Raw genomic sequence first — 115,343 nt, forward strand, 5'->3', positions numbered from 1 at the left:
AATTGAGTTAAGTATACGTCAAACTAGCTAAAATAAAATCACTAATTTTGTCGTGAAAACAGACAAACAAGCGTGGTGAAAAAGGCGCTTAGCTCTGAGAAACTGGTTAAAATTTATTTGAATAAACAAGAAAAAGACTGACATTCCAGTCAATCTCTTCTTGTTATCATATTCTATTGATTTTCCAACTCTGTTAAAATTTCATCCATTGTTTTTGAACCAAAAATTACTTTTTCACCATTAATAATAACAGCTGGGACACTCATGATTTTTTTCTCTTTTTTAAGTTCAGGGAAAAGACTTGTATCAATCATCTCTGCAGTAACATTATGATTAATTGAGGCAATACGTTGACAAGCTGCTACAACATCTGGGCATAAGTGACAACTTAAAGACACACAAACTTCTATTTTAGCATCCTTCAAATTAGCAATACGTTCTTTGGTTGCTTCAGTCATTTCTTGACCTTGACTTCCTACGTTGTAAACCGCTAAAACTAAAGAATTAAGTTCATGACCACTAGGCACACCGCTAAATTTAATACCTGTAAATTCAGCTTCACTATTTAAAATAGCAAGCGACGGCATACGTGTAACATCAAGCTTAGCTTCTAGCTCTGTATTTTCACCTTTATTCACTGATTGGTAGCTTATTTTATCACTTAATTCAGAAAATTCTTTAGCAAAACTTGCTAATTCAACTGATTTTTGATTAGAGGCATCTAATACATGAAGTAAGGTCACTGTTTTCGTTAATTTTCCAAAGATACCTGATAACTGCTCTTTCATAACTTCTGGGAACCAATTACCTGGAGCTGCTTGTGCTGCTTCTTTTTTAGCTGGTTTAGAAGCGACTTTTTTAGTTTCTTTAGGTTTAGCAATTACTTGAACTGCAATTCCTAATGTCTCTTTTAATTTTTCCACATACTGCTGTGCTTTTGTGGCCGCAATCGCACCATCTGCTGTTGCTGTTACGATTTGACGTAATTCTTTAACTCTTAAATCACCAGCAGCATAAACACCAGGGATATTCGTTTCCATATTATCATTAGTTGGAACAAAACCACGTCCGTCTAAGGTAACCTGATCTTTGATTAGAGAAGTATTCGGACTACTTCCAGCAAAAACAAACATACCAAAAGAACCATCTTCTTCACTTGCTTCAAAAGTTGATTCTTCCCCTGTTTCGTTGTTAACAAAGATAGCTTTTTGAAGAACGCCATCACCAGTAATTTCTTTTACCTCAGTATTATAGGTAATTTCAATATTTGGATGTTCTTTGGCTAAATTGGCCGTTGCTGGGGCACAGGTAAAGTCAGGTTCACGAATAATCATGTAGACTTTTTTAGCATATCTAGTTAAGAAAACTGATTCTTCCGCTGCTGCAAATCCTCCACCTAAAACAAAAACATCCATCCCTGTGAATAACTCTCCGTCACACGTTGAACAATAAGCAATCCCGCGACCCGTGAACTCTACTTCTCCAGGAAAACCAATTTTATTACGTGACGTTCCTGTTGCTAACATCACTGCATACGCTTTAATTTCTTTGCCATTAGCATCAATTAAAACTTTAACATCCTCTGAAAGTGAAGTCTTTACAATATCACCTGTCATAAATTCACAGCCAAATGATTCAGCCTGCTCACGCATTTCTTCAATTAAAGTTGGCCCTGTTGCATCTTTGACACCAGGATAGTTGGCAATCATCGAGGTTGTCACTGTTTGACCACCAATTTTATTTTTTTCAATAATTACCGTATTTAGCATTGAACGTCCAGCATAAATACCAGCAGATAAAGCTGCTGCTCCCGCTCCAATAATAGCTAAATCATATATTTTTTCAGTCATTTTTTACCCATCCTTTAAAAAAGAGACTGGAAACAATTATCTCCAGTCTTCTATATTTTACTCTAGTATTTTAAGGCTACTTCTTCAATGAATCCAATCAATTGAAGCAAAACTCCTTTAAACACACTCTCTTATAATTTACCTACTAAGTCTAAACTTGGTGCGATTGTATCTTCACCTGGTTTCCAGTTTGCTGGACAAACTTTATCCCCATGCTCTTCAACAAAAATTGCTGCTTCTAACTTACGAACTAATTCATCTGCATTACGACCGATTCCCATATCATGGATTTCGTACGCTTTAATTTCACCACGTGGGTTTAAAATAAATGAACCTCTGTAAGCTTGCCCTGCTTCTTCTTCCATAACTTCAAAGAAACGTGAGATTTTTCCATTTGAATCAGCTAACATGGTGTATTCAATTTTACCAATTGTATCTGTTGCATCAGCCCATGCTTTGTGGACAAAATGACTATCTGTAGATACAGAGTAAACTTCACAGTCTAGTTCTTTAATTTTTGCATAGTGATCTTGTAAATCGCCTAATTCTGTTGGACAGACGAATGAAAAATCCGCTGGGTAGAAGAAGAAAATACTCCATTTACCTAAAACATCTTCTTTATTTACCGTAACAAACTCACCTTGACGGTATGCGTCTGCTTGAAAATCAAATAATTCTTTATTAATCATATTAGCCATGAAAAAAGCCTCCTATTTGTTTGTTAATTACTACACTAGTTATCCTAACAAATTAAAATAAGTTTGTCAAAAGAATAATTATAAATAAGATTGATTATCATTTATAGTTAAAATCCTTTATATACATAGATTAACACACAATAACCAGTGACAATTCATCACTTTAATTGAGAATATAGTAGAAGTTTTCATGTTATATTAAAACATATCCACATATCAACAGAGTTATCCACAATATATAGACTTTAAACAATAACAAAACACAATATAAAGTGTTACAAACCATTCTCAATAAAATAAAAAGTAGAATGAGCTAAGTCACCCTACTTTTCATTTAATAACTATCAATAATAATCTTTGTTTTTACGCTTTCTTGATACGCTTGATCATAACCATCTAAAATTCTAACTAAACAGTCATCCATTAAATCTGGTTCAATTTGATTAAACAACATTCTATTTAAAACAAATATCTCCTCAAATTGATTGTTTTTAATAAACTCAGTAATTTCTCTAGGGCTTTCATTATTTTGAATAAGAGGGACTAAATTAATACCATGATTATTAAATAATTCTCTATCATTAAGTAATTGTGATTCTTGATCTAAAATAAGATTGATTTTTGTATATTTTTCAATATGGTGCGTTAGCCAATAAATTAATAATTCTTGGTGAGAATGAAAGTATAAATCTTGATATTTAATATACTCTAATTGATTGTTTTCTATCTTGATTGTGATAGCCACATCACCATTAAAATCAAAGTATTTTTGAACTTCTGATTGCTTATCTACTAACTCTCGAACCATAACTAAGTACCCATCATTGTAAACTTCGATATATTCTTTTTCTTCATTTACAAAATGATAGTACTCTAAATGTGTATCTGGTTGTTCCTTAATCGTTAACGTCGTCTTTTCATTATCGTCATAATAATATTTGATACCATCCTCTTCTTTTGCAAAAAAAGGGATAAGCGCTTCTTTTCGACTATCATTGACACTAATTTTACTTGATTTTGATTGTGATATACCAATTAAATCATCAAAAAGATTATGCACTGAAACACTTTGTGGTAGCCAACCCATTTTTTTATAATTCACGATTGTATTTAAAATATCTGAATTAAAATCTAATGTCGCTACCTTAATATTTTTATTAAGCAACAATAATTTATTCCAAGATCTAATCGAATCTGCCTCACCTTGACTTAGCTCTTTAGGTAATTCTTCCGTTACGATGACATAAACCTCATTTTTCAAAATATTACTAAGAATTCCTTTTGAATTTCCTTTAATTTTAAACAATCGTTTTTCAATGTATTCTTTTTGATTTTTTAATAAATGAATATTATCAGTTAACTGCATTATTTTTTGAGTATTTTCTTCTATATCTTCTTGAACTCTTATTTTTTTTCGTTGATTATTTACTTCAAAACTTTGAAGAACATCTATTAAATCACCTGTTGCTTCTTTCTCTTTACAAAAATAATCATCAAAAGAAATTTTTTTCTTCTCGATATTTTTAGTATTCATTTCTAGTTCTTCTAATTTTATTCTTCGATTTGAAATATTGTCAGCTACCTCAACCATTTTCCCATTATATACATCCATCGTTTCAATTTTAGCTTCATCCAGAGTTAAAATACGTTCAATTCTCTCTTTTCTTTGCTCATTTAGTTCAATTGAATCGTTAATTTCTTCTCTTTTTATCTCTAATTTTTTTAATCTTAAAACATGTTCTGAAACTTCTTTATTAAAGTCAACGTTTTGTTTGTCTAATGTTTTAAGCAATTTCGTGTAGTATTTGTTATCTTGTTTTAAAAATTCCAATTCAAGTTGAACACTACTTAGTTCTTGCACCAAACCTTTTTTTTCTTTATACAATTCATAAATGATTGTTTCTTGGATCATATCCTGCTTCAAACTAATTTCATTATATTCTTCTTCAAGGGAACTTATTTTTGTTTGAATTTCTGGTTTTAGAGTAACTGGCACTTCTGTAGATTTTGACTGCTTCTCTTCTAGGTTACAGCTAAATGATAATTTCCGCTCCATTATATTTCATCCTTCACCTTTAAATAAACAGCCTAAGATGCTCTCTTAAGCTGTTTATCTTTACTAATTTATACTATCCTTCTTGCTCTTCTTCTTTTTTTCTTTTCTTGAAAAATAAAGTTGATGCTCCTAGCATTGCGCCCAATCCGATAGCTCCCATTGCTGCATTATTGCTTTCATTCGTCTGAGGTAATCGCCCTCCACTATGATTACTTGAAGTATTACCATTTCCAGATTTAAGAGTACTATTTGTTGGTTTATATGACATTGGCATAACGCTATTGTCTTTATTATTTCCACTATCTATTGAATCGATTAAATCATCAATTGATAATCCATCATCTTTAGATCCATTGCCGTTATTGTCTGAGTCTGAATCGTCGGAATCTGAGTTGTCGGAATCTGAACTATCTGAATCTGAGTTGTCGGAATCTGAATTATCTGAATCCGAGTTATCTGAATCTGAATCGTCGGAATCTGAATTATCTGAGTCTGAACTATCTGAATCCGAGTTATCTGAGTCCGAATCGTCTGAGTCGGAATTGTCGGAATCCGAGTCATCTGAGTCTGAGTTATCTGAGTCTGAGTCATCTGAATCTGAATCTGAATCGTCGGAATCTGAGTCATCTGAATCCGAGTTATCTGAATCCGAATTGTCTGAATCTGAGTTGTCGGAATCTGAATTATCTGAGTCTGAGTCATCTGAATCTGAGTTATCTGAGTCTGAAGCATCTGAATCTGAGCTATCTGAATCCGAATTGTCGGAATCTGAATTATCTGAGTTGTCGGAATCTGAATTATCTGAGTCTGAGTCATCTGAATCCGAATTGTCTGAATCTGAGTTGTCGGAATCCGAATTATCTGAGTCTGAGTCATCTGAATCCGAGTCGTCGGAATCTGAATCGTCAGAATCTGAATCGTCAGAATCTGAATTATCTGAGTCTGAGTTATCTGAATCCGAGTTATCTGAGTCCGAATCGTCTGAATCCGAATTGTCGGAATCTGAGTCATCTGAATCCGAGTCATCTGAGTCTGAGTTATCCGAATCTGAGTTATCTGAGTCTGAAGCATCTGAATCCGAATTGTCTGAGTCGGAATTATCTGAATCTGAGTTATCTGAATCTGAGTTGTCCGAGTCCGAGTCGTCTGAGTCTGAACTATCTGAATCCGAATCGTCTGAATCCGAATTGTCGGAATCTGAGTCATCTGAATCCGAGTCATCTGAGTCTGAGTTATCCGAATCTGAGTTATCTGAGTCTGAAGCATCTGAATCCGAATTGTCTGAGTCGGAATTATCTGAATCTGAGTTATCTGAATCTGAGTTGTCCGAGTCCGAGTCGTCTGAGTCTGAACTATCTGAATCCGAGTCGTCGGAATCTGAGTTATCTGAGTCCGAATCGTCTGAATCTGAATTATCTGAGTCTGAGTCATCTGAATCTGAATCGTCTGAGTCGGAATTATCTGAATCTGAGTTATCTGAGTCTGAATCATCGGAATCTGAACTATCTGAATCCGAGTTATCTGAGTCCGAATCGTCTGAATCTGAATTATCTGAATCCGAATTGTCTGAGTCCGAATTATCTGAATCTGAATTATCTGAATCTGAGTTGTCTGAATCTGAATTATCTGAGTCTGAGTCGTCTGAATCTGAGTCATCGGAATCTGAATTATCTGAATCTGAGCTATCTGAATCCGAGTTATCTGAGTCCGAATCGTCTGAATCCGAATTGTCGGAATCTGAGTCATCTGAATCCGAGTCATCTGAGTCTGAGTTATCCGAATCTGAAGCATCTGAGTCTGAAGCATCTGAATCCGAATTATCTGAGTCTGAATCGTCTGAATCCGAATTGTCTGAGTCGGAATTATCTGAATCTGAGTTATCTGAATCTGAATTGTCTGAATCTGAGTTATCTGAATCCGAATTATCTGAATCTGAGTTGTCTGAATCTGAATTATCTGAATCTGAGTTATCTGAATCTGAGTTGTCCGAGTCCGAGTCGTCGGAATCTGAGTTATCTGAGTCTGAGTCATCTGAATCTGAATCGTCTGAGTCGGAATTATCTGAATCTGAGTTATCTGAATCCGAGTTGTCGGAATCTGAATCGTCTGAGTCTGAGCTATCTGAATCCGAATTGTCTGAGTCTGAGTCATCTGAATCTGAATTGTCGGAATCTGAATTGTCTGAGTCCGAATCATCTGAATCTGAATTATCTGAGTCCGATTCGTCGGAATCTGAGTTGTCTGAGTTATCCGAATCCGAAGCGTCTGAATCCGAGCTATCTGAATCTGAATTATCTGAGTCCGAATTGTCGGAATCTGAGTTGTCGGAATCCGAGTCGTCAGAATCTGAATTTTCTGAATCTGAATTATCTGAGTCTGAGTCATCTGAATCCGAATTGTCGGAATCTGAGTTATCTGAGTCCGAATCGTCGGAATCTGAATTATCTGAGTCTGAGTTGTCGGAATCTGAATCGTCAGAATCTGAATCTGAGCTATCTGAATCTGAACTATCTGAGTCTGAGTCATCTGAATCCGAATTGTCGGAATCTGAGTTATCGGAATCCGAATTATCTGAGTCTGAGTTGTCGGAATCTGAATCGTCTGAGTCGGAATTATCTGAATCTGAGTTGTCGGAATCCGAGTCGTCGGAATCTGAGTTATCTGAATCTGAATCGTCGGAATCTGAATTATCTGAGTCTGAGTTGTCGGAATCTGAACTATCTGAATCTGAGTTATCTGAGTCCGAATCGTCGGAATCTGAATTATCTGAGTCTGAGTTGTCGGAATCTGAATCGTCTGAGTCGGAATTATCTGAATCTGAGTTATCTGAGTCCGAATCGTCGGAATCTGAATTGTCGGAATCTGAGTTATCTGAATCTGAATTATCTGAGTCTGAGTCATCTGAATCCGAATTGTCTGAATCTGAGTTGTCGGAATCTGAATTATCTGAGTCTGAGTCATCTGAATCCGAGTCGTCGGAATCTGAATCGTCAGAATCTGAATTATCTGAATCTGAATTATCTGAGTCTGAGTCATCTGAATCTGAGTTGTCCGAGTCCGAGTCGTCTGAGTCTGAACTATCTGAGTCCGAGTTGTCGGAATCTGAATTATCTGAGTCTGAGTCATCTGAATCTGAACTATCTGAATCTGAGTTATCTGAGTCCGAATCGTCGGAATCTGAATTGTCTGAATCTGAGTTATCTGAATCTGAATTATCTGAATCTGAATCGTCTGAGTCTGAGCTATCTGAATCCGAATTATCTGAATCTGAGTCATCTGAATCCGAATTGTCTGAGTCTGAGTCATCTGAATCTGAATTGTCGGAATCTGAATTATCTGAGTCTGAGTCATCTGAATCTGAATCGTCAGAATCTGAATTATCTGAATCTGAGCAATCTGAATCCGAATTGTCGGAATCTGAATTATCTGAATCTGAACTATCTGAGTCTGAGTTGTCTGAATCTGAATCGTCTGAGTCGGAACTATCTGAATCTGAATTATCTGAGTCTGAGTCATCTGAATCCGAATTGTCGGAATCTGAGTTGTCGGAATCTGAATTATCTGAGTCTGAGTCATCTGAATCCGAATTGTCGGAATCTGAGTTGTCTGAATCTGAATCGTCCGAATCTGAGTCATCTGAATCCGAATCGTCGGAATCTGAATTATCTGAGTCTGAGTCGGAATTATCTGAATCTGAGCTATCTGAATCCGAATTATCTGAGTCCGAAGCGTCGGAATCTGAATTATCTGAATCCGAGTTATCTGAATCTGAATTGTCGGAATCTGAATTGTCTGAGTCCGAATCATCTGAATCTGAATTATCTGAATCCGAGTTATCTGAGTCCGAAGCGTCCGAATCAGAATCATCTGAGTCTGAATTGTCTGACTCTGAGTTATCTGAATCTGAGTTGTCCGAGTCCGAATTGTCTGAGTCCGAATCATCTGAATCCGAATTGTCTGAATCGGAACCATCTGAATCTGAGTTATCTGAATCCGAATTATCTGAGTCCGAATCATCTGAATCTGAACTATCTGAATCCGAGTTATCTGAATCTGAGCCATCTGAATCCGAATTGTCTGAATCGGAACCATCTGAACCAGGATCAACATTATTATCGAAATAGTTATCTAAGTTTTCCTTAGACTTGTTCAATTCTTTTGTCGCTTCATCAATTTCACTTTGAGTTGCTTCTGGGTCATCTAATATCTCTTTAGCTTTTTCTCTAGCATCTTCAAATTCATTATAAATATCATCTGGATATTTACTGTCATCATTGGAATAACGATTATCATTTTCTGGATTTTCTGGATTAGTTTCTTCATAAACTTTTTCCAATTCAGTCTTATCTACCTCTGTCGTATCATTTGCAACTAGATTTTCGAAGGCTTGTTTCAGAACTCTGTAAGCTTCATCTACTTGCTCTTGTGTCACATCTGGATTTTCTAAAATAGCTTTTGCATTTTCTCGAGCTATTTCAAACTCTCGGTAACTTGCAGTTGTGTACTTATGATCAGTATTCGATGTATTTTTTACATTTGAATACAAGTTTTGCAATTTAGATTTATCGACTTGATTTTCTTTATCTACAGTAACTATAGTTTCATTTCCTAGTTTGTCATTGTATCCCGCTTGATGACCAACTAATCGAATGGAAATTTCATCTTTATAAGATAAGGTTGGTACATTGATTGAAAATGTTCCATCAGGATTAAGAGTGCCTGTGTAAACAGCCCCACCATTAATTTGAACTTCCGCAGTGTAGGTTCTGCCATTTGAAAAATCATTATTAATTGATTTTCCAATAATCACATTATCATTAGCAGAAGGTTGTTTTACTTCAATCGGTTGAAGTTTCCAATCTTCCCATGATTGTGATAATTGAACGATTGCTTCAGAAATATCACTAAATTTATCCTTTTTGTTTGGTTGATGGCCGACAATTTGAACTTCTACTTTGTCATCAGCATTTAGTTTATCCACTTTGACCATGAAATGACCATTACTATCTAACTTACCACGATATGTTTTAGTACCATTCACCGTTACAATCACATCATAAGTTCTACCTAATGAGTTATCATTTGGTGCAGTCCCTGTCACGTATTCTTTTCCTTCAAATAAATCATCTATTGATGGTTGTTTTACTGTCCAATCTTTATATAAATCATCCGCATTTTTCACTTTAATTGTTGTTATATTAGATGCTAGTTCATTGCCGTTTTTATCTTTCACTGATTCGCCATTTCGATAAGCAATCAATTGGGCCGTAATAGTATCGCCTACTTGAAGCGGTGTTTCCAGACCATCTAATTTAAATAAGCCATCTTTTGTTACTTCAACTTCACCGGCTTGTTGACCATTAATGGTAATTCGAATTCGGTAATCGCCATTATCAATATTAGGAACTAACCCACTAATTGATGTATCTCCTTCAGCTGCTTGATTTAGCAATGGGTCTGGAACGCCCCACTCTACATCAGCTTGCGTAATTTGTGGCATCACATCTTGCAGTTGTTTACCAACACCAACTAATGTACCTGAGCTATTTAGCTTTCCAGCGTATACGAAGACTTGTGCTTCTACATAACCACCAAATTCAAGCGGTGTTCCTACATAATATTCAAATTCTCCGGTTTGACGATCCACACTTACTTCTGATAATTGAATCGCTTTTCCGTCAGGTGAGTAGTAAGTTAATTTCACTTTATATACATTTAGATCATTTGGATTAAACTCAACATAGTTGCCTTTTTGATCCATCATTCCTGAAATATTACCAGAGATAACTTTGCTACCATTTTTAATTGGATCAAGAGTTACTTCTGGCGCTTTCGCTTTACCAACACTCCATTCTTGGGTTGTTGATTCTGAAACAAAGCCGCGTGCTTTATTTTCTCTGATAACAGTGGCTAAGATAACATCTCCAGCATTAAATCCTTTAGCTGTAATATTACCGTATTTATCAGCTTCACCATAAACAAACATAAACGTATTGTCATCATTTAAATCCGTAAAGCCTAATAATTCCACTGAACCATCAGCATGTTTCACTTCAATTCGAACTTTATAGGCATCATCTTTCAAATCAGTGTTATGATTTTGTTGGACACGTCCATGAATCACTGTACCACCACTAACTAAGACATTTCCTAATTCCGCAGACGAAACAGGTACTTGAGCAGTTCCTTTGTCACCACCTAGACCGGATGTTGAACCATTTGATTTTCCATTTGAATAATCATTGTTTAAGGCTGTTGTAGTCCCTTCTGTTTCTTCTCCCACAAATACGATTGGTTTTTTGTTTAGCTCTGTAATAACACGCATTGTATTATCACCTTCAGTATTTAGAGGAAGATACGTGTTATGATCTCTAGACCAAGCTGCTAAATCAAAGTCAAAGTCATAATCTGCCTTAAACCAAGTTTGTGGTGCCACTGATTCCGACCATTTATTAGCCATGCGGCGTGTCACAATTCTTAAGGTTGGAATACCATCTGCTGATAAGAAGTACTCAACAGTAATATCATCTGATTGAAGTTGAGATAGTTTTATCTTATCAACTTTAAATGTATCAGAAGTACTAATTAAAACACCTACACCTGCATCTGCTGAGATTGAAACATAGTCTCTCCAATCTGGTGATTCAAAAATAACTTTCATGCTCTTAGGTAGTTCAATACGAGTTTCAAAGCTTGGTGAGTAAACTGCTAAACCAACACCACTTTGTTTTGATTTTGTTTTAAAGGTTAGCTTACCATCTTTAATTACAACATTTTCAAATTCACTCTTCGTGTTCCCCATAGTAACAAAGTTTATTTCTCTTGCTTTAATTAAGTTTTTCTTCGTGTTTTCAATATTTGTTAGCATGTCTGTTAATTCATCTAGCGTTAATCCATAATTACGATTTAGCTCTGCTTGAGAATCTTTAATAACTTTTTCATAGTCATCATAACCAATCACATAATCTTTAGGATTTAGCTTGCTAAAGTCTTTGATATGTTGATCAATTTTCTTACGAACGTCATTTGCTTTAGCTTCTTGATATTCTGCATTATCTAACGCTTCTTGTAACATGACATTAGCATTGTTAATATCATCTGCCGTTGCTTTAGGATCTTTCAAAATATTTTCAGCATTCTTGATACTATTTTTTATCATGAATCCATTCTTATATAAGTCATTTGGTCGACTCGTATCTGAAGAAATGCCTGATGTTTTAGCTTTTTCTAACGTCCCTATCAAACTTTGAGTTGCTTCTTCTTTTGTTGTTACTAAAGAAGCTATACTTTGATTTAGAGAGTCAATTAATTTACTTAATTCATCTGCTTCAATTTTACTTCGATCAATTTTAGATGCTTTCTCAAAGACTTTTTTGAACTCTTGATAAGATTGATTAAGTGCTGTTTCCTTGCCATTATAGTAGCTATAATCAATCTCATCTACTGTTTTACCTGCTTCTAGTGAAACATCTAATTGACTTAATAGATCTTCTTTAGAGATAAGATTGTTTAACGCTTTACTTAAATGATTACTTGCAATCGAAATATCTTCCATTGCTGATTCAGAAGCTGATAAAATATCCTTGGCATTATGAAGTTGAATGTTTAATTCATTCCATGTTTTAGTTGTATATTTCCATTTTTCATTTGGTTTAGAAATAATTTCTGATGCTTCATCAATCAATTTTTGAAGAGTCTCAATATTAGTTGACGGAACCAAATCACTAATAGCTTTTTGTAAATCTAATAAGGCTTGATTTAATTCATTAGCTGTCGCTTTTCTATTTTTATCTAGCTCCAGTGCTTTCTTATAAGCCTCATTCATGACTGAATAACTCTTATTAGTAAAGTAGCTAATTTTTTGTTTTTCAATCGCATCTTTTGCTTCAACATAGGTAATAGATAATTGTTTTCTTAAATCATCTTTGCTAACTAACCCTTTTCTTGCTTGCAATAATTGATTTCTTGCTTCTGAAAGAGATTCGACAGAGGAATTTTTATCACCGTAAATTTTTTCAGCATAAGAAATTGCGACTTGTAGTTTATTATATGATTCTGTTGTATAGTCCGTTTCTTTTTGAAGTTTAGCTTGATTAATCTCTTCTAAAAGTTGCTCCCGACCGGCTTCGCCTACTGCCACAACTGGCACAAGATGTTCCATAGCACGTTTTAGTTCATTAAAAGCACTGTTTAAGGTAGCTGCATTGGGATTTCCTAGTGCTTCATCACCTTTTCTAATAGCTTCTTGTAAAACAGCGAAACTGTATTCTGTATAATCTGAACCTTTGTATTGTTTAGCCGCTGCAATTAATTCCTCTAAACGATTTTGATCCACAGCTGATGGGTCAGTAATACTTGGTGCTTTTAATTGCTCCATTGCGCTATATAGTAATGTAATCATATCTTCAATCGTATCTTGTGTTGCTTTTTCATCTAGTAACGCTTGTTTAGATTGATCCATAGCTTCAACTAGTACTTTATAAGTTGTCCCACTGTATTTAGACGGACTCATGCCTTCTGCTTCTTTTAAAAGTGACTGAAGCGCATCAAGTGATACTTGAGAAGGTTTGACACTACTAATCGTGACTAAATTATTAATCGCATTATTCAGCGCATCTCTGGCAGTATTTACTTGTAATTGTGTAGCTGCACTATTTTCAAAGACTGATTTAGCTGACTCTAAAGCTTTAGATAATTTATCAAAACTTTCGTTAGTATAGATATTATTCTCATTAGAATAGAATTCAGCTACATCAATCGCTGCTTCCAAACCATTCTTATTTACTTCCGTATTTTTAGCAGGTACGCGTTTTAAGTTTTCTTGACTTTGTTTTTTACCAGCATCTCCTTGCTGACCGACAATAACAACTGAAACATCATCGTAGCCTTCTAACGCTTTTGGTAATGTCACACTAAAGTTACCGTATTGGTCAACTTCACCTGTGATAATTTTGCCATTATTGATTTTCACCTGAACATAATAAGTTCGATCATAAGATGAATCTACTTTGACATATCCGTTAATGACTTTATCGCCAATTTGAGGGTCTTTCACAACTGGATGGCTGATTTCCCAGTTTTCAAATGATTCTGGCATACCTATCTCAACATCTGTGGTTGCTGATTTTTCACCATCATAACCTTTTTCTAAACCATGTAAAGTGACTGTAATCACGTCAGATGCTTTAATTTTTTGTCCCAAATCAATTTGAATTCTACCTGTTTCCCTATTTAATGCTCCTTCGTCCACATTAATTTCTACACCATTAACAGTCACCGTTAAATAGTATTTTCTTGTTGGACTATCATCTAGTAACACAATTCCCGTTAAGGTTGATTCGCCTGCTTTTGGTGTGTTAATGGTTGGTTTGTTGACTGTCCATTTATCATTAGCTTCTGATGAGGCAACAACCACACTCTCAACGACCTCTGAACCAGTTACATGCGCTGTTTTACCTGGAACAAATCCGACGATATCAACTTTTACAATTTCCCCTCGTTCGACTTTTCTAACATTAACAGAAAACATTCCGTTATCATCAATATCACCTAAGTAAACTTTGTCACCAATGGTAATTTGAACTTTATAGTTCGCCTCATTAAATTTAACTTCATTTACTGGTGCTTGTCCGGAAATAATCGTATCTCCTTCTTTAATCTGATTAACAGAAGGTTTAGCAATATTCCACTCTACTTTTTTACTCACCGGAGTTGTGTCTGAATTCGTTAATTGAATGCCTGTTGATGTTAAATCACCATTACTGTTAACCGCTCCTTGATAGACATAACCAATCGCTTCGATTCGTCCACCATATTGTAGCGCCATTGATGTGACATAACTGAAATTACCATATTTGTCAGTTCTAACCTCTGCAAGTTCAATCCCTGTTGCTTGCCCTGGAGCATAGTAAACTAAACGAACTGTATAAACATTTTTGTCTGACGGGTCAATTGCCATACTCTTACCATCTTGTGTGGTCAACGTTGAAATTTTACCGCTAATTGTTTTTCCATTTTGTTTAATTGAATTTAAATCAACTTTTGGAGATTTCCCTTTAACTACATTGATTGTTCGGCTATCTGAGGATGTTGATACATCATATTTTTCATTCATTCTAACAATGGTTACTTTAACGTTATCCCCATCTTTAAAGTTTTGCGCAATGATATTACCAGTTTTACTATCCACAACAGTATAGTTAAAAATAAAATTACCATCTTTATCAACTGTTGTTCTACCAATTTCCTTACCATTTAATTCAAATACGGCTTGATATTGGTCTCCATCTAAGCCTTTGTTACCAGTTTGTTTGGCATTTCCCACAATTGTATTGGTTCCATCCACAACTTGTGTATGGACATCGCCTAATACCACTTTATCTTGAACATCTAATTTATTTAAATCACTTAAATTAGCTACATTCTTTTTGTCGCTCATATTAAAAGCATCAATCAAAATACCTTCTTGAAGGACTTTACTTACAACACCTACTTCTGTGTCATCATTTTTTTCCTGAATCGGTAAGACATGACCGTCTTTTAAATACTGTTCAAAATTAAAACGTAAATAATAATTTAATTCAAATTCATTAACAGGCATTAATCCTGTACCAGGTGTCATTTTATTGGTTGTTATATAAAGAACAGGTTGACCATTCACGATCTTGTAAGTTATTTTCAAATCATTTAAAACTTTAGCATCATCTAGTGATAATAGATTTAAAGTTGGATCCCATTTGGCACCAATCCCGGCGATACCACCTGATGTTTTGTCCCCAGATTGAACATACACCGATCCGATACCAACTGATCCAGCTGAGTTGTTGTAAGCAATTTGGACATATTGACGCCAGTCGCCATTTTCAAAGAAAGGAATCAAGTTATGTGGAATTTTTACGGTTGTTTCAAAAGAAGGTTTGTAAGTAAAAAATTGTAATGATGGATTTTTTACTTTTACTTCAACATTGAATTTTCCATCTTTCATCCCTGTATTTTTTCCAATAGAACTATCTGTATTAACTAAAATTGTTTTTGAGCCTTCATCAATTGTTAGATTATTTTTAGCTGTCGTTATCTTGTTGAAAGCATTAGACATATCTTGTGTTGCTACATTTAAATTATCTAATAAATCTCTCGTACTATTAATCGCTTGTTCATACTCTTCGTAACCATGAAGAATTTTCTTACGTTCATCTTCTGTCATCTTATCAAAAATTGAAATTTCTTCTTTCAATTTATTCTTAGCATTTTGGCGATCCGTTGCACTATAGGTTAGACCATCAATGGCTTTTGATAACTGTTCTGTGATGCTCAACACATCTGAGGTTTTAATATCATCTATACTATCCACTAAATCATAAGCTGTTTTGACAACTTGTTGTAAGTTTCGCCAACTTTCAGATGTATACGCACTTTCTTTATCTAAAGTTACTAATTTTTCTAGTTCTTTTTGTAAATTATTAATCGCTTCATTACTAGTTAAGAATAAATGATTCATTGTCATGGCTAACTCATTCACTAAACTGTTTAAGGTATCCGGATTAATCGTTTCTCTATTAATAGCTTTAGCTTTTATTAACGCGTTCTCAAATGATGCCCATGATTCAGTTGTGTATTTAGATTCGTCTTTTTCATAACCTTCCGCTTTGAATAATAAACTGTCTAATTCTTTTAATAAACTAGCTTTATTAACCATAGCATCAATAGCTTGATCTAATTTTTGGTAAGCTTTTGAAATCTCATCAACTGTTGATTTTGAGTTACCCATCACAGCCTCAGCATAAGATAATTGTTTGTTCAAAGTCTCCCAAGATGAACTTGTAAAATTACCTTTGCCTAGTCCAATTAACTTATTCCCTTCATTGATTAAAGTTTCTAAACCTTTTAAGTTTTCAATTTCTACCAATCCACTGATTGCTTGTTTTAATTGCGTGTTTATTTCAACTAAACGATCTGCAGAAACAGTTTTATAATCTACAGTTTCAGCCACTTTTAATTGTTTTAAGACTAGACTTAGGGTGTCGTTTGTATAAACTTGTTTTTGTTTATTATCTTTAATCAATTGATTCGCTTCATTGATGGTTGCTTCTAAGTCTTTACTAATATCATCTTTTGAAACTAAATCATCGATTGATTTCATTAATTGATGATACATATTAGAATACGTATCTGTTGAAACTTTTTCAGCATTCATCACTTTTTGTGCTTTTTTTAGTACATCAGAAAATTCTTTGTAGCTTTCGGAAGTGTACTCTTTACTATCTAAGCCTTGAATCTCATCAATTTTTTCTTGAAGCTCACTCGCCGTTTTAATTGCGACTAATTGATTCACAGCTGCCTGAATTTGATTGTAAGCAAAATAAATTTCGGATTGTGTAGCGTTACTGTTTTTGGAGACTAAAAGCGCATAACTTAAAGCATCATTTAACTGTTTGTAACTTAACGCTGTATAGTCTGTTTGTTTGTACTCACCTGAAACCTCATCCACATAGCTTAATAGGTCTTCAGAGCTGACATTTAAATCACTCGCATGTTTATTCATACGTTCTACGAGTTTATTGATCTCTGTTTGAGTGGCATCTTTTTTCTTTTCCAGTGCTTTCGCTTCATTAATTATCTCTTGTATAAATTTAGCTTTTTCTTGATTAATTGAGCCTAATTTTAATAAATCTAATTCGATTTGTTTCATCAAACTTGTTAAATTGGTCGTATCTACTTGTAACCCTTTTTCTGCAGCCTCTAAAGATTTTAATGCTTTTTCTGCTTCTTCAGTAGTCATCGAACCTTCAGCTACTTTAACTTCTATGTCATTGATAATCGCGCTTACTTTTTCTGCGCTTTCTTTAGAGTAATTTTCTTCTAATTTCTTGCCTTTTAATTCAGCAATTTTTTTATCTAAGTTTTCATTTCCAGTTTGAACAGATGTCTCTTCTTTAGATGTTTTGTCCTCTGTTTTTGCTTCATTCTTATTTTCTTTACCGCTTGTATTCATTGTGCTATTATTTGTTTGTTCAGAATTATTAGTTTCATTAGAAGTAGTGCCATTTGAGTCTGTTGCAGCAGAATCTTTGGTTCCTACTTCTTCTTTGTTTGCTGCTAAAGAAGCGAGATACTCACCCTCAGCGGCCATTAGTTTTCCTACTTGTTGATTCGATTGATCCACAGTCAGTGTACTACTCTCTAACAACTGATACGTTTCACCTAAAACAGCTTGTAAGCTAGAACCTGCAGGCATGTTCTGATATTTTAAACTCATGTCTCCAGCAACTTGACGTAAATAATCTTTTGCGCCAATAATTTCTAAATTCCCTTCCTCTGAAGCTTTAGGTTCTTGTTCAACCTCTTTAGGCGTTTCTTTAGGTACTTCTTTTGAAGCTTCAGTTGGCGTTGATTGTGGTGCTACTTTTGCTGATTTTTCATTAACAACTTCTTTAGATTGCTCTGTTTTAGTCTCATCTACTGCATTTGCTTGTTCTAATTCTTCAGCTGAAACATTGGTTGAGGCACCTGCTACTGTCGCCACACCATAAGCTACCATTGTTGTATAAAGTAATTTTGAAGATTTTTCTTTTTTCTTCTGATTTTTATTCATTTTTTCTTTGTAATTATAGGTTTTCTTACTCAATCTAAATCCTCCTAATTATTTGTTCTCATCATTATTTATTAATAACTGCCATTTCTTTATTATTTGATCCTTTGAAAATTTTTGGGCAATCTTATAAGATTCTTGAGACATTTTTTGATGAACTTCTGGATGAGCTAACAAATAGCATAACTTTTCTTTCATTTCCGTCATATTATTCTTCTCAACCAAAAAGCCATTTTGTCCGTCCACAATAATTTCACTTGGACCATACCTAATATCATAAGAAATAACAGGAACACCGTGTTCTACTGCTTCTAACATGGCTAAGCAAAAGCCTTCTAAATTACTTGTTAATAGCATCACCCCAGCATCTTCATATTCTGAAGAAATCTCTCTAACATATCCTCTAAAAAAGACATGCTGATTGAGTTGATGTTCATCTACATATTTTTTCAACATTTTTTCTTCTTTAAAACCATCTGATCCATCACCGTATCCGTATAAATGTAACTCAAGTTCGGGAAAAGAAGGAACTAAGGACTGAATCACTTTAATTTGATGAAGCAGTTGTTTCTCTGAATAATATCTTGCCATACAAACAATTTTATAAGGATTCTTAGTCGAAAAGTCTCGTTTAGGTATATCATGACTGTACCCTACTGGAATTGGATAAGCTTTGAGCTTTTCAGGCAGTCTTTCATTCAACTCAAATGCTTGCTGCTTAGTAGAAGCAATAACTCCCGATACTTGATCTAAGTTAGAAAAAATCTTTTGATAAGGAAAAGTAATTTCTGAGCCAACAGGATCTGTGGCATCTCTTAGATGAATACTATGAAAAACTGGATACACTCTTTTTTTAGTTTTCATCATCTTGATACTATCCATTACAAATCGAGTCCTATCAGTAAAAAAACAGGTATCTGGTTGATTAATTTCATCAAAGAAAAATGCTTGCCATTCCTCTTTATTATTAAAATAACGTTCTTCATTTTTATAATTTAATAAATGAATTCGAGAGATTTCTTTTTTATCGTTATAGTAAATTCTAAATTTTTCACTTCCACTTGGATTATAATAACTCTCTAGTTCTACTTTTTGTTTTCCACCTAAAATCTTAACTTGACTTAAAAAACCACGTGTATCAAAAATTTCTCTTCGGATTTTTCTCCTATTTTGATAAGGGGAATCAAAATAGTTAATATAATTAATTTTTTGAAATTCTTTATCATAAAACCTTACGTAACAAATATAATCTTCCATAAAGAATACCTTGATATCTGTGGTATTCTTTACAAACTCTATACGATAATTTTCACCTTTTTGCCATTTTTCATAGTAATTTATTGCTACATGATTTTTGGGACCAATTGATTCTTGGAAATAGTCATAAATTGAAAAAATATTTTCTTCAATCGAAAGTAACTTAGCATTTTCATATAATTCTGGGTTATGACATAGGGTAATAATTTTTGATTCTTGCTGATATTCATTTAACAATTTTATTCGGTTAACTTGGCTATGTTCAATTCCTGGTAATTTCTTACCTAAACCATTCGTTATACAATAAATCATATTGTCATTCCTTTATTCTCTAGATTGTTCCTTTGAATACTGCGTTTCCGATTTGAGCTGATAGTTTATCACCGTTTCCTTTAAAAGCTACCAATACAGTACTCAGCTTGTCTTGACCCTTCTTAAGAGTTGTACCTTGATCTGAATAATCCATGATAACTGCCCCCTGATCTTCATTGACATCAAGAAATTTAAAAATAGACGCATTATAGGTAAACTCTCCCTCAGCAACATACACAATGTAGCTTACTTCCACTAATTGGGACACATCACTAATTTCTTTTTTTGTTGCTACTACACGTTCATCATCTTCAGATAATGCTTTTGCAGATTGAAGACTCACTGAAATTTTACTGTCATTTTTGACTTTCAATTCAATAAAATCACCAAAAGGAACATGGCTTAAATATGCCTGATACTCTTCTTCGTATTCTTTTGTTTTTTGTGCTTTATAATTGTCCTCAAAAGCTTTTTTCTCTTTGTCTTTCACATCATTCATCACTTTTCCGACTGGATCGTCTTCAGCTAAATCCTTTGTTTTTTGTTTTTTATCATGGGTGTATTTCATAGGATTGTAATTTACTGCACGAATAACAATCGGACAAGCTAAAGAAATTAAAGCTAAAATAACAACGGAAATTCTTACAATTTTTTTGCTAATTCCTTTTCCCTTCTTTCTAAAAGTCTTCACATACCATTAGTTTGTTCACAAAATGTTTTTTTAGATAACAAAAACAAAAAAAACGAATGTAAATCAGTTTAAAAAATCATTTAATTATACATATCATAATATAACAGCAGTTAAACTAAAATAACTATCGTCTTTTTTGTCTAAGTCAGAAAAAATTGACATTAAAGAGAAAACGATGAAAAAAAAATACGATTTTTAGAGTTTTACACTCTAAAAATCGTTTTCATCTTATAATAAATCACTATTTTATTGATTCGCTCAATATTTTTCTAATCATTTTTTCATCATACATATTTAATCCGTCGTTTATAACGTAAATTTCTTTAAATTTAAAGGAGCTATCTGTTAGAAAGATATCTGTGATTAACACATCATACATCTCATCCACTTCAGCAATTTTTAAGGTCAATTTAAACTCTTTTGTAAAGACCTTTTCTAAATAATTCAAAATATCTTGTTGAGCTAAATAATTTACTTGAATAGCTAGGCCTACCTTAATCGATTTGACACATTGACTTTCAACAGTCTGAAGTATAAATCGATAATTAGCAAACACATGGTCATAGATAGCTGGTGAAATTGTTAAGTTAAAGAAAGTCAAATGTTCATAAATAACATCATTAACAATTTGACTGATATGATCATCTGCTTGGTTAGACATCATGTAATCCGATTCAAAATAACTAATATAACTATTAAAATGAACTAATCTAAAATGTAGTTGAAACAAATTACATTCAATATGCCAAATTAAAGCTTCTTCCATATTCTCTAGTGGATAATAACGCCCAATTGTCTCTAAGGTATTTTCAGTTAAGTTTATAATATCCTTTAAAAATTCATTTTTTAAAAAATAAACATATTGTTCATCGGATAAAGGCTTTTCATAAATATAAGTCGATATGAAGAAAACAAATAAACAGATAATGTCTGTTTCTGTCTGAATAGCAGAAGTACTACCTAATGGTGTTTCGTTGGTTTTATAAACTGCTTGAAAAAAAGGATCAGGACATAATTTTCGATAAATTTCTTGTTGATCAATTTCTAAGCTGGTTCCCTGTAATTCTCGTCTCTTACTTATTAATAACCATAAATATAAATGATAATAGTTTTTTTCTTCTATAGGGACACCTAGTTCTTTTGAAAGGTTCTCAATCAGCAACACGATTGAATCATCTAGGGTGTGATAATTAATCACATTAATTGGTAACGCGTGGTTATAAAACTCAAATAAAAAATACCGTATTTGTAGTTCATCTCCAACAAATCGAGCATTTTTAATTTGAATATTAAATTCACTAATAATTTTATTTATATCTTTTAAGCGTCTAAATAACGTTGCTTCACTTATTGCTAATTCTTGTGTTAATTGTGTTAAAGAAACTCCATCATGTTTACTCATATACATAATAATTTTGCAATTGATTGAGTCTGTTAGATAATGAATTAATATGTGTTGAAAGTTAAAATAATTTGGAATGTTGATTTCAATTTTTTTATCTTCTAACACTAAATCAATATCTGGATTAATTTCTTTTACTCTTTCATTCATTTCTTTTAAGTATTTATTTAACGATGCGGTTGATACTTTTGACTGTGCACCTAAGTCCTTAACAGATGCGACACCACCTTCATTCAATAATTTTTGAATGACTTTGATTTGTGTCATATCAGGCTTATCTAAAAGGTCTAAAATATTCAACTAATCGCCTCCTTAACTACAATAAAAAAAGACTGATTAACAACACATCCCTCAGTCTTTTTCTATCAATTCTATGCGAGAAAAGGGACTCGAACCCTCACAGAGAATATTCTCTACAAGATCCTTAGTCTTGCGCGTCTGCCAATTCCGCCATTCTCGCCTATTTGTTTTTTATAAAACAAATACATTTAAAACTATAACGATTTATTTAGTTTTTGTCAAATGCTTAAGAGTTCCTCCGCACTGACAACCAAATTTTTCTGTATTAACACGTCGCTTACGTTTAATCAAAGCTCCACATGTTTGACATTGATAACTTTGTAAGCGAATCTCTTTCTTTTCCACAAGGGTTTTAACAAACCGACTACCACCTGTCGCTTTTAAAAGTTGTTTAAAATCCTGATCCTTATGTTGATAGCCTCTATTTTCAAGATGTAAATGATAATGACATAACTCGTGTTTAATCACACCAATCAATTCTTCTTCTCCGTGCTTTTCTAAAACAAGAGGATTAAAATCTAACTGGTGGCTAGATAAATGATACCTGCCACCAGTTGTTTTTAATCGTTTATTGAAGGATGCTTGATGATTAAATGGTTTCTTAAAAAATTGAAGTGAAATTTCTTCAACTAATTTTTGTAATTCTTCATTTGTCATCATTATTTTTTGGCAATTGGGATCATTGATAGAGCGATACGTTGTTTTTTTATATCTACTGAATCAACCCAAACAGTGACCACATCACCCACAGCGACAACATCAGTTGGATGCTTAACAAATTTCGTGCTTAATTTTGAGATATGCACCATACCATCTTGTTTCACACCAATATCAACAAAAGCACCAAAATCCACAACGTTACGAACCGTTCCTTGCATTTCCATTCCAGCTTTTAAATCATCCATGCTTAACACATCTTGTCTTAAAAGTGGCGCCGGCATTTCGTCACGCATGTCTCTTCCTGGTTGTAAGAGTGCTTTTAACACATCTTCTAATGTTTCTTTACCGATTTCAAGAGACTCACTTAAGTTATCCACAGATAGTTTGTTTAACACGTCTGTGGCTTCTTTCGTTCCTAGTTCCGCTAGAGAAATATTAACTTCTTTAAGTAAACTCTTAACCGTTGCATAACTTTCTGGATGAATCCCTGTATTATCTAAAATGTTTTTTCCATCTGGAATTCTTAAAAATCCGACCGCTTGTTCGTAAGCTTTAGGTCCTAAGCGAGGTACTTTTTTTAGCTCAGTTCGACTATTGAAAATACCATTTTCTTCTCTAAATAAGACTACATTTTTAGCAGTTGTTTTGTTTAACCCAGAAACATGTTGTAATAATTGGGCACTGGCTGTATTCACATTAACACCCACTTGGTTCACCGCTGTTTCCACAACAAAGTCCAGTTGTTCTGTTAAACGTTTTTGAGCCACATCATGTTGATATTGACCCACACCAACAGCTTTAGGATCAATCTTCACGAGCTCGGCTAAAGGATCTTGCAAACGTCTGGCGATACTTGCAGCACTACGTTCTTCGACTTGTAAATCTGGGAATTCTTCACGGGCAATGGCACTTGCAGAATAAACAGAAGCCCCTGCTTCATTTACAATCACATAAAAAACTTCACGTTTAATTTGTTTCATTTGTTCTGAAACGAATAATTCAGATTCACGACTAGCTGTTCCGTTACCAATAGCGATCATCTCTACCTTATATTCTTCAATAAAAGAGATTAATTCTTTCGGTGCTTCACTTCTTTTAGCTTGGGAAGCTGGTTTATGTGGATAAATCACCTTCACTGCAAGTAATTTACCAGTAGCATCCACAACCGCTAACTTACAACCTGTTCTATAGGCTGGGTCAAATCCTAAAACAACTTTTCCTTTTAATGGGGATTGTAATAATAGGTTTCTTAAGTTTTCACCAAAAATAGCGATGGCTTGTTCATCTGCTTTGTCCGTTAATTCTCCACGGATTTCACGCTCAATTGCAGGACCAATAAAACGTTTATAACTATCTTCATAAGCCGCTCTTACATAACTAGCTGCAGAACTTGCTTCATTAGTGATAATTTTTTTATCTAAATAATTAAAGATTCGTACTTCGTCAACTGAAAGACCTGCCTTAATGACACCCTCTTTTTCCCCACGGTTAGCTGCTAATACGCGGTGAGAAGCGATTTTTTTAACTGGTTCATTGAAACTATAGTACATCTCATAAACTTCAGTTTCATCTAAACTTTTGTCTTTTTCAGCTGTTTCAAAAATACCATTTTGCCAAACAAATTCTCTTAACCACTCACGATAACTTGGTTCATCACTAATCATTTCAGCAATGATTTCATGAGCTCCTGCTAAAACGTCTTTAACATCCTTCACATCTTTTTCTGGATTAATAAAGGTTTCAGCTTTCGTTTCAACATTTTCGTTCATTGGGAAAGATAATAACCATGTTGCAAAAGGTTCTAAACCACTTTCTTTAGCAATCGTTGCTTTCGTTCTTCTCTTTTGTTTAAAGGGACGATATAAATCTTCCACTTGTTGCATTTTTTTTGACGCTTTAATTTTTTTAGCTAACTCTTCGGTTAATTTACCTTGTTCTTCGATAATACGTAAGACTTCTTCTTTACGTTTAACTAACCCTTGTAAGTAACTGTATCTATCTTCTATTTCACGAATTTGAACCTCATCCAAGCTACCTGTCATTTCTTTACGGTATCTTGCGATAAAAGGCACTGTATTGCCTTCTTCTAAAAGTTTCAAGACAGTTGTTAACTGGGTACTTTTATAACTCTTTAATTCTTTTTCTAGTAATTTAAAAGCTTGTTGTTCTTGCATTTTTTACTGCTTCCCCTCATTAAAAAAATATTTATCAATGTAATACGATACTTTTAAATAATACGTATCTAAATAAGTAGACAACTCACTATAACCTTTTAAAAGATTTAAAGTCGACTTATCCATGGTAACATATTTTTTATTGAAAATTGATTTTTTTACTTCATATTCTAGATCTTCTTGGAAATCTTCCACATCTTCAATGAAAGGTGAGCACCATTCTAAAAAGGCAGTATTTTTATCTGTATCATCCATAATGAAAACTTGATCCCATCTGAAGGTTAAAAATTTGAATGCCATGATGTATTTTTTATATTCAGATGATTTGATTCTCACATCTGTGTAATCATCTGTATCAAATGAACTTAAATACTCTTGGATTCTTTCTTCATCTTTGACTTGATCTTTCTTTCTAATATTGATTAACTCTTCTGTCACCACATCTTCTACATAAGGGTCTGCTTCATAAGTGAAGTATTCATAGTCATAATCGTATTCGTAATCATAATCTTCGTCATCAGTAATGCTCTCTTCTACTGCAGGTTGTTTAGCAGGCTCGACGGGCTTAGTTACTTCTTTAAAGTTAACTTCTGGTGTAGCTATCTCGCTAGTAATACGTGCCTCTAGTTTTTCAATTTGAGTGGTTAACAAATGAATTTCTTGACGATAAGAATAAGCTTCATTATTTAGTTCTGTGTATTTGGTTTCTAGTGTTTCATATTTTTCTTCCCAATCACCCATATGAGCAAATTTTTCTTGCTTGACTTCTAGGGTTTCGATTTTTTCTTTTAGTAAATCATTAGTGACCTGGATATTTTTAACTTGAATATTTTTTTGAAGAAGTTCTTCTTCTAACGATTTATTTTCATTTTCTAATTCTTGCTTACTTACTTCATAGTTTTTAAATTTCTTTTCGAACTGGCTGACTTCTTTAACCTTTGATTCGCTATTCATTTTTTCTTGAGCTAACTTTTTGTTCACTTCTTTTAACTCAATCATTACTTTTTGATATTCATTTTTCTCCAAAGTCATTTGTTTTTCAATTTCTTTCAAATTGTTTTCTAAATAACTATGATCTTCTCGTGCTTTTCCAATAAGATTTTCCTGATTGGTTTGTAATTTTTCTAAAGATTCATTTAAACGATTATTGGTGTTTTCATATTGTTGAACTGCTCGTTGTGCATCTGCTAATTGTGTTTTTAAAACCAGCTTTTCTTTAAAAACTTCTTTAAGTTTTGTTTCAATTAGAGACATTTGTTCCAAGCGACTTGTATCTAATTTATTTTGTTTCAACATCTCATTTAATTTCAAATTCGCTTTATCTAATTGAATGTTCATCTCAGAGTTGATGTTGTCTTTGGTTGTTAAGGCCTGGATTTCTCTAACGTACCCTTTAATCTCTGTATTTAATTGTTCAATTTGATTTTCTTTTTGATACATTAAAGCAGTTGCTTCTTGAATTTTAGTTTCATAAGTTAAGGTTTGTTGGCTACTACTACCTCTTAATTGGTTGTTTTCCTCGGTTAAACGTTGTTCCTTCACTCGAAAAGCTTCTACTTGTTTTTCATATGAAGCTAATTTACCTTGAAGATTATTAATATCCGCTAATAAAGCATTTTCTGTTGAGAGCATTTTAGCATCGATACTTTTTTCCATTTGATTTAAGCTTTGTAAAAAATCTTCTTGTTTTTTAGCTTCTAAGGTCATTTGTTTAATACGATCATCTTGTTCTTTCAAACGATTTTCGTAATTCATTGCAGGTGAGGTACTAGATATATCTTCTTCCATATCAGATAAATAAGAGCCTAAAGCTTGTTCTCCAACTATCTTTTTAGTTACCTTTTCCAAACATTCATTTAAAATATTGGTTGCTGTAAAAATGATATTTCTAATTTCAGTTCCGGATAATTCTTCTGCTACTTTAAAACTAATTAAAAATTTAATCGTTTGATCCTCTTTAACTTGTAAAAAGGCACGATTAATCGGATAAGCTCCTAGTATTCTTTCCCATTCCTTGATCGTGACACGTCCAACAATGGAAAGATAGGTTTCTTCTAACAAGTCATTTTTCCAACTAAGCTCTAACTGATTAAAATTACCTAAATCTTGCTGTTTTGGTACTAGCAGCATACTACGATTATTGTTTTTAATTCTCTCTTTTTTAAAAATTCGATAATTTATATTAAACTGATTCATTTCCATTTTTTATCCCTCTCTTTTATAGCAGTCCTTTTAAAACTTGGGTTCCCATTTTTGGTTATTAAAATATTCAACGTCTTGAACAATTCCCTCTTCACTAAAAATAACCCCGTGAATCGATCCTCCGTAGACACCGCCACCATCAAGTCCTACCTTACGATCAAATAACCATAATTTAGTTTTAGTATCATCTTTATACAAATAACTACTTGGCGTATGTCCAAAAACAAAGGTTTTATCTGTTCTATTCATAGTGTGATGAAATTCTCCTCGGATCCATAAGAAATCTCTATGTGAGGTGTCTTGCCAATTTTTTAATTGTAGATTAACCCCAGCATGAACACAGACATAGTCTTTCCACTCAAAATAATATGGTAGAGTATCTAAAAACCCAATCAATTCTTTGTACCTTGATTGAATCATTAGTGAAATTTCTGTAGGTGAGTATTCTTCTAGCGCGCCTTTGTGTAATAAACTTTCGATGGTTTCCCCACCACCATTTAAAAGATAGTTTGGATATCTATTTTCAGGATCTTTCAAAAAATCTAAAAATATTTGTTCATGATTACCTCGTAAATATATCGCTTGTCTATCCTTAACTAATCGATACCCTAACATTAAGCATTCTTTAGATTTTTTCCCTCGATCTAATAAATCACCTATCAAAACCAATTGATGTAAGCTATCATCCACATGTTCTAAGAGAGATTTAAACAAATCATATTCCCCGTGTATATCACCTATAACAAATAGATATTTTTTCATTTATATCCCTCCTAAATAAAAAGAGGTTGACTGTTAAGTCCCAACCTCTTCATGTTGCATAAACTTACGCTTTCTTAAACTAGTTGATTTTCATTATTAAAAAACTGACTATTTAAGTGTGTGTATGACTAAATCGACAAATTATCCTTGTGAGAAGTTCAATTGAACACCAGGCGCATCTAAAGCAATCTCTGTTAATTCAAAAGCCATACGTTCAATTAAAACAAATAATGGTCTAACAAGTTCGTTCACTTCATCGGATGTTAAATCTTCAATCTTATCAATTTTACGATCAACAACTTGTACAAATTGTGCCACATCTCCTGATAAAATGACTTTTTCCAAAACAATTTTAAATTCAATTCTTAAACCTAAAATAGAATTTGTTTCTGCTTCAATTTCCATTTCATCTTTAATTTCAAAGGGATTTAAGCTGACATTAATTGCTGTTTCCTCTGTGTGATCTTCTGGTAATGCATCATAGTGAAACCCTTGAACAAATTCTTGTTGTCTGATTAATTCCATAAAAAAACGACCTCTTTCAACTTTTTCTAATTTATAATTTTTTAATATTATTTCTCCTCTTCTATTTTACAATAAATTACGCTTAAAAGAAATCTAAAATTACAATCTCCTTTTAATATGCTCATTATGTTATATTTTATATTCATTAGAATCCCTACATTTTTCATAAAAGATACCCTTTAACTTTTCTTAAATAACCTTATTACACAACTGTTACAGCTTATTTCACAGACTTTAGAAAAGTTTTTTTAATTAATAATCTATTTATAATAAATAAAAGTTTTTGTCTATTATCAATAACCATTTCTTAAAATCGTTATTTAAATCCAGGTTTTTCTTATTTATTTGCAAAAAAAAACAAAAAACTGCATAACTAAACTGATAAATAAGTTTAGTTGTGCAGTCAAGACTATTTAATTTAAATAATTTTTATTAATTAATGAATCGGTCTCGCCGTTTTTAAGGGAAATATACTCATTTTAATCATTCCTTTAATCTCGTTTTCATCATATAACCCTAGCTGACGGCTATCCGCCACCTTTTGTCTATTATCTCCCAAAAGAAAATACTTTCTCTCCGGAATATTCTTAGTTCCTTTGTCCAAACCAACAATATGCTCGGTATCAAAATTAGAGGTATACACTTTTTTTGCATTTTTCTTTTCATACTTGAAATTAATAAAATTATTTTTTAGGTAACTCTCTTCGTAATTAGAGTGATTGACCGTTAAAATATCGTCCTTCATTTGAATCGTATCGCCAGGCATTCCAATAACTCTTAACAATTCTTCTTTACCTTCGTGCTCAACTAATACCACATCAAACCGAGAGACGGCTGATCCTTTTTGGTAAAGTAACGTTTCACCTGTTGTAATTTGAGCTTCCATACTTTTAGTTGCTGTTTCATAACGATCGTACTTAAATAAAATAATACCTGATACACTTAAAATAATCACAACTAATCCTATGACAACTAAATGAAAGGGTGTCAATTGTATACGCCATTTCTTTTTGGCTTTTTGTTTCTCATTCATTGCTTTTTTTAGCGCTTGTTTTTCTTCTATTTCTACAAACATTTTTTTTAAATCCTCATCAATTGAGGCCTCTGAGTGTTTCTTTTTTCGTTTCTTTTTTCCCGTATTTTTCTTTTTAGGAAAATGTTTATTAGATAAAACACCCCAAACCGGATTCGTGTTCATATCCATCTCCGGGATTTTCTTTTCCTTCTTATTCAAAATCTAGCTCCTTCTACATAGAGTGTCATTCATTATCTAAGCGTTCTTGTTCGCGGTAAACATTCATTTTCTTACTAAATAGTGTTCCATTAGTTGGTGGAGTGTACGTAATTGCATTCGCACCAGCCTCTATGGTTTCAATGATTGATTCCTCCGTTGGACCACCTGTAGCCATAATTGGAAAATCAGGAAAGTCTTTGCGGATTAATCTCACAATATGAGCGGTATCTTTACCACCACTCACATTTAATATTTTAACTCCTGCTTCAATTTTTTCTCTCACATCTGTAAATTCAGAGGTAATCGTCCCAATAATAGGAATATCAATCATTTGTGAAATATCATAAATGGTTTCTTTTGACGTTGGCGCATTTACAACCACTCCAATCGATCCATTGGCTTCTGCGAACATACTCATATTGACTGATCGATTTCCTTGTGTCAAACCACCACCCACACCAGAAAAAACAGGTACATCTGCTGCTTCAATAATGCATTTCGTAATCGTTGGATGAGGTGTAAAAGGATAAACAGCAATGACTGCATCTGCATCAATATTTCTTATAATAGCAATATCGGTTGAATAACAAATAGATTTAATTCGCTTACCAAAAATTTTAATCCCAGTACACTCACGAATCACATTGGGCACATTGATCGTATCTTTTCTAAGGGGTGTGACTATTTCTGGAATTAATCTTTTTTCTTTTTTCATGATATCTCCTCCTACATAAAAAGCCAGTCACCAAGTAACCGGCTTGTGGCTTTTATTTGTCATATTGATATAATTTATTTTTTTCAATCACACTAATTATTTTTGATGCATAGTTTGGATCAGTGGCGTAACCTGCACTTTGAAGGGCATTAGCTGCCGTTGTGTAATCAGAGGCTAATAAAACCCCTTGATACAAATAAGGATCCCAATCAACGCCATTTACAAATAACAACGTATGATCTCTCATACAATCTCCCCAACTCGCATACACTTTAAAATTAGCATTAATTTCAATCCATTTACCATCTTTAAATTCTTTTGTCTTTAGTTTAACAGAATCGTCATGAGGACTAAATGATTTTATTCCAAATAAATTGTTATATTTAGCGCTCAGTTCACTACGTCCCCAATCAGATTCTAAAATGGCTTGACCTAATATAATACTCGGTAAGATACCATATGCTTGATGGAGTTCTTTTGCGACAGGGACTAATTGATTAATAAATTCTTCATTTGCTAAATTAGGGTCTTCTATAGGAGCGGTTACTTCATTATTTGGGCCAGTCAGTCCTTTTAAGCTTAACATGAAAACAAATATGCCAATACCTATAATAATCATACTTAAAAAAATGGGGATTTTATTCAAGCCTACGGGGGCGTAATTTTTTCTTTTTCTTTTTGCCATTATTTACCTACTTTTTTTAGTTGTTCGATATACTCTTCTAAAACAAGTTGATGCTTTGTCATGTACTCAGCATTTTCTTTGCCAACATACCGAATATGCCAGGGTTCATAATTAATTCCTGTGGTTTTTTCTTTGCCTTTTTCATAGCGAATCACAAAACCATAATTTTTAACATTTTGGGCTAACCATTTACCGGCATCTGTTTCACCAAAAGCCTCTTCTAAGGTGTTACCATCTTCGTACCATTTTGTATCAAGTACGTCTAGTGCTAAACCTGTATGGTGTTCACTTAAACCTGGAACGGTTAAATATTTCATGGCTAATTCTTTAGCTTCTTCTTCTGAGTGACCTTGATCCAGATAATTTTGTGTATCTCTTGCTACAATTTCTTCCTGTTCAGCAACAGATCTGTAAGATGAAATTATCGTTAACTCAAAGCCAGCTTTTTTGGCTGCCTCAGAAAGAGCCAAGTAGTCATCATAGATTCGGCTATCCACTTTATGACCATCTGGTAATTCTTTTAAATTGGTTGGTTCCTCTTCTATTTTATGTTCATTGTTAACTAAAATCAGATTCCAATCAGCTAATTTTCCAGGTAGAGGCTGCGTTGTTTGCTTGGTCTCTTCTTTAACAATAACGTGTGTCGATTCAGTTGTTTCTTTACTTGATTGATCATTTTTTTGGGTATGAAAAATGATTGCTAAGCAGATAAATAAACAGGTAATTCCGATAAATATTTTTTTTGCCATAAATCTCTACATTTCCCCTTACTCTTTTACTTCATCTACACTTTGGTTATAGGTATCGATTAAATTTTCGTCTACCCATTCTATTAAATCAATTTGAGCTTCAGCAATTTGCTGTTGAATCACTCCTGGCATACAAAACTCTAAAATGTCATCGTATCCCCATTCACCGTAACTCATCATAATACGTAAATTCACCATATTTTTTTTTGGATAGACTGTTTCTTTTTTATCTGAAACACTCTGCTGGGTAACCATTTCAACTTTTGTCATGCCTGTTTTAATCCACTCTTTAGCGATAATTGATTTAAGTCGTTTATACTCAGAAACCACATAGTTTCGTTTCTCTGGGAAGAGAATTGTTTGTCTAGCAATTTTTTGAATTAACATCCACTCGTAATCAGAGAATAAACTCTTTAACTTTTGCATTTTTTCATTAGATAGTGGGTGTTGTCCTTTTTTCCATTGTTGCCATTCTTCAAAAGAGATAGCTAAGAAATGTTCACAAAATAATTTTTCACTAACAAATTGATCTTTGATTCGGTCTAACATAATATTAACAATTGCTTGATGCATTCTTTCCACACACCTTCCACATCTGTATTTTCCGTTAAAACTCTTTCTATCATTTTACCCTTTCCATCATAAAAAAGCATCTTTTATGCAAATTTAAAAGAAATTTTAATAACTATTTTCCTCGATTAAAATTGACCTTGATATCAATAAAAGTTTGTGTTTCTGTTAAAAATTGATACAATCTTGCTCTATTTTCAAACTCTTTACGGCTTAGAGGCAGTTCTTTCGTTTCATAATGAGCCATTGTTAAAGATACTTTTTCTCTTAAAAGAATCCCGTCATTATCTTCAGCATAATTTTCCTGAATAAAATCAAGAAGCTCTTTTATTTTTTCTGATACTTCTGATTCGACTTCAATATTTTTAATCAAATCAATCATATCTTCTAACACTTTAAGTTGCATTCGTCTCATTTGAAAATAACTAATTTCATAAATATCTTTATTTAATAATTGATTATCTAAATGACTTTTTGCATATTGCTCTCCTTGTTTGATGCTTTTAGCAATTCCTTCAACAATCAAGTCACAATCTAAAATAGCCCGTCTGTCATTTAACGTTTCTGACATTTTTTTAAGTAAAAACTTAATTGATTCGTCTACTCTAGCTTTGTTGGTTTTGATTTCCTTTTCAACATTTGGCATGTATAGATTAGCCACTAAAGCTAAGCCTACACCCACCAATAACAGCATGATTGCATTCAGTACCAAGTCACCTGACATACTCTTTTCATTTAAAAAATGAGTCATTAAGACAGAATTTACTGGGATTGCCTCTGACATTTTAAATCTTGCGGCGATGGGGATATAAATTAATAAATATAAACCAAATGCAATTGGCGTATATCCTAATAGATGATAGCTTAAAAAAGCAATCAAGATGGCAACAAATAGGGCGATAATTCGGCCAATTCCTACTTTGAATGAGGAGGTTTTCGTATTGGTTACACTTAGTATAGCGATAATCCCCGCTGTGGAAGGGTATTTTAACCCAATGTAATTAGCTAACATAATAGCTAATGTTGCTGCGATGACTGTTTTTATGGTTCTTAAACCAATTCTCATTGCCTCACTCCTCGTAATATCGTTAAAAAAACTAAATACTTTTACTTCAAATACTAGCAGAATTTTCCGCTTTCGTATATCATAGAATATACAGGGGGAATTTAGAATGAAACGTAAATGGCTAGCCATTTCATTTTTACTCAGCACTTTATTTTTTATCGCATCATGCGGTATCACACAAGAGCTAGATGAATCTTTAGCAGTATCGAAAGAATTAAATGTTGTCATTGGACAACAAGAAGCAATCCTTAAAGACCTACTTAAAACCGTTGAAAAAATTGAACCTTCTTTTGAAAAAGACATAGACGCTAAACCTAAAACAGGTCTCTTCAAAGAACAAGAAGGCGATCTTTATAAAAATTTCAATAAACGAAAAGACTTGTTGGACGAATTAGTAGCTGGTCAAAAAGAACTTAAAAAATACCAAAAAGAAATCAAACGAATTAGTAGTAAAGAAGCCATTGATGTAGATAATGATAAACTTAAATTAATTAGTAGTAGTTTAAAAATTATCGAAAACAACTATGATTCTTTAATTCTCTATATGGAGACTGGTTTTGAACAAGAAGAACTTTTATATGAAAACCTACCTGTTGATAATCTATCTGAACAAGGCTCCATTATTAACCGGACATATGGTTCTGTTACAATGGTTGCAGAAGAGTCGATTAGCAATATGGAATATACTTTAAACTTAAGTAAAAATTTCCAAAAACAAGCATCAACTACTAAAAAATAGGAAAAGAGGCTAGCTCACAAATTATGAGCTAGCCTCCTTTTTTTAAGAATTAATTTTCAGGCGTATCATTTACATTAATAACATTTTTAGATCCTTTAGAGGCAAAACTCTCTAATAAATCTTTCACATCAAGACCTGTTGTTTCTTTCAAAGTTTCTTGAGAAGAAGCTAAAAGATTGGTTGCATAATTTGTAATACGATTAGCTCCACTATCTTTCCCACCTTGACCTGTATCCACAACTGAAATTTTTTCGATATTGCCAAGTGGTTGAGATGCTTCTTTAACAAGTTCTGGTAACATTTCAAGTACCATACTTAAAACAGCAGCTTCACCGTATTGTTTGAAGGCTTCGGCGATTTTTTCTTTTGCTTGGGCTTCTGCTTGACCTTGAGCTAAAATAGCATCTGCTCGCGCTTGTCCATCCATGCGTACTTGTGAGGCGTTCGCTTCTGCCATTGATTCGATTCTGAATTTTTCAGCTTCGGCTTCAGCTACTTCACGGGCTTTTGAAGCCAACGCTTCTTGTTCTCTAGCATAACGATCCGCATCCGCTTTTTTCTTCACTTCTGAATCGTATTGTTTCTCACGACGAATAATTTCTTTTTCTTCTAATTCAATTTGTTTTTGACGCTCAATAACTTTAACTTCCATCTCTTGAGCCACTACTTGTTGTTGAGCAACGGCACTTTCTAAATTATAAGCTTGATCGGCTTTGGCTTTAGCAATATCTTGTTCTTGCTTATAAGCTGCTAATTTTAATTCTTTTTCTTTTGCCGCTTCAGCTATTTCTGTTTGACGACCAAGTTCAGCTTGTTGAGATTCTTTTTCAGCTTGCGCTTTTTTTATACGTGTTTCTTTTAGAGCTTCGGCTTCAGCAATCTCAGCATCACGTTTAACTTGAGCGATACGTGGCTTACCTAGTGAGTCTAAGTAACCATTTTTATCTCGAACATCTTTAATCGTAAATGATACAATAATCAGACCCATTTTAGCTAAGTCCACACTGGCTACTTCTTGGACACTTTGACTAAATTTATCACGATTTTGATAAATTTCTTCTACCGTCATTGATCCTAAGATTGAACGTAAGTGACCTTCTAGTACTTCACGGGCTTCATTTTCTAATTCCTCACGTGTTTTTCCTAAGAATTGTTCTGCCGCAGTGGCTATTTCTTCAACAGAAGAACCAATTTTGATGATTGATGTTCCATCAGCCATAACCGGTACACCTTGTTCTGTATATACTTCTGGCGTTGACACATCTAATTTACTTGAAAGTAGACTTAGTCGATTTGATCGTTGGAACACAGGTAAAACAAAAGCTCCGCCCCCACGAACAATCTTCAATTTATTGCCACCTTGATCTTGATGAACATTTTTAGTACCTAGATAACTACCACTAATAATCAACGCTTCATCTGGTTTAGCTGTTTGATATTTTGAAACAAACACAACTAATAACATTAATAAAATAATCCCAACTAAGACGATTGGTAAAAATAAAATTCCCATAACTTAACCTTCTCCTTTATTAAATGAAATTTTCTTTATAGGGTACAACATAACAAACACGGTCTTTAATTTCGATAACCAAGACATCAGAACCTGCTTTAACTTCTACTTCTTGTGGTTCATAGTAACTTGCCGGTCTGGTAATAATACCTGTAACACTCGATATTTTAATCTCACCCATTCCTTTTAGTGGAATCGGCGTAATCACCGTTGCTTTTCGACCTTCTAAGTCTTTCTCTGTCACAGCGATACTTGCTTCTGAGTTTTTTAAGGGCACTAAGATGTAGAAATTCATCAAGAAAACAATGATCATAGCTAGACCACCACTAAGTAGAAAAACAATGATACTTGTCACATCAGTAAACTTCTCCCCAATAATCCCAAATAACGAGGTAAACGCCAGCCAAGGAACAATTAGCATCGGATCAATCGGTCCATCAAAATCAAAAATATCACCAAAAATAAACAGCAGTATAGAAACAACAGTACAGCCAATTAAAACATATAAATAAATTGTATCTAATGGGTAACCAGCTACCAATTTTTCCTCACTCCTCTCTTAATTACCTTAACACTATTTTACCAATATTACAGATAAAAGCCTAGTAAATTCGTAAAAAACGGATGAAAGGATTAACAAAAAGCAAAAATAACACAAAAATGTTTTTTATGACTTTTTTTGTTATTACTTTATCGTTCTTAAAGGAGACAGCATAAGAGAACTCTTTCCAATAATTTTGTCTTTTGACACCAAACCATATTGCCTACTATCAGTAGCATTCGGACGATTATCTCCTAAAACTAAATAATAATTTCTAGGTATTTCATTCATTTGAAACCCATTTTCACCTTGCTTAGATCGTGTATAAACCTCACTTTTTTTTCCATACTCATTGATCTGATCAATAATAAATTTTTCATCTACCAACTCATCATTAATCGTCAAATAATCATCTTCGTACTTGACTCTTTCTTTCGGTAAACCAATGACTCTTCGAAACTCAATTTTCGAACCATTTTTGAAAGCAATTATATCGAACCGATTAATTTTCGTTTTCCCACGCCGAACAATCATCTTATTTTCTTTTTTTAATAGAGGATACATCGAATTATCATCTACTTTATGAATAGAAAAGAAAATTCGACCAACTAGTAAAAAAAGGAATAAACTTATGCTAATTCCTAATAAAATATCGAAAACTAAATTTGTTAGCTTTCGATATTTCTTCCTCATTCTTTGATTTCGACTTGATTTTTTTCTTATCTTTTTTTTCAAAAATATCATCCTAAAAGTTTTATTCTTTGGCTTTTAATGCCCCATCATCAACTTTATAGTATTTAAAAATCTCTTTTTGATACCCTTGTGCCTTCTTGATATCTTTTAAAAATTCTTCTACTAATTCTTTATTTTCAAAAAAATCTTGAGATTGACCCGTTGCATTAACACCGAGCTCTTTTACAATATTATAATAGCGATTTAATTTAATTTGGCCTGCTTCTTTATTCAAATTACTAGCTTTTAAACCACTATAGCTAGCCATGGCACCTCCTAAATTTTGAATGTTTTGAGATGATTTTTTTAAATCCATCCCATCTTTATTAATATTTTTCAGCTGTTTTTCAAAATCGGATAATAAGTAGTAACCATTTGTGACTAATTCTTTATCTTTTTCACTTAAATTAATCGCTTGATAATAAGATATGAAATAGGCGCCTCCACCTGTACCGATACCTAAAAGTAAAAAAGCTAAACAAGTAACTAGCGCTTTTTTACTTCCTTTTATGAGTCTCTCCAATTCCTTTTTTTGCTTTCTTCGTTGAGATTTGCTTCTTAATTTTTCAGATTTAATTTTCTTTACTTGCTGCTTCTTAATAACAAATAGCGTAAGAAAAGTTAATGCGAGTAATAATAACAATAAACTACTAACGAAAGTGCCAAAAAAAATCATTTGTAAATCTTTCATAGGGACCCTCCAAATTTATCTTTTACTTTCTTCTTTTGCTACCCTTTTTCTTGGCTTTTTTTTGTTTGTTTTTTCTTGAAATTGTCATGATCATCACAACAATAAGAACGACAGCAAAAAAGCCAACGACAATAAGTCCAATGAATAGCCAGTTAATCCCTTTATTTTGCTCTAAACCAACATCTCGCTCGTTAAACTTATCAGCCTCATCTTTACTGATTTTAAAATCTTTTGTCCATTTTTCTTTAATCCCGTTATCTGCTGTTACCAAGATAGTCGCTGTATAATCACCTGGTTCCATTTTTTCTCCGTTCATCCCTACTGGAAATGAAATAAACGAATTAGGCGCCATTCTCATTTTTGCTTGTTTTCTTTCATAAATTACCGCATCTGAGCCTTTCTTGGTAATTTGAACTTCAGTGGTCATATTATCAACATATGCTGCTTCTATATTTGAGTAGTTAACATAAACCATATTTTTATAATTAGATTGGCCTGCTTTAACTGAATTAAGTTTCAATTTTGGGGTTACTTTTTCATCACTTTCTTGCAAGACCATTCCAACAACATAGGCGTATTCATTTAATACCATCGAACCACCTTTATTTTCAACTTTATTTTGTCCTTCTTGAATCATTTGGACTCCGCCTGTCACAACTCCATTAAAACTCGTTTTAGGCATCTTAATTTTTATTTCTAATGTTTTTGTCTCACCTGGATTCAGTTCTACTTTTTTAGGTGCCGAAACAATGTCAGTGAAATCAAATTTCACTGACGTATCATTTTTTATACTCGTATCTCCGTATTCAATTACACCGTTAGCATTTGTTTTTGTCCCATTTAAGGAAATGCCGACAGCGGTTTTTTTAGTTCCTGGATTAGTCATTTCAATCTGAACAATTTGTTCTTGATCAGGTTTCATTTTTAAATGATAATAACCAATATTTTCTTCCATTTGATTGTCTGGAAAAATGACTTTGTACTTAAAAGAATTCTCGTTGTGTGTTTCATCAGCTTGAACTTGATTGAAACCTACTACTGAGCACAACCAAAGAATCATTACTAGTATTATTCTTATTTTCTTATTATTAGTTTTCATGTTATACCTCTTTATTTTTTTACTTCCGTTTTAATCACTCTACCAACGCTTACAAATGTTTAGGAAAATTGACTATAACTCCTTATCTTGCAGCCAACCATATTTCAAAAGTAACTTCTACGAAAATAAGGCGAAAACCACAAAAATTCAATGAAATTTTTGTGATTAACGTCTTATTTCGTGAAGTTAAACATCTCGTTACAACTTCAATATAGTTATCTTTCAAAAAGTAGATTCTTTAAACTGGATGAAAAAAAGGACTAGCTTTTTGATTTTAACTTCAATTCTATATTTCTTACGGTGCAGTTACTAATGACCAAGTTACTTTAGACTCATACGTTCCTTTAGCCATGTTAGAAGCTGTTTTATTAGGGATTGTTAATTGAACAGCTTTGTCTGCTGTATCAGGTGTTCCTGTACCAATAACGCCTGTTGGTGCTTGATAATCTTTACTTTGTCCAAATTCTAACGTATAACGACCTTTACCTTCTTTTTTAGCTGCGTCTGCTTTGAAGACTTCCACTGAATTAAATGTTTTATCATCTTCACCTGCACCTAATACAATATCACCAGATTTTACAAAAGAACCAGGTGTGTTGGTATTATCTGTTTCTGGTTTTGCAATTCCGTTGTTATAAGTAATTGTTGAACCACTTAATACGTTAGAACCTGAAGTAAATTGTTGACTCATTTTAGCTTGTAATACGTAACCATAAACATCTGAACGAACATCTGCAAATTGAATTAATGCACCACGGTCACCCGCCTCAGTCTTGATTGGAGCTGCATTAGTTTTAATTTCTCCAGCTTTTGGCGCGATTTTTCCAAAATTAAGTTTTGAAACAAGCTCTACTTTAAGTGGTCCTTTGTTTGGGTTTGGATCTACTGTTTCTGGATCAGTTGGTTTTGTTGGGTCTTCTTTTTCCGGATCTGGAATTTTACCATCTGTATCTGGTCCACCTGTATCGCCATCACCATCGACAATAACTGTACCTGTTGACTCTAATTCTTTTGCATCGGCTGCTGAAGCGATTGTTCCACCGATTGTTGATGCTGCTAAAATAGCTAATAGTACTGATGCACTTTTTGTTGTAAATTTCATTATTATTTCCTCCTAAGAATATTCTTTATTTTTTTAAAATCTCTTTAACAGAGTTTTTTAAACATAGTTACGGGGCTTCTGATAAAATCCAAGTCATTTTTGTTTGATATTCTTTTGCCACAATTTTTGTTGCATCTGGAACTTTCAAACTAACGGCTTGATTGACACTTTTTCCTGATTTTTGATTATTTTCAATTGTCACTGGTTGATTTTTGTCATTCTCCTTTGACGCACCAAATGCAATAGTCCAAACGCCGGCTCCTGAAGTTTCATCTGCACGAGCGACTTCATATACTTGACCAATATTATTAATAGCTAAGGTATCTCTCGTAACAGAAGGTGAGTTATTTGAACTAGATGAGTTAGCCCAGCCTTTATCTAATGATAGAACCGCTCCTGTTAACTCATCATAAGTATCCGTTTTAAATTGTGTTTCTTGTTTCACTTGTAGGGACCAACCAGTTCTTTTTTCTCGAAAATCACTGACTTGGATAAACGTTCCACGCAACTTACCTTCTGTTCCAACTTTATTAGCTAACGTTGGATAGACTCTATTGGTTTCTGTGACTTTTACCTTGCCAAAGTCTAATGAAGAAACATAATCGATTCTTAATGAGCCCGAAGTTGAAGGACTTGGTCCTGGTTCAATCACCTCTTCTGGCTTTTCTGGATCAACAATCTCTGTTTTTCCTGAATCGTCAACCGTGACATTTCCTTTTTGATCCAAAGTAGCTGATTCACCAAAAGCACTGGTTACTGACATGATTGAGAGAATAATGAGTGTTCCTGCGAAACTCATTTTTAAATATCTTTCTTTCATTCTTTCGCACCAACTTTCTTTTTAAAGAAAATTCCTACTAGAAGAAGGAAAAAGATTCCTACTAATGTATTGCTGTCACTTCTTTTTTCTCCAGTTTTAGGTAACACACGTTCTAAATTTTTGAAACTTGTCTTTTCTATTTTCTTTGAATCAACATTCTTTTTTTCTTCCAATTCGAACGTAATTTTCCCTGGAACCGAAACCTGACCACCTTCAGCACCTGTTGCTTCAGTTTGTTTGTTTGGAAAACTAGTCAAGCAAAGAAAAGCTAACATACTAAGTAGTAGGTATTTAATTTTTTTATTCACTCTGATAACCTCCCAGTATCTTATGGCTGACCTGCCATTAATGTCCATCTTATTTTGCCTTCATAGCTTCCTGCTTTCAGTTCATCTTTTGCTTTAAACTTCAATTTAATGCCATCACTTTGTGGGGTTGTGCCCCAAGTATCAGTCACGTCAACCTTGCTTTGATTCTCTTGTTTTTGTACATAGATATTTTGAGAATTACTAGACAATTCTAATTCTGAATCACCTGTTTTATAAATAACTTTTCCAGCTAACTCTTCTCCATTTGACATTAGTGGGGATGCTAATGTCGCGGAAAGAGTCCAACCATCTGTTGCTTTAGCACGTGTATCTGAAACTACTAATCGATCATCAATTGAGGGGTTGTCGACTGTCATATTTTTTGCTTGATAAGTCACCTTTCCAAAATCAATCGTTTTGGGGGCTGAAATTAAACTTAAACCACCTAAAATAGGGGTTTTAACTTCATTCGATTGACGGGAAATTGGAACTGATTCACCGTTAACAATATAATAAGCAGTCATGTTAGCTTTAGTTTCAATCACATCTTCAGTTTTAGCATCTTCTTTAACTGTAGCAATATATCTCACTTTAAAATCGTCACTATTAACAACTGATTCTGTTAAAGAAACTTTAATTGCGTTGGTTTCTGGAGTATATTGACCAACTCCAATGACTTGATTTTGACTGTTAATAACCTTAATATCTCTAATATCTTTTAGCTTTGGATCAACTGAAATACTCAGGTTGACATTTGTATAATTATCTTTGATCATTTCAGCAGAATATTTCATTCCACTACTTACCTGTAACGTGTAGGCTATATCTTCTCTTTGGGAAACTCCTGTTGTATCTGCGGTAAGTTTTAAATCAAAATGAACTGATTTGTAAGTAAATGTAACTATTAAAGGTTTATCTTCAACTGAAATTTTTAAACTTCCGTCTGGGGAAAGACTTTGTTTAGAGTCATTAACTTTTGCTGATGTGACTTCAAATCCTGGTACTTTTAAAGAATTCACTGTTTGCTCTGAGTTTGAATCGTATTCAGTAATTGATTCTTTAGCTATCACTTTTCCAGTTTCATCTACATGGTTCACTGTTACTTTTTGTTTATCTAAAAGGTATATTAAATAAACGTCGATATCTAAACCATTATTAAATTCACCTTTAATCGAACTACCTTTAGTCTCATCCACTTTTACAAATTTGTAATTAGTAATATCTCTAATCTCATCTGTGTAATCGTAAGTTTGCGTTTCAAATCCAGTTTTTTCAACAACATTTGCTACTTCTTTTCCTTTTTCATCTACATAATGAATGTGGGCTTTTCTTTGTTCCAAAACTTTTACGGGGACGGTAAAAGTGGCGGTTAGTTGTGATGATTTACCTTTTAAAGTAACCTCAACACTATCTTGCCCTTTGTTAGAAAAGACTTTGCTTTGAATATTACTAATTTCTACTTCATCACCTTCAAAAGCACCATCAAAGTCAGTAAACAAATCTGTAACGTCGTATTTTGACCAATCTGTTGTTGATGAATACTGTGCAACAGTCTGTTCTTTAGGAGTCGCAGTCACTCTTGCTTTTAGCCTGGCATCAGCTTTTCTTGAATCAGAGTAATTAGTATTCGTCTTATAGTATGTACTCGCTGGAAAAACATAGTACCCATTGTTATAATATTCTGACTTTTTAACATCTGATTTTACTTGTCCTGAGATATTGATTCGATAAGAATTATCAACAAAACCAGCACTAGATAGTAATCCACTATTAACAATAAAACCTATTTGATTCGTCTCCGGCGACCTATAAGCTAAATCAAAAGCATTAGAAACTGTTTTACCTTGGATATCTTTTACATTGTATTGAATGTTGTTAATATCCACTGCTTTATCTAACGTTACGAATAAAACATAAGAGGTAGGATAAAAATTAGGTTTCGCTTGAATCGGCATGTCTTGTATCACAGTATAAGCTACTTGATTACTTTTAGGATCTTCGTTAGTGTGACCCATAATCTCTGGATAAGGTAGTTCTAATTTAGTAATCGGATCTAATTCATATTTGAAATATGAGGTACTACTTTTCAAGGTTGTCATAGTAGTATAAAATACTCCATATCGTAAATCTAATAAATTAGTAAAGTTAGTATCCGGGGTTTCAGCCGCTCCATTTGTACCTATAGCAGTAATTTGATTTAGATTCGTACTATATTGAATAGATGTATTATCGTAAACATACAACTGATGAGAAGTATTAGCGTTGACTGTAACTGACTTGTACGAATTAACTCGACGATAGTTCCACATACCTTTATAGTCGCTAACTCTTACTTCTGTTCCTGATTTTAAAAACTCATACTCAAAATAAATATCTGTGTTTTTTCCACCACCACCATTTCTAAAGTGGAGGAAATTATCATCTTGTTGCTTCTTGGTACTTTTGTAAGAAGGCACATATAGTTGAACATCACCTGTTGAACTGTTATTTCCATTTTTATACCCTAGATTAATTCTTAAATCAATATATTCACCTTGATAGATAGCAACTCTATTTAATCTAACGGAACTATTTTTATTCGGTGTAGAGGACATGATATTTTTATTAAATCTAACACTATTTGCTCCGTTTGCTTGGGCATAGTTCTTATTATTATTCGCATCATTTGTTGTTCCTCTAAAAGAGTAATACATATCTTGTGATATCCTCAACTGAGTAGAATACTCTCCAGATATTGTACTTCCATCTGTTGCTTCTCCAGTTTTATTGTTGATGACTTTAATTCCAGGTAGATTAGCTAATGAGGGGGCAGCCTTAACTGTTACACTTTGAAGCAGCACACCACAGATAACTGTCGTAACAATCAAATAAAACTTCAAAAACCTTTTTTTATATATTTTCCTTTTCACTTAGGCTCTCCTTTCTTCCTTTTTTGTATATAAATTCTACGCTTTATGAACGAAGAAGTATACATAATCCTCATATCAAACATCATTATAGACACTAACAACATAAAAATAATATATACGTGTTGTTATCAAGGCATAAACATAGTATAAAATTTATACGTTTAAAAAACAACCTTTTTTTAATAAATAACAAAAATTAAATTTTCAACGTTATAAAATCCTTTCATTGACACCATTTTATTTTTTATAAAATAATGTGTTTTAAATACATTTTTTAACGCCTAATTTACTTAAATTATTTTTTTATGTAACTAACTCAATAAATGTTGCAACTAACCCACAAATTATTTTCATGATAAACTAATTTTGCTATTCTAGGGTTGTAAGGAGGAGGACACATGAAATTAAATATTACGTATTCAGAAGAAAAAAATCAAGAAGAGATTGAGATTATCAGTCACCCAAGTAATCAGTCATTTTTAAATCAATTAACTAAAAATTTCAATCAACCACAAACTTTGATTGTCACACAACCTAGCAATAATAGGCAAAAAATTATTGCCATCTCTGATATTGAAGCAATTACAGCATTAGGTCATTTATCTAAAGTAACTCTGACAAATCAAGAGAGTTATTTTTACTCTAAACGAATTAAAGAATTAACCTTTTTAAATCAGCACAACTTATATCAAATTAATCAATCAACTTTTATTAATCTAATGTGTGTGACATCTTTTCAAGTTGAAAAACACGCTCGTTTAGAAATTCTAACTCACAGTCAAACAAGTTATATCGTTAGTCGTCACTATGTTAAACAAATTAAGGAGAGGTTATTATGTTCAAACAATTAAAACAATCATTCATTCAAACAACGTTAGGTTCTACTGTTTGGGTTACATTCTTAGCCACACTAGTATTTCACAAAAAAATGGTTCCTTTTAACTTTTTCTGGCACATCCTAGCGATTGGTTTTTTATTTGGAATCATCTTTGGTGTGTTCTATCCTTATCTTTGGCAATACGCTACCCTAAAAGCAGGGACAAATATTGCGATTAGTACTCTTGTGAATGTCACTTTCGGCTGTTTAGCTGTTTATCTCTTTTCACCAGAGATGTTTTCATTCATTCAACCTTATCTTTTGCTTTTTGTTTTATTGACGTTTATCGGGCATTTAATTGCTTATTACTTCTATTCAAAACATGAAACAAAAAAACTAGCCAATGAATTAAATCATTTATTATCCTAAATAAAAAAGGAAGAGTCTGTGAATTCATCTCACAATCTCTTCCTTTTTTCCTATCATTATTCTGTGGATTTTAAAGCCTCTATCATATCCACTTTGATTAATCTTCTGTGCATAAAGAACATAACTATTAGAGAAAATAGGATCGTCAACAATGCCGAATAAAGATAACTAATTCCATGAATGTCTGGTGGGAACATCATCATATCAACTTCTGCCGTTTGGAGAACAAATCCGTGAAGTAATTTTCCTAAGACACATCCCAGTAAAATTCCTAGGACTGTTAAAATATTATTTTCCCTGTAAACATACATCGTCACTTCTTTATTATAAAAACCTAACACCTTAATGGTTGAGAGTTCTCTAATTCGCTCCGAAATATTGATGTTAGTTAAATTATATAGGACAATAAACGCAAGCATCGCCGCTGAAACAATCAATACCCAGACCACAATATTCAAGCTTCCCATTGTATCATCCATCGCTTTACCAATTTGGCTTGTAAAACTCACATTGATTGCTTTTTTAGTATTCATTAGTTGTTCAGCTAATTTTTCTTCCTCTTGTTGACTCAACTTATCTTTAAACGTCAACAAATCAACATTGTACTTTGGCTTTTCACCAAATGTCTGCTCATAAAATTTAGGTGTCATATAAATAAAGTGCATGGCATAATTTTCAACGATATGACTTATTTTAACTTCCTTTTCATCTTCGCCACTACCTTTTATTTTCAGACTATCCCCTTCTTTTAATCCATACAGTTTTCCTAATTTTTCATTAATAATAACTCCTGAGTCATCTAAAGAGTATAACTTACCTGATGCACGGTCCTTAAAGGTAATAAAATCATGGAGATTTTTTGTTTCCTTTGGTGTATCCACTACTACTTCTTGCTTTTTATAGCCATCATTTAAGACTTCTACCGTTTTTTGAGATAAGACTAAATGGGACTCGTAAACAGTTAAAGCATCTCTCTCTTTTTCATACTTATTCGTTTCTTCCTCTGTAGCATCAGGGTTATAAACCACTGTGGCATCATAGTGCCAAATTTTTGAAAACTGGATATCAACAATGTCCCCGATTGAATCCTTTAATCCGAATCCTGTAATAATCATTGCCATACATCCTGCAATACCTAAAACCGTCATTAACATTCGCTGTTTGTACCTAAATAAATTCCGCGCTGTTACTTTTTGATTAAAGTTAAATCTTGACCAGATGAAAGGTATCTTTTCTAGTAAAATTCTTTTACCTGGTTTTGGTGCTTTAGGCCTCATTAGTACAGAAGGCGTACTTAATAAATCGACTCTTAAAACAATCATTGATGATAACACTGTACATAGAAGTGCCACTACAAGTGATTGGATTGAGTAACTTGGATAGTAAGTGATAATCACAGGTGGCAAGTTATACAAACTGCCATATGCATTATAAATAACTGATGGGAAAACATTAAAACCAATAACAAGTCCTAATAAACTCCCTATCACACTAGCTAATACCGCATAAACTATAAATTTTTGAGCTATTTCAAAATTACTGTAGCCTAATGCTTTAAGCGTGCCTATTTCACCCCGTTTTTCATCCACCATTCGAGTCATGGTGGTTAAACAAATCAGTGCAGCAATCATGAAGAAAAATACAGGAAAGACAGTTGCAATGGAAGAAATACGGTCCGCGTTGTCTTTATATTCTGTGTAAGCAGGATTAACATTCCGATCTTGATAAACATATTTAATATCCTGTAGAGAATCAACTTCATCTTCCTTTTTCTCTAAGTCAGTTTGTTTGCTTTGAAGTGTTTTTTCTTCTGAATTTAATTTTTCTTCTTGTTCTGCTAAACTTTTTTCAGACGTTTTCAAAGCTTCTTTCATCTCTTGTGGAACTGGTTGTCTCATTTTTTCAGCTGTTGTTACTTGCTCACTTTGGGTACTTAACTCTTTTTTAGCCGTTTCTATTTGCTGTTTAGCATTCGTTAATTGGTTTCTACCTGTTTCAAGTTGTTCTTTTCCTTCTTGAATTTGGGCTTTTCCATCTTGGTATAATGTTTTAACGCGTTCTTTTTGAGATGAATCTAATTGTTTTTTTAGTTCTTTTTGATTGGTTTTTACTCTTTTTTCATACGTCTTACTATAACTTTCTAATTTTTCAGTGTTTTTATACGTCACATAAAGCTCAGTAAAAACATCAAGATTAAAATCTGTGGTGGGGACAATACCAAAAATATCCACTGAGCCTTTACCAACATTGGTATTTCCTCTAGAAACTTGATCAATATACATAGGACTATTAATTAAGCCAACCACTTCATAATTTTCTGTTGTTAGTTTATCCTCTGTTGTTTGAATGGTTATTTTATCACCAATTTTATATTTTTTAAGCTCTTTAGCTCTATTATCTAAAGCAATTTCACCAGTTTTTTCAGGAAGTTTTCCTTCCAATAATCTTGGTTGATTTAGTTGTTGTTTTTGGTCATATGACATCAAACGAATGACGGTATTCTCGGTTTTTTCTGTAGCATCTATGGTGTAGCTACCTTCAGCTTGTTTTACTTGTTTATTTTCTTTCACTAATTCTAACTCTTTATTTTCAAGACCAATGGGGGAGACGACTTTACTATCCATTAACTGCTGATCTTTATAATAAGTATCTGCCGTGTGAATCATATCTGGTCCTGTTGCTTTGATTCCTGCATAAAAACAAACACCTAATAAAATAATTAGTAGAATTGAAAAAAATCTTGCTTTAGATTGTAGAATCTCCCTAATATTGGATTTCCTTAAGGCTTTTTTACTCATTCATATCCCTCCTACCATTCTATTTCTTCTACTGGTATAGGATGTTCATTTAAATCAATACTTCTGACTTTAGCATCATTCACTCGAATCACTCGATCTGCCATTTTAGCTATTTCTGAATTATGAGTAATCACAATGACCGTTGTCTTCTGTTTACGGCAGGTATCTTCTAATATTTTCAGTACTTGTTTTCCTGTTTCAAAATCTAAAGCACCTGTTGGCTCATCACACAACAGGAGTTTAGGGTTTTTAGCTAAAGCTCGAGCGATCGCCACTCGTTGTTGTTCTCCCCCTGATAATTGGGAAGGAAAATTAGCTTTTCTGTGATCTAAGTTAACTAATGTTAAAACCTCATCCACATCAAGTGCGTTAGTTGAAACTTGAGAAGCCAGTTCTACATTTTCTCTTGCCGTTAGATTAGGAACTAAATTGTAAAATTGAAACACAAAACCAACATCTAGTCTTCTATAGGTCGTTAGTTCTTTGGCATTATGTTTAGCAATATCCACACCATCTACAATAATTTGACCTTCATCACAACTATCCATACCACCTAGTATATTAAGAACCGTTGATTTTCCTGCTCCACTAGGTCCTAAAATCACAACGAACTCCCCTTCTTCAATGGAAAATGATACGCCGTTGTTGGCAACAATCACGTTGTCCCCCATATGATACCTTTTAAATACATCTTTCACTTCTACATAGCTCATCATGACACCTCACTTTTTCTTATTTACTAATTATATCAAAGTAAATTGGTTTTTCTAAATAAAATCCGTTTTTTATGAAGAAAACTATAAAACGAACTGTTGTTCTTACTTTCTTTATCACGTATAATGATGGTAGATAAATTAGGGGGAAGACAATGGCAAAAAAGAAGCAACATAAACAAAAACATCCGGCATCACTTTTAATCGGTTTAATTATTCTTTTAGGATTAGCTTTTGCAGGCGTTCAGTTACCAGATTTTTTAAATGATTTTTTACTACCTGGTAACACAAAACCAACCAGTCAAAAGACAACTCAAGCACCTAGTAGCCAATCTGGTGATAATCCGGGACCGATTGAGCATGGGGATGCGACTTTTACTCAAGAAGAGATGAAAGACAATAAAAAGGGCTGGATTCATTACGGAGAATACGATCAATTTGATCGCCCGACAACGGCTGAAGCTTTAATTACACCTGCTATGATTGGAACTGGAACGGGAGCTAAACAGGACATCCGACCACCAGGATTTATTTCAGGAACTGATCCAAATAATCATTCAAGAGGTCATTTAATTGGTCGCCAACTCGGTGGTAGTGGTGAAGATCCTAAAAATTTAGTCACACTTTATCAAAACCCTGTGAATACGCCTTTTATGACGAAGTATGAAAACATGGTCCGAAAAGCAGCTGATAACGGTGAAACCATTCGTTACCGAGTGAAACCAATTTACGAAGGTGACATTGGTATGCCGACTGCCGTTCAAATGGAAGGTAAGGGTTTAAATAAACATACGAAAATTAACTTCAATGTTACGATAGAAAATAAAAAATAGGAGGTTTGCGTGATGTTTAAGGAATTAGAAACTGAACTTAAAACAGCTGAACCAAAAGACTTCTTAACTCTTTTGAAAGAAAAAGAAATATCAGATTATAAGGGGTATCTACTATTCAATCTAACCAATATAGAAAGCAACTTCTATCAAAATCTTGAATTTTTAAAAGACGATGATATTTGGTTACAAGAGGAACTTAAAGATTATGCGATTGTTGCTCAAACCATTGATAATGACTATGTTCTTGCTACAGACACCTCTGTTTTGGTTATTCCTTATAGCTTAAATAAAAAGGATAGTGAGTTTTTTGAGTTAAGTTCTATTGACTTTTTCATTCAGTTAGAAGAAAAAAATTTAAATAGTAATATTTTAGCTAGTTAGAAAGACAAAATTTACAAATCAAACATCCAAATAATAAGCAAAAGAACTCAAAACCACTCAGCATTTTTGATTGATTTTGAGTTTTTCTACTTGCTCAGCAGTAACCGATTTTTTTAAATTAGGTTTCAAAAATAAACTTATGCTATAATGGTTCCAATTTAATTAATTTTTAGGAGGAATGCTTAATGGGATTAATTGTTTTAATCGGACCGCACGCTGTTGGAAAAATGACGATTGGGAAAGCGCTTGAAAAAAGAATCGATGGGAAATTATTATTTAATCACCAAACTATTGATATTTATGCTAATTTTTTAGGCTATACCAAGGAGACTTTCCGTTTATCAGATGACACACGTTTTAATTTATTTGAAAGTTTTGTTAAGACACCTAAGACGAATACCACTAAAAATATTATTTTTACTGTACTTGCTGATTTTAGCAGCTCTTATGATATTGAGTTTCTCCATAAAATTGCTGCTATCTTTCTGGCAGAAAATCAAGATGTTTTCTTTGCGGCACTGCAAGCTGACATGGCGACGCGTTTAAAGCGAAATACTCATGAAGATCGTTTAAAAGCCAAGCCTTCAAAAAGAGATCTTGAATTTTCAAGAAATGAACTTCTGACCAGTGTTGATAAGCACTGTTTAGAAATTGATGATTCCAAGCTTAAGGAATTATTCCCAGAAATACCTACACTAACAATCAATAACACAAAGCTTTCAGCAGAAGAGGTAGCCACAAAAGTTATTCATCATTTTAAACTAGACTCCCGTTAACAGTGTCACATTCTGACATCATTAATTGCTATACTATAGTTATCATTCTCAGGAGGCGTTTTATTTGAAATATTTATTTTTAACTTCATCATTTATAGATAGTTATCAATTTTTAGAAGAATTTACTCAAGAGTCGATCAAAGGAAAAAAGATTGTTTTTATTGATATTGCTAGTCAGGTTGAAGAAAATTCTGACTACATAGAAGAAGGTATCAATCTATTAAAAACTCTAGGAGCTCACGTGACTCTTCTAGATAAAGACAAGCATAATTACGAAGCATTGGTCCGCGAAACTGATTATATCTATGTCGCTGGTGGTAACACTTTTTATTTACTTCAAGAACTCAAAAAAACAGGTTTAGACAAATTAATCATTCAACATATTGAAGCTGGTAAACTTTACATTGGTGAATCAGCAGGTTCTATTATTATGGCAAAAGATATCTCTTATATTAAGCACATGGATGACATAAGTATGGCACCTGAGTTAGCTGATTATACTGGATTAAATCAAATCGATATCTCTCCTGTTCCTCATTTAGAGAACGAATATTTAGATGAAGCTGTTCAAACTATTTTAGTAACTGAAAAAGAAGTTTGCCAGTTAACCCCGTTTCGCGATAATGAAGTCTTAACCTATAAAAATAATAAACTAAAAAAGCTAAGTTAAGGCGTAGTCCCTAACTTAGCTTTTTATTTATCCTAAAATCGTTAATTCTTTTGGATAGTGATTTAAATTCTCACAGCCATCTTCTGTCACAATCACTAAATCTTCAATTCTAACGCCCACTTCACCTGGCACATAAATCCCTGGTTCAATTGAGAAAATATTGCCGACTTTGGCTTTTGTATGATTTGCCCCTGAAACATCTCCTGCTTCATGGCACTCCATCCCAATAAAGTGACCTGTACGGTGTGTAAAGTACTCACCATATCCTTTTTCAGTAATATAATCACGAGCAGCTGCATCAATTTCAGCAAATGTAACTCCTGGTTTTACTTTTTCTATGGCACGCTTGTTCGCTTCAAGAACAGTCTCATAAACTTCACGACTTTTATCTGATACTTCTTTGTAGAAAAATGTACGAGTCATATCAGAACAGTAGCCGTTTTTCATACCACCGATATCGATAATAATGCTATCACCAGCCGTTACAATACTATCATCGTTCATGTGATGAGGGTCTGCTCCATTAGCACCGTAAGCCACGATTGGGTCAAATGAAAAGCCTGAATTACCTAATTCTTTATAGATAGTAGCTAATTTTTCAGTCATGGCAAGTTCCGTTAATTTCTCAGGAACTAAATCTGCCAACTTACCAACAGCTGTATCATTGTCTCTTGATACTTCACGCATTTTTTGTTTTTCATCTTCTGATTTAATGGCACGAACATCATCGGTAATCTCTGAACTTAAGGCAAAATGACTCACTTCTTTGCCAACTTTTTTCATTAAGCCAAGTAAAAATTCTGCTGCCCAATGTTTATCTACAGCAATAATTTCATCATGATTCAGTTGATCAGCTAACACACCAATGCCTTTTCCTTCGTCGATATCATCCACTTTGACCACTGGCATGCCTAAATCTGATGCTGGAATTGGGAATAATTTGTTGATCACAGCCACATGTTCTCTATTTTCTTTAAGAACCAACGCAGCTAATCTTTCACCTGGTTCGATCATTTTTCCGGTTAAGTAAAAAATGGTCATCGGATCTGAAACGATTAGTTGGGGCATATTTCTAATTTCCATCTCTTTTAATACATTTTCTAATCTTTCCTTATACATCTTACGACCTCCTTAATTTAAAAAAGTAGCTTGAGAAAAATCCCAAACTACTTTTTCTTACACTTACTATTGTACTTGAAAACGACACTCGCCGTCTAGGTAAGTTGCTTCTAAATCTAATGCATCTGATAAAACAATAAAATCTGCAGCGCGTCCGCGAGTGATACTACCACACACATCGTCCATTTTACAACTAACAGCAGGAACGTAACTTGCCATCATGATTGCTTCTTCTGGGGTTGCGATTCCCCATTCAACCACATTTTTAACCGCTTCTTTGAGTCTTAAAATACTCCCTGCTAAATTACCTTCAGCCATACGAGCTGTTCCATCTTTAACGGTTACTGGGAACTCACCTAACATGTAATCTCCATCAGGCATACCACCAGCCATCATACAATCTGTAATCAAGGCAATGTGATCATGTCCCGCTTTTTCCATTAAAATATTAGCCGCATCTGGATGCACATGATGTCCATCACAAATCAATTCAGAAAAGACGTGTTTTAAATTCATTGCGGCACCAACCATTCCAGGTTCACGGTGATTTAAGCCACGCATGCCATTAAAGGCATGAACAAAGACACTGGCACCACATTCAACCGCTTCGCTGGCTTCAGCTAATGTAGCATTACTATGTCCAAGGGCAACGACAACACCATTATCAGTCACTTCTTTTACAAAGTCAGAGACACCTTCACGCTCTGGTGCTAAGGCGATTTTTTTGATAATTCCACCTGATACTTCTTGCCATTCATTGAATATGTCAATATCTGGATCAGAGAAATAACCAGGATTTTGAGCGCCTTTGTATTCTTCTGTAAAGAACGGTCCTTCAAAGTAAATCCCTTGAATTTTCGCACCCTTCACATCTTGATAAACCTCACCAATCGTTTTAGCAACCGTTGTTAACTGTTCACGGCTAGATGTTAACGTTGTTGGTAAAAATGACGTCACACCACAAGACAATAAATCTTCAGACATTTGCTTAATACCTTCAGCATTTGCGTCCATCACATCATTATTTTTAAACCCATGAATATGAGTATCCACTAGACCTGGGGCAATCCATTTATCTGTATAATCAATGACTTTTTCTGTTTCTTCTGGTTTTTCTTTCGTTACTTTCCCAAAAATACCATCTGTAATATCTAAAAATCCAGGGCCTTCTGTCCCACTTGTTAAGAAAAATTTATCTGCATAGATTACTGTTTTCATTGTCAAAACTTCCTTCTATATTTGTTACCTTAAACCTATCACTAAATGCTTTTTTCGTCAAGGATTGGTCTATACAATACATGTGAATGAAATTTCATAACTGGATATCGAACATACGGACTATTTTTCTGATTTAATTTTGTTTAAATGACTTTTTTTATACAGAAATATGTTATAATTATGCCATTCATTCGTTCGTTACATTCATTATTAGTTACATAACTTAGTACAGATGGGAGCGCTAACCTTTGGAAATTAATAGTAAAGTAAACTTCGATTGGCAAGGTAGCCAATTTGAAGGAATTATTGAAAAAGAATACGAAAATTCAGTCCTATTAGCTGTTGTTAATCCAACAACAGAATTAAAAGAAAAATATTTAGGACGTTTGGTAGTTAGTAAAAAAACTTGCCAACAAGTTGGTTAATTTTAACTTTGAATAACAAAAAAACAAGCTGAAAACAGGGTCAGCTTGTTTTTTTTTTATTTTTGACGGTAATTTTGTAAAAAGTCTCCTAATGCGTCTGTGGTCATTTTTAATTCATCTACTTTAGGTAAATAGACAATCCTAAAATGATCTGGTGTTGGCATATTAAAGCCTTTACCATGGACTAGTAAAACATGTTTTTCATGAAGAAAATCCAAAACAAATTTTTCATCATCTAAAATATTAAATTTTTTCGTATCAATTTTAGGGAAGATATAAAATGCTGCTTTTGGTTTTTTTGCTGTAATTCCTGGAATCTCATTTAAAGCGTTTGTGATGAACTCTCGTTGCTCATAAATCCGTCCACCAGGAAGTAATAGCTCATCTACGCTTTGATAGCCACCTAGAGCTGTTTGGATAATTTGTTGAGACAAGACATTCGAACATAGTCTCATAGATGCCAACATATTCAAGCCTTCAATGTAGCCTCTCACATGTTTCTTTTCACCACTAATAACCATCCATCCACATCTAAACCCTGCTACTCGGTGTGATTTGGATAACCCATTAAAAGTAATGACACATAAATCGGGAGCAAGGGTCGCAATCGAAATATGCTCTAAACCATCCATCACCAAACGATCATAAATTTCATCAGAATAAATAATTAATTGATGTTCTCGCGCTACTTTCACGATTTCTTCTAGTAATTCTTTAGGATAAAGTGCTCCTGTTGGATTGTTTGGATTAATTAAAACAATCGCTTTTGTGCGACTTGTAATCTTACTTTTTATATCAGCAATATCTGGATACCACTCGGCTTCCTCATCACATACGTAATGAACCGCATTTCCACCGGCTAACGTCACAGCTGCTGTCCACAATGGGTAATCGGGCATAGGAATTAAAATCTCATCTCCGTTGTCAATCAACCCTTGCATTGACATTGTAATTAACTCACTGACCCCATTACCTGTATAAATATCATCGATATCAACATTTGGAAAGCCTTTTAATTGGCAATATTGTTGAATCGCTTTTCTTGCTGAAAAAATTCCTTTTGAATCAGAATACCCTTCTGAATGTCTCGCATTCGTAATCAAGTCATCAATCACTTCGTTGGGTGCTTTGAACCCAAACGCTGCTGGATTCCCTGTATTTAATTTAATGATATCAATGCCACGTTTCACCATTTTATCGGCTTCTTCTAAAACAGGACCTCGTACATCATAACTAACATGATCTAATTTTGACGATTTATTATAAAATTTCATCCTTTGTCCTCCCAAAGTGATCTGTGTTTCTTTTTCTAAAATACGCTTACTCTCATCAATTTGCAACTTTTTTTTAATAATATGACTAAAATTTATATTTTAAGAATGCCATGTTATATTAGCTTCTGCACAAATATCCTCACCTACAGTTACTTGATGACGACTAGTATTATCCTCGTCTTGTTGATAACTGCTTGTAACGACTTCACCATATCTAATTTCTTTATTAAATTTAATCGAAACACTACTAGGTCGTTTTTCTGTTAACCAATCAATCTCTAATACATCTATCATCCAATCTAAATAAATCGCATTATTAACATGTTGATTGTCATCTATATCATAGTATCTCACACTGTATTCTTTACTTTGAGTAATTTCTTCAACTGGTAATACCTTCTCACCACGTTTAATTCGTTTAATTTTTTCTGATTCAAAAGGAGCAATAATCTCATCTAAGACACTACCCATTTTGCGCTCTTTAAGATCCATTAAGGCAAATGTTGTTTCCATCGTCACGCATTCATTGCCTTCTTCGTCTAAAATCCAAAAATTACGATAACAGAAAAATTTATTATAGTTCGCAGCTTCTGTTCCTAGAGTTACTGTTTCGCCGGCTACTGGTAAACGTTTAATTGAAATATCATGTTGCAAGATAATCCATCCTAATCCAAACGTATGTACATAAGCATCACTTACACCTAATGACTTACTTTGATTACCAGAAATTTGAATTAAAATTTTTACTAATGTTGGTATTTTTAAATAATCACTTCGATCACATTCGTAAGAAGGAATAACGTATTTTTCTGTGTATTTTTTTGCCACTTTATTTACCTCTTTTTTATTTTATTAGTTATACTCCCTATCATACCAAAAAAAATCTCTTTCATGCTACCAATTTACTTTTAAGAAACTTCCTCTCTTGTAACCCTTATGATTGCTTTGTCTGAGTAATACAAGTAAAATATAAAATGAATATTACGATTAGAAAGTAGGCTATGCTATGTCACAAGATAACAAAGCGTTATTTATTATATTTGGCGGTACCGGAGATTTAGCGAAAAGAAAACTTTATCCTTCATTATTTAGACTGTTCCGTAAAGGAAATATTAATAAACATTTTGCAGTCATCGGAACAGCTCGTCGCGAGTGGTCAGATGACTACTTTAGAGAAATCGTAGCAGAGTCGATTGAATCATTACAACCAACACAACAAGAAATCACAGATTTTACTTCTCACTTCTACTATCAAGCACATAACGTGAATGACACAGCTGAATACCAAGTATTAGGAGATTTAGCTAATCGTTTAGATGAGGAATACCAGTTAGATGGTAATCGTTTGTTCTATCTAGCTATGGCTCCAAGATTCTTTGGCACAATTTCAAAACATATAAAATCAGAAAAAATCATGACAGAAAATGGTTTTAGTCGCCTAATCATCGAGAAACCTTTTGGTACAGATTATGAAACAGCTGAGTTATTAAATAATGAAATAGGCGCAGCTTTCAAGGAAGAGCAAATTTTCCGTATTGATCATTATTTAGGAAAAGAAATGGTTCAAAATATTTCAGCCGTTCGTTTTGGCAATAACATTTTTGAATCTCTTTGGAATCATAAATACATTGAGAGCGTCCAAATCACTTTAGCTGAAAGTTTAGGTGTGGAAGAGCGCGGTGGTTATTACGATCAAAGTGGTGCCTTAAAAGATATGGTTCAAAATCATATTTTACAAGTCGTTTCGCTCCTTGCGATGGAACCACCTACTATTTTTTCAGAAGAAGCGATTCGAACTGAAAAAATCAATGCTCTAAAAGCAGTCAGAGTTTACGATGAAAAAGAAGTCTTACACGCAGTTGTTCGTGGACAATATGCTGAAGGTAAATTAGGTGACAACTCATTTGCTAGCTACAAAGACGAACCTGGTGTAGAGGAAAACTCTCAAACGGAAACATTTGTCGCCGCTAAGTTTATGATTGATAACTTTAGATGGGCAGGTGTGCCTTTCTACGTTCGAACAGGTAAACGCCTCACAGAAAAAGGAACTCGCATTAATATTGTCTTTAAATCAACACCAATCAACGTTTTTAGAGAAGCAAGTAATGATCCTGCTGATTTACCTGAAAATATCTTAACGATCTATATTCAGCCAACAGAAGGCTTCTCATTAACCCTTAACGGTAAAGAAATTGGTGACGGCTTTAACATTGATCCCGTGAAACTTGATTATCGTCATTCACAAGAAAACCTAGACAACAGTCCAGAAGCCTATGAAAAATTAATTCTTGATTGTCTTAAAGGTGACGCGACAAACTTCACTCATTGGGATGAAGTGGCGACTTCTTGGAAAATCGTAGATATCATTCGCCATACTTGGGACAAAGAAACAACTCCGATTCCTACTTATCCAGCAGGTTCAATGGGTCCAAAATGTGCCTTTGATTTACTTGAATCAGATGGACACAAATGGGTTTGGGAACCAGATGCGTGGTATAAGGAACAAGGTTTAATTAAATAATAGAAAAGGGACTGTGACATAAGTACGTCACAGTCCCTCTTTTACAAACAAAACGGTGTCACAGAAGTAGCTTCTTCGGAAATAAGCCGAAAATCACAAAAATTTAAAAAGCAATTTTCGTAATTTCCTTCTTATCTCTTGAAGCTGAACACTTCTGTCACAACCTCTTTACTCTAATCCATCCACTAATGCTTCTGGGAAGTTCTCTTCAACGATCGTTGCACATCTGTGACATAGGTTGCTTAATTTTTCATGACTACCCACATCTTCTTTGACCCCACGACAACGTTGACAAGTTTCACCTTCTGCACGTTCAACTAAAACTGACATATTATCAAACTTAACAGCTTTTTCGGAAACCTCAGCATTAACTGAAGCCACTTCAAAACCTGAAACAATTAATACTTGTTCTAAGTTTGCATTTAAAGCTTCTAATAACACTTTAACTGGTTCACTTGGGAAGATAGTCACTTTAGCTTCAAATGATTTACCAATTAATTTTTCAGTACGCGCTTCTTCTAGAGCTTTTAAGACATTATCGCGAACATCCATGAAGTTACTCCATAAATCTAGAATTTCATCTTGATCTGGGTAAACTGTAAATCCTGGAAGCTCAGCTAATTGAACGAACTCTTCTTCTTCCTGTAAATACTCCCAGATTTCTTCTGCTGTATGAGGTAAGATTGGTGTCATTAATTTTGTTAATGCCACTAACACTTCATAGAAGACAGTTTGCATCGCACGACGATCGTAATTATCTTCTGCTTCAATATAAACCACATCTTTAGCAAAGTCTAAGTAGAAAGCTGACAATTCATTGTTACAGAAGTTAACTAATCTCTTATACACAGTTGAGAATGAATAACTATCATAACCCTTTTCTCTAATTGTTTGGATTTCTTGATTCAAGCGAATCATCATATATTTATCCACAGAACGTAAATCGTCATATGCCACAGCGTTTGCTTTTGCGTCAAAGTCAGATGTATTAGCAAGTAAGAAACGCATCGTATTACGGATTTTACGATAAACTTCTGCAATTGAGTTCAGTGTATTCATATCAACACGTACGTCTGATTCATAATCCACACTAGCTACCCATAAACGTAAGATATCAGCACCTAATTGGTTAGTTACTTTACCTGGTTCAATGGTATTACCTAATGATTTACTTTGTTTACGGCCTTGAGGATCTAAAGTGAATCCTTGTGATATAACAGCTTTATATGGAGATACGCCGTTAATCGCTACACTGGTTGTAATACTTGAGTTAAACCAACCACGGTATTGATCAGATCCTTCTAAATAAAGATCAGCTGGGAATGACAAGTTATCACGACCACGTAAGACAGCTTCGTGTGATGATCCTGAATCAAACCATACATCCATGATATCTGTTTCTTTAGTAAACTCGCCATTTGGACTTCCTGGATGAGTAAAGCCTTCTGGTAATAAGTCTTTGGCTTCACGTTCAAACCAAACTCTTGATCCATGTTCAGCAAAAAGATTAGCTACATGTTCAATAATTTCTGGTGTAATGATTGGTTCTTCATTTTCAGCGTAAAAAATTGGTAATGGCACACCCCACGCACGTTGACGAGAAATTACCCAATCTCCACGGTCGCGAACCATGTTATAAAGACGTGTTTTACCCCATGGGATAATCCAATCCACTTTTTCAACTTCAGATAAAATATTATCTCTAAATTTATCAATTGAAGCAAACCACTGAGCAGTCGCTCTAAAGATAACTGGTTTTTTAGTTCTCCAATCATGTGGATAACTATGTGTAAAGAAGTCTAATTTAAGCAAAGCGCCTTTTTCTTCTAACAATTCAGTAATCATTGGGTTGGCTTTATCGTAGAAAATCCCTTCAAATCCAGGAGCTTCAGCCGTGAAACAGCCTCTGTTATCCACAGGAGATACCACATCTAAATTATATTTACGCCCAACAATGTAGTCATCCTCACCATGACCTGGTGCTGTATGAACTAAACCAGTCCCTGCATCCAGTGTCACGTGATCACCTAAAATAAGTAATGATTCACGGTCGTAGAATGGATGTTGAGCTGTCATATTTTCTAACATTTCACCCTTGAATTCTTCTAAAATTTCAGGATTTTCCCAACCAATCGCATTAGATACTGTCTCTAATAAATCTTTAGCTACAACATATTTTTTACCTTCAACAGCCACAATCACATAAGCAAAATCTTTATTTACAGTAATGGCTAAGTTTGCTGGTAACGTCCAAGGAGTTGTTGTCCAAATAACAAAGTTAACATCATCTGCTAATTTACCTTGGCCATCTTTGATTTTGAATGCTACATAAATAGAAGCTGATTTCACATCTTTGTACTCAATTTCTGCCTCAGCAAGTGATGATTCACTTGATGGTGACCAGTAAATTGGTTTTAAGCCTTTATAGATATAGCCTTTTTCAGCCATTTTACCAAACACACGAATTTGTGCTGCTTCGTAATCTTTCGTTAAAGTAACATATGGGTTGTCCCACTCGCCACCAATACCTAAACGTTTGAAATCTTCTCTTTGTGTATCAACTTGCGTTAAGGCATACTCTTCACATTTTTTAAGATACTCTGCACGTGACATTTCTTTACGTTTAACACCTTTGTTTGTTAATACTTGCTCGATTGGTAAACCGTGAGTATCCCAACCAGGAACATAAGGTGATCTAAACCCAGCCATTGATTTAGAACGAACAATGATGTCTTTACTAATTTTGTTTAACGCATGACCTAAATGGATATTACCATTCGCATAAGGAGGTCCATCATGTAAAATAAAAGTTGGTTTACCTTCATTTAATTCTTGACGACGCTCATAGATTTTTTGTTCTTCCCAGTTTTTTTGCCATTCTACTTCTCTGTTAGGCAAGTTGCCTCTCATTGGAAAACCTGTTTTACCTAAATGTAGTGTTTCTTTTGTTTTCATACACACATTCCTCTCTTTTAAAAAAAATATATAAAAAAAGACTCCTCCCTAAAAAGGGACGAAGTCTTCGTGTTACCACCCATGTTTAATACTGGATTAATCCAAGTATTCTCTCTCATGATAACGGTCTTTAACCGGCTACACTTACTTGTCTTTCGGAAGTAGCATTAAATGAAGGATCTTTCCTATACTAGAGTCTTATCAGGTTTTCACTATCCCTGACTCACTTAAAAGAATAACACAGGCTTTTCTATTTCATTTTTTATTTTACGCGACTACGGCTAGCACGTTCTGGACGGCCACCTTTTTTAGTCTCTTCTTTTACTTTATCTTCTTTTTTAGCAGGTTTCTCTTCTGGTAATACAATTTCAGTTGTTTCCTTAAATTCAGGTTTAACTTCAATTGCTACAGCTGTAGGATCACTACTGTTTGCAGATTCAACAGCGTCAAGAACTTCTCTAAATGCTGTATGACTACTATCCACATAAGCACCAAATGGTTTTAATAATTCATCCCACTCACCACTTTTTACAATTTGTAATTGTGATTCTAACAACACAGATAAGTTTCTGTGGAAGACACGTGTTTTTTTCTTCAAATCATCTGTTTCAACAGCTAATTGACGAGCACGTTCACTTGCTTCAAGTAAAATTTGGTTCGCTTTGTTTGTTGAACCTGTGATTAATTCTTCACTCATTTTATTTGCATGAGCTAAAATATCTTCAGATTGTGCTTGTGCTTGTTGAATAGCCAAGTCACTTTCTTTTGTTGCATTTTCTTTCAATTTGTCAGCTGTATCTTGTGCCACAATAATTGATTGATTTAATGAATCTTTTAATTCATTGAAGTAACTTAATTTTTCTTCGGCTTGTTTTGCTTGTTTTTCTAGTTCTCTGTTTTCAGATACTAATTTTTCTACATCTAATGCGATTTGATCTAAGAAATCATCTACTTGATCTTTGTCATATCCTTTAAATTTCGATGCAAAACTCTTACTCGTAATATCGATTGGTTTTATTGACATTCTTTCACCTCATAAAAAAGTTACTTTCTTAAGACACGAATGCTTAAGCGAACTTTATCTTTTTTTGTTTTTCCATGTTCTTCAAGTATTTGAATTCGTCCTAACTTTCTCACTGATATAATATCAAGATAATCGACGACATAATCCACTCGCTCTGTTTCGACCCAATTAATTTTGACTCGGTTTGATTCTACTACTTGTTTGGCTCTTTGCCTAGATATATTATATACTGTGGAAATAATATTATCAATTCTTAAGGAACTGACTGTTAAAGACTCTTCTTGCCATTCATTCGTTGGAATCAAAAGATCAGTATACGCTATTTTTTCAAAGCGAACACCAAAGGACCCAATTTTATCCACTTGATTCACAATGTAATTCGCCATAGAGTCTTTAATAAATACTTGCCACCTAGAGCCATCAGTAATAATATCACCAATAAACTCTCGTTTGACGCCAGTACTCATTAATGTACCGAGAATTTTACCATGGCTCAATGAACCAAATTTAGTTGGGTATTTTATTTCATATACTTCAATTTCGTAATCTTCTTGCTGTGGTTCATAATAACTTGGATAAATCACTGCACATTGCCGCTCAGAATTTTCAAATCCTCCAAATAAAGAAAAAGTGATATCACTTTTTGTCCCTATTAAGCTACTTAAAATAAACGCTTCTCTTGGGTTTAAAAACTCAGTAACATAAGGTGCGTATTGATTTTCTACTTGTTCAAACCAACTAATCACATTATCAATAAAAGGATGCTCGTCCTTGCGAAAATGCTGATACACATTAGCTAGCAAAAAACTCACATCCTTTCTCATTTAAAAATTAATAACCGAAAAATATTCGTGTTATCAGCATAACAAATCCTTTACTTGCAAGTTGTAATGCAACAACTGCTACAATGATTGTAAAATCTATTGGACCAAATGACAAAGGCAAACGGTCAAATAAACTTAAGTAAGGTCTGCTAATTTTTATAATAAATTGTCCTATTGATGTTTCATATGCTCCTGGAAACCAAGATAGTAATGCATATGCCACAAGTACAAAGGAATAAATTTCTACTACTTTAAGAAATATCATTAAAAGATTCATAATTAACATAAATGTACATCCTTAATAATTAGATAAGTGTGTCGAAATTAAACTTTGTGCTACTGATGAATCAACATCCACATTTGCTGGTGAGCAAATAAATATCTCTTCACCAATTCGTTGAATATCTCCATCTACAGCATAAATAGCACCAGTAATAAAATCAACCACTCTTCGTGCTTGGAATTCTTCCATTGCTGAAAAAGTGATAATCACGATTTCTTTTCTAAATAATGCTTGTGCAATGGATTTGCAATCTGAATAAGCTCTAGGCTCGAATACAGTAATTTTGCGGTGTACACGTTTATTTTCAGTTTGACGTCGTTGATTTTTCTCGTTCACATTTTGATAAGCGTTCATATCAACAACCTTCTTATTAGCTAAATTATTTGAAGAAGTTTGACCTAAAGAAGACGTATTCGTTTCTTCAGACGCTTGATAAGCGTAAGATGGTTCATTAGAATATTGTGTCTCTTCTTTTTCAAAACTTTCTTCATCTACCATGGGAGTGTCTAAATTAATATCTGCTTCCTGTGAATCGTCCAGTCCAAAAAAATTGGACCAATTTCTAGATTTAAATAAATTCATCTTTCTGCCACCTCGTTTCCTTCTTCATTAAAAAAATTTGAGCCTACTCGAACAAACGTTGCACCTTCTTGAATAGCTATTCCAAAATCACGGCTCATTCCCATACTTAATTCTGTACAAGGGGCATAATTTAAGTTTTTCTCTTCAATCGTTACTTTCAACTTATTCAACGTAGAAAAAATTAAATGTAAATCAACTTCACTCGCATTAAACGGTGCCATTGTCATAAGACCTACAATAGATATGTTTTCAAATTCAGACAGCGAAAGAATAAACTCTTCAACTTCTGACACTGACAAGCCCTGTTTAGATTCTTCACCTGAAACATTAACTTGAACAAAACATTTTATTTGGTTGTCGGCTCGCTTATTAATTTCATTAGCGAGACTAAAACTATCTAAAGCATGAAAATAGTCAATTTCGTTAATAATTGATTTTACTTTTCGCCGCTGTAAATTCCCAATAAAATGCCATTTAATTTGCTTTTGATCAGCTAAATACTCTTTTTTTTCTATTAATTTTTCCATTCTATTTTCTGCTAAATGGATCATTCCATTGTCCACAACTTGTTTCGTTGTTTCACTATCTACAGATTTACTGACACAAATTAAGTTCACAAGAGACGCGTCTCTGTGACTTAATTCGCAGTTTTTTTGAATGGTTTCTTTAATTGTTTGAATGTTCGTTTTTATCGTCTGCTCAAGCACTACCTACTCACCTCTTATTTTTTTCTTCTAAAGAATGGTGGAGTACTAAGTTCATCATCATCTTCATCTGAAGAATGATCTGATTCAGTGTTACTAAATGTATCAAAATCTCTCTTTTCGATTGATTCAAATTGTGTTTCATCAGGTACATTACGTGTTGGTGCTTCACGACGAATATCCCAATCACCAAATGCGCCATTATTTGTATTCGTTGCTTCAACTTCAACTTGTTTAGCTTCTTGAGTTGGTCTTACTTGACGTTGAACCATTCCTTGAGTTGTCACATTGCCTCTTGGAGCCATTGGACGTTCTCTTTTACCTGGATCAATTCCAGTTGCGATAACTGTTACGATGATTTCATCACCTAGTTGATCATTAACTGATGTACCTAAGATGATATTCACATCGCCACCAGTTGCACTTGCCACAATTTCAGAAGCATCTTGCGCTTCGAATAATGTCATATCTAATCCACCAGTGATATTTAATAAGACTTGCTCAGCTCCTTCAATAGAAGTTTCTAATAATGGAGAAGCAATAGCTTTTCTCGTTGCTTCAATGACACGGTCTTCACCATTTGCCACACCAATACCCATAAGAGCAGTTCCTTGGTCTTCCATAACTGTTTTCACATCGGCAAAGTCTAAGTTGACATAACCTGGTGATGTAATAAGATCTGAAATACCTTGAACACCTTGACGTAACACGTTATCAGCTTCTCTAAAAGCTTCTAACATTGGTGTTTTCTTGTCAACGATTTCTAATAAGCGGTTATTTGAAATAATAACTAATGTATCAACATTTTCTTTTAATTCTGAAATACCTTCAGCAGCAAATCTGCTACGTTTTGGTCCTTCAAAACTGAATGGTCTTGTCACCACACCAACTGTTAAAGCTCCTTGAGCTTTAGCAATTCCTGCAACAACAGGTGCTGCACCGGTACCAGTACCGCCACCCATTCCAGAAGTAATAAATACTAAGTCAGCGCCTTGTAATGAAGCTGCAATTTGCTCTTCACTTTCACCAGCTGCTTTTTCTCCCACATCTGGTAAAGAACCTGCGCCAAGTCCTTTTGTAAATTTTGGTCCTAATTGAATCACTGTTTCAGCTTTTGAATGTTGTAGAGCTTGAACGTCTGTATTAGCTACGATAAATTCTACTCCCTTAACACCCTCGTCAATCATGCGGTTTACGGCATTACCACCAGCGCCACCGACACCGATAACTTTGATAACTGCACCAGTGTTTACTGTGCTATCTAAAGAAAATTCCATTGTTTGTTTCCTCCTAGGATATTAATCGAATATGTTAGACAAGAAACCTTTAAACTTGTTACCGATTCCTTCTTTTTCAGTTGCTTCTACTTCAACTTCTGTAATTGTTTCTTTTGGTTGTACGGGTTGTGTTTCTACTTTTTTAGGTTGCTCCATTGGAACTTCTCTATTTTTAGTTACCGTTTTTTTCTTGTTGTCATAAATAGCTAATTTAGTCACGTGATAAACTTCATCTAATTGAGCAACATACTCAACAATTGCGATGCCATTAGCAAAGACTGGGTTACGTAAGCCCATATGATTTGGAACGTACAATTTAACGTTTGTTCCAAAAATATCAGCGGCTAACTCTACCACACCTGGTAAACTAGCTGCTCCACCAGTTAAGATAACTCCTCCTGGTAAATTAAGTGCGTCAATACTATCTAAAACTGCTTTAGATTTAGTAAAGATTTGCTCAACACGCGCTTCAATGATTTCAGATAAATATCTTTCATCAATTTTAACTGGTTCATTTTTACCAATCACATCAACTGGAAATTCTTCGTTAGAAGATGTTCTTTCTGGGTAAGCATAACCGTAGTTAATTTTTAAAGCTTCTGCATTAGTTAACGATGTGTTTAAAACAACAGAGATATCTTTAGTAACAAACTCGCCACCCTCTTGTTCTACGTGAGAGAATTTTAATTCTCTTTCGTACATAACAGATGTAGTTGTTTGTCCGCCACCCATATCAATAATTGTTGTTCCAAAATCTTTTTCACCATCAGAAAGAATTGATTCAGCTAAAGCTAACGGTGTAATAACCATTTCCTCTACGCCTAAACCAGCTTTTTCTACACATTTGCGAATGTTGTGAACGATTGTTTTAGGGCCTGTAAATAATAAGCCTTTCATGTCTAAACGAACGCCAATCATTCCTCTTGGATCTTTGATGCCTTCGAAGCCATCTACTTTAAATTCTTGTGGAATTAAAGTGATTACTTGGCGTTCTGGTGGAGTTGATCTTACAACAGCTGCTGATGCAACATTTTTAACATCTGCTGAAGTAATTTCTTTTGATTCTGTATTAACAGCAATCATACCTTCACATTTTTCAACTTGAAGTAAGTTAGCTGGAATGCCCACACTAACGCTTCTAATTTGTACGCCTGATTTTTCTTCTGCTTGTTTAACTGCTCTTTGAATAGATTGAACAGCTTTATCGATATCAATAACGATACCTCTGTCTAATCCTTTTGATTTTGCATTTCCAACGCCAATAATATTAATTTGATTTTCTATATACTCAGCTACTACGACTTTCACTGAAGTTGTTCCAATATCAAGACTCACATGTATTCCTGTTTTTGCCATGAAAGGTGTTCCCTCCTATTTTCTAACAGAGTCTTCCTCTATTATTGCATAATACCTCACACCATTCTATCATAAAATAGGGTATTAAATAAAGAAGAATACTATAATTGTTATTATTTTTTTCTTAAAATTTGCTCTGTTACTCTACAACTTGACTTGAACTACTTTCTACAGTGGATTCTGATGTTTTATGCGGGTATGAAAATACCCCTGAAAGACCCGCTTCCATATCAATAACACCCTTATCTTTCATTTCAGCGGTTATCTTATCATAAAAAGCCATCTTGTCTGCAATAGTTGTTGATAAACCGATGACTTCATTGCCATCTTTCATCTTAAACTTAATTCTAAATGGATTCGTTTTTGTTGCTAATGACTCGATACTCTCAATATTTTCTTTCAGCGTTGCATCAAATCGATTATAGGCATCTAAGAACTCATTGAGATTTTCACCCTCTTTAAAATTTTGAAGTAGTGGTAAATTTTTCTTCATGTCTTTAACAGGTTCTTTCAAAATAGTGCCATTAGATAAGACTTCATAGTTTTTCCCACTCGTTTTAACATAACCAATTGTTGGGTACTCTTTAATCGTAATTTTCAATTGATTCAAGTTAACTAAACTAATTTTAGCCGTTTCGATTCTCTTATTGTCTTTTTTGACATTTTGAGCCATGACACTCTTATTAAAATATTGTTCCCATAAACTTTTACCTACTTTTATTTCAGAAGATTGAACCACTTCATTTAAATCACTATTTTCTACTCCCGAAACAACAATTTTCCCTACTTTGCTTAAAGGTGAAATAAAGTATAATGTAATAAAAATTGAAATAACTAAGATACCTAAAATTAAGGACAAGCGTTTAAACAATTCTTTTTCTTTTGGTGACTGGCTATATCTTAATTTACTAAAACTTAAACCAGCACTTTTTTCTTCAGAAGTTACATTTTTTTCATCACTTTGCTTTTGTTCAGATTGTGACGCTGTTTCATTTTCAGAAGACTCTTTTTTATCTTCTTGATTCGGAAGCATTAACTGTTTTTTGATATTTTCTTCATGATTATTATTGTCAGTCATTTTCTGCCTCCTCTTATGAAGTTAACGTCGTGATTAAACGGTACAAACGGTCAGTAGCATCTTGAATACCTTCTTTTTTAGATGAAGCTGCCATTGCAAGTCGCTTATCTGAATCAAGCATTAATTCATCAATTTTAGCGACCAAAGTCTCTTGATTTAACTCCGCATTTGGTATCATCACAGCAGCTTGCTTATCGACTAAACTTTGAGCATTTTTTGTTTGATGGTCATTTGTCACATTGGGACTTGGAATTAAAATTGAAGGCAGTCCTAATGATGTGATTTCTGCTAGGGACGTAGCACCGGCACGACCAACAACGACATCCACATTAGCTAATACATTTTCCATATTTTTAATGTAAGGCACAAGCTTTATGTTGCTTTTTTCGCCAGTTATCGTTGCCCATTTTTCTTCTACATCACTAAAATAAATCTCACCTGAGGCGTATAAGACTTGATAAGGTTTTGTTTTAAGCATTTCCAAGCTATCTAAAACAGCCTCATTAATTGCTAACGCGCCACGACTTCCTCCAAATATTAAGACTGTTGGAATATCTGTTTTCAAATCATATTGACTTAAAACTTCCGACTTCTTAATATTAGCCACTTCTTGAGCTCTGGGATTACCTACCATCACTACTTTTTCAGAAGGAAAATCTTTAGCTACATCAGAAAAACAGATACCTATTTTATTTACATATCTGGATAAAAACTTATTGGTCATACCTGCCACACTATTTTGCTCGTGGATGATTGTTGGAATGTTTAGTTTATGAGCTGCATAAACAACAGATCCACAAACATAACCACCTGTTCCAATCACAATATCTGGTTCAAATTTCCTAATAATCTGTTTTGCTTTTTTGATACTACTTAAAAATAATTGAATTGTTTTAAAGTTGCTTAAGGATAAAGAGCGTTTAAATCCTTGAATTTCAATTGTCTCAAAAGGGATACCTTGATCTGGAACAATCTTACTTTCCAATCCTTTTTTTGTCCCAACAAATAAAAACTCAGCGTCAGGATGTTTCGCTTTAATATATTTCACGAGAGACACAGCTGGATAAATATGACCACCTGTTCCACCACCGGATACTAATACTTTCATGTTTTTACCTACTTACTATTTGTTTTATTTCTTTAACAAACGCTTCTCCGCGAATTTCAAAGTTTTTATATTGATCCCAACTGGCACAAGCTGGTGACAAGAGAATAGCATCTTCTCTTTCACTTATTTCCCATGCAGCTTTCACAGCTTGTCCCATGTCTGATACTTTCACACAATTTGTCACACCCATTTTTTTGGCTGTTTCAATTAATTTATCTGCGGTTTCACCTGTGGCAACGAGTGCTTTCAACCCTACTAAAGACTCCTCTAACTCTTCAAAGCCATTCCCACGATCTAAACCACCCGCAATTAAAACTAAATGTTCATTATTAAAACCACTTAAAGCTTTTTCAGTGGCTAAAATATTCGTTGCTTTTGAATCATTGTAAATTCTCACACCATCATACTCACCAATAAATTCAGTTCGGTGAGGAACACCTGAAAAGTTCATTAAAGTTTGTCTGATACTCTCATTTGACACACCTGATAATTTAGCCACGATAATCGCTGCTAAAGCATTCTCAATGTTGTGACTACCTGGCACACCAACTTCTGATGCTAACATAATTTTTTCATCTTTATAAACTAAAGCATCCTCTAAAAGATAAGCTCCTTCTTTTTCCAGACAAGTTGTTGAAAAATAGATGACTGTAGCTTTAGTTGTTTCTGCTAATTTTCTTAATTCTGCTTGATTACCATTTAAAATCAAATAATCAGCTGACGTCATATTTTTTTGAATTTCCCATTTAGCAGAAACATAATTATCACGACTTCCATGATAATCAATATGCGCTTCAAACAAGTTCGTAATTAAAGCAATAGATGGTTTAAATTTATCAATTCCCATTAATTGGAAACTTGATAATTCAGTGACTAAAACATCATCACTTTTTGCTTTAAGAACCACATCACTTGTTGGAAAGCCAATATTACCTGCTAATTTAGCTTCACCTTTAGATCGTTCGCTATTTAATAGTTGGTAAATCATCGTTGTTGTTGTTGTTTTCCCATTTGTTCCTGTTATACCAATAAATTCAGCCTCTGAAACGGCATGTGCTATTTCTACTTCTGTCATAATTGGAATATTTTTTTCAATTGCTTTTTCGAGAATAGGATTCGTATATGGAATCCCAGGGTTTTTGACAATTAGCGAAAATCCTTCATCAAGTAAATCGATTGGATGGCTTCCTGTTATCACAGTCATTCCTAAAGCAAGCAATTCTTGCGCTTCTGGATTTTCATCTATGTTTTTTGCATCATTCACTGTAACAAACGCGCCTAATTGATGTAATAACTTGGCTGCTGCAACACCGCTTCTAGCTAATCCTAAAACTAAAATCTTTTCATTTGCGTATTCTGCTGCTTTTTTCATACCAATCGATCTCCTCATATTATAAATATAAAATAGCTAATGTAATACCTGACATAACCAATCCTACTATCCAAAAAACAATGTCGATTTTCCATTCACTCCAACCACTTAATTCAAAGTGATGATGAATCGGTGACATTTTAAAAATTCGTTTACCTGTTAATTTAAATGATGCCACTTGTAAAATCACGCTTAACGTTTCTACTACATACACTAACCCAATTAATAAAAGTGTCCATTCTTGATGTAATAAGATTGAGATTGCTGCTAACATACCGCCTAATGCCAGTGAGCCCACATCCCCCATAAAGATTTTAGCAGGCTTTTTATTATAAACAAGAAAACCTAACAGAGCACCGATTGAAGCAATACAAATTAAAAGAATATCATATTGTTCTTGTTGCCATGCAATAATGGCATAGGTTCCAAACGAAATAGATCCTAACCCTGACACTAAGCCGTCAATTCCATCTGTTAAATTCACTGCATTTGAAAATCCTACTAACCAAAAGACAACAAAGGCACCATAGATAACACCCATATCCACATTTCCAAGGAACGGAATATAAAGTAAAGTACTAATACCTGCTGATTTCATAATGAGATAAAGAATAATCCCACCAACAATTTGACCTAATAGTTTTTGTTTAGAATTCAACCCTAAATTACGTTTTTTAAAGACTTTAATAAAATCATCTAAAAATCCTAATAAACCGTATAAAGCTAAAATAAATAAAATACTCCAGAAAGAAGAAGTTAACTCTTCTTTCCAAAAAGCTGTAATAATTGAAGCAAGTACAATACTAAACAAGAAAACTAATCCACCCATTGTTGGTGTTCCTGTTTTAGCTAAATGAGCTTGTGGCCCTTCTTCTCTGACTGCTTGTCCCATTTTTTTTACTTTAAAAAAAGCTATAAATTGAGGTATTGTCATTAAAACAAATGCGAACCCTAAGGATAAAGGGATTAATAATTCTGTAAGTATCATAATTCTCTCCTAATTTTTAATTATCTGAACTAACCGTATCGACTTTAAACGCATGTTTTAACATACTATTTGAAATATCTGAGATTAATTTTTGAGGACTACCATGTTCTCCAGTAATTGTTGGTCTTTTTAGTGTAACGTACATAATATATTGTGGGTCTTCGGTGGGAGCAATTTGAACCACTGAGTACAGATAATCATATTCACCTTTCACTAATTGTCCACTATCAAATATTTCTGCAGTTCCTGTTTTAGCCGACACATTAACTCCATCAATTCCATAAGTTTCATATCCTGTTCCATACTCAGGATCATTTACTGTATCTTTCATAAAATCTAACACCTTATCTGCAGTTTCAGGTTTGATAGGTTGACCAACCTTTTCTGGTTTATAAACCTCTTCATCTTTACCGTCTTCTGATGTGATTTTTTGAATGTACTGAGGTTTCATCATCGTTCCTTTATTCGAAATCGCTGTGAATCCTTGCATCATTTGGAAATTCGTGACACCAATTGCTTGTCCAAATGAAGACATGGCTGTATCTACCGGATTTTTATCGCGAATATTTCCAGCTTCTTCAAAAGGTAATCCGGATTTAGTTGATTTACCAAAGCCAAATTTTTGTAGGTAGTCTTGCCATTTAGTTCCCATTTTCTGCTCTAAAAGAACCATCCCTACGTTACTTGACCATGATAAGGCTTGTCTGTAGGTCAACGTTCCTTTGCCTTCTGGTTTCCAATCTCTAATTGGTGTATCGTAAACCTGAATTTGCCCCGATTGGAAGGTTTCATTTTCATTTAAGTTACCCGAATCAATAGCTGCTGCTGTTGTAAAGACCTTCATTGTTGATCCTGGCTCATATGGTTTTTGGACTAAGAGATTTTGCCATACTGGTTTTGGTTTATCTTTTTCTTCGTAAAGCCCTTCTTTTGTTTGCGGATCAAAGGTTGGACGTTGTGAAGCAGCTAAGATTTGACCAGTTTTTGCATCCATCAGCATTGCTGTTATATCTTCTGGGTTCGACTTTTCGAACACTTCATCCATCACTTCTTCTAAACGGAGTTGAAGGTTACTATCTAAGGTTGTATAAATATCTTTTCCATTGACAGCTTCTTTATCTACAATGACAGAACCAGGTAATTCATTTCCTTTACTGTCTTTTTGATAATACTTAAAGCCATCCTCACCTTTAAGAACATCATCATAGGCTTTTTCAATTCCCATACCATTCTTACCAGTTAATTTAGAATCTTCTTCATCTGCATTTTCTGGTTGTGCATATCCTACTATATAAGAAGCATATTTTCCGTTAGGGTACATTCTATCTGGATGTTCCGTAAAGTAAATTCCGGTAATTTTTTCTTTTTCTAACGCTTTTTCAATATTTTTTTTCGTTTCTAAAGATAAATTTTTACCTTTAGAGCCAAACTCAGTACTACCGTAATACTTACCATCGGCATTTTTCTTAACTTCCTTACTCAATTGCTTATGAGTTATTTCTTTATCGATACCTGCATATTGATTCAAAATATCAGCTATCTTATCTTTATCCTTATCATGGACAAAAAGTTCCACATTGTTTAAGCCAATATAATCTTTTCCTAATTCAGCATATAACGAATAGGAAGTAGCATCTTCAGCAATTGGTTGTCCATTTCGATCATAAATGGTTCCCCGTTTTGCCTTGATGATGCTACTTCCTTGATATAGATCCTGTCTTTTCTTATCTAAACTTTCAGATCCAACTTTACCTACTCCGATAATATAAACAAAGCGCATTGCAAAAAGAAGGAAAATGGCAATAGTTGTTCCAAAGAGTATAATCCCTACTTTTTTTCTATTGCCAGATGGTGTTAAGTTTTTTGACGCTATTTTTTTTTTGAATTTCCGTCTAAAATCTTTCATTATTTTATTTTCCTTATGTTATCTTCTCTTACCTTGATTTCAGCCTTTTCAGCAATTCCTTTAACCCGGTCTGCTCTGAGCAATTCATTTTTTTCTTGCTCTAACTTATCAATAGCACTATTAGATTCATTCATTTTTTGTTGAACAGCGGTGATTGCTTCTTCTTCTCTATTAATTGCCGTTGTCATTTTAATTGTCGCAATCGATAGAAATAAAAACGTCACGATAAAAGTTGCAAAAACAATCTTTTCTAACTTGCTGACTTTTCTGAGTTTACTTTTAGGTACTAAGTAAGGAATCGTTTCTTGTAACCTTTTCTCGCTTTCAGGAGGTAAGGTCTGTGCATAATCATAAATCATTGGTTCTTGTTTTTCCGGTAATGACATTCCTATCCCATCCTTTCAGGAGTTATTTTTTCGGCTACTCGAAGTTTCGCACTTCTTGAGCGGTTATTTGCTTCCAACTCTTCACTTGAAGCAACAATCGGTTTTCTATTAATCATTTTTAATGTCGGTTGATATTCCACAGGTACCATAGGCAAACCTGGTGGTAAATCTTTTGGTTGACTATATTCTTTGTAGATATTTTTAACAATCTTATCTTCTAAAGAATGGAAGGTAATCACACTAATACGACCTTCGTGATTCAATAGCTCAATAGCTTGTTCTAGTGACTCTCCGATAACTTCTAATTCACTGTTAACTTCAATTCGAATCGCTTGAAAAACTCGCTTAGCCGGATGTCCACCTTTTCTTCTAGCTGGTGCCGGTATCGCGTCTTTAATCAATTCTACTAATTCGCCCGTTGTTTCTATTGGCTTTTCAATTCTCTTTTTCTCAATCAATCTAGCAATTTGTTTTGAAAATTTTTCTTCTCCGTATCTGAAAAAGATTTTCACTAATTGCTCATACGGATACTCATTCACAACATCAAAGGCACTAATCGGTGCTGTTTGATCCATTCTCATATCTAAAGGAGCATCTTGATGATAACTAAAGCCTCGTTCTCCCTCATCTAATTGAGGAGACGATACACCTAGATCATATAAGATACCATCAATTTCATTGACACCATGTTTAGCTAATTCTGCTTGTAAATATCTAAAATTCGCCTGGATAAACGTTACTTTACCTTGTTCTAACTCATTTTTTAATTTAATACTAGCATGTTTTATAGCTGTCTCATCTTGATCAAACGCATAAAGATGACCCTTTTCAGATAGTTGTGAGAGAAGGTACTGGCTATGACCAGCTCCGCCCAATGTACAATCTACATAGATGCCATCAGGTTTAATATTAAGTCCATCAACTGTTTCTTTCAGTAAAACAGTGACATGTTCAAAAGTTTCTGACATAAATATCTTTCTCCAACCTTTAGTTTAAAAACCAAAATCAATCATCGTTTCAGCAATATCATCAAAATTCTCTTCTGCATCTTGTGAGAATTCTATCCAACGCTCTTCGCTCCAAATCTCAATTCGATTTGAAACCCCAATTATGACACATGGCTTCTCTAATTTCGCATAATTTCTTAAATTTAAGGGAAGATTAATTCTTCCTTGTTTATCAATTTCACATTCAATAGCAGCGGAATAAAAAAAGCGGACAAATGTACGTGCTTCTTTTTTTGATAGTGGCATTTCTTTCATTTTCTCTTCTAAAATTTCCCACTCACTCATCGGATAACCAAATAAACATCCATCCATTCCTCTTGTTACGACAAATTTTTCGCCTAAGCTTTCTCGCAGTTTTGAAGGAACAATTAGACGTCCTTTTAAGTCAATATTATGTTGATATTCTCCCATAAACATAAAAGGTCACCTCGACTCGCCACTCAATAGAACTAGTCTACCACATTCCCCCACTTTCTACCACATTCTTAGTAAAAAAATTAAGATTTGGTATAGATTGTAATAAAAGTGAAAACAAAAAAGACAATACTAGAATAGATACTAGTTATTGTCTTAGTTTTTTATTTTAAAAACAGGATAATACTTACTAAAATAAGTAAGAAATAAATTAGTAAAGTAATTAAAAAGATGATTCGCCACACCATTTTCAAATAACGTTTATACTTAATTTCTTTGTACTGATACGCTTGAAACACTGCTATCAACATAGAAACAAGTAAAACAATTAGCAATGTATAAGGTAAAAAACTCTCATCAAACGTTGCTTTTGATAAGTAATGAATTCCTACTAATAAAAACGGTGTTGCAATATCGGGTGATTTGATACCATATTTTTTTTCAAGAGAAGCTTTTTTTACTAAAAAAGAACTTCCAAATAATAATATTAATGGAAAAGTATACCAAAAAAAGGTAACTATGGTGAATTTTTGCATGTGATTATTTCCCTTCACAATCCTCTTGTAAGCTTCACTACTAAGACACACCTATTATACGTTAGATAGATGTCAATCCCATAACAAGGGTTAGTCTTATAAAGACGTCTTTGTAACAAGCATTACAGAACAAGGCTTTTTCTATATTTAATCCTTTAAACAATTATAATTCATCTCGAGGAACAGTTCAATTTTTTTCAAGTTAATTTTTTAAGCATTATTTAAATTGCTCCTCACCTTGATTCCTCATCTTATTCGGTGTAAACTATTATCATTGAATCTAAGATTAAAAGGCGGAAAAAAATATTATGAGTAAAAAACCAAAAAGCACTTTCTCAAAAATCACTACTGTAGTTATTTGGGTGATGTTAATTGCCATGGTAGGCGGAGCAGTCGTAACTGCACTAGCAAGCTTAGGTATGATTTAAAACAAAAGTGAATAAAAAATCGGTTTGCTCCAAGTAACTGGAAGAAATGAAAAACAATTCGCGCTTTTTGAATTGATTTTCATTTCTGAAGTTGTCGTGGGAGCAGATTTTTTATTCCGGATTAAACATGGTGATGAAAAAGGCGTTCAACTTCAAGTAACATGGAGTTAAACGTCTTTTTCATTTGATTATTTTTTCTGTGCAATCGACAATAATTCTTTCGCATGCTCCAATGTCAGCGGCGTGATTTCTGCTCCCGACAACATTCTAGCAACTTCATCCACTCGCTCGGTCGCTGCCAATTCACTAACACTTGTTTCTGTTCGCTTATTTATTATTTCCTTTTTGATAAAATACTGAGTATCAGCAATCGCTGCCACTTGAGGCAAATGAGTGATACATAGTACTTGAGAGTTCGTTCCAATTTGATGGATTTTCTCTGCAATTGCTTGAGCCACTCGACCACTTACACCAGTGTCCACTTCATCAAATACAATACTTGTCATACCGTGATTTTTCGAAAAAATTGTTTTTATCGCTAACATCACACGAGATAACTCACCGCCAGAAGCCACTTTAACTAAAGGTTTCAAATCTTCCCCTAAATTGGTAGAAATGAAAAATTCAACTTTATCTAAGCCTGTTTCATTCGGTTTATCTAACTCAGTAAACATTACTTTAAAGCGAGTGTTTTCCATGAATAAGCTTTTTAATTCTGTTAAGATATTTTCTTCTAAGTTTCCAGCTGTTTCTTTTCGGCATTGACTTAGCTCTCGACCTAAAGAATCAACCAATTCTTTTTCAGATTCCAAATCCCGTTCTACCTGTTCAACATCTAAGCCACCAAATTCTGAAAGAGATAGTTCTTCTTTAATATACTCAAAATGCTCTAATATTTTTTCAACAGTCTCACCGTATTTTCTTTTCAACTGACGAATGACATCTAGCCTGCTTTCAACTTCGAGCAAACGAGATTCATCCAATTCCAAATCATCCACAAATGCCGAAACATTTGTTAGAGCTTCTTGTAAGGAGTAGTAACTTGTTTGAATCAACTCACTTGTTTCTTTATAAGATGGATCTAAATCTTCAATGCTACTCATCTCATTCATTGCCTGAGCAACTAAATCCAACGCCTGACTTTCATCACCATTGATAGCATTATACGTATTTTTTAAACCGTCTGTAATTTGTTGAAAACTAACTAGTTTTTTTCGTTCCTCTAGAAGTTGCTCTTCCTCATTAGGTAAAAGTTCCGCTTCATTAATCTCTTCAAATTGAAATTGCAACATGTCCATTCGTTGAACATATTCTTTTTCATTAGCATGAAATTTCTTAAGGTTCATTTCTAATTCTTTGAATTTAGTATAATGTATCCGATAATCAGCTAATACAGGCGTCAAACGATCCACATCAAACTGATCCAACAACCCTAAATGATGAGTCGCTTCCATTAATTCTTGATGCTCGTTTTGACCATGAATATCAACCAAATATTGTCCCATCCCTCTTAAGGTTTTCGTATTAACCAACTGGCCATTAATGCGACAGTTATTTCTCCCGGTTCGGTAAATTTCTCGTTGAACAACCAAGACATCATCAACCATCTCAATGCCACAATCTGCTAAATAACGATCCATCTCTTGATTACTTTCAACATAAAAAGACCCTTCAATGCGACATTTTTCTGCCCCATCTCGAATAAAATCACTGGAACCACGCCCGCCAACAATCAAACCCATCGCATCAATAATAATCGATTTACCCGCACCTGTTTCACCAGTCAGAACTGTCATACCTTCTTTAAATTCAATATTCAAATTAGAAATAATCGCAAAATCTTGGACAGATAATTCTTGTATCATATATGATCACCTTCTTATACAATTTCTAATATCCTAGTTTCCAAATCAAGAGCTAACTCTTCTGATTTAGCAAAAATCAAGACTTTATCATCATTCACCATCACTGTAAATATATCAGCTTTATAATAAGATTCAATCGCGCCACCTAACGCAAATCCACTACCTGGTTTAGTAATGATCACAATCATCTTATCCATTTGATGAATATCCATAAAGGAACTTTTTAACATCCGCTCAAACTTCGCAAAACTCGAACGATCCTCTTCCGGCATACTATACGTGAAGTGTTTATCTTCGCCTTGTTTTTTAACTAATTTCATTTCTTTAATATCTCTCGACACGGTTGCTTGAGTCACCAAAATATTATTTTCTAGTAATAATCGAACTAATTCTTCTTGCTTAGATACTTTTTCTTCAGTAATAATCTTCTCAATCCACTGATGTCTTTCTTGCTTTCTCATTTTTGTTTCCTCCAGTTAACAAATTACGTTAGCCTACTATGAGATAACTCTACAATCTCTTCTGCTGACAAATCACTTAAAAATTGTCCCATGCCATCAGCAGGTTTCAAGTGAGCTAAAAATTCAATGTTCCCATCCCCACCTGTAATCGGTGAAAAATCAAGTCCTTCTACATTAAAGCCAAACTCTTGAACAAAAGTTAGCACGTCTTTCAACACAGATAAATGAACTTTCTTATCTCGAATAATCCCTTTTTTACCAACTTGAGCTTTTCCAGCTTCAAATTGTGGCTTAATCAGAGCAACGACCTCCCCATCAGAAGAGATAATCGTTCTTAAGACAGGTAATATCAATTTTAAAGAAATAAAAGACACATCAATAGACGCGACATTTGGTTGCCCTTTGGTAAAGTCTTCTAATTTAGAATATCTAAAGTTAGTTTTTTCCATTACTTCTACTCGCTCGTCTTGTCTTAACTTCCAAGCTAATTGATTAGAACCAACGTCTAAAGCGTAGCTCATTTTGGCACCATTTTGCAAAGCAACATCAGTAAATCCTCCTGTGGAAGAACCAATATCAAGTAATGTTTTCCCTTCAAAATCAATAGAAAAAGACGACATTGCTTTTTCTAATTTTAAACCACCACGAGAAACATATTTTAACGCCTGTCCTTTTAACCTAAGAACAGAATCAGCTGAAATTTTCTCACCCGGCTTGTCATAACGAACACCATTAGCATCTACTACAAGTCCTGCCATGACATTTCTTTTTGCCTTTTCACGCGTTTCACTTAACCCTTGTTGAACGACTAAAACGTCCACACGCTCTTTTTTTACTTTTTCGCCCATTATAATACCTTCAATTCTTCTAAAATAGCATCTAATAACGTTTCTTTTTCAGGATAACCTAACAATACTTTACTTTGATTTAACGATTTTTGCGCTTGGTTACAGTAAGATTCAAATGCCTCTTTGGCTCCGTCTAAACCTAAAAATGAAACATAAGTATTTTTATCATGAGCCGCATCCGCCCCTGTTTTTTTACCAATAACCGCTTCATCCCCAATAACATCCAGTAAATCATCTTTCACTTGAAAAGCCATACCTAAACATTCAGCATATTCAACAAGATTCTTTTTAACTTCCATATTATCAGAACTTAACGTTACACCAGCTTCCACTGCAAATTTGATCAATTCACCCGTTTTTTTACTGTGCATCTTTTGAAGCTCGTCTAATGTGATTTGTTTGTTCTCACCCAACATATCTTCCATTTGGCCAGCAATCATACCACTTGCCCCTGACGCTTTTGCGAGCAGACTAATTAACTCAACTTTTAAAGAACTGTCCAGTGTTGTTTCTGACACTAAATGAAAAGCCTCTGTTAATAAAGCATCTCCCGCTAGAATGGCTACTGCCTCACCATAAACTTTATGATTTGTTGGCTTACCGCGTCTTAGATCGTCATCATCCATCGCTGGTAGATCATCATGAATTAAAGAGTACGTATGGATCATCTCTAAGCTCGCAGCCACACTGTAATGTTTTTTCTCTAAAGGGATATCAAAAAAATCTACTGTTCCTAAAAGAAGTAGCGGTCTAAATCTTTTACCACCAGCCGCAAGAGAATAGTTCATCGCTTCTACTAATAATTCAGATTGATTGTGCCCTTTTAAAAAAGACATCATTTCTTGATCGATTAAAGGAATTTGTTCCGTCGCAAATTCTTTATAATTCAAACTCATCGCTACTCTCCCTGTTCTTCAAAAGGTACTTCTTGACCATCATCTGACATAATTTTTGTTAATGTTTCTTCTGCGTTAGTCAACGTTTCTTGGCATAATTTACTCAAAGCAATACCTTTTTGAAATTGATCTAAAGCATCCTCTAAAGGTACCTCACCTGTCTCTAATTGTTTCACTATATTCTCAAGTTCCTCTAAAGAAGCTTCAAAGGTTTGTTTTTTTTCTTTTACCATATTCTCAATCCTTTCTAACAACGTTTTTAGCAGTTGCCTCTATCACGCCGTCTGACAAATGAATATTTAATAGTTGCTCTTCCTCTATTTCATCCACTGATTTTATAATTTTTTCATTCACTGTTGTGTAACTATAACCGCGTAGCATTGTTTTAAGAGGGCTCAACATATCCAAACGCACTACTGATTGCTGCATCTCTCTCTTTTTATCTGCTAACAAACGTGCCATACTTTTTTCTAATTTATCATCTAGAAATACCACTTGTTGCTTCGATACATTCACTTTTTCTTGAGGATTTCTAAAATAAAGTCGTTGCTTCATTTGTTCAAAAGCTTTTTCTTTTTGATTTATCTCTTGTGCTAAACTTTGCTCTAATCTACGGTTCAGTGTATCTAATTGAATCGAAAAAGCTTCATACAAACGTTTAGGTTGCTTAAAAACAAAAGAATTCATCGCGTGTTCATGTTTTTGTTGCTTGTGTTTTATTTGCACAGACACCGCTTGAACCAAACGATTTTCTTTTTCCTTAATCCTTAACAACTCTTCTCTTAAGACTGGTGTTGCAAGTTCTGCTGCTGCTGTGGGTGTTGCTGCTCTCATATCCGCCACTAAATCCGCAATCGTTATATCTGTTTCATGTCCCACAGACGAAATAATAGGTGTTCTCGCTTCAAAAATAGCTCGAGCCACATTTTCTTCATTAAACGGCCACAAATCTTCAATCGATCCGCCACCACGGGCAACAATCATCGTGTCATACTCGCTGCTTTGATCCACTTCTTTGATCCGACGAGTAATATCAGCCGCTGCTTTATCACCTTGAACCAAAGTCGGAAAGACTACCAGCTGAGCAATTGGGTACCTTCTTTTAACTGTCGTCATAATATCTCTCACAACAGCCCCACTTGGACTGGTTACAACTGCAATCTTTTTAGGATACTTAACTAAAGGCTGTTTAAAATCAGGATTAAATAACCCTTCTTGTTGGAAAGTTTTTTTACGTTCTTCTAGCGCTTGATACAAAGCGCCAACACCATCTGGTTCCATGTGTTCCACGTAGATTTGATAACTTCCGCCAGGCTCATACAAAGAAATCCGCCCAATAACTAAAACTTTCATACCTTCTTCTGGCTTAAATTTTAATTTCCCAAAGGCACCTTTAAACATAATCGCTGAAATCTTCGCTTGATCATCTTTTAAACTAAAATATTGATGGGCATTAGGTCTCATTCTAAAATTTGAAATCTCTCCTGTTAAAAAGATACGCTCTAGATACGGATCTGCTTCAAATTTTCGTTTTAAATATTTAGTTAGCGCTGTTACTGTTAAATATTTTTCAGTCATCTCTTCACAATCCTTTACTAACCTCTAGCATTTGCAACGGTTTGCTCCATTAACATCGCAATCGTCATTGGACCAACACCACCAGGAACAGGCGTAATGTAAGACGCTTTTCGACTAACTTCATCAAACTTAACATCCCCTACTAAATGGCCGTCTACATGTCGGTTCATCCCAACATCAACCACCACTGCGCCTTCTTTAATATGATCTGCTCTTAAAAATTCAGACTCGCCAATTGCCACAATTACGATATCCGCTTCCTTTGTAATAGCTTTTAAATCTTTCGTATGAGAATGAGTTATCGTAACCGTCGCATTGCTCATTAATAATAATTGACCCATCGGTTTTCCCACAATATTACTACGACCAATTACCACAGCTTTTTTTCCAGCAACCTCTACATCATGTTCCTCTAGTAATCTCATAATTCCGTAAGGGGTACAGGGTAACTTATCAGGTTTCCCAATAAATAATTTCCCCATATTCAGCGGATGAAACCCATCCACATCTTTTTTAGAATCAATCGCTAAAATAATTTTCTCTTCATCAATATGTTTAGGTAGTGGCAATTGTACTAATATGCCATCTACCTGTTGGTCTTCATTGTACTCATTGATTCGTCTTAACAACTCTTCTTCAGTTGTATTTTCAGGCAAACGATCAACTTGGGAATGAAACCCAATATTTTTTGCTGAATTCTCTTTATTTTTAACGTAAACTTGACTCCCTACATCTTCACCGATTAAAATAACCACTAATTTTGGAAGTCTTTTCCCCTTTTGTTTCCATCCAGCAACTTCTTGCTTCAGATTTTCTTGAATCTTATCGCTAAGTGCGCGACCATCTAATAATATTGCCATTAAAAACACCTCCAAAATTTAATTACACATGCCTACATTCTAGCATAAAAAGAATTTTTGGAAAACAGAGTGAATAAAATATCGTTTTGCTCCAAGCAATTGGAAGAAATTAAAAATAAGCCATGGTTTTAGGCTTGATTTTAATTTCTGAAATTGCCGCAGGAGCAGATATTTTATTCCGGACTACACAGAGTGATGAAAAAGGCGTTTAACTCCAAGCAACTGGAGTGAATACTAAACAATCCACGTTTTTCGAATTGCTTTATATTAGTGAAGTTACCGAAAGAATTGCCTTTTGAATCCGGATTAAAACAGAGTGAATAAAATATCGTTTTGCTTCACAAAAAAACTCAAACAAAATTAATTGTCTGAGTCAATTTCTTTCATGACAGATGATAACACACCGTTGATAAAACGACGAGACTCATCATCACTAAATGTTTTCGCTAATTCGAGAGCTTCATTTAAAGATACTTTATGCGGAATATCCGACACATAAAACATTTCGAATAAGGCAAGTCTTAAAATCGTTAAATCAGTTTTTGCAATTCGACTAACTGTCCAACGTTTTAAATGTTTTTCGATATGTTGATCTAATTCTGCTTGACGCTCTTTTACACCAGCAACTACTACTTTTACATATTGAGGAATTTCTTCACTCTGTTGTCCTTCATATAAATCTAGAACATTTTCAATGGCTTGATCAATTTCTATATCTTCAAGGTACAACATAGAAAAATTGACTTGAAACGCTACTTCTCTTAACTGATGTCTTGTTAAATCCACTCTATTCTTCCTCATCTTCTGAATCAAACAACTCGTCTAAATCTGGTAATGAAATTTTTTCAGGAACTACGCCCACCACATGAACGTTAACTTCTGCTAATTCCAAATCCGTCATATATAAAACTTGTTGCTTAACTTTTTCTTGCATGTCTATTGCTACTTTAGGTACTGAAACACCATAATTTAGATAACAAAATAAATCAATAAGAATGTTACCTTCATCGTTTTTTAATGATACCCCTTTATCGTGGACTGATCCACCAAATAATTCGGTAACATTTGATGCTAAATTACCACGCATCGCATAAACACCCGCTACTTTAGACGCCGCAATCCCAACGATAACTTCTAATACCTCAGGAGCAACAACAATTTCTCCACCAATTTCTTGATTATTGCTGCTTAGGACTAAATCTTTACTTTCTGCCATCTGTCTTCCTCCTTCAGTTCATTTTAACTTGAGAAACCTACAATCTGATTGAAATAACTTTACCTTTAAAACATTAAGAATAAAGCATTTTTCCTCATTTGTCTATTCTATAAAATAATAAGCTCTTTTTCAGAATGTGTCAATCTCTTTATCCCATTCTCTGTGACTAACATATCATCTTCAATACGAACGCCGCCAATCCCTGGTAAATAAATACCTGGTTCATTTGTAATCACATTACCTGCTACAAACGATTTTTCTGCCATCTTAGAAACGTTAGGACCTTCATGAATCTCTAACCCGATTCCGTGACCTGTCGAATGACCAAATGCCTCACCGTATCCTTTAGACGTAATATAATCACGAGCGACAGCATCTAACTCAGCGCCTGTCATACCTGGTTTAGCAACATCTAATACTTTCTGTTGCGCCTCTTTAACAATTTGATAAATTTCTTTTAATTTTTCACTTGGTTCACCTAAAGAAATAGTACGCGTCATATCCGAAACATACCCTTCATAGTAACAACCAAAATCAATCGTAATAAAATCACCTTGTTCAATCACTTTCGCGCTAGCCACTCCGTGAGGCATCGCAGATCTTAACCCACTAGCTACGATTGTTTCAAAAGAAACACCTGAAGCACCTAAACTTCTCATATAGAAGTCAAGTTCGTTCGCTACTTGAATTTCTGTCATCCCTGGTTTGATATACGTTAGAATATGACTAAACGCTTTGTCTGCAATTGCACACGCTTTTTCGATAATTTTAACTTCATCTTCATCTTTAATTTCTCTTAACTCTTCAATCATTCCTGAAACAGGAATCAAATCAGCTTCCATAATCATTTCTAATTGAACGTATTCTTTAAAAGAGACTGTCGCTTCTTCAAAGGCAAGGGTTGTCAATTCTTTTTCTTCTACTAAATCGGCCACAACGTCAAAAATCGGTCCAAAATTCTGAACAACCTTGTAACCAGTACATTGTTTCTCAGCTTGTTCTGTGTATCTAAAATCTGTAATAAAAAATGCGTCATCTAAGGTAATTAAAGCAACACCTGTCGTTCCAGTAAATCCTGTTAAATAACGTAAATTGTATGAACTTGTAATTAAAAATGACGAAATATCTTCTTTAATCATTTCTTTTCTTAAATTATCCACTCTATTTATCATCTAAACTAACACCTTTCCCTATATTTCTATTACTATTATAACAAAAGGACTTGCTAAATTAAACCAACTCGCTACTTTCTGTGCAATAAAAAAACAACCCAATAAATTGAGTTGTTTAAGAGTATTATTTAGCTACTGGATAGAGAAAGTTCTACTTTTAGCATATTTTAACCTGTCACAAGAAACGCTATATAATAGTAGACTTTTGTTAAAACATATTCAACAAGTCGTAATATGTATCATTCAAATGGCATTCATTATGGCATTCAAAAGCTACGGGTGAGATGGTGAGTTTATATAAAATAAGAGGCGGTTCTCGTCTCTTATTTATTTTAATACATTATTAAACTTACAAATAGCATATAGATAGTATTATTTAGCTGGGGGCAATATTTAAATAAACATTTAAAGTTATTTGTATTCCTGTTTACAATCTAAAAAAAATTATTTATAATTTAAATTTAAAAATAAAATATTGTGGTCAACAATATGAGGTGAAATAGATGGATTTACAAAAACAGTTTGAAAATTTAATAAATGAATCAGTCGATAAACGTGTAGCTGATATTGAAGCTAAGATAGTAAAACCTTGGGTTCTAATGCGAGACATTAGTGGAAATTTAGAAAAAGAAGCTCGTTGGATAACCAAACATTTTTGTACTACACATTTTATAAATTTAGGATTAGTAAAAAAAATTGGTGGAGAATGGCATTTTTTAAATCCCGAGTTTTTGAATTATATTCATGATGTTTGGTGGAAAGAACAAAAATAAACTATATTTATAGCTGTTAATTACATTTTTTTAATCAAAAAACTTTTTATAAATAGATATTTTATCTACACTGGTACTCCTCCTGCATCAATAATCGCTTGTTTAGCTGCCTTTGCCATTTGTCTGTTGGCTCTGTCTAAATCGGATGGATTATTAGCATCTACTTTGGCGATGTGGATGTGAACTTCAGTTTTTCCATTTCCAATATGTCCTTTTCCACTAAATCCCTCTTTTTTCTCTCTATCAGATAGTGGAGTAACTGTTGTTTTACCATTTTTATTTGATAATAGCTCCGGCCCAGCTTCACCTACGATTGCTTGTCCATTCAATAGATGTCCACCTTCAGCAAGATATGGTATTTCACTAATATTAATACCTTTTCCACCCATTTTTGGAACCCAATCAGGCATCTTAATTTTATTAAGACCGCCAATTACACCATTAATCAAAGAGATAATAAGATTTAAAGGCGCTTTTGCTAAAGCTACTAAGCCATCAAATACACCACCAAATATTTTTTGTACTCCTTCCCAAGCTTGCGACCAATTCCCTGTAAATACTCCAGAAATAAAATCAATCAAACCATCAAATATTTTCATGCCGGCATCCACAAAACTGCCTAACACAACGAGAACTCCATCAAACACACCACCTAAGTAACCAGATATGTAATTACACACTTGAACTATTACATCGCTAATCCCTTTAAAGAACGCATTAACACCATCATGAAACCATTCAACATTATTATAGGCCCACACTAAACCAGTTATAAATGCCGCAATAGCTGCTGCAATTAATACAAAAGGATTAGCTGCTAAAAAGGTTGTCAACGCACTCCAAACACTCATTAAAGCATTAACTCCTGTCACTATTTTAGAAATAGACCCCATAAAAGAACCTAAAATAACTAGCAATGGACCTATTGCTGCTATAACAATACCAATCCACACGATCATTTGTTTATTTTCATCTGACAAACTTCTAAACCAGTCTGTTACCGATTTTACTGATTTGCTGACCGTTTCAAAAATAGGTAACAATGTAATTTGAATTTGTTCTCCTAATTCTCCCATCCCTTCCTTTAATTGATTTTGTGCTATTTTTGCTTTATCAATAGGATCTTGTATCTCTTCAAATGTTTTATCCACTGTCCCAGCTGCATCTTTTGCCGCGTTTGCTAAACCATCCATGGAAAGAGATCCACCGTCTATTGCTTCAATCATTTTAGGCGCAGACTTAGAACCAAATACCTCACTAGCAATTCTCAATTTCTCTTGTTCAGTAGTAGCTCCTTGTATTGCTGAAATTGTACCTCCTAAACCTTCCTGCATAGTTTTATTGTCCTTAGCATAATTAACATTAGCTTTAGCTAAATAACCAATAGCACCCGCTGAGTCAATACCCGCTTTCTCCATTTGACCAATTAAAGTAGTTGATTCTGCAAACCCAAGACCCATATTTTTAAGCTGTGGTGCTCCTGAATTAACTGCCTCAAATAACTTATCCACACCAACACCAGTGTCTTGACTCGTTTTAGAGACTACATCCAAAACCATTGGTAGGTCATCCATTGATAATCTAAATAGATCCATAGATTTCTTGGCATTAATAGTTGAATCTGACACTTCTGAACCATTTATTTCTGAAAATTTAAGCATACTTTCAGTTGTTCCTTCAAGCTCTTTACCCATCAACCCAAATTGAGTATTAACCTCACCTATACCACTAGAAATATCACTCATTTCAGCTGGTATATTATCAATCACATTTTTAAAGCTGTCTTGTAATGACTCTAACTGACTTCCCGTAGCTCCAGTTGCTGTAGTGATACCATCTAAGGAATCATCTAGCTCTGTAAATGATGATAAAGCTGCTGCTCCAATACCCAGGATAGGCGCTGTTAATCCTAATGACATCCTTTTTCCAACGTCTTTTACTTTAGTTCCAGCTTCTTCAATTTTTTGTATCTTTTTAGCTGTATCTATAGAGATATTCCCTTGCTCTTTTAATGCTTCATTTGTTTCTTCTAAAGCGTCTCTTAGTTTATTTTCTCCAGTTTCAGATTCTAATAATTTTTTGTATAATTTTTGAGACTCATTAGAATATTCACCAGTTTCTTTAGCTGCTTTTTCATATTGCTCTCTTAATAATTTTGTTCTATTTTCGGCAAGTGACAACTGCTTTTCTAATTTTTGTTTGGTTGCTGTTAACTTCTCTGTTGCAGTAGCATCCTTATCCATTGCTGAAGTATGATTTTTGTATTCAGTTGCTGCTAGATTTATTTCTTTGTTTATTTCTTTAACTGTTTTTGAATAGGAAACCTCTCCACTTGTTTTGAACCTTAATACTACATCAGATTCTTTTGTTGACACATTATTCCCTCCTCGTTGATATGTGATACGCTTTACCACATATATTCTTAATATTTACTGAATGATATTTATTTGCTTTAAAAGGTTTCTTAATTTTAATTCTTGCACCTTTTTTACTTGTACAAAATTTGACACATTTTACATACTTAGATTTCATCTATAAACCATTGAAACAACCCACTTCACACACCTCTAAAGACAATTAAATCAAAGCAACTAAAACAAATATGAATTTACTTATTTTTTTACATTTTAAATTTTTGATTCATCTTTAAAATCCTTTGAAATCAATAATTCCTTACTTGTTTTACGATGCTCTGAATGTTTTTAAACCGATTCATCCCCCCTTTCTTTTTTAAAATGCTCTAGAGGTGTCTGAAGAGGTCCCCTTCCCTATCCCCAAAGCTATCAACTTTAGAAAAATAGGTAGGGGGGCTTTATCAGAACTAGGTGCTACTACTTGAGTCCATCAATATCAAGTTTAAACGCTGCCGTTTCAAATGGACCAAAGATTAACTTGCCATCACTGATTTGATACACTGAAACACCAATTTTATTTTCATCTGCATATTTTTCGTTTAATCTTTGGATTTCTAAATTTGATAATACATCTTGTATAAAGAAATAATTAAAGTTTCCAAAATACATAACTGGTAATGATGGAACATCACTGTCTACTTCATCAGATACCTCAACTGGATAATTAAGCAATGTGAAATCAAAGTCATCATTTCCATTTTCTTTTAAAATTGGATTTCCATCCTCACTTAAAAGAGATTCTAATTTTGTTTGAGCAGCTCTATTAATTAACCAGGTAGCACCTTTCCTCATAGCTGTTGGTAGCGAGTTTTTTGCTCCTACTAGATATTTATAAAAACTATCGGATAGTGTTCGAGGTATATATCGAACTGCCTTATTGTTTAACGAATACGGATTATCGTTTGAATGAATAAACCACTCTACTTCTTTTCTTACAATTGCTTTTCCTATTTCCTCAATAAGTATTTTTTCAATATCAAATTCTGATTTGTTTTCTAATTTTTTTGTAAATTTAACTAAGCAATCAAATTCTATAGGTTCTAACCACACGACTTCAACTTCAGTGTCTGTTTCTGGAATCTTATTATTTTCATCACGTTCACTTTTTACAATATTAGCCTCTGCTTTTCTTACTATCATTGGTATTCCTTTTTTTCCTTTTTGAGTATATACCTGTCCTAACTTACGCATCGGATTGACTTCTTGAACATACGATATAATTTTATGTGACATTTTTTTAGAGATTAGGGCTTTCCCTCCATTGACAACAATGCCTAAACTTCTCATTTCTTCAGTAGTCATATTACCTGTTAAATAATTTGCTAAACCTCTTGCCTCTGATTTTTTATTACTTATCGGTTTTTTTTTTACTTTTTTTCTTTCTACTTTTTTCGTTGTTTCTTTTGCCTTATTAATCTTATTAATAATTTGCTTACGTTTAATATCTACTCCTACTTGAGATTTTTCTTTATGAGCTTTTGCTCTTGATGCTGTTCTAAATTCATTTGCTCTTCTTGTTCCTAGTAATTGCTCAATTGTTGCCATTCTTATATACCGTCCTTTTTACTTAATTTAATGTTTTCTGATATTGTTCTGATTCCAACGCGATCTCGGTTAACTCTTTCTCCTAAATTATTCCAATATGAGCCATCACGATACGTTACATCATCGTTGAATATTTTTTCTAGATAATTATTTGATGACGTTATTTCTTGATTAATTTGTTGAATTGATTGACTATATTCTTCTGCTTTTCCAATATATTGATTATAAAAATACTCTGCTTCTTCTTTAATTTTTTTAAGCATATTTTCTTTTTCCGACTTATATTTTTTCATTTCAATAAGTACTGGATCTAAAGAGATTTCTTTCTTGATAGAGGATTTTTCTAAAAGTAACTCCTTCTCTTTAATCAACTTCAATTTCATTCTTAATTGAGTTAGTTCTTCTTCAATACTTTCGGTTGTTCTCTGTTTACTAAATAATTTTTTTGGTTTTAATACGCTTAATATACTACTTTCATGCTCCTTACTTAATTTATCAATTTTAATTAATAGCTCATTTTCCTCCTTTCTACACTCATTTAAAAATGTAGCTTTCCTTTTTTCTATTTCTTTAATTTCATTGATTGTTTGCAAATTTAACATTTTTATCCTTCTTTCATTTTTTATAATGTATGTTCAGTTATAGATATATTTAAATAATTTGAAAAAATACGTTCAATTGTTCCGTCATTTTTTAGAATGTTAACTACATTAGGTTCTTTAGAATCATGATAAATACTTTTCACATCCATATTTTTTTGAATTGTGACGTGAACTAAACCATTAAAATATGTTACTTTTTTTATATCAGTTTTAACTGTGGTTGGTTTTAACTCTTCATCTTTTATAATGAATCTACTATCTGAAGGATTATTTGGTGCTTTGTATTTTCTAGTTCCTCGCATAAAATCACTCTCCGACTACTTGCGAATATATATCATAATCACAAATGCTTTTTTATCTTTGTAACCATTGATACTACTACTCTTACATCACTTTTTTACTAACCAATAGTTTTGCTATTTTTAATTCACTTTATTTATTCTTTATCCCCCTAAATGTTTTAGCCAATTCTTCCTTAGACATTTTTGTATAAATAGTTGTTGTCTTAATGTCTGAATGACCTAACATCTGTTGTAATGCTGTTGAATCACCTCCGTCTGCTATAAATTTCTTAGCAAAATAATGGCGTAATGAATGGGGATAAACTCTTGATAGCTTAACTTTTGCTTTTCCTGCAGTTGCTTTTAATTCTTGCCGATAATAAGATTGTGTTTTATTAAAAATTATTTGAGTGTTTTCCATATTATTTGAGTAACTTCTCAATTTCTTTTTAAGAAATGAAGGAATATCTATTATTCTTATTTTCCCTTTGTTCCTTACTTCGATAATGGCAGAATAGAGATCATCTTTTTTTAAAGCGCAAACCTCACTTATTCTTAGTCCAGTATTGGCAATTGTTAAGATAAACAACGTCATTTCCTTATCCGAATACTTCAACAAGCGCTCAAAATCCTCTTGTGTGATACTCTCCCTATGTGTCGTTGTTTGTTCCTTGAACAATTTCAGTTTTAAATCTGAGCGTTCTACCCAATTTAAGTAAATGTTAATGGCCGTAATCTTTTGATTGCACGTACTTGTTTTATATTTTTTACCTGGTGCATACGTGTCCTCTTTAAGATGCTGCTTAAAACGAATCAAATCCTCTTTTGTCACTTGATCAACATAATTGTTTTGTAAAAAGTCATCCAATTGGCTAAGTGTCATCATATAATTTTTAATGGTATTTGCTGCAATCTCATTTTCTATGCAGTAAAGTTTGTAATCATTAAGCCTTACAAACATATTTATCCCCCTTTTTCCACTTGCGAATACATCGCATAATCACAAGTAAAATAAAATCTCTGCTCCCCTTGATACATATAGTTTTATAAGACATTTAAAAAAATAATAGTTTTGACTAATTTTTTTCTACGTTTTACCAATTTCGGTCTAATAATCTTCTTTCAAATCCGCAATTTTCTAGACTCTCAACTATTGCTCTTTCTGCTTTGTTGTCAGCATTAAACGTGTAAGCTTCGTCAAAAGAGGGACTTAAAACTAAGTCCGTATGAGAAAAACTAAACTTAGCAGTGCTTTCACTTCCAAATCCTTTAACATAATATCCTTTTAGTTCCATATAGATATATTGTTCGTTGTTCTTAATAGCTTGGCTGACTTCATCCATAATGGCTTCTAATCGCTTAATAGCACGATTTTTATTTTCTCTAAACTCTTCTAAACTAACGTTACCCTTACTAGCTGCTACTTCATCTTTTACCGGAATTACACTAAGATAAATCCCCCTAGCTTTATCAAATTTAGAATAAACAGTTGAATCATAATACTTTTCTTTTAGTGCTTGCCTGTCATCTGCACTTAACTTGTTTAATGAATTAAACAATAATTTACCTGTTTTTCTTTCATGATCGTTTAGCACATTAATATTCTGTTCTAACATCTTCCAATGTCGCAAAAAGAAATCTGATTTCATTTTTCTCCCTCCTAGATAGCAAAGTAATCACACAAGTTTTCCAAGTTCTCATTAAAATCTTCTGTTATTTCTACATAAGAATTCACTTGTTCTGGTTCAATTCCTTCTCTCAAACAAATCATGGCTTCAATTTCATATATTTCTTCCAGTGTTTTGTGATACATTTTTTTGGTTAATTTGTTGGTTTCTCCTAACCTAAAAATGCTCAGTAATTTATCACACTCTTTTTGAGGTAATTCAGTAAGGTACCTAACAAAGTATTTTAATCTCAGTTCATTTCTCTCTATTCGCTGATCAATATATTCAATGCCTTTTAATAGACTAGGTACCTTCGTATCTTGCCTAAATCCTCTTGATATTACCCCTAGTTCTGTATATTCCAACCTAGTCAACATTGTTTGAGAGTAAAACCATGAGCTCAAATCTTTTTTTGACTGTTCAAGTTGTTTATTCAATTCATCTAGATGAAAATATTTTTCAATCTCATTGAGCTCATCAAAATCAAACATGGCTTTACTCCCTCTTTATTGTTTTAATTTATACGCTATTTCTCGTTTGTCACTTATCTCATTGAAATCCATGTAAATGACATTTGTTTTTATCCTTGAAATAATACGTTCATCCATAAGACGGCTTAATTGCTCGATAGTGAGGTTACTTGTAAATAAGGTGGATTTCCCTTCCCTAGCGTTTAAAATGTTATAGAGCGTGTTTATAGTGAAATCTGACGCCTGTTTAGTTGTGTTCATAGATAACTCTGCACCGATGTCATCTAAGCCTAATATATCGGTATCACTTAGTAGCTTCATGTAATAAGCTTCGCCTTTTAATTCTCTTGGATCATTGAAAGACTTTTTAATGTTACCTAGTAACTTAGGAACTGAGACGAACAAACAACGCTTTTCAGTGCTTATTTCGTTAATATTTTTTAAGATACCCACTAGTAAATGGCTCTTGCCTGTTCCTGCACTGCCATACATAAACACATTCCGATTGTCCTCTATGACTTCTCTAGGCGTGGTGTTAGCTTTCTTTTTGATATGGCTTTCTTCATCATTTTTGTTTATGTAATCTCTTATGCCTTTATCCAAGATTGCCCGATTATGAACGATACTATTTTGATAAAAGAACAACCTTCTGCCCTCAGCCGTATTGTCAAAATGTTCTCGTGTCTTTTCGTAAGCAAACTCTTGATTATTCTTTTCTAATTTGCAGCGTGGACAGATAATTTCTCCCTTAAAATGAATCATATTTAATTTTTCATGACCTGGCACATCACAATGCTCTGGCAACTCAATATAACCTGTTCTTTCAATTTGAGAATCTGGTATTTTTAGTTCTCCCATTTTTAAAACCATCTAATCCCTCCTAAAAAGGTAAATCATCCATATAGTCGCTTTCTAATTCTCGACTTTTGCCAACATCTTTAAATTCTTCTCTCCATTCGGGTGGAATATAAGTAACTTCTGGCTTATCGTTACTAGTAACGTTACTTGTCAGGTATTCATCTTGCCACCCTTTATTTACGAACCACGTCACTGCTTGGCGTACAAATTTTAGTTCTGTTCGTTGGATTTCAATTTGCTTTTTATAGTCCGATAATCCTTCTAAAATCTTTTCATCCGTCACACCATCTTTGATAGCTCTTTGATAGGCTTTAAAAGATTTATCTTTTCCTTGCTTTCTTCCTTTTGGATATTGTTCCCAAATTTCATCGAATTTATTTTTTAAACTGACTGAATCAGCTTCTTTAGAAGATGATTGATTATTATTTGTAGTCTCTGTAGTAGTCTCTGTGTAGTCTATGGTATTGGTGTGTTCATTCTGAACAACTCCATCTGTTCTATTTGAACTACTCGTCTGTTCATTTTGAACACATCGATTGTTCATACAATTCAATGTTTCATAATTGATTGAATACCATTTAGTTTTGTCAAATCCAGCTTTGTTAAAATTACCAGTTATAACTAGTTCTTTTTTTATTAAACTTGATATAGTACGCCTTATAGTCATAACAGACCAAAAAGGAAACTGTTTATTCCACCCTTCGTAAGTGTTGTATATCCACTTTTTACCATTAAAAACATGATTACTTTTTTCTATCCAATAATGTACCTGCTGTATAAATATCGCTTCATTTAAACCTATTTCTTTAGCAAGTTTTGGCAAAACCTGTATAGGATAATCATCGATTAGTAGTTTACTCACTTCTAAACCCCCAAACTTTCTTGATAGTTATAAATCAATCCTTCATTCCATGTATTTAAATTAGCAGCTTCAACACTTTGGATTCTTTCAGTCATATTTACAGTTTGCATTTTGATACTCCTTAATCCTTCTGACCGTTCTTTTTCGTTTATAGGGATATAAAAGCCATTATCTGAATTTATACCTCTTGAAGCGCAAATTGGAATTCCATGAATCATGATTAATCGACTTATAACAGATTGGATGCTTCTTTCATCAATTCCAATTGATTTAGTTATTTCTTTTAAAGGAATTTTTTTATCTTTGCCTCTTGGAATCATACAGACCACTGATGTTTCAATAATTGATAGTTCTTTTCTTTTCATATTCACTACCCCTTATCAAGAAACTCAATAGTATTATCAGTTTGTTCGATTGAAGCTAATTTAATACAAGAGACCAACCCATTTAAACCATCTAAGTCATCAATTGTAATATCGTTAAGAGAAGTAAACTTATCATCTATGAAATCTTGTAAACCTTTAATTGCATTTGCTAACATAACTTGCCCTCTTAATAACTTCATATCAGTAATTTTTTTATTTTCCATTTTTAAATTCCCCATTCCCTATAATTTGTGATAGAATAAGGGATAATTAGACTTGCAAATCTATTTATCCCGCACTGTTAAGAACGCCAATTCTTACGGTGCTTTTTTTATTCATAAAGAAAATTTTCTACAGCTTCTATCATTTCCATTTCTTTCTTAATGCCTTCTAAGTCTTTAATTACTTCGCCTAATTTTTCACTTGGTACACAAGCTATCACTTCACTCTTATCATTAAATAAAATAGATCCTTCATCGGTCACATTTTTTAAAATTTCAATTTGACCTTTAATAAGCTCTTCCCATCTTAAACTGTAATCAAAAATTTTATTTTCTAGATCTTTAAGTGTTTGTTCTGATTTGCCAGTATTCATTTCAATAATTTTATCCATTTCCATTCTCCTAAAATTCAAATTTGCCTTCATTAGCTTCGTATTCCTTTAACTCATTAACCAGTTTTTCCGCTTCTCTCATTTCTTCCATCGCTTCCTGGAACGTTTGACTATTACAAATATCTTCCACAAAATTTTCACTCTTAGAATCCATACGATCAAAATATTGAATTGATGCCAATTTATTAGTGATAGATCGTTTTAGCCGATAAAATTCTTTGTATTTTTCACTTTGCATATTTCTCACTTCTTTTCTTTTTCGGTTGAAATGATGCAATGTCTAAATTAAACAAAAACATCATAAACATTGGAATACCTAGAACAGCTATTAACTTACCGTCTAAACTTCCTAATATCATTCCTAGCACAAATACAACTAGTAAAGCTCCGTAACGTCTAACAGCGTAAATATTCACTTCTATTCCTCCATCCGCAAACGCCCATTTGCTTTTATCTTTGATTTTTTAACATGAACCGATCTAACTCTTTGGTGTAATAAAAAACATTTCCACCTTCTATTGGTTCATACCTCTTTAAACCGTTCTTTTCATACTTAAGCAATGTTCCAATTGAAACGCCATCATAATACTTAGAGACATTCTTTTGCTGTATAAAAGGTGGCTTTTGCGCTTGTTGCTCCACTAGTTCAATCATTCGTTGATAAGTTTCTTGATGTTGCTTTAGTAACTCTTGTTCGTACTCGATACTGAACATTTTCAAATCAGTCACTCCTCTTAGTATTTCTTAGTAAATTAATTAAAAAAAATATCATCAATTGTAATATTTGGAAATAAAGGCTTTAAAATTTCTTTAAACTTCATTTTTTCTTTATCAGAAAATTGAGTTTGCCTTTTCTCTTTTTTCCAATAAGCTTGCTTAGATATATTGAATTTTTTTGCCATTTGATCTTGAGTCATCCCTAACATTATGCGATACCCTGCTATTTTATTCATGTCAATCACCTCTTTTTTCTTAGTATATCTTAGTACAATTAAATTTAAACATATTTTTTTACATAAGTCAAACATTTCTTTGTATTTCTTAGCTAAATAGTTTAATATTGAATTATCATTTTAAATAGGAGATTTTAAAGACATGGATAATAATAAACCTTCACCAATTGAAGTAGGTCAACGAATACGAAATATCAGATTAGAGAAAGGAATGAGTATGGATGATTTTGGTTTCTTAATTGATGGTTCAGCCAAAAGTGGGACAATCGCCAATTGGGAAACTGGAAAAAATCTACCTAATCCAAATAGACTAAAAAGAATTGCTGAAATAGGAAATACAACAACTCTATATTTATTATATGGAATTCTCCCCTTAGATAATCAATATATATTACCTAAAGAAGATAGTGATGAAATAAAATTAGTGTTAAATCAAGATAAAACACTTAATATAAAAGAATCAATCCTCAAATCAGTAGTTGAAGATTTAACAACGTTTAACTATTCTAATTTAAATGAATTTGATTTAAGCTTATTGTTTCATTCTTTGGAATTTATTAAATTAGATTCTGACGAACAAATTGAAAAATTACTTATAAAATTCATTTCTAATTTAAACTGGAAAATAAAAAATCAAAGTATTGATAAAGATATTATCACTAAAAAATTAGAAAATATTATCACTGATTTTGAAAATGACATAGAATTATAACAGTATTTCTCAAACTCCTCGCAAACGCCCGTAGCAAGATAAGGGAGAGAAAACAAATGGCAACATTCAAGCAATACGATAAAAAAGACGGTTCTAAGGCGTGGCAATTCCAAGCCTACTTAGGTGTTAACCCGACAACAAACAAGGCAGTAAAGACAACAAGAAGAGGTTTCAAGACAAAAAAAGAAGCCCAACTAGAACTTAATCGTTTACTAGTGGACTTTGAACAGAACGGATTACAAAAAGAGACGGTTACGACCTTTAAGGAGGTTTGTGAGCTTTGGTTGATAACTTATAAGAAAACAGTTAAAGAGACAACCTACATCACGACAGAGCGTTATATGACCAAGTATGTCTTGCCTTCATTCGGAGATATTAGAGTGGATAAACTTAACTTAAAAACATGCCAGGTAGAAGTTAATAAGTGGGCTGACAAAACGAAAATGTATAAAATAATCTTGCAGTATGCTTCTAAAGTAATGGAATATGCGATCAGTTTAGAGTTAGCTGACCGCAATCCTTTTAACAGTGTTATACGACCTACACCAAAAAAAGTGATAGAGCAAGATAAAATAAAGTTCTATACGTTAGACGAATTAAAGCAGCTGTTTGAGTTCCTGGAGAACAGAGTTAAACAAAACGCTAACGGTCAATTAATGCAAAAATATTTTTCTGAATTGGATCTTACTCTATTTCGGTTTTTGACCTATTCGGGATTACGCGGTGCTGAAGCAAGCGCCTTAGAATGGCAAGATATTGATTTCATTGATAAAACAGTGACAGTTAATAAAAATATGTCTCTTACAAAGAATGGCTTTGTTGTCTCTACGCCTAAAACTAAAAGTTCATATAGAACGATCACTTTAGATGATAAAACGCTTAGATTGCTTAAAAAGTGGCAACTAAGACAAAAAGAAATGCTCTTTGCTAATGGTTTAAGAGATAATAACGTTGTCTTTACTAACTTGTTCGGTGAACGATTCACTAGACAAGATTTATATCAACGTGCTTCCAGGTTATCAAAGGCTGCTGATCTTCATGTAATTGGCGTTCATGGTTTTAGACATACCCACGCATCACTTTTATTTGAGAGTGGTGCCAGCATGAAAGAAGCACAAGTTAGATTAGGTCACAGCAGCATCGAAATGACTATGAATATCTATACCCACGTTACAAAAGAAGTCACTGAAAAAACAGTTGAGAAGCTAATGAAATTTGCTAATTTGTAGTCAATGGCATTCAAAATGGCATTCAATTTCAATTCAAGACAAAATAAAAAAGCCTAAGCCCTTGATAGATAAGGGTTTAGACTTATAATAAATTTAATTATTTAGCTACTGGATATACAGACACTTGAGTTTTTTCGCGGCCTTTACGTTCGAAACGTACAACACCTTCAACTTTAGCGTACAATGTATCATCTCCACCACGGCCAACGTTTACACCTGGATAAATTTTAGTACCGCGTTGACGGTATAAAATTGAACCACCTGAAACAGTTTGTCCATCAGCACGTTTAGCACCTAAACGTTTTGATTGTGAATCACGACCGTTAGTTGTAGAACCGCCCCCTTTTTTGTGGGCGAATAATTGTAAGTTAATTTTCAACATGAAAAAAGCACCTCCTTGAAATTATTTTACACGAATATATGATTCATATTCTTTTTCGATATCTCTCAACCCAATATATAGACTGTTCATCAGAATATCTGTTGTTTCGATTTGTTTATCAGACAAATCTGACAAAATCTCAACAAACAAGTAACCATCATCCATATCTACGATTGGTTGATAACCCGCTAATTCGTCAATACTGTTCACTACATTTATCGCAAGGACAGAGGCAGCGGCACAAACTATATCAGAACCCGATTCAGCAAAATCAGCATGACCAGACATTTCAAAAGAAACAATCCTATCAGCATCTTTTCTGGTAAACTTAGCTTCGATCATCAAGATACCAACTTTCTAAATTTTAATTATGCGTTAATTGCATCGATCATTACTTTAGTGTAAGGTTGACGATGACCTTGTTTACGATGTGAATCTTTTTTAGGTTTGTATTTGTAAGTTACAACTTTCTTTTGTTTTCCTTGTTTTTCAACAGTTCCTTCAACAGTTGCACCTTTAACAGTTGGAGCACCAATCTTTGTTGTTTCTCCACCTACTAAAATAACTTCATCAAACACAACTTTTTCGCCAGCTTCTACGTTTAATTTTTCAACGTAAATTGCTTGACCTACTTCTACTTTTAATTGTTTACCACCAGTTTTTACAATAGCGTACATGTTTGTTCCGCACCTCCTTCTCTTTACTTAGACTCGCCAATTTAAGCGCCGTAACTGAATACAGTCTGAATACTTAATATGTGCGGTTGTAGTTGTGGTGCACACAAATACAACATTAATATAATATCAAAAAAAAAGAGATAGGTCAACAAAATGTTGGCCTATCTTTCAATTTTTTTATTCTGCGTCAGAAACAAATAATTCTTTCAAGCCAATCTCAACAAATAATTCTGATCTAAATAATTTAGCCACATTAGTTGCCATGTAGTGATTCGCATAAATTTTTCCTTCAACAACCCACGCATCTGCAATACCAAGTAATGCAAACACTAAGAAGTTATTCAATAACTCTTTAGGCATTTTTCTAACAGGAATAGAGTTTCCGTAATTCACATGTTCTAAGATGTAATCATACAACTTATCACTAAATAACGTTCTATACATTTCTGCATCATTTTCTTTTAATAAAGTAACAAAGAATTCTGGTGACTCACCAATGTAGTCAAACACTCTGTCTAAAATAATTTGAGGAATCAACTTATCTTCATTGCCATCATAAGCAACATATTTCACGACATTATCGTAAAAGTCCTCAATAATTTCTTCCATAATCGTTTCAACGAATGTATCTTTATCACGATAATGTAAATAGAATGTTCCCCTTGTTACACCTGCTTGATTTGTTAAGTCTTTGATATTCATCTCACTTAACTTACGAGTTTTTAGTAAATCTAAAAACGCTTGTCTTAGTTTCTTACGAGTTTTAACAACTCGTGGATCAATTTTCCCCATATTATTCTTCCCCTTACTTAATGTACTAAAACTTAAAATGCGTTCTACGAAGTTTCCCAATAGCCTCCTACAACACATACATGATTATATATCATCTATTGTCTTTTGTCTAGTATTATTGCTTGGTGTTTATTTATTATCTATTTATTCTTCTTAATTTATTTACTACCAATCTTTGTAAATAATAATTATAAAAAGAACATTCGAAAAAACTTTTTTAAAATTATGCTTGACTATTCTTTCAAAATTTATTATGATATTCATGTTGCTTGAAGCAGACGATGTCGCAGTAGCTCAGCTGGATAGAGCATTCGCCTTCTAAGCGAATGGTCGGGGGTTCGAATCCCTCCTGCGACGTTTAATAACAAAAAGACAAAAGGCTTATGCCTTTTGTCTTTTTTATTGTTCTTCTATGACAATATTCTCAACATCTTTACTAATCATCAAAACGCCGTCACCTAGGGGTAAAACCGTGACAGTTAAGTCTGGATGTTCTAAAACAGTATCATATAGTTTGTTTAACTTTCTATAAATGGTTCGCTGACTTCTTGGAATATCTTTAATGTCGTGCATGATTGTTCCTGCTTGAAAAACATCATCAATCATCAGAACCCCATCAACTCTTAACACTCTTAAACATTCAGGTAAAAATTCAATATACTTTGATTTAGCACTGTCCATAAAAATAAAATCATATGGTCCCTCTAAAGTCGGTAATACTTCTTTAGCATCTCCTTCGAGTAAGGTCACTCGTTCAGATAATCCAAATTTTTCAAAATTCGCTTTAGCCTTTCTAATCATGACATCAAAGCGATCGATTGTTGTAACATGCCCGTCTTCACCTATTGCCTCAGCCATTAAGCTTCCAGAAAAACCAATAGCTGTTCCAATCTCTAAAACATTTTTAGCTTTCATTTGTTTTAAAAAGAATCTTAAAAAGGTTGCCGTCTCATTAGGAATTATAGGAACATTGTCTTCGTAAGCTTGCTGCTGCAACTCACCTAACTCACCTTCCATCTGTCTTTGTCTATTTCTCACTAAATCTAAAATTTCATCCTTTAAAACAGGACGATGCATCATTTCATTTCTCATTAAGGTACCCTTCTTTCTCATTCCTTGTTGATTATACAAATTTTTTTATCCAAAAACAATTATTTATATTAAGTATTATAATCGGTATAGGTTGACTACTTGTTATTTTTATCATATCATGGCTTTAAAAAGACAAGAGGTATATATCGATATGATGACTAAAGATAGATATTATGATTTACTTGGTTCAAAATTTAATTCTTCAGAAGAAATTGTAAGCGAAATCATCAACTTAAAAGCTATCCTCAACTTACCAAAAGGAACTGAACATTTTGTCAGTGATATTCACGGAGAATACAATGCTTTTCAACATATTTTAAGAAACGGCTCAGGAAATATCAAAGAAAAAATCAAAGAACTGTTTCATCACATCTTAACACCTCAAGAACAGCAAGAGTTAGCAACCCTTATTTATTATCCCGAAAAACGACTAAAAATCACAAATGGTTTAAGAAACGATGAATGGTATAGACACAAAATCGATCAATTGATTCAATTGGTTCGTTTTTCTTCCTCTAAATACACTCGTTCTAAACTAAGAAAATCATTTCCAAAACGATATGCCTATATTATAGAAGAACTTTTATTTCAAACAAGTAACCAAACAGATAAGAAAAATTATTACACTCAAATTATCGAGACAGTCATTCAATTAAATCAAGCCGACACCTTAATTATCGATCTTTGTTACACTATTCAGCGTTTGGTTGTGGATCATTTACATGTTGTTGGAGATATTTATGACAGAGGACCTGAACCTGATAAAATTATTGAACGCCTCATGACACATCACTCGATGGATATCCAGTGGGGAAATCACGATATCATTTGGATGGGAGCTGCTTCCGGTTCACCAATCTGCATGATGAATACGATTAGAATTTCAGCAAGATACAACAATTTATCAATTATCGAAGACACGTATGGTATTAATCTCAGACCTTTACTAACCTATGCTGAAAAATACTATCATGATAACCCTGCTTTTAGACCAAAAATTGAACCTGATCATACAGAAAGCAAGGAGGAACTATTAGAAACAACGAAAATTCATCAAGCAGCTGCCATTTTACAATTTAAATTGGAAGAACAATTAGTTAAAAGGAGACCTGAGTTTAATATGGAGCATCGGCTTCTCCTTAGCAAAATCGAACATGACACATCAACGATTACTATTAAAGGACATACTTATCCTTTACACGATACCTGTTTTGAGACAGTTTCAAAAGAAGATCCTTCTAAGTTGTCACTCGAAGAGGAAGAAGTCATTCAACGATTACTTCAAAATTTCATTCAATCAGAAAAATTAAAACGTCACGTTAATTTTCTTTTTAAAAAAGGAAACATGTATTTAGTCTATAACGAAAATTTACTAATTCACGGTTGTGTTCCTTTAAACGAAGATGGAAGTTTTCAATCGATTGTCTTTGAAGGTAAAGAATACAGCGGTAAAAAATTAATGGATTACTTCGAAGTTTGCCTAAAACAATCTTATAAAAATCCTGAAATGCATGACGATTATAAAACTGACATTATCTGGTATCTTTGGTCTGGTGAAAACTCTTCTCTTTTTGGAAAAAAAGAAATGACGACCTTCGAAAGATATTTTATTAAAGACAAGAAAACTCATACTGAAGAAAAAAATGCTTACTATCACCTCAGAGAAGAAGAAGCAACGATTCAAAACATTCTTAAAGAGTTTGGATTAAACAGTCCTGATAGCCATTTAATCAACGGACACACACCTGTTAAAGAAGTTAAAGGAGAGAACCCGATTAAAGCAAACGGTAAAATGATTGTGATTGATGGCGGGTTTTCAAAACCTTATCAAAAAACAACCGGACTTGCTGGCTACACTCTTCTTTATAATTCTTACGGGATGCAACTAGTTGCCCACAAACCTTTCTCTTCTGTGGATAAAGTGATTACTGATCATGAGGATATCCTTTCTATGAAACGGGTGGTGGATCGTCCCTTAGAGCGAAAATGTGTTTTTAATACCACCATCGGAAAAACTCTTTTAGAAGAAATCAATGAATTATACGAACTTTTAGAGTACAACGCACACTAAATAAGACAGAGATTGCTTTTTTTAATCACTTGAGTAGTCCGGATTCAATCGGCAGTTCCTTCAACAACTTCAAAAACCAGCATCAATTCAAAAAACACGAATTGTTGCTGGTTTTCTCCAGTTGCTCAGAGCTAAACGCCATTTTCATCACTTGAATAGTCCGGATTCAATCGGCAGTTCCTTCAACAACTTCAAAAACCAGCATCAATTCAAAAAACACGAATTGTTGCTGGTTTTCTCCAGTTGCTCAGAGCTAAACGCCATTTTCATCACTTGAATAGTCCGGATTCAATTGGCAGTTCCTTCAATAACTTCAAAAACCAGCATCAATTCAAAAATCACGAATTGTTGCTGGTTTTCTCCAGTTGTTCAGAGCTAAACGCCGTTTTCATCACTTGAGTTTAAATGTGATTCAATCTTTTTACTTGGTACAACCCAAATTAAAAGCATTAAGACATCGATTAAAATAATTAAAAACGGAGCAATAATAATCCCTAAAAAGATTGCTAAGACACTGATTACAATGGTAATGACTGTTTTTTTAATATAAACCTCTTTGTCGTTACACTCTTTCAACGTATAAAGGACACATAGGAACGCAATATCAGCTAATACCATCACAACTCCGTAAAACAAAGATGGGTATAAACTAAAAGGATGTTGACTAATCCAATCTGTGGCAAAAGGAAACAGCGTCAGACTAAACAAGAAGAAACTATTCGCCCATAACACTTTACCATCGATTTTATTTACCAATTGAAATAAGTGGTGATGATTGTTCCAATAAATAGCCACTACACCAAAACTAATCAAATAAATCAATAAACTATTACTCACTTCTAGTAATTCTCTCAAAGAATCTCCCTTAGGTGGTGTAATACTCAAAACAAGAATAGTAATGACAATTGCCATCACACCATCTGAAAAAGCTTCTAAACGCCCCTTAGACATCTGACACCTCCACTGATTCTATTTAACCGAATCCCTAATTTGCTTAATCGTGTTCATCTTATGTTGCCAACACTCTTTAGATAAATCAACAGGATATTTTTGTGGATTTAAATTACGTTTATATTCTTCCCAAAGAGAGTTTAAATTTTCTTCAGAGAATTCTTTAATCTCTTCCAAACTTGGTAAATCATACACTCGATTGCCGTCTATATAAATATCTTTTAAAATTGAGCGTGCTTCAAAATCAGTTACTGTTTTGTTAATAAACGTATGAACTGGATGGAACATATAAATTTCATCATTCTGACGAGGGTCTTCATTCCATAATGTAATATAATCCCCTTCAGATTTTCCATCTTTTCCTGTAATTCGCCACACTTGTTTTTTACCTGGTGTAGATACTTTTTCAGCGTTGCTTGATAATTTCAACGTATCAATCATTTCACCTTGGTTATTTTCAATCGAAACTAACTTATACACAGCCCCAAGAGCGGGTTGATCATAGGCGGTAATTAATTTCGTTCCAATACCCCAAACATCGATTTTAGCTTTTTGCATTTTTAAATTTAAAATCGTGGATTCATCTAAATCATTAGATGCGTAGATTTTAGCGTCATAAAAGCCAGCTTCATCAAGCTGTTTACGGACTTTTTTAGAAATATATGCCATATCTCCACTATCAATTCTGACACCTAAGAAATTGATTTTATCACCCATTTCTTTTGCCACACGAATCGCATTGGGTACACCTGATTTTAGCGTATCAAAGGTATCCACTAAAAAGACACAATCTTTATGGGTTTGAGCATACGCCTTAAAGCCTTCATAATCGTCTAAATAAGACTGAATTAAACTATGGGCATGAGTTCCAGAAACTGGAATGCCAAAAATTTTACCTGCGCGAACATTACTAGTCGAATCAAAGCCACCAATATAAGCCGCACGAGTTCCCCAAATAGCCGCGTCCATTTCTTGAGCACGTCTTGTTCCAAACTCCATCACCAAATCATCTTCACACACCGCGCGAATTCTAGCCGCTTTTGTCGCGATTAACGTTTGGTAGTTAATAATATTTAAAATCGCTGTTTCAATCAACTGACATTGAGCCAAAGGTCCTTCTACTTGAAAAATCGGTTCGTCGTTAAAAACCATTTCGCCTTCTACAGCTGATCTAACAGTACATGTAAATTTAAAGTCTTTTAAATAAGTTAAAAATTCTTCAGGATAATCTGTCACTTCTCTCAGATAAGCAATATCACTCTCTGAAAAAGATAGATTATCTAAATAACTAATTAATCTCTCTAACCCAGCAAAAACAGCATAACCATGCTTGAAAGGCATTTGTCTAAAATAACACTCGAATACTGAATGTAAATCTGCTCGATCTAACTCCCAATACGTTTTCATCATATTTAATTGATACAAATCCGTATGAAGCGCCAAGCTATCATCTTTATACATTTTATAGTCTCCAATTCTTTGCTACTTGTATTTTCATACATATATTCTACGTGTTCCTTGAAACTTTCTCAACCTTTTTATCTTTTCCTTTCATGATATACTGAATATGATCTTAAAGGAGAAATAATTATGACCTTATTTTATTTAATTCTTGGACTATTAGGCAGTTCTTTTATCGCTTTTTTCGGCTTTTATTTTAAAGCAATCTCAAAATCAGGAATATTGGCAACTATTTTTATTGGGACAACCATTGCTGTTTGTGGAAACTTTTCCACATGGCCTGTGATTATCTTTTTATTTGGTTCTTCTTTTTGTATCAGTTGGGTTAAAAAACTGCTTTTCCACAGAGCTATTCAAAAAGAAAAAGAACTCCATCAAAAAAATGAAGCTAGAGATGCTCTCCAAATTTTTAGTAACACACTTCCTGCCACCTTATGTTTGATTGCCTTTTATACAACAAATAATGTTGCTTTTTTAGTAGGTTATCTCGCTTCTTTAAGTGGCGCCACAGCTGATACTTGGAGTTCTGAGATTGGTATTTTATCCACAGGGAAAACTTGGGATATTTTAACTTTCAAGAAAATTGATCAAGGGTTATCCGGTGGGATCAGTTGGTTAGGAACAATTTCTGGCTGTTTTGGCAGTTTGTTTTCCACAGCATGTTTCTTTTTCTTTAATCTCTTTACTAAAATCCCCTTAACTTATACACATTTTTTACTTATTTTTGGAATTGGTATTTTAGCATCTGCTATTGATAGCCTTTTAGGTAGTTTATTTCAAGCTAAATACAAAACTATCCACAATCAACTCACAGAAAAAGAAGAAAATACTCAATTAGTCAAAGGCATTACGTGGATAACTAATGATGTTGTTAACTTATCCACAAATCTAATTAGCGCATTTCTAGCTATTTTTTTAGCAAAATAACACAAAAAAGGAAGATCCGAGGATCTTCCTTTTTTTATAGTCAACTATAAAAATTATTTTACAGTTACTGAAGCGCCAACTTCTTCTAAAGAAGCTTTTAATGCTTCAGCTTCTTCTTTAGAAACGCCTTCTTTAAGTGCAGATGGAGCGCCATCTACTAAAGCTTTAGCTTCTTTAAGACCTAAGCCAGTTGCTTCACGAACTGCTTTGATAACTTTAACTTTTGAATCTCCAGCGCCAGTTAATTCAACAGTGAATTCAGTTTGTTCTGCAGCAGCAGATGCTTCACCAGCACCAGCAGCAGCTACAGGAGCAGCAGCAGATACGCCAAATTCTTCTTCGATAGCTTTTACTAAGTCATTTAATTCTAAAATAGTTGATACTTTTAAATCAGCAATAATTCCTTCAATGTTTAATGCCATTATGGGTTCCTCCATTATAATCTTTACGATTAATTTATATTTTTTTGTTTGAGACTAAGCGGCTAAATTAAGCAACTTCTTCTTCTTTTGAATCTGATACAGCTTTAACTGCGTAAGCCACGTTTCTGACAGGAGCTTGTAATACAGAAAGTAACATAGAAAGTAAACCTTCACGGCTTGGTAATTTAGCAAGAGCAACGATTTCTTCAACAGAAGATACGTTTCCTTCGATAATACCACCTTTGATTTCTAATGCTTTAGCTTCCTTAGCAAAATCATTCATGATTTTAGCAGGTGCAACCACGTCTTCGTTACTGAAAGCTACAGCAGTAGGTCCTACGAATACATCGCCTAAACCTTCTAATCCAGCTTGTTCAGCAGCACGGCGTAAGATACCATTTTTGATAACTTTCATCTCAATGTTTGCATCACGTAATTGTTTACGTAAATTAGTTACTTCTTCTACTGTTAATCCACGGTAGTCTACAACTACTACAGACGCAGCTTCTTTGAATTTTGCAGTAACAACTTCAACTTCTTGAGCTTTTTTTGCGATTGATGCTTCACTCATTTTATTTTCACCTCCGTAAATTTAGATGGTGGAATTTTCTATATAAAAAAACCCCATGCCACCGTTGACATAGAGGGACTATTGATTACTTTCAATATGGTCCTCGGTAGGAAATTAAGACTTACGTCACCTACTGTCTTCGGTACAGTTAATATTTAACCTAGACAACTATAACACAGATAGTTGTCTAGGACAAGTTTTTTCTAGAAAGAAAAATGATCTACTTTAACACCAGGGCCAAATGTAGTTGTAACTGTTAAGTTTTTAATGTAAGCACCTTTTGTTGCAGCAGGTTTTGCTTTAAGGATTACATCGTTGATTGTTTTAAAGTTTTCAATTAATTTAGCGTCATCAAATGATACTTTACCAATTGGAACGTGGATGTTACCTTGTTTGTCAACACGGTAAGTTACTTTACCAGCTTTAACTTCTTCAACAGCTTTAGTTACGTCCATAGTAACAGTTCCTGTTTTAGGGTTAGGCATTAATCCTTTAGGTCCTAAAACACGTCCTAATTGACCAACTTGTGCCATCATGTCTGGAGTTGCAACGACTACGTCAAACCCAAACCAACCGCCTTTGATTTTAGCAACCATGTCAGCATCGCCAACAAAGTCTGCTCCAGCAGCTTCTGCTTCTTTAGCTTTTTCGCCTTTAGCGAATACTAAAACAGTTTGTGTTTTACCAGTACCGTTTGGTAATACTACAGCACCACGAATTTGTTGATCCGCTTTTTTAGGATCTACGTTTAAGTTGTAAGCAACTTCTACAGTTGCGTCAAATTTTGCAATATTTGTATCTTTAGCTAAAGCAACAGCTTCTGCTACAGAATAATTTTTTGTTGTATCTACTTTTTTTAATGCATCTTGCATTTTTTTACTCTTGTTAGCCATTTTGTTTCCTCCTTGATTGTGGTTATAACGGTTGAACCTCCCACGGAATTCATATTTTTCAATACGAACCGACTGAGAAGCCACTTCTAAGTATCAATGAATAGAATAAAATTATTCTACAACGATACCCATGCTTCGTGCAGTACCTTCTACCATGCGCATTGCTGCTTCAACGTCAGCTGCGTTTAGGTCTTGCATTTTAGATTCAGCGATTTCTTTAACTTGATCTTTAGTTACAGTTGCAACTTTTTTAGAATTTGGTTCACCAGATCCTTTTTCGATGTTTGCAGCTTTTTTAAGTAATACTGCAGCTGGTGGTGTTTTTGTAATGAATGTAAATGAACGATCTTCATATACAGAAATTACTACAGGAATGATTAAACCTGCTTGGTCAGCTGTACGAGCGTTGAATTCTTTAGTGAATCCCATGATATTAATACCCGCTTGTCCTAATGCTGGTCCAACTGGTGGTGCTGGAGTTGCTTTCCCTGCTGGGATTTGTAACTTAACTAATTTTTCTACCTTCTTTGCCACGAGACATACCTCCTTAAGTCCGTGATGTGGTTTAATGGAGATGTAAATTTCTCCTCCCACGCTTCCATAAAAAAGAAGCACGTGTATAAAACACGCACTCCAACATTATACTTAATTAAAAATAATAATTCAAGTCTTTTTTTACTTAATTTGATAAAATTCCAATGCGCGAACCTCTATCTTACCTACAGCGTTCATCTCCCAATTTTCATAACTATTCTTTTCATAGAAAGTAACAGTCAGCGCATATTTTTTATCAATGAATACTTCAACAGATGACGTGTCCCTCAAAATCTCAATTTGGACATTCTCCTTATTCAAAGGGATATACATAGATCGTTCCAATAAAATTTCCTCTTCTATTCCCTTAATGAAGAAACCTGTATGCTCCCTGTTAACTGAAAAAACACCTGATGCCACATCTAGGACTAATTCAATCTTTTCTGATTGTTTATTAGACAAGTGAAGTGTCATTACTTTCGTCTCTGATAAATCGATCCGTAAATTAATGTAAGTATTCTTCTTAATCACGTTTTCCAGCTCATAAGGAATAAACTCTTCAATGACAACATTAGAAACTTCTTTTTCCAACTCTAAATAATCATATAATGCAGGTATCATTTCTTGAAGCAAACAATTATCTTCTATTCTTAGTCTCCTGCCAAAACTCATCGCCCCAGACCATAAATGTCCTAAATCATGAGTCGGTATGTTTCTATGCCACATTTGCATCCACGCAATCATAATTCGCTCACCGCGATTATTAACACATGTTTGGGGAGCATAAAAATCAAGACCTCCATCAATTTCATGAAAATTATCCACAGATAGTTTTCCGGTTTTCCAATCCATTTTACCAATGAAAGCCACTGTGGAACTTGTATTTTTGTACTGAATCCCAACTGATTTCATTTCTATCGGTGACATAATCAAACAATCTTTTCCGTCTAAATGAAATAAATCGGGACATTCCCACATCACTCCTTGCCCTTCCTTACCTTCTAATACCACCGAATAAAACTGCCAATCAATTAAATTTTTAGATTGAAACATTAAAATTTTCCCTCGGTTATCTTCTGTTTTAGTCGCTACTACGCAAAAATAGCTATCCTCTTTTTTAAAAATTTTTGGGTCTCGGAATTCTGCTATGTCGCCATGATTTCCCAACTCTTTTTCACTAATCACTGGGTTAAAGGTTTTTTTATAAAAATGAATGCCATCATCTGACACGGCTAAACATTGTGTTTCTTTTTTGACACCTAAACTGTCCACATGTCCTGTATACATTAAAAATAATTCTTCTCCTACAACAATCGCACTTCCTGAAAAGCAACCATCTCTTTCATACTCTTCTGTTGGAGCTAAGGCCACTGGTAATTCCTCCCAGTGAATCAAATCTTTCGACTTAGCGTGGCCCCAATGCATCGGTCCCCAAGTACTATCATAAGGATGAAACTGGTAAAATAAATGATACTCTCCCTTATAGTAAACAAAACCATTCGGATCGTTTAACCAACCAACTGGCGGCATTAAATGAAAATGGTGACGGTAATCTGTTTTTACTTCATGTTTCTTACTTGCAATGTAATCATTGGCTTTTTTTAATAAATCCATAAAACCACTCCTTTTATCAATTTAAACGCTCAGTAATGATACTTTTATTATATTATATGTCTTAAAAATAGTACAAGAATGTCCCGTTTTACTTCTTCAAACTTGCACCCTAATTTTAGTCATGATAGAGTGGGGCTATAATTATTTAAGGAGGACGATTTTTTTATGATACGTTCAGCAGAACCAAAAGATGCCGCTCAAGCGATGGACTTAGTGATGATTGTTTTGAGAGATATGGAATTAGAAGTTTTTAATAAATTATCTGAGGAAAAAGTAAAAGAATTACTTGTTAAGGCCTTTGTAAAAGAACCAGATTACCGTTACGGTTTTAATAATGCGATTGTTAAAGAAATTAACGGACAAGTTGCAGGTGTGGCTTTTGGCTATCCTGACCACTTAGAAAAAGGGATTGATGATGCCTTTATTAACTTACTACAAGAGAATGACCTTTCTGAGGAGTACAAGTTATTTCATGATGAGGAAACGTTTAAAGACGAATGGTACTTGGATACTTTAGTAACTTCTCCTGATTTTAGAGGAAAAGGTGTCGCTCGTGAATTGTTAGATTCACTACCTGACTTAGCGAAAAAACATAATCGAACTAAATTAGGTCTAAATGTGGACAAGGTAAATGACAGTGCTAGAAGAATTTATTTAAACAACGGCTTTGAAAAAGTGGGCCAAATCGATATCTCTAATCACGATTACGATCACTTACAGAAACACGTTGGCTAGAATATTGATAAAATTTATATGCACACTTTAGGAATAGAAGATAAAATTATCGACGGATGATTTTATCTTCTATTTTATTATTTTTTACTATCTTTTTATAGTGTATACTTTTTAATGTGACATGGTGTATTGCTTTTTTTATTAATAAAAAGAACTAACAAACAAACTTCAAATACCTTAGTGCAAAAAATATAAAATTTTAGGAGACTCTAATAATGACTAATTTTTCAAATAATATTGCTCGCGAAAATGACTACTATTTTTCATATATAGTAAAAATTTTCGCTAGTATCATGGTTGTGATGAATCATACCATCTCATTTAGAGGCATTAATTTAGATACACCCTCTACTTCACTGTACATTTCAATAGTTGTTTTTGCTATTGCAAAAACTGGTGTTCCTTTATTTCTTATGACAACAGGATTTTTTTCTTTACGTTCTTCTAAAATATATTCTACAAAGGATTATATGAAACGATTTATGAAAAATATATTTTTTCTCTATTCTCTGACTGTATTAGTTTGGTTAGTTAAAAATTATTTTTCTAATGATTTTTTACCTTTTAACTATGCAAATTTGTATTCTGAAAACATTTCAAATATATATTGGTATTTCTTTCTATTATTAGGAATAGATATCATGCTACCTTTTTTTAAAAAAATCTCAGACAGTAGTACCATTAAAGAATTACTTTATTTAATTTTTATCATTTTTTTATTTCAATCTTTTTTACCACTAATTTTAAAAAGATTCGCGTTACCAGGCGTTAATTTTTATTTTATGTCATCAATTTTCAATATGTCTATTGGGTATTTATTTTTGGGACAATTAGTTTACAGACTAAAAGATAAGCTTTATAAAAATATTAAACCTATTATCTTATCAATATTACTTTTTATTAGCGGTTTTACTATTTTTGTATTACTCATGTTGAATGAAGTTTCGGGAAATTCTAAGTTTAACCTCTTATTTTGGGATGATAGAAATTCTTTTTATGTCCTCTTTGAATCTTTTGCCATTTTCGTTTTATTTTATTCTGTATTTAGTTTTATCAGACCTTTTGATAGATTGATGTCCCTATTTTCGCGTGCAACCTTCTTTATATTCGCATTTTCAGATATTATCATATTAATAGTTGATGAAAAAAAATATAGGTTTGCTCAAAAACAAATAATTGATAATTTTTTATTTTTTATTTTAGTTTATTTCATATGTATGTTTAGTGGCGTATTTTACTATTCAGTTAAGCAAAAAATCAAGAAGCGTTACTCATAATTGCATCTTTTCTATTATTCTAATGAGCTTAACGAGGAAAAATAAGATATAAATTGAATAACCAAGAATACTAAGGTCAGAAGCTAAGATCATCAATAGATGACTTTCCCTTCTAATCTTAGTATTTTTTTACGGTTATCACTTGCAATATCAGCAATCATGTTCTATACTTAACGCATGAAGATATATTCATATGACAAATTAAACATATACTAAAAGGAGGCGTTTTTTATGGAACAATCACTTGCTCACGATAAAAAACACAATGAACACGAACACAATCACGATCATAACCATGATCACGGACATGACCACGATCACAGCGGACACGATCATGATCATGACCACGGAAAATTACCTGTTGTCCTATTCTTTATTGGTTTAGCCACTTACATCGCTAGTCTTTTTGTTGCAGAAGGAATGTTACAAAATATTCTAGCAACGGTAACTATTTTTATGTCAGGTTATCACATTATCATTGAAGGGTTTGAAGATACGATTACTCAAACGAAAGCTAATCGCAAATTCACTCCCAACGTTCATATTTTAATGACACTCGCTGCATTTGGGGCTGCTATTATTGGAGACTTTAAAGAAGGTGCTTTACTAATCGTCATTTTTGCTGGAGCCCATTTCTTAGAAGACTATGCAGAAGGTAAAAGTAAACGTGAAATCACGAATTTAATGAAAATGAATCCAACTGAAGCTCGTTTAATCAAAGCTGACGGCTCTACTGAAATCGTTGATGTTGCTACATTAAAAATTGGCGATCAACTTAAAATTTTAAACGGAGATCAAATTCCAACAGATGGTCGCATTATCTCTGGTTATACATCAATTGATGAAGCTTCTATTAACGGAGAAAGTGTTCCTGCTGAAAAAACAGTTGGGGATGATGTTTATGGTAGTACAATTAACGGAAACGGTATGATTACAATTGAAGTAACAAAAGAGAGTTCTGATACTGTCTTTGCTAAAATCTTACAATTAGTGAATGAGTCTCAATCTAATCTTTCTAAAAAAGCAACTAAAATCAAAAAATTGGAACCTAAATACGTAACTGCGGTTATGATTATTGTGACACTTTACATTGTCGCAATGCCTATGCTTTTCGGTGCTACTTGGTACAATAGTTTCTACAAAGGAATGGTCTTCTTAACAGTTGCTTCACCTTGTGCCTTAGCTGCCAGTGATGTTCCAGCTACTTTATCAGGTATTTCTAACTTAGCTAAACGTGGGGTTTTATTCAAAGGTGGTTCTTTCCTTTCTAACTTAGAAGGTATTCGCGCTATTGCCTTTGATAAAACTGGTACATTAACTGAAGGTAAACCTAAAGTAACCGACGTATTCTTCACCGTTGAAAAAGAAAACAACTCAGCTAACTACTTAAATATTGTAGCTGCTATGGAAAAACAAGCAAATCACCCATTAGCTGATGCGATTTTAGCTCATATTAACGTGACTGAAGTAATTGACTTAGATATTGAAAATCAAATTGGTAAAGGACTTGTATCAACTTACAAAGGGATTACTTACCGCATTGGTAAACCAGCTCAATTTGCTAAAGTTGATAGCAAAATCGAACAATTAAATCACACTTACTCTGAGCAAGGTAAAACAGTCGTTTACTTCTCTGAAAATGAAATTGTTGTTGGTTTAATCGCTATGATGGATTTACCTAACGAAAATTCTAAACATGTTATTTCTTACTTAAAATCTCAAGGAATTCATACAACTATGATTACTGGGGATGCTGAAAAAACAGGTCGTGCTGTTGCTAACCAACTTGGGATGGATGAAGTCGTGGGTAACGTCTTACCTGAAAATAAATCAGCGATTGTAGAAGATTTAGAACGTAAATACGGTTCAACTGCTATGGTTGGAGATGGCGTTAATGACGCTCCTGCCCTTGTTAAAGCAGATGTTGGGATTGCCATGGGTGAAGGAACTGATATCGCTATTGACGTGGCTGACGTTGTCTTAATGAAAAACGATTTAACTAAATTAAGCTACGCTCACCGTATTTCTAAACGTTTAGACAAAGTGGTTATGCAAAATATTGCGTTCTCAATGTTCATCGTAGTTCTACTTGTTATCCTAAACGTAATGGGTAAAATGAACTTACCACTTGGTATTATCGCTCATGAAGGTAGTACATTAATCGTATTATTCAACGGATTAAGATTACTTAAACCATTGAAAGAATAACTAAATTTAGATAAAAAAGAAGCTGATAATTAAGTATCGGCTTCTTTTTTTATTATGGTTGAGCCATCCACATCGGCTCTAATGTATTACCGTCTAAATCTTGAACTTCTAAACCATACATCATCTCTTCTGGCATACCTGTTTCGATTTGGTAAACATTACCACCATTGTTTTTAGCTGCTTCACCAAATTCCTTAACTTCTTGAGCGTTGTTCATTGAAAAAGCAATCAGAGCACTACTTGTTTTTGTGTTATCTGCCACCGTTCTATTTGGTGTAAAAAATTGATAGCGTGCGTGTTCGAGTAGCATCACAAAAAAGTTATCATCCCACACCATACAACTT

Annotated in this window: 107 protein-coding genes, 2 tRNA genes and 2 other annotated features (1 of these 111 cut by a window edge); of the genes, 19 read left to right on the forward strand and 90 right to left on the reverse strand. The window is 33.7% G+C overall.

Annotated features, from left to right (window positions below; genetic code table 11):
• Positions 1-173 precede the first annotated feature (173 nt).
• The 19 genes from G7082_RS02490 to G7082_RS02580 all read right to left on the reverse strand — a co-directional run bounded on the left by G7082_RS02490 (position 174) and on the right by G7082_RS02580 (position 33,496).
• Positions 174-1,850, reverse strand: a complete 1,677-nt coding sequence (locus G7082_RS02490) for an FAD-dependent oxidoreductase (RefSeq protein ID WP_166033596.1) — start codon at positions 1,848-1,850, stop codon at positions 174-176.
• 131 nt (positions 1,851-1,981) lie between these two features.
• Positions 1,982-2,548, reverse strand: a complete 567-nt coding sequence (gene ahpC, locus G7082_RS02495) for an alkyl hydroperoxide reductase subunit C (RefSeq protein WP_166033598.1) — start codon at positions 2,546-2,548, stop codon at positions 1,982-1,984.
• A 334-nt stretch (positions 2,549-2,882) separates the two neighbouring features.
• Positions 2,883-4,604 carry a coiled-coil domain-containing protein gene (locus G7082_RS02500; RefSeq protein ID WP_166033600.1) on the reverse strand — a complete coding sequence of 574 codons (1,722 nt, stop codon included), beginning with the start codon at positions 4,602-4,604 and terminating at the stop codon, positions 2,883-2,885.
• A gap of 73 nt (positions 4,605-4,677) precedes the next feature.
• On the reverse strand, positions 4,678-18,228 hold the full coding sequence (locus tag G7082_RS02505; protein ID WP_166033602.1) for an LPXTG cell wall anchor domain-containing protein: 13,551 nt from the start codon (positions 18,226-18,228) through the stop codon (positions 4,678-4,680).
• Positions 18,229-18,243: 15 nt separating this feature from the next.
• The gene (locus G7082_RS02510) at positions 18,244-19,761 is read right to left on the reverse strand and encodes a glycosyltransferase (protein ID WP_166033603.1); all 1,518 of its coding nucleotides are present in this window, start codon (positions 19,759-19,761) and stop codon (positions 18,244-18,246) included.
• Positions 19,762-19,780: 19 nt separating this feature from the next.
• Positions 19,781-20,452, reverse strand: coding sequence for a hypothetical protein (locus G7082_RS02515; RefSeq protein WP_166033605.1), 672 nt, complete (start codon positions 20,450-20,452; stop codon positions 19,781-19,783).
• Positions 20,453-20,693: 241 nt separating this feature from the next.
• Entirely contained in the window at positions 20,694-22,154 is a 1,461-nt protein-coding gene (locus G7082_RS02520; protein ID WP_166033607.1) for an AcpB/EbpR/MafR family transcriptional regulator, read from the reverse strand.
• A 74-nt stretch (positions 22,155-22,228) separates the two neighbouring features.
• Positions 22,229-22,314 (reverse strand) — tRNA-Leu (locus G7082_RS02525).
• A gap of 44 nt (positions 22,315-22,358) precedes the next feature.
• Positions 22,359-22,811 carry a SprT family protein gene (locus G7082_RS02530; protein WP_166035998.1) on the reverse strand — a complete coding sequence of 151 codons (453 nt, stop codon included), beginning with the start codon at positions 22,809-22,811 and terminating at the stop codon, positions 22,359-22,361.
• 2 nt (positions 22,812-22,813) lie between these two features.
• Positions 22,814-24,988 (reverse strand): Tex family protein, encoded by a 2,175-nt coding sequence (locus G7082_RS02535; protein ID WP_166033609.1) that lies wholly within the window; start codon positions 24,986-24,988, stop codon positions 22,814-22,816.
• Positions 24,989-24,991: 3 nt separating this feature from the next.
• Positions 24,992-27,190: a coiled-coil domain-containing protein gene (locus G7082_RS02540; RefSeq protein ID WP_166033611.1), complete on the reverse strand. Its 2,199-nt coding sequence runs from the start codon at positions 27,188-27,190 to the stop codon at positions 24,992-24,994.
• Positions 27,191-27,220: 30 nt separating this feature from the next.
• On the reverse strand, positions 27,221-27,952 hold the full coding sequence (locus G7082_RS02545; RefSeq protein ID WP_166033613.1) for a metallophosphoesterase: 732 nt from the start codon (positions 27,950-27,952) through the stop codon (positions 27,221-27,223).
• A 141-nt stretch (positions 27,953-28,093) separates the two neighbouring features.
• Complete coding sequence (locus tag G7082_RS02550) at positions 28,094-28,477, reverse strand: DUF1149 family protein (RefSeq protein ID WP_166033615.1); 384 nt, start codon at positions 28,475-28,477, stop codon at positions 28,094-28,096.
• Positions 28,478-28,913: 436 nt separating this feature from the next.
• A complete protein-coding gene (gene lepB, locus G7082_RS02555; RefSeq protein ID WP_166033617.1) occupies positions 28,914-29,711 on the reverse strand; it encodes a signal peptidase I in 798 nt (265 codons plus the stop codon).
• A gap of 25 nt (positions 29,712-29,736) precedes the next feature.
• Positions 29,737-30,426: a beta/alpha barrel domain-containing protein gene (locus G7082_RS02560; protein ID WP_166033619.1), complete on the reverse strand. Its 690-nt coding sequence runs from the start codon at positions 30,424-30,426 to the stop codon at positions 29,737-29,739.
• A 52-nt stretch (positions 30,427-30,478) separates the two neighbouring features.
• Positions 30,479-31,111: a glycoside hydrolase family 73 protein gene (locus G7082_RS02565; RefSeq protein WP_238842682.1), complete on the reverse strand. Its 633-nt coding sequence runs from the start codon at positions 31,109-31,111 to the stop codon at positions 30,479-30,481.
• Entirely contained in the window at positions 31,111-31,860 is a 750-nt protein-coding gene (locus G7082_RS02570) for a M15 family metallopeptidase (protein WP_166033621.1), read from the reverse strand. The genes G7082_RS02565 and G7082_RS02570 overlap by 1 nt, the downstream gene beginning before the upstream one ends.
• Before the next feature lie 18 nt (positions 31,861-31,878).
• Positions 31,879-32,433 (reverse strand): hypothetical protein, encoded by a 555-nt coding sequence (locus tag G7082_RS02575; RefSeq protein WP_166033623.1) that lies wholly within the window; start codon positions 32,431-32,433, stop codon positions 31,879-31,881.
• A gap of 112 nt (positions 32,434-32,545) precedes the next feature.
• Positions 32,546-33,496, reverse strand: a complete 951-nt coding sequence (locus tag G7082_RS02580; RefSeq protein ID WP_166033625.1) for an aromatic acid exporter family protein — start codon at positions 33,494-33,496, stop codon at positions 32,546-32,548.
• 106 nt (positions 33,497-33,602) lie between these two features.
• On the opposite strand from G7082_RS02580, the gene G7082_RS02585 reads away from it, so the two are divergent.
• Complete coding sequence (locus tag G7082_RS02585; protein ID WP_166033627.1) at positions 33,603-34,235, forward strand: hypothetical protein; 633 nt, start codon at positions 33,603-33,605, stop codon at positions 34,233-34,235.
• 49 nt (positions 34,236-34,284) lie between these two features.
• On the opposite strand, the gene G7082_RS02590 is transcribed toward G7082_RS02585, so the two are convergent.
• From G7082_RS02590 to G7082_RS02630, 9 genes are all read right to left on the reverse strand, one after another.
• Positions 34,285-35,748 (reverse strand): flotillin family protein, encoded by a 1,464-nt coding sequence (locus G7082_RS02590; protein ID WP_166033628.1) that lies wholly within the window; start codon positions 35,746-35,748, stop codon positions 34,285-34,287.
• Between the two features lie 19 nt (positions 35,749-35,767).
• On the reverse strand, positions 35,768-36,289 hold the full coding sequence (locus tag G7082_RS02595; protein ID WP_166033630.1) for an NfeD family membrane protein: 522 nt from the start codon (positions 36,287-36,289) through the stop codon (positions 35,768-35,770).
• Positions 36,290-36,433: 144 nt separating this feature from the next.
• Positions 36,434-37,024 (reverse strand): signal peptidase I, encoded by a 591-nt coding sequence (gene lepB / locus G7082_RS02600; RefSeq protein ID WP_166033632.1) that lies wholly within the window; start codon positions 37,022-37,024, stop codon positions 36,434-36,436.
• Positions 37,025-37,043: 19 nt separating this feature from the next.
• Positions 37,044-37,712 carry a hypothetical protein gene (locus tag G7082_RS02605; protein ID WP_166033634.1) on the reverse strand — a complete coding sequence of 223 codons (669 nt, stop codon included), beginning with the start codon at positions 37,710-37,712 and terminating at the stop codon, positions 37,044-37,046.
• Positions 37,713-37,734: 22 nt separating this feature from the next.
• Positions 37,735-38,811, reverse strand: a complete 1,077-nt coding sequence (locus tag G7082_RS02610; protein ID WP_166033636.1) for a WxLIP family cell surface protein — start codon at positions 38,809-38,811, stop codon at positions 37,735-37,737.
• A gap of 295 nt (positions 38,812-39,106) precedes the next feature.
• Positions 39,107-39,913 carry a WxL domain-containing protein gene (locus G7082_RS02615; RefSeq protein WP_166033637.1) on the reverse strand — a complete coding sequence of 269 codons (807 nt, stop codon included), beginning with the start codon at positions 39,911-39,913 and terminating at the stop codon, positions 39,107-39,109.
• A gap of 67 nt (positions 39,914-39,980) precedes the next feature.
• Entirely contained in the window at positions 39,981-40,733 is a 753-nt protein-coding gene (locus tag G7082_RS02620) for a WxL domain-containing protein (protein ID WP_238842683.1), read from the reverse strand.
• The gene (locus G7082_RS02625) at positions 40,730-41,041 is read right to left on the reverse strand and encodes an LPXTG cell wall anchor domain-containing protein (RefSeq protein WP_166033639.1); all 312 of its coding nucleotides are present in this window, start codon (positions 41,039-41,041) and stop codon (positions 40,730-40,732) included. Before G7082_RS02625 ends, G7082_RS02620 begins: the two co-directional genes overlap by 4 nt.
• A 20-nt stretch (positions 41,042-41,061) precedes the next feature.
• Positions 41,062-43,950 carry a MucBP domain-containing protein gene (locus G7082_RS02630; RefSeq protein ID WP_166033641.1) on the reverse strand — a complete coding sequence of 963 codons (2,889 nt, stop codon included), beginning with the start codon at positions 43,948-43,950 and terminating at the stop codon, positions 41,062-41,064.
• A 398-nt stretch (positions 43,951-44,348) separates the two neighbouring features.
• Here G7082_RS02630 and G7082_RS02635 point away from each other — a divergent pair, with 398 nt between their 5' ends.
• Both G7082_RS02635 and G7082_RS02640 read left to right on the forward strand, forming a co-directional pair.
• The gene (locus G7082_RS02635; RefSeq protein ID WP_166033643.1) at positions 44,349-44,801 is read left to right on the forward strand and encodes a LytTR family DNA-binding domain-containing protein; all 453 of its coding nucleotides are present in this window, start codon (positions 44,349-44,351) and stop codon (positions 44,799-44,801) included.
• The gene (locus tag G7082_RS02640) at positions 44,786-45,196 is read left to right on the forward strand and encodes a hypothetical protein (protein ID WP_166033645.1); all 411 of its coding nucleotides are present in this window, start codon (positions 44,786-44,788) and stop codon (positions 45,194-45,196) included. Before G7082_RS02635 ends, G7082_RS02640 begins: the two co-directional genes overlap by 16 nt.
• Positions 45,197-45,252: 56 nt before the next feature.
• Here the strand turns inward: G7082_RS02640 and G7082_RS02645 are convergent, their stop codons facing one another.
• Both G7082_RS02645 and G7082_RS02650 read right to left on the reverse strand, forming a co-directional pair.
• Positions 45,253-47,994 carry an FtsX-like permease family protein gene (locus G7082_RS02645; protein WP_166033647.1) on the reverse strand — a complete coding sequence of 914 codons (2,742 nt, stop codon included), beginning with the start codon at positions 47,992-47,994 and terminating at the stop codon, positions 45,253-45,255.
• A gap of 11 nt (positions 47,995-48,005) precedes the next feature.
• Positions 48,006-48,707 (reverse strand): ABC transporter ATP-binding protein, encoded by a 702-nt coding sequence (locus G7082_RS02650; RefSeq protein WP_166033649.1) that lies wholly within the window; start codon positions 48,705-48,707, stop codon positions 48,006-48,008.
• Positions 48,708-48,862: 155 nt separating this feature from the next.
• Between G7082_RS02650 and G7082_RS02655 the strand changes: the two genes are divergently transcribed.
• From G7082_RS02655 to G7082_RS02670, 4 genes are all read left to right on the forward strand, one after another.
• Positions 48,863-49,540: a DNA/RNA non-specific endonuclease gene (locus G7082_RS02655; protein ID WP_166033651.1), complete on the forward strand. Its 678-nt coding sequence runs from the start codon at positions 48,863-48,865 to the stop codon at positions 49,538-49,540.
• A 12-nt stretch (positions 49,541-49,552) separates the two neighbouring features.
• Entirely contained in the window at positions 49,553-49,921 is a 369-nt protein-coding gene (locus G7082_RS02660) for a hypothetical protein (protein ID WP_166033652.1), read from the forward strand.
• Between the two features lie 185 nt (positions 49,922-50,106).
• Positions 50,107-50,697 (forward strand): AAA family ATPase, encoded by a 591-nt coding sequence (locus G7082_RS02665; protein ID WP_166033654.1) that lies wholly within the window; start codon positions 50,107-50,109, stop codon positions 50,695-50,697.
• 64 nt (positions 50,698-50,761) lie between these two features.
• Positions 50,762-51,367 carry a Type 1 glutamine amidotransferase-like domain-containing protein gene (locus G7082_RS02670; RefSeq protein ID WP_166033656.1) on the forward strand — a complete coding sequence of 202 codons (606 nt, stop codon included), beginning with the start codon at positions 50,762-50,764 and terminating at the stop codon, positions 51,365-51,367.
• Between the two features lie 27 nt (positions 51,368-51,394).
• On the opposite strand, the gene G7082_RS02675 is transcribed toward G7082_RS02670, so the two are convergent.
• Positions 51,395-52,486, reverse strand: coding sequence for a M24 family metallopeptidase (locus G7082_RS02675; protein WP_166033658.1), 1,092 nt, complete (start codon positions 52,484-52,486; stop codon positions 51,395-51,397).
• Between the two features lie 66 nt (positions 52,487-52,552).
• Positions 52,553-53,704 carry an N-acetylglucosamine-6-phosphate deacetylase gene (gene nagA / locus G7082_RS02680; RefSeq protein ID WP_166033659.1) on the reverse strand — a complete coding sequence of 384 codons (1,152 nt, stop codon included), beginning with the start codon at positions 53,702-53,704 and terminating at the stop codon, positions 52,553-52,555.
• 248 nt (positions 53,705-53,952) lie between these two features.
• Between nagA and G7082_RS02685 the strand changes: the two genes are divergently transcribed.
• Entirely contained in the window at positions 53,953-54,129 is a 177-nt protein-coding gene (locus tag G7082_RS02685) for a DUF2187 domain-containing protein (protein WP_166033661.1), read from the forward strand.
• Positions 54,130-54,185: 56 nt separating this feature from the next.
• Here G7082_RS02685 and G7082_RS02690 read toward each other — a convergent pair whose 3' ends face one another.
• Together G7082_RS02690 and G7082_RS02695 are read right to left on the reverse strand one after the other, a co-directional pair.
• Entirely contained in the window at positions 54,186-55,403 is a 1,218-nt protein-coding gene (locus G7082_RS02690; protein WP_166033663.1) for a pyridoxal phosphate-dependent aminotransferase, read from the reverse strand.
• 99 nt (positions 55,404-55,502) lie between these two features.
• Positions 55,503-56,231, reverse strand: coding sequence for an acyl-[acyl-carrier-protein] thioesterase (locus tag G7082_RS02695; protein ID WP_166033664.1), 729 nt, complete (start codon positions 56,229-56,231; stop codon positions 55,503-55,505).
• A gap of 178 nt (positions 56,232-56,409) precedes the next feature.
• On the opposite strand from G7082_RS02695, the gene zwf reads away from it, so the two are divergent.
• Positions 56,410-57,924 (forward strand): glucose-6-phosphate dehydrogenase, encoded by a 1,515-nt coding sequence (zwf, locus tag G7082_RS02700; RefSeq protein WP_166033666.1) that lies wholly within the window; start codon positions 56,410-56,412, stop codon positions 57,922-57,924.
• Positions 57,925-58,092: 168 nt separating this feature from the next.
• On the opposite strand, the gene ileS is transcribed toward zwf, so the two are convergent.
• The 17 genes from ileS to G7082_RS02785 form a co-directional block, all read right to left on the reverse strand.
• Positions 58,093-60,879, reverse strand: a complete 2,787-nt coding sequence (gene ileS, locus G7082_RS02705) for an isoleucine--tRNA ligase (protein ID WP_166033668.1) — start codon at positions 60,877-60,879, stop codon at positions 58,093-58,095.
• 262 nt (positions 60,880-61,141) lie between these two features.
• On the reverse strand, positions 61,142-61,903 hold the full coding sequence (locus G7082_RS02710; protein ID WP_166033670.1) for a DivIVA domain-containing protein: 762 nt from the start codon (positions 61,901-61,903) through the stop codon (positions 61,142-61,144).
• A 20-nt stretch (positions 61,904-61,923) separates the two neighbouring features.
• A complete protein-coding gene (locus G7082_RS02715; RefSeq protein ID WP_166033672.1) occupies positions 61,924-62,706 on the reverse strand; it encodes a YlmH family RNA-binding protein in 783 nt (260 codons plus the stop codon).
• A 28-nt stretch (positions 62,707-62,734) separates the two neighbouring features.
• Positions 62,735-63,013 carry a YggT family protein gene (locus G7082_RS02720; RefSeq protein WP_238842684.1) on the reverse strand — a complete coding sequence of 93 codons (279 nt, stop codon included), beginning with the start codon at positions 63,011-63,013 and terminating at the stop codon, positions 62,735-62,737.
• A 12-nt stretch (positions 63,014-63,025) separates the two neighbouring features.
• Entirely contained in the window at positions 63,026-63,592 is a 567-nt protein-coding gene (locus G7082_RS02725) for a cell division protein SepF (RefSeq protein ID WP_166033674.1), read from the reverse strand.
• A complete protein-coding gene (locus tag G7082_RS02730; RefSeq protein WP_238842685.1) occupies positions 63,589-64,299 on the reverse strand; it encodes a YggS family pyridoxal phosphate-dependent enzyme in 711 nt (236 codons plus the stop codon). The genes G7082_RS02725 and G7082_RS02730 overlap by 4 nt, the downstream gene beginning before the upstream one ends.
• 14 nt (positions 64,300-64,313) lie before the next feature.
• Complete coding sequence (gene ftsZ / locus G7082_RS02735; RefSeq protein ID WP_166033675.1) at positions 64,314-65,573, reverse strand: cell division protein FtsZ; 1,260 nt, start codon at positions 65,571-65,573, stop codon at positions 64,314-64,316.
• 21 nt (positions 65,574-65,594) lie between these two features.
• Positions 65,595-66,929, reverse strand: coding sequence for a cell division protein FtsA (gene ftsA / locus G7082_RS02740; RefSeq protein WP_166033677.1), 1,335 nt, complete (start codon positions 66,927-66,929; stop codon positions 65,595-65,597).
• A gap of 139 nt (positions 66,930-67,068) precedes the next feature.
• On the reverse strand, positions 67,069-68,007 hold the full coding sequence (locus G7082_RS02745; RefSeq protein WP_166033679.1) for a cell division protein FtsQ/DivIB: 939 nt from the start codon (positions 68,005-68,007) through the stop codon (positions 67,069-67,071).
• Between the two features lie 13 nt (positions 68,008-68,020).
• Positions 68,021-69,115, reverse strand: a complete 1,095-nt coding sequence (murG, locus tag G7082_RS02750; RefSeq protein ID WP_166033681.1) for an undecaprenyldiphospho-muramoylpentapeptide beta-N-acetylglucosaminyltransferase — start codon at positions 69,113-69,115, stop codon at positions 68,021-68,023.
• A gap of 4 nt (positions 69,116-69,119) precedes the next feature.
• Complete coding sequence (gene murD / locus G7082_RS02755) at positions 69,120-70,487, reverse strand: UDP-N-acetylmuramoyl-L-alanine--D-glutamate ligase (protein WP_166033683.1); 1,368 nt, start codon at positions 70,485-70,487, stop codon at positions 69,120-69,122.
• A 19-nt stretch (positions 70,488-70,506) separates the two neighbouring features.
• Positions 70,507-71,475, reverse strand: coding sequence for a phospho-N-acetylmuramoyl-pentapeptide-transferase (gene mraY, locus G7082_RS02760; RefSeq protein ID WP_166033684.1), 969 nt, complete (start codon positions 71,473-71,475; stop codon positions 70,507-70,509).
• A gap of 16 nt (positions 71,476-71,491) precedes the next feature.
• On the reverse strand, positions 71,492-73,381 hold the full coding sequence (locus G7082_RS02765) for a penicillin-binding transpeptidase domain-containing protein (RefSeq protein ID WP_166033686.1): 1,890 nt from the start codon (positions 73,379-73,381) through the stop codon (positions 71,492-71,494).
• A complete protein-coding gene (locus tag G7082_RS02770; RefSeq protein ID WP_166033689.1) occupies positions 73,381-73,767 on the reverse strand; it encodes a hypothetical protein in 387 nt (128 codons plus the stop codon). Before G7082_RS02770 ends, G7082_RS02765 begins: the two co-directional genes overlap by 1 nt.
• Positions 73,768-73,769: 2 nt before the next feature.
• Positions 73,770-74,735, reverse strand: coding sequence for a 16S rRNA (cytosine(1402)-N(4))-methyltransferase RsmH (rsmH, locus tag G7082_RS02775; RefSeq protein WP_166033691.1), 966 nt, complete (start codon positions 74,733-74,735; stop codon positions 73,770-73,772).
• 24 nt (positions 74,736-74,759) lie between these two features.
• On the reverse strand, positions 74,760-75,191 hold the full coding sequence (gene mraZ, locus G7082_RS02780) for a division/cell wall cluster transcriptional repressor MraZ (RefSeq protein ID WP_166033693.1): 432 nt from the start codon (positions 75,189-75,191) through the stop codon (positions 74,760-74,762).
• Between the two features lie 161 nt (positions 75,192-75,352).
• On the reverse strand, positions 75,353-75,724 hold the full coding sequence (locus tag G7082_RS02785; RefSeq protein WP_166033695.1) for a DUF3397 domain-containing protein: 372 nt from the start codon (positions 75,722-75,724) through the stop codon (positions 75,353-75,355).
• A gap of 308 nt (positions 75,725-76,032) precedes the next feature.
• Here G7082_RS02785 and G7082_RS02790 point away from each other — a divergent pair, with 308 nt between their 5' ends.
• Positions 76,033-76,152, forward strand: a complete 120-nt coding sequence (locus tag G7082_RS02790; RefSeq protein WP_166033699.1) for a DUF4044 domain-containing protein — start codon at positions 76,033-76,035, stop codon at positions 76,150-76,152.
• 188 nt (positions 76,153-76,340) lie between these two features.
• On the opposite strand, the gene recN is transcribed toward G7082_RS02790, so the two are convergent.
• The 10 genes from recN to G7082_RS02840 form a co-directional block, all read right to left on the reverse strand.
• Positions 76,341-78,017 carry a DNA repair protein RecN gene (gene recN, locus G7082_RS02795; RefSeq protein ID WP_166033701.1) on the reverse strand — a complete coding sequence of 559 codons (1,677 nt, stop codon included), beginning with the start codon at positions 78,015-78,017 and terminating at the stop codon, positions 76,341-76,343.
• Between the two features lie 14 nt (positions 78,018-78,031).
• Positions 78,032-78,478 (reverse strand): arginine repressor, encoded by a 447-nt coding sequence (locus G7082_RS02800; protein ID WP_166033703.1) that lies wholly within the window; start codon positions 78,476-78,478, stop codon positions 78,032-78,034.
• A gap of 23 nt (positions 78,479-78,501) precedes the next feature.
• Positions 78,502-79,326, reverse strand: a complete 825-nt coding sequence (locus G7082_RS02805; protein WP_166033705.1) for a TlyA family RNA methyltransferase — start codon at positions 79,324-79,326, stop codon at positions 78,502-78,504.
• A complete protein-coding gene (locus G7082_RS02810; RefSeq protein ID WP_166033707.1) occupies positions 79,326-80,222 on the reverse strand; it encodes a polyprenyl synthetase family protein in 897 nt (298 codons plus the stop codon). Before G7082_RS02810 ends, G7082_RS02805 begins: the two co-directional genes overlap by 1 nt.
• Positions 80,223-80,224: 2 nt before the next feature.
• Positions 80,225-80,455 (reverse strand): exodeoxyribonuclease VII small subunit, encoded by a 231-nt coding sequence (locus tag G7082_RS02815; protein ID WP_166033709.1) that lies wholly within the window; start codon positions 80,453-80,455, stop codon positions 80,225-80,227.
• 4 nt (positions 80,456-80,459) lie between these two features.
• Positions 80,460-81,800, reverse strand: a complete 1,341-nt coding sequence (gene xseA / locus G7082_RS02820; protein WP_166033711.1) for an exodeoxyribonuclease VII large subunit — start codon at positions 81,798-81,800, stop codon at positions 80,460-80,462.
• Between the two features lie 17 nt (positions 81,801-81,817).
• The gene (gene folD / locus G7082_RS02825; RefSeq protein WP_166033713.1) at positions 81,818-82,660 is read right to left on the reverse strand and encodes a bifunctional methylenetetrahydrofolate dehydrogenase/methenyltetrahydrofolate cyclohydrolase FolD; all 843 of its coding nucleotides are present in this window, start codon (positions 82,658-82,660) and stop codon (positions 81,818-81,820) included.
• A gap of 360 nt (positions 82,661-83,020) precedes the next feature.
• Positions 83,021-83,392 (reverse strand): transcription antitermination factor NusB, encoded by a 372-nt coding sequence (gene nusB / locus G7082_RS02830; protein ID WP_420825023.1) that lies wholly within the window; start codon positions 83,390-83,392, stop codon positions 83,021-83,023.
• A 55-nt stretch (positions 83,393-83,447) separates the two neighbouring features.
• Positions 83,448-83,876 carry an Asp23/Gls24 family envelope stress response protein gene (locus G7082_RS02835; RefSeq protein WP_166033715.1) on the reverse strand — a complete coding sequence of 143 codons (429 nt, stop codon included), beginning with the start codon at positions 83,874-83,876 and terminating at the stop codon, positions 83,448-83,450.
• Between the two features lie 107 nt (positions 83,877-83,983).
• Entirely contained in the window at positions 83,984-85,048 is a 1,065-nt protein-coding gene (locus tag G7082_RS02840) for a M24 family metallopeptidase (RefSeq protein ID WP_166033716.1), read from the reverse strand.
• Positions 85,049-85,551: 503 nt separating this feature from the next.
• On the opposite strand from G7082_RS02840, the gene G7082_RS02845 reads away from it, so the two are divergent.
• Entirely contained in the window at positions 85,552-85,821 is a 270-nt protein-coding gene (locus tag G7082_RS02845; protein WP_166033717.1) for a hypothetical protein, read from the forward strand.
• 65 nt (positions 85,822-85,886) lie between these two features.
• On the opposite strand, the gene G7082_RS02850 is transcribed toward G7082_RS02845, so the two are convergent.
• The 16 genes from G7082_RS02850 to G7082_RS02925 form a co-directional block, all read right to left on the reverse strand.
• A complete protein-coding gene (locus G7082_RS02850) occupies positions 85,887-88,196 on the reverse strand; it encodes a phage tail tape measure protein (protein ID WP_166033718.1) in 2,310 nt (769 codons plus the stop codon).
• Positions 88,197-88,652: 456 nt separating this feature from the next.
• Positions 88,653-89,780 carry a phage major capsid protein gene (locus G7082_RS02855; protein WP_166033719.1) on the reverse strand — a complete coding sequence of 376 codons (1,128 nt, stop codon included), beginning with the start codon at positions 89,778-89,780 and terminating at the stop codon, positions 88,653-88,655.
• Positions 89,781-89,782: 2 nt separating this feature from the next.
• Positions 89,783-90,382: a hypothetical protein gene (locus tag G7082_RS02860; RefSeq protein WP_166033720.1), complete on the reverse strand. Its 600-nt coding sequence runs from the start codon at positions 90,380-90,382 to the stop codon at positions 89,783-89,785.
• A 20-nt stretch (positions 90,383-90,402) separates the two neighbouring features.
• A complete protein-coding gene (locus tag G7082_RS02865; protein ID WP_166033721.1) occupies positions 90,403-90,684 on the reverse strand; it encodes a hypothetical protein in 282 nt (93 codons plus the stop codon).
• 130 nt (positions 90,685-90,814) lie between these two features.
• Positions 90,815-91,624 (reverse strand): tyrosine-type recombinase/integrase, encoded by an 810-nt coding sequence (locus tag G7082_RS02870; RefSeq protein WP_166033722.1) that lies wholly within the window; start codon positions 91,622-91,624, stop codon positions 90,815-90,817.
• A gap of 133 nt (positions 91,625-91,757) precedes the next feature.
• On the reverse strand, positions 91,758-92,312 hold the full coding sequence (locus G7082_RS02875) for a hypothetical protein (protein WP_166033723.1): 555 nt from the start codon (positions 92,310-92,312) through the stop codon (positions 91,758-91,760).
• A gap of 11 nt (positions 92,313-92,323) precedes the next feature.
• On the reverse strand, positions 92,324-92,821 hold the full coding sequence (locus tag G7082_RS02880) for a hypothetical protein (RefSeq protein WP_166033725.1): 498 nt from the start codon (positions 92,819-92,821) through the stop codon (positions 92,324-92,326).
• Positions 92,822-92,836: 15 nt separating this feature from the next.
• The gene (locus tag G7082_RS02885; protein WP_166033727.1) at positions 92,837-93,670 is read right to left on the reverse strand and encodes a DnaA ATPase domain-containing protein; all 834 of its coding nucleotides are present in this window, start codon (positions 93,668-93,670) and stop codon (positions 92,837-92,839) included.
• Between the two features lie 10 nt (positions 93,671-93,680).
• Positions 93,681-94,520, reverse strand: coding sequence for a hypothetical protein (locus G7082_RS02890; RefSeq protein WP_166033728.1), 840 nt, complete (start codon positions 94,518-94,520; stop codon positions 93,681-93,683).
• Positions 94,521-94,522: 2 nt separating this feature from the next.
• Positions 94,523-94,885, reverse strand: coding sequence for a hypothetical protein (locus G7082_RS02895; RefSeq protein WP_166033729.1), 363 nt, complete (start codon positions 94,883-94,885; stop codon positions 94,523-94,525).
• A 5-nt stretch (positions 94,886-94,890) separates the two neighbouring features.
• Positions 94,891-95,109: a hypothetical protein gene (locus G7082_RS02900; protein ID WP_166033730.1), complete on the reverse strand. Its 219-nt coding sequence runs from the start codon at positions 95,107-95,109 to the stop codon at positions 94,891-94,893.
• Positions 95,110-95,216: 107 nt separating this feature from the next.
• A complete protein-coding gene (locus G7082_RS02905) occupies positions 95,217-95,498 on the reverse strand; it encodes a hypothetical protein (protein WP_166033731.1) in 282 nt (93 codons plus the stop codon).
• A gap of 10 nt (positions 95,499-95,508) precedes the next feature.
• Positions 95,509-95,736 (reverse strand): hypothetical protein, encoded by a 228-nt coding sequence (locus G7082_RS02910; RefSeq protein ID WP_166033732.1) that lies wholly within the window; start codon positions 95,734-95,736, stop codon positions 95,509-95,511.
• Positions 95,726-95,914: a hypothetical protein gene (locus tag G7082_RS02915; RefSeq protein WP_166033733.1), complete on the reverse strand. Its 189-nt coding sequence runs from the start codon at positions 95,912-95,914 to the stop codon at positions 95,726-95,728. Before G7082_RS02915 ends, G7082_RS02910 begins: the two co-directional genes overlap by 11 nt.
• A 34-nt stretch (positions 95,915-95,948) precedes the next feature.
• Positions 95,949-96,218, reverse strand: coding sequence for a hypothetical protein (locus G7082_RS02920; RefSeq protein ID WP_166033734.1), 270 nt, complete (start codon positions 96,216-96,218; stop codon positions 95,949-95,951).
• Positions 96,219-96,250: 32 nt separating this feature from the next.
• Positions 96,251-96,451 carry a helix-turn-helix transcriptional regulator gene (locus G7082_RS02925; RefSeq protein WP_202983124.1) on the reverse strand — a complete coding sequence of 67 codons (201 nt, stop codon included), beginning with the start codon at positions 96,449-96,451 and terminating at the stop codon, positions 96,251-96,253.
• 142 nt (positions 96,452-96,593) lie between these two features.
• Between G7082_RS02925 and G7082_RS02930 the strand changes: the two genes are divergently transcribed.
• Positions 96,594-97,163, forward strand: a complete 570-nt coding sequence (locus G7082_RS02930; protein WP_166033735.1) for a helix-turn-helix domain-containing protein — start codon at positions 96,594-96,596, stop codon at positions 97,161-97,163.
• Between the two features lie 56 nt (positions 97,164-97,219).
• Complete coding sequence (locus tag G7082_RS02935; protein ID WP_166033736.1) at positions 97,220-98,392, forward strand: site-specific integrase; 1,173 nt, start codon at positions 97,220-97,222, stop codon at positions 98,390-98,392.
• A gap of 97 nt (positions 98,393-98,489) precedes the next feature.
• Here the strand turns inward: G7082_RS02935 and rpmA are convergent, their stop codons facing one another.
• The 4 genes from rpmA to G7082_RS02955 form a co-directional block, all read right to left on the reverse strand.
• Entirely contained in the window at positions 98,490-98,774 is a 285-nt protein-coding gene (gene rpmA, locus G7082_RS02940) for a 50S ribosomal protein L27 (RefSeq protein WP_086951030.1), read from the reverse strand.
• A 21-nt stretch (positions 98,775-98,795) separates the two neighbouring features.
• Positions 98,796-99,116 (reverse strand): ribosomal-processing cysteine protease Prp, encoded by a 321-nt coding sequence (locus G7082_RS02945; protein ID WP_166033737.1) that lies wholly within the window; start codon positions 99,114-99,116, stop codon positions 98,796-98,798.
• A 26-nt stretch (positions 99,117-99,142) separates the two neighbouring features.
• Complete coding sequence (gene rplU, locus G7082_RS02950; protein WP_166033738.1) at positions 99,143-99,451, reverse strand: 50S ribosomal protein L21; 309 nt, start codon at positions 99,449-99,451, stop codon at positions 99,143-99,145.
• 19 nt (positions 99,452-99,470) lie between these two features.
• Positions 99,471-99,549 (reverse strand) — a sequence feature (ribosomal protein L21 leader region).
• A gap of 79 nt (positions 99,550-99,628) precedes the next feature.
• Complete coding sequence (locus tag G7082_RS02955; protein ID WP_166033739.1) at positions 99,629-100,243, reverse strand: TetR/AcrR family transcriptional regulator; 615 nt, start codon at positions 100,241-100,243, stop codon at positions 99,629-99,631.
• Between the two features lie 283 nt (positions 100,244-100,526).
• On the opposite strand from G7082_RS02955, the gene G7082_RS02960 reads away from it, so the two are divergent.
• Positions 100,527-100,600, forward strand: a tRNA-Arg gene (locus tag G7082_RS02960).
• 42 nt (positions 100,601-100,642) lie between these two features.
• On the opposite strand, the gene G7082_RS02965 is transcribed toward G7082_RS02960, so the two are convergent.
• A complete protein-coding gene (locus tag G7082_RS02965; protein ID WP_166033740.1) occupies positions 100,643-101,335 on the reverse strand; it encodes an O-methyltransferase in 693 nt (230 codons plus the stop codon).
• 154 nt (positions 101,336-101,489) lie between these two features.
• Between G7082_RS02965 and G7082_RS02970 the strand changes: the two genes are divergently transcribed.
• On the forward strand, positions 101,490-103,406 hold the full coding sequence (locus G7082_RS02970; protein WP_202983143.1) for a fructose-1,6-bisphosphatase: 1,917 nt from the start codon (positions 101,490-101,492) through the stop codon (positions 103,404-103,406).
• A 375-nt stretch (positions 103,407-103,781) separates the two neighbouring features.
• Here G7082_RS02970 and G7082_RS02975 read toward each other — a convergent pair whose 3' ends face one another.
• Together G7082_RS02975 and G7082_RS02980 are read right to left on the reverse strand one after the other, a co-directional pair.
• Positions 103,782-104,357 carry a TMEM175 family protein gene (locus tag G7082_RS02975; RefSeq protein ID WP_166033742.1) on the reverse strand — a complete coding sequence of 192 codons (576 nt, stop codon included), beginning with the start codon at positions 104,355-104,357 and terminating at the stop codon, positions 103,782-103,784.
• A gap of 18 nt (positions 104,358-104,375) precedes the next feature.
• A complete protein-coding gene (locus G7082_RS02980; protein ID WP_166033743.1) occupies positions 104,376-105,818 on the reverse strand; it encodes a nicotinate phosphoribosyltransferase in 1,443 nt (480 codons plus the stop codon).
• Between the two features lie 129 nt (positions 105,819-105,947).
• Between G7082_RS02980 and G7082_RS02985 the strand changes: the two genes are divergently transcribed.
• The gene (locus G7082_RS02985) at positions 105,948-106,745 is read left to right on the forward strand and encodes a DUF92 domain-containing protein (protein ID WP_166033744.1); all 798 of its coding nucleotides are present in this window, start codon (positions 105,948-105,950) and stop codon (positions 106,743-106,745) included.
• 53 nt (positions 106,746-106,798) lie between these two features.
• Here G7082_RS02985 and rplL read toward each other — a convergent pair whose 3' ends face one another.
• The 5 genes from rplL to G7082_RS03010 all read right to left on the reverse strand — a co-directional run bounded on the left by rplL (position 106,799) and on the right by G7082_RS03010 (position 110,779).
• On the reverse strand, positions 106,799-107,167 hold the full coding sequence (rplL, locus tag G7082_RS02990; protein ID WP_166033745.1) for a 50S ribosomal protein L7/L12: 369 nt from the start codon (positions 107,165-107,167) through the stop codon (positions 106,799-106,801).
• 67 nt (positions 107,168-107,234) lie between these two features.
• Positions 107,235-107,738 carry a 50S ribosomal protein L10 gene (rplJ, locus tag G7082_RS02995; RefSeq protein ID WP_166033746.1) on the reverse strand — a complete coding sequence of 168 codons (504 nt, stop codon included), beginning with the start codon at positions 107,736-107,738 and terminating at the stop codon, positions 107,235-107,237.
• A 36-nt stretch (positions 107,739-107,774) separates the two neighbouring features.
• Positions 107,775-107,899: a sequence feature (ribosomal protein L10 leader region), on the reverse strand.
• Positions 107,900-107,941: 42 nt separating this feature from the next.
• The gene (gene rplA, locus G7082_RS03000; protein WP_166033747.1) at positions 107,942-108,631 is read right to left on the reverse strand and encodes a 50S ribosomal protein L1; all 690 of its coding nucleotides are present in this window, start codon (positions 108,629-108,631) and stop codon (positions 107,942-107,944) included.
• Between the two features lie 111 nt (positions 108,632-108,742).
• Complete coding sequence (gene rplK / locus G7082_RS03005; RefSeq protein WP_166033748.1) at positions 108,743-109,165, reverse strand: 50S ribosomal protein L11; 423 nt, start codon at positions 109,163-109,165, stop codon at positions 108,743-108,745.
• Between the two features lie 141 nt (positions 109,166-109,306).
• Positions 109,307-110,779, reverse strand: a complete 1,473-nt coding sequence (locus G7082_RS03010) for a glycoside hydrolase family 32 protein (protein ID WP_166033749.1) — start codon at positions 110,777-110,779, stop codon at positions 109,307-109,309.
• Positions 110,780-110,944: 165 nt separating this feature from the next.
• Here G7082_RS03010 and G7082_RS03015 point away from each other — a divergent pair, with 165 nt between their 5' ends.
• From G7082_RS03015 to G7082_RS03025, 3 genes are all read left to right on the forward strand, one after another.
• On the forward strand, positions 110,945-111,514 hold the full coding sequence (locus G7082_RS03015) for a GNAT family N-acetyltransferase (protein WP_166033750.1): 570 nt from the start codon (positions 110,945-110,947) through the stop codon (positions 111,512-111,514).
• Positions 111,515-111,729: 215 nt separating this feature from the next.
• Positions 111,730-112,791, forward strand: coding sequence for an acyltransferase (locus tag G7082_RS03020; RefSeq protein WP_166033751.1), 1,062 nt, complete (start codon positions 111,730-111,732; stop codon positions 112,789-112,791).
• Between the two features lie 231 nt (positions 112,792-113,022).
• Positions 113,023-114,999 carry a heavy metal translocating P-type ATPase gene (locus tag G7082_RS03025; RefSeq protein ID WP_166033752.1) on the forward strand — a complete coding sequence of 659 codons (1,977 nt, stop codon included), beginning with the start codon at positions 113,023-113,025 and terminating at the stop codon, positions 114,997-114,999.
• Positions 115,000-115,051: 52 nt separating this feature from the next.
• Here G7082_RS03025 and G7082_RS03030 read toward each other — a convergent pair whose 3' ends face one another.
• Positions 115,052-115,343, reverse strand: the 3' portion of a protein-coding gene (locus tag G7082_RS03030; protein WP_166033753.1) for a VOC family protein. The gene runs 110 nt beyond the window's last position; the window shows 292 of its 402 coding nt (coding positions 111-402); the start codon falls outside the window, past its right edge — the gene reads right to left on this strand; it ends in the stop codon at positions 115,052-115,054.

Source organism: Vagococcus hydrophili, assembly GCF_011304195.1.
GTDB classification, from domain to species: domain Bacteria; phylum Bacillota; class Bacilli; order Lactobacillales; family Vagococcaceae; genus Vagococcus; species Vagococcus hydrophili.

Coding starts and splice junctions, on each gene's coding strand:
- mraZ (WP_166033693.1), bottom strand. CDS start 75,191: ATGTTTATGGGAGAATATCAACATAATATTGACTTAAAAGGACGTCTA.
- G7082_RS02865 (WP_166033721.1), bottom strand. CDS start 90,684: ATGCGAGGAACTAGAAAATACAAAGCACCAAATAATCCTTCAGATAGT.
- ftsA (WP_166033677.1), bottom strand. CDS start 66,929: ATGGCAAAAACAGGAATACATGTGAGTCTTGATATTGGAACAACTTCA.
- G7082_RS02880 (WP_166033725.1), bottom strand. CDS start 92,821: ATGTTTGATTTTGATGAGCTCAATGAGATTGAAAAATATTTTCATCTA.
- G7082_RS02570 (WP_166033621.1), bottom strand. CDS start 31,860: ATGGCAAAAAAAATATTTATCGGAATTACCTGTTTATTTATCTGCTTA.
- G7082_RS02985 (WP_166033744.1), top strand. CDS start 105,948: ATGACCTTATTTTATTTAATTCTTGGACTATTAGGCAGTTCTTTTATC.
- rsmH (WP_166033691.1), bottom strand. CDS start 74,735: ATGTCAGAAACTTTTGAACATGTCACTGTTTTACTGAAAGAAACAGTT.
- murG (WP_166033681.1), bottom strand. CDS start 69,115: ATGAAAGTATTAGTATCCGGTGGTGGAACAGGTGGTCATATTTATCCA.
- G7082_RS02870 (WP_166033722.1), bottom strand. CDS start 91,624: ATGTTTGTAAGGCTTAATGATTACAAACTTTACTGCATAGAAAATGAG.
- G7082_RS02650 (WP_166033649.1), bottom strand. CDS start 48,707: ATGAGCTATGTAGAAGTGAAAGATGTATTTAAAAGGTATCATATGGGG.
- G7082_RS03025 (WP_166033752.1), top strand. CDS start 113,023: ATGGAACAATCACTTGCTCACGATAAAAAACACAATGAACACGAACAC.
- ahpC (WP_166033598.1), bottom strand. CDS start 2,548: ATGGCTAATATGATTAATAAAGAATTATTTGATTTTCAAGCAGACGCA.
- G7082_RS02640 (WP_166033645.1), top strand. CDS start 44,786: ATGTTCAAACAATTAAAACAATCATTCATTCAAACAACGTTAGGTTCT.
- G7082_RS02930 (WP_166033735.1), top strand. CDS start 96,594: ATGGATAATAATAAACCTTCACCAATTGAAGTAGGTCAACGAATACGA.
- G7082_RS02655 (WP_166033651.1), top strand. CDS start 48,863: ATGGCAAAAAAGAAGCAACATAAACAAAAACATCCGGCATCACTTTTA.
- G7082_RS02945 (WP_166033737.1), bottom strand. CDS start 99,116: ATGATCGAAGCTAAGTTTACCAGAAAAGATGCTGATAGGATTGTTTCT.
- G7082_RS02785 (WP_166033695.1), bottom strand. CDS start 75,724: ATGCAAAAATTCACCATAGTTACCTTTTTTTGGTATACTTTTCCATTA.
- G7082_RS02580 (WP_166033625.1), bottom strand. CDS start 33,496: ATGAGAATTGGTTTAAGAACCATAAAAACAGTCATCGCAGCAACATTA.
- G7082_RS02955 (WP_166033739.1), bottom strand. CDS start 100,243: ATGGGGAAAATTGATCCACGAGTTGTTAAAACTCGTAAGAAACTAAGA.
- G7082_RS02605 (WP_166033634.1), bottom strand. CDS start 37,712: ATGAAAGATTTACAAATGATTTTTTTTGGCACTTTCGTTAGTAGTTTA.
- G7082_RS02675 (WP_166033658.1), bottom strand. CDS start 52,486: ATGTATAAGGAAAGATTAGAAAATGTATTAAAAGAGATGGAAATTAGA.
- nagA (WP_166033659.1), bottom strand. CDS start 53,704: ATGAAAACAGTAATCTATGCAGATAAATTTTTCTTAACAAGTGGGACA.
- G7082_RS02620 (WP_238842683.1), bottom strand. CDS start 40,733: ATGAAAGAAAGATATTTAAAAATGAGTTTCGCAGGAACACTCATTATT.
- G7082_RS02565 (WP_238842682.1), bottom strand. CDS start 31,111: ATGGCAAAAAGAAAAAGAAAAAATTACGCCCCCGTAGGCTTGAATAAA.
- G7082_RS02665 (WP_166033654.1), top strand. CDS start 50,107: ATGGGATTAATTGTTTTAATCGGACCGCACGCTGTTGGAAAAATGACG.
- nusB (WP_420825023.1), bottom strand. CDS start 83,392: ATGTTGTACCTTGAAGATATAGAAATTGATCAAGCCATTGAAAATGTT.
- G7082_RS02840 (WP_166033716.1), bottom strand. CDS start 85,048: ATGATAAATAGAGTGGATAATTTAAGAAAAGAAATGATTAAAGAAGAT.
- G7082_RS02535 (WP_166033609.1), bottom strand. CDS start 24,988: ATGCAAGAACAACAAGCTTTTAAATTACTAGAAAAAGAATTAAAGAGT.
- G7082_RS02710 (WP_166033670.1), bottom strand. CDS start 61,903: ATGTCAATAAAACCAATCGATATTACGAGTAAGAGTTTTGCATCGAAA.
- G7082_RS02585 (WP_166033627.1), top strand. CDS start 33,603: ATGAAACGTAAATGGCTAGCCATTTCATTTTTACTCAGCACTTTATTT.
- G7082_RS02745 (WP_166033679.1), bottom strand. CDS start 68,007: ATGACTGACAATAATAATCATGAAGAAAATATCAAAAAACAGTTAATG.
- G7082_RS02490 (WP_166033596.1), bottom strand. CDS start 1,850: ATGACTGAAAAAATATATGATTTAGCTATTATTGGAGCGGGAGCAGCA.
- recN (WP_166033701.1), bottom strand. CDS start 78,017: ATGATACAAGAATTATCTGTCCAAGATTTTGCGATTATTTCTAATTTG.
- G7082_RS02980 (WP_166033743.1), bottom strand. CDS start 105,818: ATGTATAAAGATGATAGCTTGGCGCTTCATACGGATTTGTATCAATTA.
- G7082_RS03010 (WP_166033749.1), bottom strand. CDS start 110,779: ATGGATTTATTAAAAAAAGCCAATGATTACATTGCAAGTAAGAAACAT.
- rplL (WP_166033745.1), bottom strand. CDS start 107,167: ATGGCATTAAACATTGAAGGAATTATTGCTGATTTAAAAGTATCAACT.
- G7082_RS02935 (WP_166033736.1), top strand. CDS start 97,220: ATGGCAACATTCAAGCAATACGATAAAAAAGACGGTTCTAAGGCGTGG.
- G7082_RS02500 (WP_166033600.1), bottom strand. CDS start 4,604: ATGGAGCGGAAATTATCATTTAGCTGTAACCTAGAAGAGAAGCAGTCA.
- G7082_RS02975 (WP_166033742.1), bottom strand. CDS start 104,357: ATGTCTAAGGGGCGTTTAGAAGCTTTTTCAGATGGTGTGATGGCAATT.
- G7082_RS02970 (WP_202983143.1), top strand. CDS start 101,490: ATGACTAAAGATAGATATTATGATTTACTTGGTTCAAAATTTAATTCT.
- G7082_RS02690 (WP_166033663.1), bottom strand. CDS start 55,403: ATGAAATTTTATAATAAATCGTCAAAATTAGATCATGTTAGTTATGAT.
- G7082_RS02575 (WP_166033623.1), bottom strand. CDS start 32,433: ATGCATCAAGCAATTGTTAATATTATGTTAGACCGAATCAAAGATCAA.
- G7082_RS03015 (WP_166033750.1), top strand. CDS start 110,945: ATGATACGTTCAGCAGAACCAAAAGATGCCGCTCAAGCGATGGACTTA.
- G7082_RS02800 (WP_166033703.1), bottom strand. CDS start 78,478: ATGAGAAAGCAAGAAAGACATCAGTGGATTGAGAAGATTATTACTGAA.
- G7082_RS02550 (WP_166033615.1), bottom strand. CDS start 28,477: ATGGAATTAATCAGACAACAAGAATTTGTTCAAGGGTTTCACTATGAT.
- zwf (WP_166033666.1), top strand. CDS start 56,410: ATGTCACAAGATAACAAAGCGTTATTTATTATATTTGGCGGTACCGGA.
- G7082_RS02815 (WP_166033709.1), bottom strand. CDS start 80,455: ATGGTAAAAGAAAAAAAACAAACCTTTGAAGCTTCTTTAGAGGAACTT.
- G7082_RS02645 (WP_166033647.1), bottom strand. CDS start 47,994: ATGAGTAAAAAAGCCTTAAGGAAATCCAATATTAGGGAGATTCTACAA.
- G7082_RS02875 (WP_166033723.1), bottom strand. CDS start 92,312: ATGAAATCAGATTTCTTTTTGCGACATTGGAAGATGTTAGAACAGAAT.
- mraY (WP_166033684.1), bottom strand. CDS start 71,475: ATGATACTTACAGAATTATTAATCCCTTTATCCTTAGGGTTCGCATTT.
- G7082_RS02835 (WP_166033715.1), bottom strand. CDS start 83,876: ATGGCAGAAAGTAAAGATTTAGTCCTAAGCAGCAATAATCAAGAAATT.
- G7082_RS02805 (WP_166033705.1), bottom strand. CDS start 79,326: ATGGGCGAAAAAGTAAAAAAAGAGCGTGTGGACGTTTTAGTCGTTCAA.
- G7082_RS02615 (WP_166033637.1), bottom strand. CDS start 39,913: ATGAAATTTACAACAAAAAGTGCATCAGTACTATTAGCTATTTTAGCA.
- G7082_RS02855 (WP_166033719.1), bottom strand. CDS start 89,780: ATGGCAACAATTGAGCAATTACTAGGAACAAGAAGAGCAAATGAATTT.
- G7082_RS02765 (WP_166033686.1), bottom strand. CDS start 73,381: ATGAAAGATTTTAGACGGAAATTCAAAAAAAAAATAGCGTCAAAAAAC.
- G7082_RS02895 (WP_166033729.1), bottom strand. CDS start 94,885: ATGAAAAGAAAAGAACTATCAATTATTGAAACATCAGTGGTCTGTATG.
- G7082_RS02910 (WP_166033732.1), bottom strand. CDS start 95,736: ATGCAAAGTGAAAAATACAAAGAATTTTATCGGCTAAAACGATCTATC.
- G7082_RS02885 (WP_166033727.1), bottom strand. CDS start 93,670: ATGGTTTTAAAAATGGGAGAACTAAAAATACCAGATTCTCAAATTGAA.
- G7082_RS02540 (WP_166033611.1), bottom strand. CDS start 27,190: ATGGAAATGAATCAGTTTAATATAAATTATCGAATTTTTAAAAAAGAG.
- rpmA (WP_086951030.1), bottom strand. CDS start 98,774: ATGTTGAAAATTAACTTACAATTATTCGCCCACAAAAAAGGGGGCGGT.
- G7082_RS03020 (WP_166033751.1), top strand. CDS start 111,730: ATGACTAATTTTTCAAATAATATTGCTCGCGAAAATGACTACTATTTT.
- G7082_RS02905 (WP_166033731.1), bottom strand. CDS start 95,498: ATGGATAAAATTATTGAAATGAATACTGGCAAATCAGAACAAACACTT.
- G7082_RS02510 (WP_166033603.1), bottom strand. CDS start 19,761: ATGATTTATTGTATAACGAATGGTTTAGGTAAGAAATTACCAGGAATT.
- G7082_RS02925 (WP_202983124.1), bottom strand. CDS start 96,451: ATGAATAAAATAGCAGGGTATCGCATAATGTTAGGGATGACTCAAGAT.
- folD (WP_166033713.1), bottom strand. CDS start 82,660: ATGGCAATATTATTAGATGGTCGCGCACTTAGCGATAAGATTCAAGAA.
- G7082_RS02790 (WP_166033699.1), top strand. CDS start 76,033: ATGAGTAAAAAACCAAAAAGCACTTTCTCAAAAATCACTACTGTAGTT.
- rplU (WP_166033738.1), bottom strand. CDS start 99,451: ATGTACGCTATTGTAAAAACTGGTGGTAAACAATTAAAAGTAGAAGTA.
- G7082_RS02900 (WP_166033730.1), bottom strand. CDS start 95,109: ATGGAAAATAAAAAAATTACTGATATGAAGTTATTAAGAGGGCAAGTT.
- G7082_RS02590 (WP_166033628.1), bottom strand. CDS start 35,748: ATGGGAATTTTATTTTTACCAATCGTCTTAGTTGGGATTATTTTATTA.
- G7082_RS02845 (WP_166033717.1), top strand. CDS start 85,552: ATGGATTTACAAAAACAGTTTGAAAATTTAATAAATGAATCAGTCGAT.
- rplJ (WP_166033746.1), bottom strand. CDS start 107,738: ATGAGTGAAGCATCAATCGCAAAAAAAGCTCAAGAAGTTGAAGTTGTT.
- G7082_RS02610 (WP_166033636.1), bottom strand. CDS start 38,811: ATGAAAACTAATAATAAGAAAATAAGAATAATACTAGTAATGATTCTT.
- G7082_RS02560 (WP_166033619.1), bottom strand. CDS start 30,426: ATGAAAAAAGAAAAAAGATTAATTCCAGAAATAGTCACACCCCTTAGA.
- G7082_RS02530 (WP_166035998.1), bottom strand. CDS start 22,811: ATGACAAATGAAGAATTACAAAAATTAGTTGAAGAAATTTCACTTCAA.
- ileS (WP_166033668.1), bottom strand. CDS start 60,879: ATGAAAACAAAAGAAACACTACATTTAGGTAAAACAGGTTTTCCAATG.
- G7082_RS02965 (WP_166033740.1), bottom strand. CDS start 101,335: ATGAGAAATGAAATGATGCATCGTCCTGTTTTAAAGGATGAAATTTTA.
- G7082_RS02810 (WP_166033707.1), bottom strand. CDS start 80,222: ATGAGTTTGAATTATAAAGAATTTGCGACGGAACAAATTCCTTTAATC.
- G7082_RS02635 (WP_166033643.1), top strand. CDS start 44,349: ATGAAATTAAATATTACGTATTCAGAAGAAAAAAATCAAGAAGAGATT.
- xseA (WP_166033711.1), bottom strand. CDS start 81,800: ATGACTGAAAAATATTTAACAGTAACAGCGCTAACTAAATATTTAAAA.
- ftsZ (WP_166033675.1), bottom strand. CDS start 65,573: ATGGAATTTTCTTTAGATAGCACAGTAAACACTGGTGCAGTTATCAAA.
- G7082_RS02860 (WP_166033720.1), bottom strand. CDS start 90,382: ATGTTAAATTTGCAAACAATCAATGAAATTAAAGAAATAGAAAAAAGG.
- rplA (WP_166033747.1), bottom strand. CDS start 108,631: ATGGCTAACAAGAGTAAAAAAATGCAAGATGCATTAAAAAAAGTAGAT.
- G7082_RS02770 (WP_166033689.1), bottom strand. CDS start 73,767: ATGTCATTACCGGAAAAACAAGAACCAATGATTTATGATTATGCACAG.
- G7082_RS02720 (WP_238842684.1), bottom strand. CDS start 63,013: ATGTTAATTATGAATCTTTTAATGATATTTCTTAAAGTAGTAGAAATT.
- G7082_RS02545 (WP_166033613.1), bottom strand. CDS start 27,952: ATGAAAAAATATCTATTTGTTATAGGTGATATACACGGGGAATATGAT.
- G7082_RS02725 (WP_166033674.1), bottom strand. CDS start 63,592: ATGAATTTATTTAAATCTAGAAATTGGTCCAATTTTTTTGGACTGGAC.
- G7082_RS02660 (WP_166033652.1), top strand. CDS start 49,553: ATGTTTAAGGAATTAGAAACTGAACTTAAAACAGCTGAACCAAAAGAC.
- murD (WP_166033683.1), bottom strand. CDS start 70,487: ATGAAAAAAGCAGCAGAATACGCAAATGAAAAGATTTTAGTTTTAGGA.